This window comes from Paenibacillus sp. J22R160 (assembly GCF_059692135.1).
Map to the genome: position 1 here is coordinate 576,715 of NZ_JCAUAU010000003.1, position 115,343 is coordinate 692,057.

Annotated in this window: 118 protein-coding genes, 1 riboswitch and 1 other annotated feature (2 of these 120 only partly in view); of the genes, 49 read left to right on the forward strand and 69 right to left on the reverse strand. The window is 46.3% G+C overall.

All coding sequences use genetic code 11. The features are described 5' to 3' along the window. Nucleotides 1–4,170 carry the 5' portion of a carboxypeptidase regulatory-like domain-containing protein gene (locus AC58UW_RS09620; protein ID WP_497420452.1) on the reverse strand. 1,446 nt of this gene lie to the left of the window's left edge, so only the first 4,170 of its 5,616 coding nucleotides appear in the window; its start codon is at nt 4,168–4,170; its stop codon lies beyond the left edge, outside the window. 702 nt (nt 4,171–4,872) lie between these two features. Between AC58UW_RS09620 and AC58UW_RS09625 the strand changes: the two genes are divergently transcribed. Further along, on the forward strand, nt 4,873–5,847 hold the full coding sequence (locus tag AC58UW_RS09625) for a cation diffusion facilitator family transporter (protein WP_497420453.1): 975 nt from the start codon (nt 4,873–4,875) through the stop codon (nt 5,845–5,847). 53 nt (nt 5,848–5,900) lie between these two features. On the opposite strand, the gene AC58UW_RS09630 is transcribed toward AC58UW_RS09625, so the two are convergent. The 7 genes from AC58UW_RS09630 to AC58UW_RS09660 form a co-directional block, all read right to left on the reverse strand. After that, nucleotides 5,901–6,959, reverse strand: coding sequence for a LacI family DNA-binding transcriptional regulator (locus AC58UW_RS09630; RefSeq protein ID WP_497420454.1), 1,059 nt, complete (start codon nt 6,957–6,959; stop codon nt 5,901–5,903). Between the two features lie 144 nt (nt 6,960–7,103). After that, nucleotides 7,104–7,919, reverse strand: a complete 816-nt coding sequence (locus AC58UW_RS09635) for an ABC transporter ATP-binding protein (protein WP_497420455.1) — start codon at nt 7,917–7,919, stop codon at nt 7,104–7,106. Nucleotides 7,920–7,922: 3 nt separating this feature from the next. Next, entirely contained in the window at nt 7,923–8,729 is an 807-nt protein-coding gene (locus AC58UW_RS09640; protein WP_497420456.1) for an ABC transporter permease, read from the reverse strand. 33 nt (nt 8,730–8,762) lie between these two features. Further along, nucleotides 8,763–9,785, reverse strand: coding sequence for an ABC transporter substrate-binding protein (locus AC58UW_RS09645; RefSeq protein ID WP_497420457.1), 1,023 nt, complete (start codon nt 9,783–9,785; stop codon nt 8,763–8,765). Nucleotides 9,786–9,850: 65 nt separating this feature from the next. Then, nucleotides 9,851–9,958: riboswitch (guanidine-I (ykkC/yxkD leader) on the reverse strand. A 400-nt stretch (nt 9,959–10,358) separates the two neighbouring features. Next, complete coding sequence (gene sdhB / locus AC58UW_RS09650) at nt 10,359–11,123, reverse strand: succinate dehydrogenase iron-sulfur subunit (RefSeq protein ID WP_127452857.1); 765 nt, start codon at nt 11,121–11,123, stop codon at nt 10,359–10,361. 2 nt (nt 11,124–11,125) lie between these two features. Next, a complete protein-coding gene (sdhA, locus tag AC58UW_RS09655; protein WP_497420458.1) occupies nt 11,126–12,889 on the reverse strand; it encodes a succinate dehydrogenase flavoprotein subunit in 1,764 nt (587 codons plus the stop codon). A gap of 16 nt (nt 12,890–12,905) precedes the next feature. Further along, nucleotides 12,906–13,559: a succinate dehydrogenase cytochrome b558 subunit gene (locus AC58UW_RS09660; protein ID WP_497420459.1), complete on the reverse strand. Its 654-nt coding sequence runs from the start codon at nt 13,557–13,559 to the stop codon at nt 12,906–12,908. Nucleotides 13,560–13,847: 288 nt separating this feature from the next. Between AC58UW_RS09660 and AC58UW_RS09665 the strand changes: the two genes are divergently transcribed. Then, complete coding sequence (locus tag AC58UW_RS09665) at nt 13,848–14,744, forward strand: LysR family transcriptional regulator (RefSeq protein ID WP_497420460.1); 897 nt, start codon at nt 13,848–13,850, stop codon at nt 14,742–14,744. A 49-nt stretch (nt 14,745–14,793) separates the two neighbouring features. Here the strand turns inward: AC58UW_RS09665 and AC58UW_RS09670 are convergent, their stop codons facing one another. The 4 genes from AC58UW_RS09670 to AC58UW_RS09685 are packed head-to-tail and all read right to left on the reverse strand — an operon-like array spanning nt 14,794 to nt 18,861. Further along, entirely contained in the window at nt 14,794–15,531 is a 738-nt protein-coding gene (locus AC58UW_RS09670; protein ID WP_497420461.1) for a response regulator transcription factor, read from the reverse strand. 40 nt (nt 15,532–15,571) lie between these two features. Further along, a complete protein-coding gene (locus tag AC58UW_RS09675; RefSeq protein WP_497420462.1) occupies nt 15,572–16,831 on the reverse strand; it encodes a cation:proton antiporter in 1,260 nt (419 codons plus the stop codon). Next, the gene (locus tag AC58UW_RS09680) at nt 16,832–17,494 is read right to left on the reverse strand and encodes a potassium channel family protein (protein WP_497420463.1); all 663 of its coding nucleotides are present in this window, start codon (nt 17,492–17,494) and stop codon (nt 16,832–16,834) included. Nucleotides 17,495–17,508: 14 nt separating this feature from the next. Continuing rightward, on the reverse strand, nt 17,509–18,861 hold the full coding sequence (locus AC58UW_RS09685; RefSeq protein ID WP_497420464.1) for a TrkH family potassium uptake protein: 1,353 nt from the start codon (nt 18,859–18,861) through the stop codon (nt 17,509–17,511). Nucleotides 18,862–19,085: 224 nt separating this feature from the next. On the opposite strand from AC58UW_RS09685, the gene AC58UW_RS09690 reads away from it, so the two are divergent. Next, the gene (locus tag AC58UW_RS09690) at nt 19,086–20,729 is read left to right on the forward strand and encodes a CPBP family intramembrane glutamic endopeptidase (protein ID WP_497420465.1); all 1,644 of its coding nucleotides are present in this window, start codon (nt 19,086–19,088) and stop codon (nt 20,727–20,729) included. Here AC58UW_RS09690 and uvrC read toward each other — a convergent pair. The 3 genes from uvrC to AC58UW_RS09705 all read right to left on the reverse strand — a co-directional run bounded on the left by uvrC (nt 20,689) and on the right by AC58UW_RS09705 (nt 23,553). Continuing rightward, nucleotides 20,689–22,620 carry an excinuclease ABC subunit UvrC gene (gene uvrC, locus AC58UW_RS09695; RefSeq protein ID WP_497420466.1) on the reverse strand — a complete coding sequence of 644 codons (1,932 nt, stop codon included), beginning with the start codon at nt 22,618–22,620 and terminating at the stop codon, nt 20,689–20,691. The two genes, AC58UW_RS09690 and uvrC, sit on opposite strands and share 41 nt — an antisense overlap. 96 nt (nt 22,621–22,716) lie before the next feature. Further along, a complete protein-coding gene (gene trxA / locus AC58UW_RS09700; protein ID WP_161408703.1) occupies nt 22,717–23,031 on the reverse strand; it encodes a thioredoxin in 315 nt (104 codons plus the stop codon). A gap of 138 nt (nt 23,032–23,169) precedes the next feature. Next, on the reverse strand, nt 23,170–23,553 hold the full coding sequence (locus AC58UW_RS09705) for a MerR family transcriptional regulator (protein ID WP_497420631.1): 384 nt from the start codon (nt 23,551–23,553) through the stop codon (nt 23,170–23,172). Between the two features lie 210 nt (nt 23,554–23,763). On the opposite strand from AC58UW_RS09705, the gene AC58UW_RS09710 reads away from it, so the two are divergent. Both AC58UW_RS09710 and AC58UW_RS09715 read left to right on the forward strand, forming a co-directional pair. Continuing rightward, nucleotides 23,764–23,907, forward strand: coding sequence for a YqzM family protein (locus AC58UW_RS09710; RefSeq protein ID WP_497420467.1), 144 nt, complete (start codon nt 23,764–23,766; stop codon nt 23,905–23,907). Nucleotides 23,908–24,004: 97 nt separating this feature from the next. Beyond that, nucleotides 24,005–25,009, forward strand: a complete 1,005-nt coding sequence (locus tag AC58UW_RS09715) for a protoglobin domain-containing protein (protein WP_497420468.1) — start codon at nt 24,005–24,007, stop codon at nt 25,007–25,009. 181 nt (nt 25,010–25,190) lie between these two features. Here the strand turns inward: AC58UW_RS09715 and AC58UW_RS09720 are convergent, their stop codons facing one another. The 4 genes from AC58UW_RS09720 to AC58UW_RS09735 form a co-directional block, all read right to left on the reverse strand. Continuing rightward, nucleotides 25,191–25,352: a hypothetical protein gene (locus AC58UW_RS09720; protein WP_497420469.1), complete on the reverse strand. Its 162-nt coding sequence runs from the start codon at nt 25,350–25,352 to the stop codon at nt 25,191–25,193. Between the two features lie 55 nt (nt 25,353–25,407). Then, nucleotides 25,408–26,361: a primosomal protein DnaI gene (dnaI, locus tag AC58UW_RS09725; RefSeq protein WP_497420470.1), complete on the reverse strand. Its 954-nt coding sequence runs from the start codon at nt 26,359–26,361 to the stop codon at nt 25,408–25,410. Between the two features lie 49 nt (nt 26,362–26,410). Next, nucleotides 26,411–27,919, reverse strand: a complete 1,509-nt coding sequence (locus AC58UW_RS09730; protein ID WP_497420471.1) for a replication initiation and membrane attachment family protein — start codon at nt 27,917–27,919, stop codon at nt 26,411–26,413. Between the two features lie 183 nt (nt 27,920–28,102). Next, nucleotides 28,103–28,465 carry a winged helix-turn-helix transcriptional regulator gene (locus tag AC58UW_RS09735; protein ID WP_497420472.1) on the reverse strand — a complete coding sequence of 121 codons (363 nt, stop codon included), beginning with the start codon at nt 28,463–28,465 and terminating at the stop codon, nt 28,103–28,105. Nucleotides 28,466–28,590: 125 nt separating this feature from the next. Here AC58UW_RS09735 and AC58UW_RS09740 point away from each other — a divergent pair, with 125 nt between their 5' ends. Continuing rightward, entirely contained in the window at nt 28,591–29,628 is a 1,038-nt protein-coding gene (locus AC58UW_RS09740; protein ID WP_497420473.1) for a zinc-binding alcohol dehydrogenase family protein, read from the forward strand. A 59-nt stretch (nt 29,629–29,687) separates the two neighbouring features. On the opposite strand, the gene AC58UW_RS09745 is transcribed toward AC58UW_RS09740, so the two are convergent. After that, nucleotides 29,688–30,575 (reverse strand): alpha/beta fold hydrolase, encoded by an 888-nt coding sequence (locus tag AC58UW_RS09745; RefSeq protein WP_497420474.1) that lies wholly within the window; start codon nt 30,573–30,575, stop codon nt 29,688–29,690. 72 nt (nt 30,576–30,647) lie between these two features. After that, nucleotides 30,648–30,932 (reverse strand): YuiB family protein, encoded by a 285-nt coding sequence (locus AC58UW_RS09750; protein ID WP_497420475.1) that lies wholly within the window; start codon nt 30,930–30,932, stop codon nt 30,648–30,650. A 179-nt stretch (nt 30,933–31,111) separates the two neighbouring features. Between AC58UW_RS09750 and hemQ the strand changes: the two genes are divergently transcribed. Then, a complete protein-coding gene (gene hemQ / locus AC58UW_RS09755) occupies nt 31,112–31,858 on the forward strand; it encodes a hydrogen peroxide-dependent heme synthase (RefSeq protein WP_497420476.1) in 747 nt (248 codons plus the stop codon). 106 nt (nt 31,859–31,964) lie between these two features. On the opposite strand, the gene AC58UW_RS09760 is transcribed toward hemQ, so the two are convergent. Further along, nucleotides 31,965–32,246, reverse strand: a complete 282-nt coding sequence (locus AC58UW_RS09760) for a hypothetical protein (RefSeq protein WP_127452894.1) — start codon at nt 32,244–32,246, stop codon at nt 31,965–31,967. Between the two features lie 27 nt (nt 32,247–32,273). Continuing rightward, nucleotides 32,274–33,464, reverse strand: coding sequence for an NAD(P)/FAD-dependent oxidoreductase (locus tag AC58UW_RS09765; protein ID WP_497420477.1), 1,191 nt, complete (start codon nt 33,462–33,464; stop codon nt 32,274–32,276). 418 nt (nt 33,465–33,882) lie between these two features. On the opposite strand from AC58UW_RS09765, the gene AC58UW_RS09770 reads away from it, so the two are divergent. Then, a complete protein-coding gene (locus tag AC58UW_RS09770) occupies nt 33,883–34,884 on the forward strand; it encodes an NAD(P)/FAD-dependent oxidoreductase (protein ID WP_497420478.1) in 1,002 nt (333 codons plus the stop codon). Between the two features lie 355 nt (nt 34,885–35,239). On the opposite strand, the gene AC58UW_RS09775 is transcribed toward AC58UW_RS09770, so the two are convergent. After that, nucleotides 35,240–35,395: a sporulation histidine kinase inhibitor Sda gene (locus tag AC58UW_RS09775; protein WP_145666794.1), complete on the reverse strand. Its 156-nt coding sequence runs from the start codon at nt 35,393–35,395 to the stop codon at nt 35,240–35,242. 339 nt (nt 35,396–35,734) lie between these two features. On the opposite strand from AC58UW_RS09775, the gene AC58UW_RS09780 reads away from it, so the two are divergent. Beyond that, nucleotides 35,735–35,896: a mechanosensitive ion channel protein MscL gene (locus AC58UW_RS09780; protein WP_497374611.1), complete on the forward strand. Its 162-nt coding sequence runs from the start codon at nt 35,735–35,737 to the stop codon at nt 35,894–35,896. Nucleotides 35,897–35,941: 45 nt separating this feature from the next. Here the strand turns inward: AC58UW_RS09780 and AC58UW_RS09785 are convergent, their stop codons facing one another. After that, nucleotides 35,942–36,622, reverse strand: a complete 681-nt coding sequence (locus AC58UW_RS09785) for a glycoside hydrolase family 73 protein (protein ID WP_497420479.1) — start codon at nt 36,620–36,622, stop codon at nt 35,942–35,944. Between the two features lie 148 nt (nt 36,623–36,770). Here AC58UW_RS09785 and AC58UW_RS09790 point away from each other — a divergent pair, with 148 nt between their 5' ends. Next, the gene (locus AC58UW_RS09790) at nt 36,771–37,817 is read left to right on the forward strand and encodes a methyltransferase domain-containing protein (RefSeq protein ID WP_497420480.1); all 1,047 of its coding nucleotides are present in this window, start codon (nt 36,771–36,773) and stop codon (nt 37,815–37,817) included. Between the two features lie 75 nt (nt 37,818–37,892). Continuing rightward, nucleotides 37,893–38,576, forward strand: a complete 684-nt coding sequence (locus AC58UW_RS09795; protein ID WP_497420481.1) for a class I SAM-dependent methyltransferase — start codon at nt 37,893–37,895, stop codon at nt 38,574–38,576. A 582-nt stretch (nt 38,577–39,158) separates the two neighbouring features. On the opposite strand, the gene AC58UW_RS09800 is transcribed toward AC58UW_RS09795, so the two are convergent. Beyond that, entirely contained in the window at nt 39,159–39,530 is a 372-nt protein-coding gene (locus AC58UW_RS09800) for a HesB/IscA family protein (RefSeq protein ID WP_028558595.1), read from the reverse strand. A 145-nt stretch (nt 39,531–39,675) separates the two neighbouring features. After that, nucleotides 39,676–39,840 carry a Spo0E family sporulation regulatory protein-aspartic acid phosphatase gene (locus AC58UW_RS09805; protein ID WP_497420482.1) on the reverse strand — a complete coding sequence of 55 codons (165 nt, stop codon included), beginning with the start codon at nt 39,838–39,840 and terminating at the stop codon, nt 39,676–39,678. Nucleotides 39,841–40,227: 387 nt separating this feature from the next. Here AC58UW_RS09805 and mqnE point away from each other — a divergent pair, with 387 nt between their 5' ends. Further along, entirely contained in the window at nt 40,228–41,328 is a 1,101-nt protein-coding gene (mqnE, locus tag AC58UW_RS09810; RefSeq protein ID WP_497420483.1) for an aminofutalosine synthase MqnE, read from the forward strand. Nucleotides 41,329–41,373: 45 nt separating this feature from the next. Next, nucleotides 41,374–42,438 (forward strand): NAD(P)/FAD-dependent oxidoreductase, encoded by a 1,065-nt coding sequence (locus AC58UW_RS09815; RefSeq protein ID WP_497420484.1) that lies wholly within the window; start codon nt 41,374–41,376, stop codon nt 42,436–42,438. A 9-nt stretch (nt 42,439–42,447) separates the two neighbouring features. Here the strand turns inward: AC58UW_RS09815 and AC58UW_RS09820 are convergent, their stop codons facing one another. Next, complete coding sequence (locus AC58UW_RS09820; protein ID WP_497420485.1) at nt 42,448–42,702, reverse strand: YuzB family protein; 255 nt, start codon at nt 42,700–42,702, stop codon at nt 42,448–42,450. Nucleotides 42,703–42,799: 97 nt separating this feature from the next. Between AC58UW_RS09820 and AC58UW_RS09825 the strand changes: the two genes are divergently transcribed. Next, nucleotides 42,800–43,045 carry a NifU family protein gene (locus tag AC58UW_RS09825; RefSeq protein ID WP_157319629.1) on the forward strand — a complete coding sequence of 82 codons (246 nt, stop codon included), beginning with the start codon at nt 42,800–42,802 and terminating at the stop codon, nt 43,043–43,045. 54 nt (nt 43,046–43,099) lie between these two features. Here AC58UW_RS09825 and AC58UW_RS09830 read toward each other — a convergent pair whose 3' ends face one another. From AC58UW_RS09830 to AC58UW_RS09845, 4 genes are all read right to left on the reverse strand, one after another. Then, entirely contained in the window at nt 43,100–43,888 is a 789-nt protein-coding gene (locus AC58UW_RS09830; RefSeq protein ID WP_497420486.1) for an SDR family oxidoreductase, read from the reverse strand. A 7-nt stretch (nt 43,889–43,895) separates the two neighbouring features. Then, entirely contained in the window at nt 43,896–44,606 is a 711-nt protein-coding gene (locus AC58UW_RS09835) for a Cthe_2314 family HEPN domain-containing protein (RefSeq protein WP_497420487.1), read from the reverse strand. 154 nt (nt 44,607–44,760) lie between these two features. Next, nucleotides 44,761–45,660: a COX15/CtaA family protein gene (locus AC58UW_RS09840; RefSeq protein ID WP_497420488.1), complete on the reverse strand. Its 900-nt coding sequence runs from the start codon at nt 45,658–45,660 to the stop codon at nt 44,761–44,763. 238 nt (nt 45,661–45,898) lie between these two features. Next, nucleotides 45,899–46,243, reverse strand: coding sequence for a thioredoxin family protein (locus AC58UW_RS09845; protein WP_497420489.1), 345 nt, complete (start codon nt 46,241–46,243; stop codon nt 45,899–45,901). A gap of 186 nt (nt 46,244–46,429) precedes the next feature. On the opposite strand from AC58UW_RS09845, the gene AC58UW_RS09850 reads away from it, so the two are divergent. The 3 genes from AC58UW_RS09850 (at nt 46,430) to AC58UW_RS09860 (ending at nt 48,890) form a co-directional block, all read left to right on the forward strand. Next, entirely contained in the window at nt 46,430–47,269 is an 840-nt protein-coding gene (locus AC58UW_RS09850; protein WP_497420490.1) for an SPFH domain-containing protein, read from the forward strand. A 12-nt stretch (nt 47,270–47,281) separates the two neighbouring features. Continuing rightward, nucleotides 47,282–47,470: a type II toxin-antitoxin system antitoxin gene (locus tag AC58UW_RS09855; protein WP_497420491.1), complete on the forward strand. Its 189-nt coding sequence runs from the start codon at nt 47,282–47,284 to the stop codon at nt 47,468–47,470. A gap of 244 nt (nt 47,471–47,714) precedes the next feature. Further along, a complete protein-coding gene (locus AC58UW_RS09860; protein ID WP_497420492.1) occupies nt 47,715–48,890 on the forward strand; it encodes a DUF2515 family protein in 1,176 nt (391 codons plus the stop codon). Here the strand turns inward: AC58UW_RS09860 and AC58UW_RS09865 are convergent. From AC58UW_RS09865 to AC58UW_RS09885, 5 genes are all read right to left on the reverse strand, one after another. Further along, nucleotides 48,871–50,562, reverse strand: coding sequence for a putative polysaccharide biosynthesis protein (locus AC58UW_RS09865; protein WP_497420493.1), 1,692 nt, complete (start codon nt 50,560–50,562; stop codon nt 48,871–48,873). The two genes, AC58UW_RS09860 and AC58UW_RS09865, sit on opposite strands and share 20 nt — an antisense overlap. 47 nt (nt 50,563–50,609) lie before the next feature. After that, nucleotides 50,610–51,089, reverse strand: coding sequence for a DUF456 domain-containing protein (locus tag AC58UW_RS09870; protein WP_497420494.1), 480 nt, complete (start codon nt 51,087–51,089; stop codon nt 50,610–50,612). Between the two features lie 47 nt (nt 51,090–51,136). Beyond that, complete coding sequence (locus tag AC58UW_RS09875) at nt 51,137–51,874, reverse strand: Cof-type HAD-IIB family hydrolase (RefSeq protein WP_497420495.1); 738 nt, start codon at nt 51,872–51,874, stop codon at nt 51,137–51,139. Nucleotides 51,875–51,916: 42 nt separating this feature from the next. After that, nucleotides 51,917–53,791 carry an asparagine synthase (glutamine-hydrolyzing) gene (gene asnB, locus AC58UW_RS09880; RefSeq protein ID WP_497420496.1) on the reverse strand — a complete coding sequence of 625 codons (1,875 nt, stop codon included), beginning with the start codon at nt 53,789–53,791 and terminating at the stop codon, nt 51,917–51,919. Between the two features lie 276 nt (nt 53,792–54,067). Beyond that, nucleotides 54,068–54,349, reverse strand: a complete 282-nt coding sequence (locus tag AC58UW_RS09885) for a helix-turn-helix transcriptional regulator (RefSeq protein WP_497420497.1) — start codon at nt 54,347–54,349, stop codon at nt 54,068–54,070. Here AC58UW_RS09885 and AC58UW_RS09890 point away from each other — a divergent pair. Continuing rightward, nucleotides 54,339–54,440, forward strand: coding sequence for a hypothetical protein (locus AC58UW_RS09890; RefSeq protein ID WP_497420498.1), 102 nt, complete (start codon nt 54,339–54,341; stop codon nt 54,438–54,440). The genes AC58UW_RS09885 and AC58UW_RS09890 overlap by 11 nt on opposite strands. A gap of 93 nt (nt 54,441–54,533) precedes the next feature. On the opposite strand, the gene AC58UW_RS09895 is transcribed toward AC58UW_RS09890, so the two are convergent. The 6 genes from AC58UW_RS09895 to AC58UW_RS09920 all read right to left on the reverse strand — a co-directional run bounded on the left by AC58UW_RS09895 (nt 54,534) and on the right by AC58UW_RS09920 (nt 61,559). Beyond that, nucleotides 54,534–56,600, reverse strand: a complete 2,067-nt coding sequence (locus AC58UW_RS09895; RefSeq protein WP_497420499.1) for a peptidoglycan D,D-transpeptidase FtsI family protein — start codon at nt 56,598–56,600, stop codon at nt 54,534–54,536. A 170-nt stretch (nt 56,601–56,770) separates the two neighbouring features. After that, on the reverse strand, nt 56,771–58,849 hold the full coding sequence (locus tag AC58UW_RS09900) for a peptidoglycan D,D-transpeptidase FtsI family protein (RefSeq protein WP_497420500.1): 2,079 nt from the start codon (nt 58,847–58,849) through the stop codon (nt 56,771–56,773). 17 nt (nt 58,850–58,866) lie between these two features. Continuing rightward, the gene (locus AC58UW_RS09905) at nt 58,867–59,592 is read right to left on the reverse strand and encodes an HAD-IA family hydrolase (protein ID WP_497420501.1); all 726 of its coding nucleotides are present in this window, start codon (nt 59,590–59,592) and stop codon (nt 58,867–58,869) included. Between the two features lie 137 nt (nt 59,593–59,729). Then, entirely contained in the window at nt 59,730–60,875 is a 1,146-nt protein-coding gene (locus AC58UW_RS09910) for a transglutaminase domain-containing protein (protein ID WP_497420502.1), read from the reverse strand. A 29-nt stretch (nt 60,876–60,904) separates the two neighbouring features. Next, nucleotides 60,905–61,336, reverse strand: a complete 432-nt coding sequence (locus tag AC58UW_RS09915) for a hypothetical protein (protein ID WP_497420503.1) — start codon at nt 61,334–61,336, stop codon at nt 60,905–60,907. A 55-nt stretch (nt 61,337–61,391) separates the two neighbouring features. After that, nucleotides 61,392–61,559, reverse strand: a complete 168-nt coding sequence (locus AC58UW_RS09920; protein WP_497420504.1) for a hypothetical protein — start codon at nt 61,557–61,559, stop codon at nt 61,392–61,394. Nucleotides 61,560–61,654: 95 nt separating this feature from the next. Between AC58UW_RS09920 and AC58UW_RS09925 the strand changes: the two genes are divergently transcribed. Beyond that, the gene (locus tag AC58UW_RS09925; RefSeq protein ID WP_497420505.1) at nt 61,655–62,821 is read left to right on the forward strand and encodes an MFS transporter; all 1,167 of its coding nucleotides are present in this window, start codon (nt 61,655–61,657) and stop codon (nt 62,819–62,821) included. A gap of 168 nt (nt 62,822–62,989) precedes the next feature. Beyond that, the gene (locus AC58UW_RS09930; protein ID WP_497420506.1) at nt 62,990–63,343 is read left to right on the forward strand and encodes a toprim domain-containing protein; all 354 of its coding nucleotides are present in this window, start codon (nt 62,990–62,992) and stop codon (nt 63,341–63,343) included. 14 nt (nt 63,344–63,357) lie between these two features. Here the strand turns inward: AC58UW_RS09930 and AC58UW_RS09935 are convergent, their stop codons facing one another. From AC58UW_RS09935 to AC58UW_RS09970, 8 genes are all read right to left on the reverse strand, one after another. Then, nucleotides 63,358–63,990 (reverse strand): SCO family protein, encoded by a 633-nt coding sequence (locus AC58UW_RS09935; protein WP_497420507.1) that lies wholly within the window; start codon nt 63,988–63,990, stop codon nt 63,358–63,360. 20 nt (nt 63,991–64,010) lie between these two features. Further along, a complete protein-coding gene (gene cyoE / locus AC58UW_RS09940) occupies nt 64,011–64,961 on the reverse strand; it encodes a heme o synthase (RefSeq protein WP_497420632.1) in 951 nt (316 codons plus the stop codon). A gap of 885 nt (nt 64,962–65,846) precedes the next feature. Beyond that, a complete protein-coding gene (locus AC58UW_RS09945; RefSeq protein WP_497420508.1) occupies nt 65,847–66,701 on the reverse strand; it encodes an urease accessory protein UreD in 855 nt (284 codons plus the stop codon). Further along, nucleotides 66,694–67,350 (reverse strand): urease accessory protein UreG, encoded by a 657-nt coding sequence (ureG, locus tag AC58UW_RS09950; protein WP_497420509.1) that lies wholly within the window; start codon nt 67,348–67,350, stop codon nt 66,694–66,696. Before ureG ends, AC58UW_RS09945 begins: the two co-directional genes overlap by 8 nt. A 23-nt stretch (nt 67,351–67,373) precedes the next feature. Then, a complete protein-coding gene (locus tag AC58UW_RS09955) occupies nt 67,374–68,108 on the reverse strand; it encodes an urease accessory protein UreF (protein WP_497420510.1) in 735 nt (244 codons plus the stop codon). An 18-nt stretch (nt 68,109–68,126) separates the two neighbouring features. Further along, nucleotides 68,127–69,842, reverse strand: coding sequence for an urease subunit alpha (gene ureC / locus AC58UW_RS09960; RefSeq protein ID WP_497420511.1), 1,716 nt, complete (start codon nt 69,840–69,842; stop codon nt 68,127–68,129). Next, nucleotides 69,839–70,207, reverse strand: coding sequence for an urease subunit beta (gene ureB / locus AC58UW_RS09965; RefSeq protein ID WP_497420512.1), 369 nt, complete (start codon nt 70,205–70,207; stop codon nt 69,839–69,841). The genes ureC and ureB overlap by 4 nt, the downstream gene beginning before the upstream one ends. Before the next feature lie 38 nt (nt 70,208–70,245). Then, the gene (locus tag AC58UW_RS09970) at nt 70,246–70,548 is read right to left on the reverse strand and encodes an urease subunit gamma (protein WP_497420513.1); all 303 of its coding nucleotides are present in this window, start codon (nt 70,546–70,548) and stop codon (nt 70,246–70,248) included. 284 nt (nt 70,549–70,832) lie between these two features. Here AC58UW_RS09970 and urtA point away from each other — a divergent pair, with 284 nt between their 5' ends. The 7 genes from urtA (at nt 70,833) to gerQ (ending at nt 77,221) form a co-directional block, all read left to right on the forward strand. Then, the gene (gene urtA / locus AC58UW_RS09975; RefSeq protein ID WP_497420514.1) at nt 70,833–72,095 is read left to right on the forward strand and encodes an urea ABC transporter substrate-binding protein; all 1,263 of its coding nucleotides are present in this window, start codon (nt 70,833–70,835) and stop codon (nt 72,093–72,095) included. Between the two features lie 97 nt (nt 72,096–72,192). Next, nucleotides 72,193–73,098 (forward strand): urea ABC transporter permease subunit UrtB, encoded by a 906-nt coding sequence (urtB, locus tag AC58UW_RS09980; protein ID WP_497420515.1) that lies wholly within the window; start codon nt 72,193–72,195, stop codon nt 73,096–73,098. Nucleotides 73,099–73,119: 21 nt separating this feature from the next. Next, entirely contained in the window at nt 73,120–74,196 is a 1,077-nt protein-coding gene (urtC, locus tag AC58UW_RS09985) for an urea ABC transporter permease subunit UrtC (protein WP_497420633.1), read from the forward strand. A 46-nt stretch (nt 74,197–74,242) separates the two neighbouring features. Then, a complete protein-coding gene (gene urtD, locus AC58UW_RS09990) occupies nt 74,243–75,034 on the forward strand; it encodes an urea ABC transporter ATP-binding protein UrtD (RefSeq protein ID WP_497420516.1) in 792 nt (263 codons plus the stop codon). After that, nucleotides 75,027–75,722, forward strand: coding sequence for an urea ABC transporter ATP-binding subunit UrtE (gene urtE / locus AC58UW_RS09995; RefSeq protein ID WP_497420634.1), 696 nt, complete (start codon nt 75,027–75,029; stop codon nt 75,720–75,722). Before urtD ends, urtE begins: the two co-directional genes overlap by 8 nt. A 227-nt stretch (nt 75,723–75,949) precedes the next feature. Then, entirely contained in the window at nt 75,950–76,642 is a 693-nt protein-coding gene (locus AC58UW_RS10000; RefSeq protein ID WP_497420517.1) for a response regulator transcription factor, read from the forward strand. 138 nt (nt 76,643–76,780) lie between these two features. After that, nucleotides 76,781–77,221 carry a spore coat protein GerQ gene (gene gerQ, locus AC58UW_RS10005; protein WP_497420518.1) on the forward strand — a complete coding sequence of 147 codons (441 nt, stop codon included), beginning with the start codon at nt 76,781–76,783 and terminating at the stop codon, nt 77,219–77,221. A 59-nt stretch (nt 77,222–77,280) separates the two neighbouring features. Here gerQ and AC58UW_RS10010 read toward each other — a convergent pair whose 3' ends face one another. After that, nucleotides 77,281–77,574, reverse strand: a complete 294-nt coding sequence (locus tag AC58UW_RS10010) for a hypothetical protein (RefSeq protein ID WP_497420519.1) — start codon at nt 77,572–77,574, stop codon at nt 77,281–77,283. 86 nt (nt 77,575–77,660) lie between these two features. Between AC58UW_RS10010 and AC58UW_RS10015 the strand changes: the two genes are divergently transcribed. Continuing rightward, nucleotides 77,661–78,644 carry a metal-dependent hydrolase gene (locus tag AC58UW_RS10015; protein ID WP_497374526.1) on the forward strand — a complete coding sequence of 328 codons (984 nt, stop codon included), beginning with the start codon at nt 77,661–77,663 and terminating at the stop codon, nt 78,642–78,644. 127 nt (nt 78,645–78,771) lie between these two features. Here the strand turns inward: AC58UW_RS10015 and AC58UW_RS10020 are convergent, their stop codons facing one another. Further along, nucleotides 78,772–78,999: an alpha/beta-type small acid-soluble spore protein gene (locus tag AC58UW_RS10020; protein ID WP_477498664.1), complete on the reverse strand. Its 228-nt coding sequence runs from the start codon at nt 78,997–78,999 to the stop codon at nt 78,772–78,774. A 153-nt stretch (nt 79,000–79,152) separates the two neighbouring features. Here AC58UW_RS10020 and AC58UW_RS10025 point away from each other — a divergent pair, with 153 nt between their 5' ends. Then, on the forward strand, nt 79,153–79,335 hold the full coding sequence (locus tag AC58UW_RS10025) for a DUF5325 family protein (protein WP_497420520.1): 183 nt from the start codon (nt 79,153–79,155) through the stop codon (nt 79,333–79,335). A gap of 68 nt (nt 79,336–79,403) precedes the next feature. Here AC58UW_RS10025 and trpS read toward each other — a convergent pair whose 3' ends face one another. Then, nucleotides 79,404–80,387: a tryptophan--tRNA ligase gene (gene trpS, locus AC58UW_RS10030; protein WP_497420521.1), complete on the reverse strand. Its 984-nt coding sequence runs from the start codon at nt 80,385–80,387 to the stop codon at nt 79,404–79,406. A 76-nt stretch (nt 80,388–80,463) separates the two neighbouring features. Next, nucleotides 80,464–80,735 (reverse strand) — a binding site (T-box leader). Between the two features lie 126 nt (nt 80,736–80,861). Between trpS and AC58UW_RS10035 the strand changes: the two genes are divergently transcribed. After that, a complete protein-coding gene (locus AC58UW_RS10035) occupies nt 80,862–81,992 on the forward strand; it encodes a permease (protein ID WP_497420522.1) in 1,131 nt (376 codons plus the stop codon). Between the two features lie 47 nt (nt 81,993–82,039). Here AC58UW_RS10035 and ilvD read toward each other — a convergent pair whose 3' ends face one another. The 3 genes from ilvD to AC58UW_RS10050 all read right to left on the reverse strand — a co-directional run bounded on the left by ilvD (nt 82,040) and on the right by AC58UW_RS10050 (nt 84,992). Continuing rightward, entirely contained in the window at nt 82,040–83,725 is a 1,686-nt protein-coding gene (gene ilvD / locus AC58UW_RS10040) for a dihydroxy-acid dehydratase (protein WP_497420523.1), read from the reverse strand. A 114-nt stretch (nt 83,726–83,839) separates the two neighbouring features. Next, nucleotides 83,840–84,493, reverse strand: a complete 654-nt coding sequence (gene rnhA / locus AC58UW_RS10045) for a ribonuclease H (RefSeq protein WP_497420524.1) — start codon at nt 84,491–84,493, stop codon at nt 83,840–83,842. A 13-nt stretch (nt 84,494–84,506) separates the two neighbouring features. Then, on the reverse strand, nt 84,507–84,992 hold the full coding sequence (locus AC58UW_RS10050) for a hypothetical protein (RefSeq protein WP_497420525.1): 486 nt from the start codon (nt 84,990–84,992) through the stop codon (nt 84,507–84,509). 157 nt (nt 84,993–85,149) lie between these two features. Here AC58UW_RS10050 and AC58UW_RS10055 point away from each other — a divergent pair, with 157 nt between their 5' ends. Further along, nucleotides 85,150–85,386, forward strand: coding sequence for an alpha/beta-type small acid-soluble spore protein (locus AC58UW_RS10055; RefSeq protein WP_127453012.1), 237 nt, complete (start codon nt 85,150–85,152; stop codon nt 85,384–85,386). A 424-nt stretch (nt 85,387–85,810) separates the two neighbouring features. Here the strand turns inward: AC58UW_RS10055 and AC58UW_RS10060 are convergent, their stop codons facing one another. After that, nucleotides 85,811–86,812 (reverse strand): ABC transporter substrate-binding protein, encoded by a 1,002-nt coding sequence (locus tag AC58UW_RS10060; RefSeq protein WP_497420526.1) that lies wholly within the window; start codon nt 86,810–86,812, stop codon nt 85,811–85,813. Nucleotides 86,813–86,993: 181 nt separating this feature from the next. Here AC58UW_RS10060 and AC58UW_RS10065 point away from each other — a divergent pair, with 181 nt between their 5' ends. Together AC58UW_RS10065 and AC58UW_RS10070 are read left to right on the forward strand one after the other, a co-directional pair. Next, entirely contained in the window at nt 86,994–88,016 is a 1,023-nt protein-coding gene (locus tag AC58UW_RS10065; protein ID WP_497420527.1) for a FecCD family ABC transporter permease, read from the forward strand. Next, the gene (locus AC58UW_RS10070; RefSeq protein WP_497420528.1) at nt 88,013–89,062 is read left to right on the forward strand and encodes a FecCD family ABC transporter permease; all 1,050 of its coding nucleotides are present in this window, start codon (nt 88,013–88,015) and stop codon (nt 89,060–89,062) included. The genes AC58UW_RS10065 and AC58UW_RS10070 overlap by 4 nt, the downstream gene beginning before the upstream one ends. Nucleotides 89,063–89,129: 67 nt before the next feature. On the opposite strand, the gene AC58UW_RS10075 is transcribed toward AC58UW_RS10070, so the two are convergent. Then, a complete protein-coding gene (locus AC58UW_RS10075; protein WP_497420529.1) occupies nt 89,130–89,498 on the reverse strand; it encodes an O-methyltransferase in 369 nt (122 codons plus the stop codon). Between the two features lie 286 nt (nt 89,499–89,784). On the opposite strand from AC58UW_RS10075, the gene AC58UW_RS10080 reads away from it, so the two are divergent. Next, nucleotides 89,785–91,035 carry a methyl-accepting chemotaxis protein gene (locus AC58UW_RS10080; RefSeq protein WP_497420635.1) on the forward strand — a complete coding sequence of 417 codons (1,251 nt, stop codon included), beginning with the start codon at nt 89,785–89,787 and terminating at the stop codon, nt 91,033–91,035. A gap of 73 nt (nt 91,036–91,108) precedes the next feature. On the opposite strand, the gene AC58UW_RS10085 is transcribed toward AC58UW_RS10080, so the two are convergent. Beyond that, nucleotides 91,109–92,926 (reverse strand): M3 family oligoendopeptidase, encoded by a 1,818-nt coding sequence (locus AC58UW_RS10085; RefSeq protein ID WP_497420530.1) that lies wholly within the window; start codon nt 92,924–92,926, stop codon nt 91,109–91,111. Nucleotides 92,927–93,072: 146 nt separating this feature from the next. Between AC58UW_RS10085 and AC58UW_RS10090 the strand changes: the two genes are divergently transcribed. From AC58UW_RS10090 to AC58UW_RS10100, 3 genes are read left to right on the forward strand one after another with little or no spacing between them, the layout of a single operon-like run. Then, complete coding sequence (locus AC58UW_RS10090; RefSeq protein ID WP_497420531.1) at nt 93,073–93,237, forward strand: YycC family protein; 165 nt, start codon at nt 93,073–93,075, stop codon at nt 93,235–93,237. 6 nt (nt 93,238–93,243) lie between these two features. Then, a complete protein-coding gene (locus AC58UW_RS10095; RefSeq protein WP_497420636.1) occupies nt 93,244–93,486 on the forward strand; it encodes a hypothetical protein in 243 nt (80 codons plus the stop codon). 31 nt (nt 93,487–93,517) lie between these two features. Then, the gene (locus AC58UW_RS10100) at nt 93,518–94,624 is read left to right on the forward strand and encodes a GGDEF domain-containing protein (RefSeq protein WP_497420532.1); all 1,107 of its coding nucleotides are present in this window, start codon (nt 93,518–93,520) and stop codon (nt 94,622–94,624) included. 60 nt (nt 94,625–94,684) lie between these two features. Here AC58UW_RS10100 and AC58UW_RS10105 read toward each other — a convergent pair whose 3' ends face one another. Both AC58UW_RS10105 and AC58UW_RS10110 read right to left on the reverse strand, forming a co-directional pair. Continuing rightward, entirely contained in the window at nt 94,685–95,389 is a 705-nt protein-coding gene (locus AC58UW_RS10105; protein ID WP_497420533.1) for a DUF2225 domain-containing protein, read from the reverse strand. Between the two features lie 43 nt (nt 95,390–95,432). Then, nucleotides 95,433–95,825 (reverse strand): globin domain-containing protein, encoded by a 393-nt coding sequence (locus AC58UW_RS10110; protein ID WP_497420534.1) that lies wholly within the window; start codon nt 95,823–95,825, stop codon nt 95,433–95,435. 277 nt (nt 95,826–96,102) lie between these two features. On the opposite strand from AC58UW_RS10110, the gene ylbJ reads away from it, so the two are divergent. The 4 genes from ylbJ to AC58UW_RS10130 all read left to right on the forward strand — a co-directional run bounded on the left by ylbJ (nt 96,103) and on the right by AC58UW_RS10130 (nt 101,577). Next, the gene (gene ylbJ, locus AC58UW_RS10115) at nt 96,103–97,341 is read left to right on the forward strand and encodes a sporulation integral membrane protein YlbJ (RefSeq protein ID WP_497420535.1); all 1,239 of its coding nucleotides are present in this window, start codon (nt 96,103–96,105) and stop codon (nt 97,339–97,341) included. A 57-nt stretch (nt 97,342–97,398) separates the two neighbouring features. Beyond that, the gene (gene glgP, locus AC58UW_RS10120) at nt 97,399–99,954 is read left to right on the forward strand and encodes an alpha-glucan family phosphorylase (RefSeq protein ID WP_497420536.1); all 2,556 of its coding nucleotides are present in this window, start codon (nt 97,399–97,401) and stop codon (nt 99,952–99,954) included. Nucleotides 99,955–100,081: 127 nt separating this feature from the next. Further along, nucleotides 100,082–100,753: a PilZ domain-containing protein gene (locus tag AC58UW_RS10125; RefSeq protein WP_497420537.1), complete on the forward strand. Its 672-nt coding sequence runs from the start codon at nt 100,082–100,084 to the stop codon at nt 100,751–100,753. A gap of 11 nt (nt 100,754–100,764) precedes the next feature. After that, nucleotides 100,765–101,577 carry an NAD kinase gene (locus AC58UW_RS10130; protein ID WP_497420538.1) on the forward strand — a complete coding sequence of 271 codons (813 nt, stop codon included), beginning with the start codon at nt 100,765–100,767 and terminating at the stop codon, nt 101,575–101,577. A gap of 60 nt (nt 101,578–101,637) precedes the next feature. Here the strand turns inward: AC58UW_RS10130 and AC58UW_RS10135 are convergent, their stop codons facing one another. Continuing rightward, entirely contained in the window at nt 101,638–101,961 is a 324-nt protein-coding gene (locus AC58UW_RS10135) for a YutD family protein (protein ID WP_127453036.1), read from the reverse strand. 39 nt (nt 101,962–102,000) lie between these two features. Next, entirely contained in the window at nt 102,001–102,876 is an 876-nt protein-coding gene (lipA, locus tag AC58UW_RS10140) for a lipoyl synthase (RefSeq protein WP_497420539.1), read from the reverse strand. A 156-nt stretch (nt 102,877–103,032) separates the two neighbouring features. On the opposite strand from lipA, the gene larE reads away from it, so the two are divergent. Genes larE through larC form a run of 3 tightly spaced genes read left to right on the forward strand, consistent with a single transcriptional unit; the run spans nt 103,033 to nt 105,525 of the window. After that, a complete protein-coding gene (gene larE, locus AC58UW_RS10145; RefSeq protein ID WP_497420540.1) occupies nt 103,033–103,881 on the forward strand; it encodes an ATP-dependent sacrificial sulfur transferase LarE in 849 nt (282 codons plus the stop codon). After that, nucleotides 103,878–104,654, forward strand: coding sequence for a nickel pincer cofactor biosynthesis protein LarB (gene larB, locus AC58UW_RS10150; RefSeq protein ID WP_161408631.1), 777 nt, complete (start codon nt 103,878–103,880; stop codon nt 104,652–104,654). The genes larE and larB overlap by 4 nt, the downstream gene beginning before the upstream one ends. A gap of 10 nt (nt 104,655–104,664) precedes the next feature. Next, a complete protein-coding gene (gene larC, locus AC58UW_RS10155; protein WP_497420541.1) occupies nt 104,665–105,525 on the forward strand; it encodes a nickel pincer cofactor biosynthesis protein LarC in 861 nt (286 codons plus the stop codon). Between the two features lie 24 nt (nt 105,526–105,549). Here the strand turns inward: larC and larC2 are convergent, their stop codons facing one another. Further along, the gene (larC2, locus tag AC58UW_RS10160) at nt 105,550–106,035 is read right to left on the reverse strand and encodes a nickel pincer cofactor biosynthesis protein LarC2 (protein ID WP_497420542.1); all 486 of its coding nucleotides are present in this window, start codon (nt 106,033–106,035) and stop codon (nt 105,550–105,552) included. 116 nt (nt 106,036–106,151) lie between these two features. Between larC2 and AC58UW_RS10165 the strand changes: the two genes are divergently transcribed. After that, on the forward strand, nt 106,152–107,201 hold the full coding sequence (locus tag AC58UW_RS10165) for a M23 family metallopeptidase (RefSeq protein ID WP_497420543.1): 1,050 nt from the start codon (nt 106,152–106,154) through the stop codon (nt 107,199–107,201). A 9-nt stretch (nt 107,202–107,210) separates the two neighbouring features. Here AC58UW_RS10165 and yunB read toward each other — a convergent pair whose 3' ends face one another. Next, nucleotides 107,211–108,002, reverse strand: coding sequence for a sporulation protein YunB (gene yunB / locus AC58UW_RS10170; RefSeq protein WP_497420544.1), 792 nt, complete (start codon nt 108,000–108,002; stop codon nt 107,211–107,213). A gap of 271 nt (nt 108,003–108,273) precedes the next feature. Here yunB and AC58UW_RS10175 point away from each other — a divergent pair, with 271 nt between their 5' ends. Then, nucleotides 108,274–109,125, forward strand: a complete 852-nt coding sequence (locus AC58UW_RS10175) for a transposase (RefSeq protein WP_497420545.1) — start codon at nt 108,274–108,276, stop codon at nt 109,123–109,125. Nucleotides 109,126–109,208: 83 nt separating this feature from the next. On the opposite strand, the gene AC58UW_RS10180 is transcribed toward AC58UW_RS10175, so the two are convergent. The 3 genes from AC58UW_RS10180 to AC58UW_RS10190 form a co-directional block, all read right to left on the reverse strand. Next, entirely contained in the window at nt 109,209–109,505 is a 297-nt protein-coding gene (locus tag AC58UW_RS10180) for a hypothetical protein (RefSeq protein WP_497420546.1), read from the reverse strand. A gap of 73 nt (nt 109,506–109,578) precedes the next feature. Further along, nucleotides 109,579–110,442 carry a hypothetical protein gene (locus AC58UW_RS10185; protein ID WP_497420547.1) on the reverse strand — a complete coding sequence of 288 codons (864 nt, stop codon included), beginning with the start codon at nt 110,440–110,442 and terminating at the stop codon, nt 109,579–109,581. Nucleotides 110,443–110,548: 106 nt separating this feature from the next. After that, complete coding sequence (locus AC58UW_RS10190) at nt 110,549–111,448, reverse strand: LysR substrate-binding domain-containing protein (protein WP_497420548.1); 900 nt, start codon at nt 111,446–111,448, stop codon at nt 110,549–110,551. A gap of 169 nt (nt 111,449–111,617) precedes the next feature. Between AC58UW_RS10190 and AC58UW_RS10195 the strand changes: the two genes are divergently transcribed. The 3 genes in view from AC58UW_RS10195 to AC58UW_RS10205 are tightly spaced (at most 38 nt apart) and all read left to right on the forward strand, a layout consistent with a single transcriptional unit that may run on beyond the window. Further along, a complete protein-coding gene (locus AC58UW_RS10195) occupies nt 111,618–112,580 on the forward strand; it encodes an ABC transporter ATP-binding protein (protein ID WP_497420549.1) in 963 nt (320 codons plus the stop codon). A gap of 38 nt (nt 112,581–112,618) precedes the next feature. Beyond that, nucleotides 112,619–113,725, forward strand: coding sequence for an ABC transporter substrate-binding protein (locus AC58UW_RS10200; RefSeq protein ID WP_497420550.1), 1,107 nt, complete (start codon nt 112,619–112,621; stop codon nt 113,723–113,725). Nucleotides 113,726–113,749: 24 nt separating this feature from the next. Further along, on the forward strand, nt 113,750–115,343 hold the 5' portion of the coding sequence (locus AC58UW_RS10205; RefSeq protein WP_497420551.1) for an ABC transporter permease. 65 nt of this gene lie beyond the right edge of the window; 1,594 of the gene's 1,659 nt are visible here — the first part of the coding sequence; the start codon lies at nt 113,750–113,752; its stop codon lies off the right edge, out of view.

Sequence of the window (115,343 nt, forward strand, 5' to 3'; positions counted from 1 at the left end):
TTGAGAAAGCTGGACTTGCTTCGAGCTAAAATTCATATTAATGGTATCACTTCCGCTTAAACTAGCGAAATCATCAATTGTCTGCCTACCGTACCCATAGCGATAGATGTAAGCATCATTCCCTTTCCCGCCTTTAAATATAGGCGAACAACTAGATTGGAAGATACACTCTCTGCTAGTGGCAGGACTTCCATCGATCCAATCCCTTCCACCTATCAATAATCCAATGCCATCCATGTCCTCATCGTGACGCTCGGTTTGGATAATTTCCCCATTAATATAATCGTAAAAGTAGAAATTATCAATTCCATGTTTCTTTAGTAAACCAGAGGTTTCATCACCCAAGTATGGAAGTAAAATACTTTTTCCAATATGATCATTAAAAAATATGCCTCCAACTTTATCGGAATTTATTACATAATTGTAAACAAATTCGTCATTTTCTCCATCCCGATTTTGTTCCCATTGCTCATCGGTTAGATAGTTTATTTGTCCGGATCCAGACATATTAGCCAAAACATTCTTTGCAGCATCTATAACCTTAGTATCAAATAATGATTGCAGCATAGTACTAATTGCTTGTAGTGCAATGGAAGGTTTCCAAAAGCCTGGCGCATTAAATGTTACTGCACTTTTTAAATTAATCACCTTTCCAAGTTCTCTAAGTTGAATCGGATCATTCGTAGTATTCTTCATATCCAAATAAATCTTCTGCGCTAACCAACCACCCAACGAATGCCCGGTTAAAGTAATCCTTGTATTTTCGTTAACTTGACTATTTGCTAATACATCTTTTACAAATTTTCTTGCGGGACCTATTTGGTGAAGTCCTTGGTCAGCCAAAGCAACCATCAGGGCATCACTAGTTAAATCAAATAAATCTTTGTCTGGTTCTGTTCCTCTAAAGGCAATTACTACTTCATTGCTTAGCATGTTAATAAACGCTGTCCCTTGAAAGCCTTCATTAATATAATCTCTATCATTAGCGGTAGCAAGAACAGCCCAGTCTTTCATACCATTGATATTAATAACCTTATTTTTAATGTTATACTTTTCTGTTAAATCATATCTTTGTTCTTGATTGTATAGTTTCTGTTTGACACCAAAGTTAAGAAAAAACTTTTTAATATTTTCTAATGGGTCATTTTTGGTAACCAGGTCACTCGGATCAATATCTTCTGTGATAGATTTTTCAATGAGCCCTTTAATATTTTGAAAAAAATGTTTATTAAAAATATTCACAACAAATTCACCTGAATTTAAATCGCTATATGCAAATTGGCTAAGTTTAACTAATTCTAAAGTATCAGGGCTTGTACTTACTCTTCGGCCCCCAACTGATTCTGAATCAAACCATGTAACGGCATGCCGCATTGTTTCTAATACCTCATCGGTCCTTGTCTGGCTCGTGACCGTTGTTAAGATATAATCTTTATGTCGAGACTCCGGCAGCTCCACATAGTTTTGTTCAGGAGGCAATGTGATAATAGCTTCCTCAGGCATCTTTAAATCACCGCTAAGCTCATATATCTTATATCCTTTAATTGAGATATTGGGCTCTTTGGCTATATCAATTGCAGCCGGGTCCCAATACAATCGAACTTTTCCATTTTGTTCATCATGCATCTGTCTTAATTTCGGTGCCACTCGAATTGAATTTTCTTTCCTTGGCACACTCGTCATATCAGTGTGCAGTTCAGCGTTGCCACCAGTTTTCAATACAAACGATTCAGACAAGTCGATTTTTCCAGTCACCGTTGGAATCAGCCAATAATCGAACCATTGTATGCTACTTCCTGATTGTGATGACCCCAGTTCAGGTATCATTTGCACTAATTTTTGATTAGGAGCGTACACATAATTTTTTTTGTTTTCCTCTTTTAGTTCGATACTTGCGTTATAAACTGGAGCATCAGAAACATTTTCTAAACCTACTCTAACGAGATATGGATATCCCCAATCAGCCATTTCTTGAGCCTCTATGTGCATGATAACGGAGTCCTGACCCCAAACCTTTATTGGAGCAGGGGTGTTAAAACTTACCTGAACTTCTTCGTTGAATGGGTACAGATTTCCTGTAAAATCTGCTTGTACATGATACTCGCCTTTTTGGTCGCCCCGGACAATCCAGCTTGCTGCAGCTTGTTTGCCTCCTTCAATATTTCCAAGCACGACCGATACATCTGTTGAATCGGGTGTAGGAATAAAGGTTAACCCCTCCGGAAGTTGGAGAGACAATCTGGAATCATTTAGACTAAAATCCGCTGCTGCTGTATTTTGAATGACTAGGCTGATTTCGAAAAATTCTTTTAAGAAGCTTGCTTTACCCGGAACAATAAGATAAGCCAACATTGGAGCTTGATCTTCTTTGAGTTTTATTGGAATCGGGTACGCATTAAGCGTAAATCCGTCCTCCGAAGGTAGCTCAAAAAAGGTAAAGTAGCTTTCTGTCAATATTTTCGCATCTCGATTAATGTAAATCTTCTTAGGAGGCGCAGGTTTATTTTGAAAACCCAAATGAATTTCAAATTCATATACCCACGAATTGGCAGGGTCATTGTGATCGATATGCAAAGCTTCGATTTCCTCTAGACTAAGTCGCTTCACGGATGGATCGCCGATTACCAATTCACCTTTTGTTAAGGCAACACTTAATTTCACATTTTCTCCAGCTGCAATTTCAGTGTCCAAAACCTTAGGTGTAAACCCTGTTTTATACATATAAATTTTGTATTTTCCAGGATCTACGAGAAGCTCAGATGTACCATCCGTCTTTGAACTTAATGTATATTGTTGAGATTCACCCGATTCAAGTTGAACCAAGACGGATACACCGGATATTGCAGTTGCCGTTCCATCTTTTATTGAAATCTCGAGTTTACCTTTTCCATCAGGTATTCCAGAACTATTCAACTGGAAATTGACGGTCGTTGTTTTCCCCGCAGTCACCTGAACATGATCTTGCCTGTTATCTGAGTACCCATTTGCTCGAACCCAGACATTATACATTCCTGCATCAAGATTTTGTAAGTTATATACGCCATTATTATCCGTAATCGTTAATGAACTGCTATTCCCAACAAAACCAATTTCTGCGTTGGAAATCGGGTTACCATTGGTATCGATGACCTGTCCGGTAATGCCACCTTGTTCGGCTATAATTGGTTTGGATACCCTGACATTAGCAACTGCTGTCTTTCCGGCGAATTGCGCAGTGACGCTCACCTCTCCTTCACCAACTGCCGTAATGTCTCCAAAACGGCCGACCTCCACAATCCCACTTGTTGACAGAGAATACATTGTAGCACCTGTTACATCAACAGAAGAATTATCGCTATATGTGGCTGTTACGACAGTCTGATGTCTGTCACCAATGTTAAGATCATATTCTGTATGATCCAAGGAGATATACTCAATCTGGGGAAACTTATGTCTCACTGTAACTGTTCCTTCGCCAGTAACTCCTTCATACGCCGCAATGATATTTACGGTGCCTTCGCCGACAGCAGTGATAAGTCCATGAGCATCGACTTGGATAACCCCAGGACTAGACAACGAAATGTTCGCTTCTTTCGTAATGTCATAACTGTTATTAGTATCCAAATGTGTTAAAGAAATTTGTGATTGATAGGTTTCACCTTGATTGAGAATTAAATCATTGAAGTTAAATCCAATTATTTTTACTTGGTCGCTTAGGCTTACGTCGTACCCTCCAGTGTTATTATAATAACCGCCAGGGACATCATTATAGGCCAATAACAGCAAACCAGTTGTCTGGCTAACTAACGTGTATCTCGCCCCCACAACAAAAGGTTCACTTAAACTACCATCCTCCATGTTTATGATCGCACCTAGAAGAGCACCAACTGGAGCCGAAGGAACAAGCGACATGGGGTCATACTTAGTGGCTCCCGTAATAGCTCCTTTGTTGTCATAAAAAAAACCATCAGGGTTAGTAGCAACATCAGGAGCAAATTGAGCTACTCCAGCACTAAAAATTTGCACTGCTTGTCCAGCATATGCCATATAATTTGGATTTTGCCATCCCTCTGACTTGGCACTGACACTAAACGTATTTAATTGAGCATTAGCAAATTTTGCAGGCAGCAAAGGAATGAATAATGTTACAAGAAGTAATATTTGAACTATTTTTTTGATTGTTAATAGCAAATTATGCCACTCTCCTTGATAGTAGATACAGATTGATTAGGCCTTTTCTAACCATTTTGTTTCACTCAATGACATGTAATCTTTTCAATTCGTACATCCCCCCTTGTTTTAATTCTTATTTAAGAACATTATTGTTCTTTGTAAAGAATATCATACAAATGTTATTCTCACCATAACCTTCTTGATTCCTTAAGGAGATTATTGCTCCACAAGCCATCGACATTCTCATAAACAAAAAAACACAACCACTTGGATTGTGTTCGTAATATCGTTTCTTTTGCCAAACCTATCAAGACGCAGCAAATTCAATACCTAGTAACCCCTTCCCCCAAAAGAGTTATTTGCCCTAAACAAAAAAAGGAACCCAGCCAACGGGGCCGGGTTCAAAAAGTTTATATTAAAAAGGGGGTCTTGCTTATTATAATACCCGCCAAACATTATGAAACCATAACAGAATTATTTCATTTATATTACAAAATAGAAAACGCTTCATTCTTCCCTCTTTGGGCGCTTCTATACGCCTCTATACGCTTCTATACGCTTCTATACGCCCCTGAACGCTCCTATGCGCTCCTCACTTATCTTGTACTCTCCACAGAAAATGTGTTTAATCTGTAAATAACCCAAAAAGTGTTGCACCTTCCCTCCCTCTAGCATATAATAATAATTAAATTAGAATTATTATAAATAAGGAGGGATCGTATGAATACGGAATACGACTACCACCATCTTCATCACGTTAAAGAACAGACAAAATCAAGAAAAACATTGTGGATTACCCTCCTGTTAACTGCCTTTTTCACCATTGTAGAAATTGTCGGCGGGGTGCTCTCCAATTCACTCGCGCTGCTTTCCGATTCGGCCCATATGATCTCGGACGTTATCGCTCTGGGCTTAAGCATGATTGCCCTGCAACTCGCAACCAGGCAGCCGAATGCACGATTCACATTTGGGTTCCTACGGTTTGAGATTATCGCTTCATTCCTTAACGGCCTCGCCCTCTGCGTAATCGCCTTAGGAATCTTCATTGAAGGCATCCAGCGTATGATTCATCCCCAGCCGATCCAGCTTGGCCTCATGTTAGGGATCGCTTCAATCGGTTTCATCGTCAATCTGGTGCTCACTTTGGTGCTCCATAACAGCGTGAAGGAAGAGGATAATCTGAATGTCAAAAGCGCCCTTTGGCACTTTTTTGGCGATCTGCTCAGCTCGGTTGGCGTCATCGTTTCTTCCGTTGTTATTTATTATTCTGGCTTGCTCATTTTCGACCCTCTCATCTCCATGGTGATTGGGGGCATTATTTTTATCGGTGGCAGCAAAATCATTCGTGAATCGTATCTGATTCTCATGGAATCCGTGCCGGAGCGTTATAACCTGGACGAAATTCGCAAGCAGATTGCTTCTGTCGAGGGCGTAGAGGATGTGCATGAAATGCATCTTTGGGCCGTATCGACGGATCATTATTCCTTAACAGCTCATGTGTTCATCAGTCCCAACATTCAACCGTTCTGCGTGATTCTGGCCATCAATGAAACACTCAAAAGTAAATACGGCATCGAGCATGCCACTATTCAAATTGAGCATGCCGAAATAAATCCTCACGGAGAGTACGGCAAAGCGTTCTTGAAGCATCAAAACCGCGTTAACTCCGCTTCCAGCTCTCTACCGCTGCTTTAATCCAAAAAAACAAAGACCATCGATCCCTCACTTTAAGTGATCAATGGTCATTCTTATTCTCCGGAAGATTTCCGTTTGATCATCTCTAGATCAATGAACAGCTCATGCCCCGTCACACGAGGCAAATATTCCTCAAGCAGCTGTGTGTTCTCCTCGTCCAAATCTTCCCCGATCTGGCGCATAAGGAAAGCAGCTACCAAGCTCGTTTGCAAATCAACGGGCATCTCGAAGCTAGTGATGGACGGGAAGCTTGACCTCGAGTAAAACTCATTATCCATCCCGATGAGCTGTATTTCTTCGGGCACAGAGATCCCTCGTTCGTGGCAGATAGCCAGCAGCTCAAGAGCCAACGCGTCATTGAACGTGTAAATCCCGATAGGGCGCAAATCACCGCTTAAGCGAAGCGCTTCATCAAGCGTACCGGCAATCCCAAGCTCGCCTGCATCCAAAAGCGCATGCTCGGTAGATTCTCCATGCTCGTATAGCCCAGCCATAAATCCTTGGATACGCTGTTCGTTAGCTCCCATTCCCTTGCTTCTGCCTGCATAAATCACGGAGCGGCAGCCATTCTCAAGAAAATGCTGAACAGCTTCTGAAGACGCCTTCGCAAAGTCCAAATTAACCGCCAACTTGACGATCTCGCTCGGCCATCCCCACCCATTGAAGATGACAAGGGGTGTGCCCTCTCCGACCAACTGCTGCGTAGACTGCATGCTCATCGCCAATCCATGGCTCACCAAGCCGTCTACTCTACGCTGTAATAAGTGCTCCAGATGGCGCTGCTCAATCTCCGGATCCATACCAGCCGCTGAAAAGATCGATAAATGGTAGCCAAAATGATGCACCTTCTGCTCCAGCTTCTCCGCAAAACGGCCATAATAGCCGCCAAAATGCGGAATAATCAACCCGAGCTCATAGGACCTGCGACGGCTCAAATTCGTCGCCATCACATTCCTGCGATAGCCTAGCCGAACTACGGCCTCTTCCACCTTGCGAATCGTTTCAGGCGCCATTGGCACCTTTCTGCGATTAATAACATTCGATACGGTAGCTATGGAAACACCGGCTTCCGAGGCTACATCGACAATTGTGGGCTGCTTACTTCTATTCACATGACTTCCCTCATTTATGGATCACTTTCATTTATTCTATCGATAAGCCAATCTCTCGTCAATTAGAACAGTAAAAGTAAATTTTCCAAGGAATGTCTAGCTACCAGCAAAAAAACTTGACCGTTGTAACGGCCAAGTTTCTTTTCATTCCTCATGATGTCCAATCAGGGATATAATCTGCTTTTTCAACTTCAGGAAAGACTCTGAATCCTTCACATCTTCCACGTCCCGCAGACCGGCTGGAATAACGATTTCCTTACGGATGGTTCCCGGATGCGCCTGCATCACATACACACGCTGGGAAAGGAAGATCGCCTCCTCGATATCGTGCGTGATGAAGACGACGGTCGTCTTTTCTTTCTCCCAGATGCGCAGCAATAGTTCCTGCATCGAATTCTTGGTCTGCGGGTCAAGAGCCCCAAAGGGCTCATCCATCAGCAGCACTTCCGGATTGTTGGCGAGTGCTCTTGCAATCGCCACCCGCTGCTTCATCCCGCCGGAGAGCTCCTTCGGCAGCGCTCTGGCGAACTTTTGCAAGCCGACAAGCTCCATGAAGTGATCGGAAATGGCTCTTTTTTCGAAAATAGGAACACCCTTCAGCGTCAGTCCGAACTCAATGTTTTCCCGCACAGAAAGCCAGGGGAATAGCGTGTAGGATTGGAACACCATTCCGCGATCAGCGCCAGGACCATCAATCTCATGCCCCGAAATACGCAGAGATCCCGTTGTCATCGTCTCTAAACCTGCAATAATCCGCAAGAGAGAAGACTTCCCACAGCCTGAGGGACCAACGAAGCTCACAAACTCATGCGCATCCACATGGAAGGAAACTCTATCTAGCGCAACGAACTGCGATTTCTTTGAGCTATATACTTTCGTAACATCAGAAGCTGTAATCTTGCTCATTTTCATCTCTTTTTCATGAGAAGGTTGGACATGTAGGGCTTGTTGTGCTCGCATTAGTTAACGTCCTCCTTCCAGCCATGGGAAAAATCTGCGGTGACAGTAAGCAAATGTCCGGTCCGTCATCAATCCAAGCAAACCAATGGCGATGATGCCCACGAAGATTTGATCCGTATTCAGAAACCTTTGCGCCTTCATGATGGAGAACCCTAGTCCGCTGCTGGCCGCAACCAGCTCTGCCACGACGAGATACGTCCACGCCCAGCCAATGATCAATCGTAAGGTGTTCATTAAATCAGGCAGCAATGCGGGGATTAGCACCTTCTCAATGGCTTGCCAGCGATTCGCGCCAAGGGTGTACGAGGTTTGCAGCAAATCGTTAGAAACCGATCGCGTATTGTCAGCCACCATCAGCATGAGCTGAAAGAAGCAGCCGATGAAAATAACGATAACCTTCGCCCATTCCCCAATTCCAGCCCAAACCATAATCAGCGGAATGAACGCCGTTGCCGGCATATAGCGAATAAATTCAGTCGGAGGAACGAGCAGCGCTTCCGCAAAGCGAAACGTACCCGCCAGAATTCCAAGCGGAATGCCAAGCATACAAGCAAGCAAGAAGCCCGCTCCTACACGGAAAATACTCATACCGACATGATGCCAAAATATGGAACTCTGCAGCTGGATGGCAAATTGGCGAAGTACTTGATCCGGTGTAGGCAGAAATGTTCGATTCACCATATTGCCATAGCTGAGCACACTCCAAAATGCTACTGCCAAACATATAATAAGAACAATCCCTGAAACATACGTTTTACGATTGATGTCGCCTCGTATGGCAAACAACGTGGATTTGCGTCTTTTTTTCATAGCCGTTTCCATAGAGCACCTCTCACTCACCTGTTATTTCTTACGCTCTTTCATCACTTCTTCGACAAAGTGTCCGTCCAAGAAGCTTTCTGCTTTCGGGATAGTCGTCAGCATCTCCAAGCCTTTCAAGAACTCGGCTGTTTTCTGCGATGTATAATGCAGGGAGCTGTAGGAATCCGCTTTTTGGAAAGCTTTCACATTATCTTCAAGCTGAAATATTTTCACGCTGTCGACTCCAGCTTTGTATTCGTCTACTGGTGTCTCTGCCGCCTTCGCCATAATTTGTAGAGACTCTTCCGGATTAGCTTTCCAGTAGTCCAACGCATCGAACCAGGCATTGAGAATTTTCTTCACGTCTTCCGGACGATTTTTGGTGATTTCTTCTTTAAACACGAGCAGATCAGGAATGAGTCCCGGCGTATCTTTCGAGGAAAATAACAGCTTGCCTTTGCCCTCTTGAATCGCTTTGCTTAGGAATGGCTCCCACAGTACGGCACCGTCCAGGTTGCCTGAGATGAAAGCAGGTCCTGCATCGTTAACCGTCATGTTGGTGTAAGAGACGTCTTTCTCAGCGAGACCAGCCTTCTCCAACGCCGTTAGCATGAGCAGATGATCAACCGTGCCTAGCTCCGTTGCCACTTTCTTCCCTTTTAACTCCTGCAAGGAATTGATGTTAGGCTTTACTACGACGCCGTCTCCGCCATTAGAGTTATCGTTTACAAGTACTGCCTTGAGCGGTATCCCTTTGCTTGCAGGAGCCAGCGTGTCACTTAAGGTTTGGCTATTCGCATCGACTTTGCCTGACGCAAGGGCAGATAAGGAGTCGCTGTATACGGGGAACCAAACTAGATCAACCTTCACGCCATTTTTCTCAAAGAACCCTTTTTCCTTCACCAAATACCAAACAAACCAACCCGGCCATGGACTTAGCGCCAACTTGATAGGCTGATCACTGCCACCTGCTGCCGTACTTGCTGCCTCTTTGCTCGAGCATCCGCTCACTACCGTAAAAGCGAGTAACAACGCCATCATCAGAAATACCATTCTTTGTCTCATTCTGATTCTCCCTCTCCATTTAAACTGGTAAAAAGAAAAACCCGGAACGATATCATATTCTGATATCCTCCCGGGCTTTTATCCCTCCGTGTGCACGATGACCTTCACCGTGTGTCTTCTCTTGGACCAGACCGACAGCCTTCATCTGCCGCGGAACCCTAGAAAACAAGTTTGCTATGAGGTTGTAACCAACTCTTACATTTGTCTTTATCATACTTACATCCTAAGCTTATGTCAATATACATAACACAAATAATTATTTTGTTGTCAAACCCCTCTGTGGTGTAATAATATATTACATAATAACAGCTAATATGGAGGTGCAGGCGATGTACTCAATTCATTTCCACTTAAGTATGTTAGATATTAAGATGACTGCTCTGCCCACAACAGAACCATTTCCCTCTACGGCATCAAGCGTGGAACAGCCGACAACTAATCATCCTCTCCAGAACTCCCCTATAGATAACGCTGATTGGGCGGAGACGAACGCGCTTCCCCCAGCAAACTGACCCCTGTATGCCAAAAAGCCCGACACCCTGTCGCTCAGGGTATCGGGCTTTGTTCTTATTCTTACACGCCTAACCATTTCTTGAACAAATGTTTCGTTGTGTCTGCATTCAATGCTGCGATGGAAGTCGTGAGCGGAATGCCTTTCGGACAAGAGCGTACGCAGTTCTGCGAGTTACCGCAGCCTTCGATACCGCCATCTGTCATCAGCGCGTCCAAACGCTCGTCTTTGTTCATTTCACCTGTTGGGTGAGCATTGAACAAACGAACTTGGGAAAGCGCAGATGGCCCGATGAAAGAGTTCTTGTCATTTACGTTCGGACAAGCTTCTAGACATACGCCGCATGTCATACATTTGGACAACTCGTATGCCCATTGGCGCTTCGATTCCGCCATACGCGGTCCTGGTCCAAGATCATACGTTCCGTCGATCGGAACCCATGCTTTAACCTTCTTCAAAGCGTTGAACATGCGTCCACGGTCGATGACAAGGTCACGCATAACAGGGAACGTGCTCATCGGAGCTACGCGAACTGGCTGCTCCAGCTTATCGATCAGAGCCGAACAAGCTTGGCGCGGCTTACCGTTAATAACCATGGAGCAAGCTCCACAAACTTCCTCCAGACAGTTGGACTCCCAACATACTGGCGTTGTTTTATCACCACGCGCGTTCTTAGGATTACGCTGCACTTCCATCAAACCGCTGATGACGTTCATATTCGGACGATAAGGAACTTCGAATTCCTCTGTATAAGGCTTAGAATCCGGACTCTCTTGACGAGTCACGATAAACTTCACGGTTTTCTGTGCGCTTAGTGTCTCAGCCATGATTAATGTCCTCCCTTTTTCTTCTCCGTGGAGTAATCACGTTTCCGCGGTGCAATCAAAGATACATCAATTTCTTCATAGCTGATTTTCGGACCTTCTGGCGTCCAATCGGCAATTGTTGTTTTCATGAAGTTGTCATCATCACGTTCTGGGAAATCAGGCTTGTAGTGCGCGCCACGACTTTCGTTACGCATTAAGGCACCAACCGTCATCGCTTCAGCAAGCTCGAACATGTTCCAGAGTTGGCGTGTGAACGCAACCCCTTGGTTGTTCCAACGAGCTGTATCTGTAATGTTGATGTTGTTGTATCTTTCTTTCATGTCTTTGATTTTACTGATTGTATCTTCAAGACGATCATTGTAACGAACAACCGTCATATTCGCATTCATCATGTCGCCTAGTTCTTTGTGCAGAACATAAGCATTTTCTGTCCCGCTGTTCATTTTGAGCAAGCTCTCATAGCGGTCTTGGTGACGTTTCTTCTCGCGATCGAACACGATGGAAGACGTATCATCCGCATGCTTCTCTAGGCCGCGAATATACTCAACCGCTTTAGGACCGGAGACCATACCGTCATAAATAGCCGAAACAAGGGAGTTCGCGCCCAAACGGTTTGCACCGTGATGCTGATACTCACACTCACCCGCAGCGAACAAGCCCGGGATGTTCGTCATCATGTTGTAGTCAACCCACATACCGCCCATGGAATAGTGAACCGCCGGGAAAATCTTCATTGGGATTTTACGTGGATCATCGCCCATGAATTTCTCGTAGATTTCCATGATACCGCCAAGCTTGATATCAAGCTCTTTTGGATCTTTATGAGAAAGGTCAAGGTAAACCATGTTTTCACCGTTAATACCGAGCTTCTGATCAATACATACGGAGAAAATTTCACGCGTTGCGATATCACGAGGCACCAAGTTTCCGTACGCCGGATATTTCTCTTCAAGGAAGTACCAAGGCTTCCCGTCTTTGTAAGTCCAAATACGACCGCCTTCACCACGTGCAGACTCTGACATCAAGCGAAGCTTGTCATCGCCTGGAATCGCCGTCGGGTGAATTTGGATCATTTCACCGTTCGCATATTTAACGCCTTGTTGGTAAACAGCACTTGCTGCCGTACCTGTGTTAATGACGGAGTTCGTCGTTTTGCCAAAGATAATACCAGGGCCGCCTGTTGCCAGAATAACAGCGTCAGCCGGGAACGTTTGAATCTCCATGCTGCGCAGATCTTGAGCCGCAATACCACGGCAAACATTCTCGTCATCCAGGACGGAACCGAGGAATTCCCAGTGCTCGAACTTCGTTACGAGACCTGCTGTTTCCCAGCGGCGTACTTGCTCATCAAGTGCATACAGAAGCTGTTGCCCTGTCGTTGCACCCGCAAATGCCGTACGGTGATATTTCGTTCCGCCGAAACGACGGAAATCAAGAAGACCTTCTGGTGTACGGTTGAACATAACACCCATACGGTCCATCAAGTGAATGATGCCTGGAGCTGCATCACATAATGCTTTAACTGGCGGTTGATTCGCTAAGAAATCTCCACCGTAAACGGTATCGTCAAAGTGCTCCCATGTGGAGTCACCTTCACCTTTTGTATTCACCGCACCGTTAATGCCGCCTTGCGCACATACGGAGTGGGAACGTTTAACAGGAACCAAGGAGAACAATTGTACGTGAACTCCGGCCTCCGCTGCCTTAATTGTCGCCATGAGTCCCGCAAGGCCTCCGCCGACGACGATGATTTTCGAATTAGCCACTTCTGTTCACCCTCCCTTAATGCCCCGTACGCGCTTCTACCGGAACTTGAAATTGAGTATCTGTAAATGCAGTCAAAGACATTATAAACATCACGGACATCACTACGAACACGACCATCCAAATAACGGAAGAGTAGCGCTGCGCGCGAGGTCCAACCGTAATTCCCCAGCTAACAAGGAATGACCATAAACCGTTGCAGAAATGGAATGTTGCTGAAACGATACCAATCACATAAATCGTAAACATAACTGGATTCGTCGCAATGTCATGCATGGTCATACCGAGATTTTCGTGTGCAACATTGCCTAGTGCAACCTGCAAACGAGTCTCGAACAAATGCCACGCTACGAACAGGAACGTAATAACGCCAGTTACCCGTTGAAGCATAAACATTTGGTTGCGGAAATAGCTGTAGTTCGAGACGTTATTACGTGCTTGGTAAGCCACATAAAGTCCATAAACGGCATGATAAAGAAGCGGAAGCCAGATTCCCACGATTTCTAACAGCAGGACCAACGGCAGACCGTTCAACCAGTTAATTTGATCCACAAATGCTTCAGGACCCTTCGTTGCTTCATAGTTAGTGAGCAAATGCTCAATAAGGAAGAAGCCCACTGGAATTACACCAAGCAATGAGTGGATCTTTCGAAAGTAATACGAATTACCCATAATGTAACCAATTCCCCCCTCAACAAAATTTCATGAATACCATCCGACATGTTCTGACAAAACAAGCCACATACCATTCTACTCTCGCCGCAAACGAGCGTCAACCCATAATCATCCACGCCTATTTTACGCCTAATTAGTGAGCGAATATACACTATCGTCCAATAAATGTGAATAAAAAGTGACATGTACATCGTACCTCTAATACGCTTATAATGGAAGTGCCGTTTTTTTATATATACTTATAACAAATTTGCATATACAAACGAATGCGGAGTTGAAAAAAACATGGAACTCTTGGATGTTTTCGCCGTTGTTGTCGAACAAGTAAGTCTCAATAAAGCCTCACAGCTGCTTAATATCTCACAACCCGCTCTTTCACGCAAAATTATGAAGCTGGAAGAAGAGCTGGGCGTTGAGCTATTCATTCGCAAAGGGAAGCGACTTGAGCTGACCAAAGCAGGGCAAATCTGCTACGATCATGCGCTCGAGCTCCGCCATCTGGAACGTAAATTTAAGCAAACCCTTCAAGTGTACAAAGCCGCAGGCACCCATTCTTCGATTACGGTTGGTGCCAGTTTAACAACCTTGCAAGCTACATTGCCTGATCTCATTACAGCTTACCTGCAGGTTTACCCGCTCACAGAAATCAAACTACTTACGGGCAAAACACATGAAATCGTGACCATGGTTAAGGAAAATAAGGTCGACATCGGAATCGTCGCTTCCCAAATCAATGCATCGAGCCTGCACTGCGAGCCGTTGTTCGATGATCATCTTTGTCTGGTGCTTCCACTTGGGCATCCCTTCATTGATCGGGCCCAGATTACGATGAGCGACTTGAACGATCTGCCAATGATCCTCTTCTCCAAAGGCACCTGGTACCGCATCTTGATGGACGAGTTGTTCCATCGGTATACCATTCTTCCTAATGTCCAAATGGAAATCGATTCTTTCGAGGCGATCATCCGACTCGTATCTACTTGCAAAACCGCGACACTTCTTCCTAAGTCGTATCTGCGAGAAGATTTGACTCAGAATAATGAGTTAATTCTGCGTTATCTAGTGGAATTAGAGCAAACGAAGAGGACTACCTCGCTGATCTACTCCGACCAAGCGACGGATAGCCCGGAGTCGCTCAAATTCATCGAACAAACGATCAGCTATTTTGCTAAACACAAATAAACCTCCAATCCGCTCTGCCTGTCGAGCAAGAATAGAGGTTCTATGTAAACTAATAGACAAACTTATAACCGACACCCCATACCGTTCGAATCCGCCTAGGCTCTTTGGGATTATCTTCGATTTTTTTTCGAAGATTGGCAATATGCACATCAATCGCACGATCGGTGACATAGGAATCGAAGCCCCGGACAGTTTGCAATAAATCCTCTCGCGTGTAGACACGGCCAGGATGATTGACGAAACATTTCATAATTTCAAACTCCGAATAGGTCGTCTCGACAAGCTGCCCGTGAACAATCATCGAACGCGTATGGAGATCCAGCGTAATCTTGTTCTTATCTGCGAGCAGCGCCTCTGCTGCTTCCGACTTTGCATCCTGGCGTATTGGTGGGTTCACGCGTGTGTGCTCGCCCGCATTTTGATACAAATTGGAACGACGGATCAAAGCATGGACTCTAGCACTCATTTCATGCATGCTGAACGGCTTGCACATATAGTCATCTGCCCCTGCCCCTAGAGCGCCCACTCGTTCAACCACTTTATTTTTCATCGAGACAATCATAATCGGTACACTTGACGTCGTTCGCACCTGTCTGCACAGTTCAAGTCCGTCCATATCTGGCAGCATAAGATCCAGCAAAATGACGTTAGGAGCAAATTGCTTAACAGCTTCAATCCCTTTATGCCCCGTTTCCATCCGAATGACCTCAAAGCCTTCTTCGCCCAAATACATGGAGATCATATCGCCGATCATGGGATCGTCTTCGATTATTAATACTTTGTACATTCGGGAGTCCACCTTCGCCTCGAAATTCTCTCGTTGAGACTTACAATTCGGACCTATGAGCTTCCAGCCCGTCCGATTTCACTTCAAGTCCCAGCTTTTTCGCTACAAAAGCCGTTGTGCTTGCCTGGAACAGGATGGTGATTAGCACAGCCATAAAAGTGACACTCGCAATAAGATCACTGTGTGCAATCCCCATTCCAGCCACCATCCCGCATAACGCCGCAGGAATTACACCTGTTTCCCGAACCCAGAACATGAACATGATCTCATTCCACTTCCACTTCGCTTTACGGTCTGGCCACGTACAGATCAGCACTGTCAGCGGACGCGCAATAAAGACAAAGACGAAGATGACACCCAAGCTCGTCCAAAAATGCTCGAGGATGACCGGGAAGTTCACTTGACTGCCTAGCAGAATGAAAATAAGCATCCGCATGATAACCGTCATATTTTCAGAAAAATGCTCCATTTCGAGCTTTTTACCTTCCATATCGAGTTTGAACGTGCCTGCATTCCCCCAGATCAGCCCCGCTGTGAAAGTTGCCATAAAGCCGCTAACGCCGAGGATTTCACCTGCCATATAAGCTCCTAACGATGTAACGACCATCGCGATAGTTGCATAATCCCTCAGGATGCCAAGTTTCAGATGAGCCGTTAGGAAGGCCATCGCATACCCGATAATGGCTCCAATAAGCAGCCCTCCAAGCGCTGTTTTAACAAAATCAAGCGTACCTGAAAGCAAGGAAACTTCCTGCGTGCCTAAGATGACAGCAATTAGCGAAAATGTCAAAATGGAAGCCGTCGCATCGTTAAAGGCCGATTCACTTTCCACCGTCTCTCTGACCTTGGTGCGGATTTTCACTTGTTTGAACACGGGGATGAGCGTTGCCGGATCTGTTGAAGCAATAATCGCGCCAAGCAGCAAAGCGTACAGCCATGGCAAATCAAGAAGAACATGCGAAGCCGCCGCAACGGCCGCGCAGGTGATGATCACACCAGGGATGCTCAGCATGCCGACGGTAAGCCAGACCTGCCGCAAACCACTGAGCTTGATGTTGCGACCCCCGTCAAAGAGAATTAACGCAGAACCGATAACGAGAATGAATTGATTCGTAAACGAAGTGCTGGGCTCATAAATCCAGTGGAAGGCTTGTCCCGCAATCATACCTGCCACAAGAAACATGGCAACATCAGGAAGTTTAAGCCAGCTTGCTGCCTTCCCAAACAACATCCCTAATCCGAAAATGAGCACGAGCAGCACGATGACATGCTCGATGAGCTGGGAAGTTGAATTCTCCATTTATCGAATAACTTCGCTTTCAAATTCTTCAATTTGATCGTTCGTTCCGATGATCACCATGACATCATTTTCATTCACGACATCGGTAGCCGTAGGCGCAATAATAACGCCAGTTTGCTTGTTAATCGCTACAACGCTGCAGCCGTGTTTGGCACGCGGATCTAATTGTTTAATCGTGAGTCCACACAGCCTTTTCGGTACGGAGAGTTCTGCAATCGTATATTCTTTAGAAATTTCAATATAATCCAATAAATTCGGTGAATTGAGCTGATGAGCTACGCGTATCCCCATATCACGCTCGGGATAGATGACGCGGTCAACTCCTAGCTTTTGCAAAACTTTACCATGCAACTCAGACAAGGCTTTGGCTACAACCTTCTTGATCCCTAAATCTTTCAATACAATCGCTGTTAAAATACTAGACTGAATGTCGTCCCCAATCGCTACGACGGCACAATCAAAATTGCGTACCCCCAAAGACTTCAGCACATCCTCATCGGTGGCATCCGCTACAACAGCATGCGTAAGCTCATGGCTCATCTCGTCTACCATTTCCTCATCTTTATCGATGCCAAGCACCTCATTGCCCAGCTTAACAAGTTCTTTGGAAATGCTTGCCCCAAAGCGCCCAAGCCCGACAACCACATATTGCGTTTTCTTCATCTGTTTGGCTTCTCCTATCCAATCGTGATTTTACCCTCTGGGTATCTATATAGTTCCTTCTCTTGTTTCGGCTGAAGCGCATAAGCGAGCGTGATCGGGCCCAGACGACCGGCAAACATCGTCAAGCTGATGAGAATTTTACCGAAGAGCGTTAAATCTGGCGTTAATCCCATCGTTAGTCCTACCGTCGCGAACGCGGAAGTGACTTCAAACAATATTTTGAGCAGCTGCGAATCTTCTGTGGTCGATAACAGCATGGTAACAATGATAACTAGAAATAAGGCAATCATCGTTAAGGTAATTGCTTTAAGAATACGGTCTTTTGCCAAGCGGTAGCGGAAAATGACGATGTCCTCTTTCCCCCGAATCATGGTCACCATGGCAGCGATCAAGATTGTAAAAGTCGTTGTTTTGATACCGCCACCCGTGGAACCGGGAGAGGCTCCGATAAACATAAGAATGACCATGGAAAATTGCGATGCTTGACGAAGTGCGCCAATATCTACCGTATTCGGACCTGCCGTCCTCGGCGCAACAGATTGAAAGAGGGAAGCTAGTATTTTGCCACCTAAATCAAGTGAACCTAAAGTTCTGTTATTCGTATATTCGAATATAAAAATGATAAGAGCTCCTGCAACAATAAGAATGCCGGTCGTACTTAGTACAACCTTGGAGTGCAAGGAAAGCTTCCTGGTTTTGCGATAATCCATCGCCTCCGAAAGCACAATAAAGCCTAATCCTCCTAAGACAATGAGGGCCATTGCAACAAAGTTAACAACAAAATCATTCACATACCCTGTTAAGGAAACGAAAGGAGCATCGATGGTCCCAAATAAATCAAATCCAGCATTATTAAACATGGAGATAGCATGCCATATACCGAAATACAGTGCTTTTGAGAAACCGAGGTCAAAACTCCAACGAATCGTGAAAATAACCGCCGCAATCGCTTCAATGGATAAGGAGTAAATGATGACTTTACGGATCAAACGGACAATGCCTTCCATGCTCCCTTGATTAAAAGCCTCTTGAAGCACTAGCCGTTCCTTGAGGGTAATTTTTTTGCGGAAAACAAGGGCAAGCAGTGTAGCCATCGTCATAAACCCTAGTCCGCCAATCTGAATTAAGGAGACAATAACGATCTGACCGAACATTGTATACGTACTTCCCGTATCAACAACAACAAGTCCAGTCACGCAGGTCGCAGATGTTGAAGTAAAAAGCGCATCAATAAACGGTACGGATTGGCCAGTCGCTGAGGCAATCGGTAGCGTGAGGAGCCCTGCTCCGATAAAGATGATGACGGCAAACCCAAGAACTAGAATTTGTGGGGGTGTCATCTGCCAAACACTTAACTTTTTACGCATTAGGACCTCCTGGTCTACGATACGAAAGAAACGATAGAAATGATTCATCCAAATGCTGTCAACCGTAGCGTTCCCCGCTCATCTGAAGTCATTCGGCTTTGCATGCAAATACAGGTATTATATAACTGTTTGGATTGTATTTCCACCTAAAATTCGCATTCTTATAAAACTCATGGTAACGTGGAAATGAAGGTTACATACTCGTGAATTCAGAAGGGAATTTGATGATGCCAAGGCCGAAATTAAACCGATTTCTCCTCCTCCTAGCCTGTATAGGCATAGCTCTTTATGTAGGCATAACCGCTTTATATGGCTTACAAACGGAAGAAGCGCCGGCGGGCGAGAACCCTTCCATCACCAAACAGCAGGCTGCCGAGCATGCTTCTACCTTTATCAACGATCGCTATGCGATTAAGGGGACCAACACTTTTGTAGCGTACCAGTCAAAAAAAGAACGCAGCGGCTATTTGCAGAAAGAGCATTTATCCGAAAGCTATGACGCGGCATTCGGCAAACGCTATCCGTTAGACTATTATCAAGTAAACGTCAGTGATTCCAAGAACAACCGTCAATTTGAAGTTGAAATCAACTATACGGACGGTGCCGTGGTCGGATGGCGTGAGATCTATCGCGCTGAAGGTGAGAGTGCTCTGATCAGCAAGCAGAAGGCTGACATTATGGCTAAGCAGGAAATGCGGGCCCGCGGTCTTGATCCAGACGACATGAAGGCAATTGATAAAAAGGAAGAGGCAGAGCAGCGAAACTCCGGCTTAGTTCTATACTATGAAAAACAATCTCAGCCTATGGGAGAAGCGAAATTACAAGTTCGCACGCAATTCGATGAAAAGAGTTTGGTTGGCTACTCGGTGCTTTTCAGCTTACCACCTTCGCATCTGGATTGGCTGGATGCTCAGGACCATTCCGCTTCCGTGATGACCTGGATTTCTATGGGCTTCTCGATCCTCATGACCATTGCTGCCATCGTTCTTGTTATTATTTATCGAAAACAAATGAGATTTCGCAGCGGCCTACTGCTGACAGGTATTTTCCTAGCCATTTATATCGCTAATAACTTTAATATGTACCCTGCCTTCCGTTTGATAAGCGGCGGCGGTCCAAGTGGTGAATTCGCGACATGGGCAACCATCATTTTCATGAACGTGCTGGCGGTTGGACTCGCCATTTCACTCTACTTCTCACTTGTAGCCGGCAACGGCCTATGGAATTCGATTGGGCAGCCCAAGTGGCCAACCTGGAAAGAGCACACTTATGGTACAGATGTATTTTATGGCATGGGGCGTGGCTACTTGCTAGCGCTTTTCATCCTCGGCATTCAGCAGGTCCTCTTCTATACAGGCGATGTCAAATTTGATGTTTGGGCTGTTAATGATCCAACCGATACCGTCCTTAATATGGTGGAACCCCGCCTCTTTCCTTTGATGGCATGGGTTGCGGCGATATCGGAAGAAGCCACTTACCGTTTGCTCGGCATCATATTATTCAAAAAGTTGTTCCGCAATCATTTTATTGCGATTCTCATTCCAAGCGTGATTTGGGCTGCAAGCCACACCCAGTATCCGATCTATCCGGTCTATACGCGGTTAATTGAAGTAACCATTATTGGCATTATTCTTGGTTATGTGTTCCTCAAGTACGGCTTCATTACCGCGGTCTTCGCTCATGCCTGCATGGACAGCATCCTGATGGGAATGTCACTCTTCTCCTTAGGACATGTAAACGATGTGCTCTGCGGGATCTTGTATCTCCTGCTTCCAGCAATCGTCGGCTATTTCCTTATGTGGCTGCATGGAAAAAGGCGAGGTCCCCTTATTCCTGGGGAACCGCCGCCTCACCTTGGAGCGCTTTAAGAATCTCGCCCGCTAATTTCTCACCTATACCAAGAGGCTTGAAGTCTTGTACTTCAGCCTCTTTTATTTTGCGAACGGAGCCAAAATGCTTCAAGAGAGCCTTCCTGCGCTTCTCCCCGATCCCTGGGATGGCGTCGAGCTGTGAGGCAACCATGGACTTCGCTCTCGTTTCCCGATGGAACGTGATGGCGAAGCGATGAACCTCGTCTTGAATCCGTTGAAGCAGATAAAATTCCTGGCTGTCCCGCGGCAAAGGAATGATCTCTGCAGGATCTCCCATCATCAACTGCGCCGTCTTATGCTTCGCATCCTTCACTAGACCGCAGATCGGAATGTACAACCCTAGTTCATTCTCCAAAACATCAACCGCGGCGGATATTTGCCCTTTGCCTCCGTCGACGACAATAAGATCCGGCATCGTCAGATTATCCTTGAGCACTCGCTCATACCTGCGGCGAATCACCTCGCGCATCGTTTCGTAATCATCCGGGCCGACGACGGTTTTCACTTTGTATTTGCGGTACTCCTTCCGGTCGGGTTTCCCGTCCACGAAAACGACCATCGCGGAGACCGGATTCGTCCCCTGAATGTTTGAGTTATCGAACGCTTCAATCCGGCGAATCTTGCCCATACCGAGCCACTCGCCGAGGTTTTCCACGGCTTTGGTTGTCCGGCTTTCGTCCCGCTCCACGAGACGAAACTTCTCATCCAGCGCGCCCCGGGCGTTATCCTTGGCCATATCGACCATCTGCTTCTTCAGTCCGCGCTGCGGGATGTGGACCTTGACCTTCAGCCACGATTCCAGCGCGTCGCGGACATCTTTCATTTCAGCCTCAGCTTGCACAGAGGACTGCTCGGGTTGGTCAGCCGAAACAATGTCTGCTGGAGGGGTAATGCTAGCTTCTGCCTCAGGCATGCTAGGCAGGAAGATCTCCTTCGGCAGCGCAGGGTTGTCGATGTAGACTTGGGTGACGTAGGTGATGAAATCACTGTATTCATCACCATAATACGGAAACAACGAGACATGCCGCTCAATCAGCTTGCCTTGGCGCATGTACTGGATGTGTACGGCCATCCAGCCCTTATCTACCGCATAGCCGAACACGTCACGGTCTTGCGCATCGACCGCATTGATCTTCTGCTTCTCCATCAAAGCGTCGATGCTCATGATATGATCGCGCAGCTCCTTCGCGCGCTCGAAGTTCAGTTCTTCTGCTGCCGCCAGCATCTTGGTCGTCAGCTCTTCCTTAATGACATCGTGTCCTCCGTTGAGGAAACGGGTGATCTCCTGCACCATCCGCTCATTCTGCTCAGCGGATACGTCATACTCGCAAGGCGCCAGACATTGCCCGATATGATAGTATAGGCATACTTTATCGGGCATCGTCTTGCACTTGCGCAGTGGATACAACCGGTCCAGCAGCTTCTTGGTCTGCTGGGCCGCAAAAGCGTTCGGATAAGGGCCGAAGTACTTCCCCTTATCCTTGTACACCCGCCGCGTGACTTCCAGGCGCGGCTGCGCTTCATGTGTAATCTTGATGTACGGGAACGTCTTGTCATCCTTGAGGAGGACGTTGTACCGCGGATGATGCTGCTTAATCAGATTACACTCGAGAATAAGCGCCTCCACATTGGAGGAGGTCATGATATATTCAAAGTCGCGGATTTCGCTGACTAGTTTTTGCGTCTTCGCACTGTGGCTTCCTGTAAAATAGGAGCGCACACGATTTTTCAGCACTTTGGCTTTCCCTACATAAATGATCGTGCCTTCGCGGTTTTTCATAATATAACAACCCGGTTTATCCGGTAATAAAGAAAGCTTATGTTTAATCATTTCTAGACGCTGTTCACGGACGGCCGCGTCCTCCTGCTCATGTTCAAACTCCGTCATGATTGCTATCTCCTTTCGCGCACAAAAAAAGCTCATTTTCAGCATAGCAGAAAATGAGCTTTTTCTCACGAACAATTGTTTCTAATTCGAAACAACTTATTGATGACGAGTTACAACATTTTTCAAAGCTTCTTTGGATTGGAAACCAACCACTTTATCAACAGGCTGTCCGTCTTTGAAAACGATCAGTGTTGGGATACTCATTACGCCAAAACGCGCAGCGGACTCTGGATTGTCATCCACGTTCACTTTTGCGATTTTCAAAGATTCTACTTCTTTATCAAGCTCTTCCAAAACAGGAGCGATCATTTTACAAGGCCCGCACCAAGGTGCCCAGAAGTCTACAAGTACTGTACCTTCGCTCTCAACTTCAGCTTTAAAGCTGTTATCAGAAACATTCACGATTGCCATGATAGTTCCTCCTTCTAAGAATGGATTTATAACATCAAGTAGTAAATTGCTACCGATGAACGTCAACATGTAAAGTATACCACACCCATAGGCCATTTCAACCAAACCATAAGTTAGCAATCTGGCAAGATCCGGAACCTACTTGGATGGTACGCCTACTGGCAGCCCCTCAAGCCTTTGCTGCTCAATATAAGCAATACGATCCTTCAAATTCGCTTGCAGCATCTGCAGCATTTCCATTTGCCGCTCAATGTCCTGCAGCTTCTCCGTATAGAGCGGCAGCAGATCATCGCATTGCGACTCCTGATTTTTCATGACGCAGTTTAGAAAGCTTTCAATTTGTTCGGTCGTAAAGCCCAGACTCAAATAAAACTGAATCGTTTTCACGCGTTCAACAACCATTTGATTAAAAACCCGATAGCCATTCTCTTCGCGTTGCGTTGCGATAAGCCCCTTGGCCTCGTAGTACCGCAATGAACGAATGCTGGCACCTGTAAGCTTGGATAATTCACTAATCCGCATGGCTTTCACCTTTTTCCTTTTCCTTGATCAAGTAAGGATAGTTTTATTGTAAACCATAACACTAATGTTAGAGTCAAGACTTATTTTATTCTTTCCGCCGCTGTCTGTTATTGTTTGCATAATTGTCACTTCCATTAGCTTTACAAGTTTCGCTGAATTTGGGTATACTAAGTTTAAACTTTAGAATGTCGGACGTTAGGGGGTAACCACATGAGCGATCCTAAACACCCTGAGCTTCACGTGTATGAAGAACCGCGTAACGATTTCATGGATGTTGGTATCGGATTTGGCGCGTTCTTTGGCATCTTGTTTATCATTGCAGCCGTTGCAACTGCTATTCAAGTAATGAAGTAGGCTTGTACAAGCCCATAAGTCAACCGCTTTGCACTGTTGTGTAGGGCGGTTTTTTCATTCGATCATTCCCTATTTTCAAAGGAGACTAGCGATTCAAATGATTAAAGTTCATCCAGAACGTCAAAAACTCATTTCTTTTATCGGCTTAGCGAACGCAGACTTGCGATTATTAAAAAGCAAAGAAGAAGCTTTCCAGCGTATTGTAGAGAAACTGGTCGACCAACTGTACGCCGATATCACGCAAGTTCCTGAGCTCGTAGCGATTATTCAGCAGCACAGCACGATCGAGCGCCTGAAAGAGACGCAGCGTTGGTATTTCCTATCCATGGCATCCGGCCTTATTGATGATGAATACATAATGAAACGTTTATATATTGGAAAAGTGCACTCCCGCATCGGCCTGACAACCTCCTGGTATTTGGGCACATATTTAAAATATACCGACATCGCTACACAGCATTTCAAAGAAATCATGCCTGACGAGTGGATGCATGTGCTCCATGCGTTAAGCAAAATGTTCAACCTGGACAGCCAACTTGTTTTGGAAGCCTACGAGCAGGATGAGAAGCTGAAAATTCAGACGCTAGTGGACGAGCAGGCTCTCATGCTGACGACCATCTCCACTGTTGTGCAGGACCTTGCTTCGATGATGGTTGAACTAGGCGGCAGCAGTCAGACGGTAGCTAATACAGCGATAAAAACAGCGGAATCGCAAGATTTATCCAATCATCGCATTGACGAGCTTCAACATGAGATCAAAGATATCTCGAAAATGGGTTCCGTGATGAAAGAAATATCTGACCAGACGCATCTGCTTGGTCTGAATGCGGCTATCGAAGCTGCCCGCTCAGGCGAGCATGGCCGCGGCTTTGAAGTTGTCGCTAATGAGGTGCGCAAGCTAGCTACGCATTCACGGGAAGCGCTGGACACCATCCAGAAGAAGCTGAAGCTGATCACTCAGAAGCTCGAACTCGTCCAGGAGGGCTCCGAGGAAACGACTCACTTCGCGCGTACACAAGCAGCTAGTGCGCAAGAACTTACTTCATTCGTTCAAATGATTGAGAGCGTGACCACCCAATTGGAACGTTTAAAGAAATCATAACATTCGTTTATCAAAGAAAGACCCTTCCATCCACATTGCAGTGGCAGAAGGGTCTTTATTCGTTGGAGTTAGACGTCGACTCCTGTAAAAACTACAACAAATTCAAGCTTAATTCACTTTCTGAGCAAACACCTGCATAAAGCACATCAAAAAATTTCATTACTGCCACTGAGTAGATGGATTACTTGCAAGTAACGCCGATTCCTCCAGCTATTTGCTGCAATTCATCCACTTTATGGAAAATAACGGAAGTTTCTACCGCTAATCTCCTCAAATCCACCAATTTGGGGTAGCCTACCGACGTTTTAGCTGGAGTTTCTAACGTTATTTCATTCCCTGCCACTAAGCAGCGCAAATTAACGGTAGTTTTCTCATCTATTTTGCCTTCAGCCCATCCTTTATGATCTTCCTCGTTTATTCGTGCCGGTCACTTCAACCACATCAACAAAAGGACGAATGCGGTCCATAATCCGTTGTCCCTTGTACTCTTCATCGCCATCCTTGTTCGTGAAGCTGAAATGCTTCTCCAGATCATGCAGCGCATAGTTCGACGTAAAGAAAGTCGGCTTCCGGTTCATGCGGTGGTTCACAATCGCCCCAATCACATGGTCACGGAGCCATGGATTCAGGTTCTCAGCCCCAATATCGTCAAAAACAAGCAGATCTGTTTCTTTCAGAAGATCGATCGTCTCTTTCAACTTAGAGGGCTCTTGGAACATGCCTTTCAAATCCTCGGCAAAATCCGGCATATAGACGATGGCGCCCGTCATACCAACTTTGGCTAGTTGATGCAACATATAACCCATCAGGAACGTTTTACCCGTACCAAATGACCCGCTTAAATAAAGCCCGCGTGCTTGCAGTCCGGTTTCCATGGTTTGGTTGACGTAGTCATTGATTTGCATGACTGCTTTTGCCCGGTCCAAATCTGCTTCAAGAATATCACCAAACGAGAAACTGCGCGAAATCATACGCGGATCTACGTGGAAGGTGCGGATTCGAGAGGAAATCGCGTCCTGCAGCTGCTTGGAAGTAAATTTCTTGCACGCCACTTTTTCTTCGTGAATATACACTCTGTCGTTATCCGTTTCGGCAGTTAGCATCGTATAGTGACCCGTCATATCATTCGGGCAGTTCTCCAAGCCTGGGCAGTTGGAGCAGCTTTTGTACTCGGTCACGTATTGGTACAGTTTATTCATATTAATCTTGACGGTATAATCATCGACAAATGGATACTTCTGGCGAAACTTGTGAACTAAGGCGTCATCCATGACCGCCTTAATTTTGGCTTCCGCCTTTCGTCTCCATTCCGAATTAGGCATGGATTTAAGAATGTGCGACAGCGATTCCATAATTGCGGCACCTCCTACATGTGTAATCTCATATTCGTATTAGCGCTCGTCAGCTCTTCCGATTAAAGCGCTCATCCAGCTTCTGCGCCATTCTTCTAGCAGCCTCCAGCTCTTCTTCCGTCAGTCTGGAAGAAGCAACAGCGCCTGCATCCGGCACCACAATCGGGATGTGAGGCTTTTGCGTCTTGCCCTGCCGACCCCTGGTCACCGAGCCGCCGCCGGCCTTGGCAGCCTCAACTTTAGAGGCAGCTTTCTGTTTGTAGCTGATTTTCTCACGTACATACTCCACAGCTTGCTCGTAAGTGATAATTTGCTTGCCCAGCATATCCGAGGCGACCGCTTCAATCGAAGACTTCGCCCAAGAGCGGCGGTCGATGTGCAGGAAATGAATCAATACATTGATCACTTCTTCGTTTAACTTATAATTCAAATCAATCTTCTCAAATATATTAAGTACGCCGTCAGGAATAGAGCCCTGTGTAAAGAACATTTTCAGGACTGCTGTATACGGCTCGTTACGCATAATGTAGTTGTATTGATGATCCGTGCATTCGCCGCGCAGCTGCTGCGGTACTTCCAAATAATACGCCATCTCAACTGATTTCTCGTCAGCTTGTTCTGCTGAGTCCCCGGCTCCAGCCTCTTCCGATCTGGACAATGTTCGCTCTCTATCCTCGTCACGCTTCTTGCTTTGCCTGTAAAAGAGATTCGCATTGTACTGCATGAGATCCATCTGCAGCTCACCGTCTTCACTGAACACGCCATCTTCATCAAGCAACCGGCATGTTTCCTGCAGGGAAAGATTATACTTTTTTGCCACGATATTAATGGCTGCCATCTGATCCGGCTTATGCTTGAGCGCCTCGACGAAAATCCGATTACTCGCTCCACGCGGAAACCTCATGATAATGTCCGCATACTGGAAGCCTTTGGTCGTGACGTCCATACGAGCTTCGCCCTGTTTGCTGGCAGAAGCTTCATATAGCGCTTGCTCCAATTCATAGTCAACCACTTGGGTATTAAGCCTGAACAGGTCATAAAAAGGAACGGATAGATTCTCTTCGCTTGCTTCGCGGCACTCTTCCGGCTCCGGCGCCAGCAAATCTTCCCGAAGAGAGAGCAGCATGAACTTGCCAACTTTGTCGCGGAGCAGCAGTGTCAAATGCTGATTCCGGAAAAATTCATTAGGGCCAAGCGGCGGAAACAAGGTGTAGACAAAAATATAATCTTCTTCATCCGCCAAAAACTTGCGGGTTGTCTGCAAGAGGCCAATGGCCTCAAGCTTGGAGGATTGCTCGATCAAATACTTCCTGCCCCGTTCTCCCTGCTCAAGGTCAAGCAGCAGAAATAGCTTACGCTGCTGCTCCAGCGGCGAAAATCCGACCTTTTCCGCACTCATTTGCTGGTAGAGAGCCTGATAGAGGCTTACTGCCAAACCACCGATCATCGGCTGATACATCATCGCCAACATTTTAAAATCCAGACTGCTTAAAGAAAATTCACGGCCTACACAAAACCTGTGATTCTCCGTGAAATGCAGTATATTCGTCATTCTCATCCGATTACAGCACCATCCTGCCTAGGCTCAACCGATTGCCTGCCGTTAATGCCAGCATCTCGGTTTCTCTCTATTAGTCTACCACAAAAATCGACACGCTTGGTATCTACTAGAGAAAGATAATATTACCTAATATGAAAAAACCAACCTTTCGGCTGGCGGGATTGGCTTTGTAGACGCCGTTCAGCTTTCGATGGAACATACCGAATTCTGTTGGTACCTAACGCCCCATTCTTTCATTAGCAAAATAATCGGCGTCAAAGTTTGACCAAACTCCGTCAATGAATATTCCACCTTCGGAGGCACTTGGTGATACACCTCACGATGTACGATGCCGTCCTCCTCCAATTCACGCAGCTGCAAGGTTAACATTCTTTGTGAAATGGATGGACAAATTCGTTTGAATTCATTGAATCTTTTGGTGCCATCGATCATGTGATAGAGAAGGACGCCTTTCCATTTGCCCCCGATAACATCCAATGTATATTCAACTGGGCAGCCTTCCCGATCTCCTGTGCTGCCATAGCCGCTTTCGCGATCGCGCATAATGCTTTGACACCTCCTCTAGTATACAAATTGATACTATATCACACGAATGTGCGTACTTCCTATTTTAGAATGAATGGGCTACACTAACAACATGATAAATATGATTCATAGGAGTTGAGCAAATGACTACCCAAGAAACCATGAAAGCCGTAGGACTTTACCGCTATCTTACTATTGAGCATCCTGAAAGCCTCATTAACGTTGAAGTCGAGAAACCGGTACCCACCGGCAAGGATCTGCTAATCAAGGTCAAAGCCATTTCAGTGAATCCCGTAGACACGAAAGTACGTGCACCGAAAGAGAAAACAGAAGACACGCCTCGCATTTTGGGTTGGGACGTCGCGGGCATCGTGGAGCAAGTCGGACCGGATTGCACCTTGTTTGAGCCGGGTGATGAGGTCTATTACGCCGGCAGCATAACACGCCCTGGCGGCAATAGCGAGTTTCACCTCGTTGACGAACGCATCGCCGGGAAGAAACCGAAATCGCTGAATTTCGCCGATGCTGCCGCGCTTCCGTTAACGGCCATAACCGCTTGGGAAGCTCTATATGAGCGGCTAGGCGTGTCACGGAATACAGATGACAATGCCGGCAAAACCATACTGATCATTGGCGCTGCCGGAGGCGTAGGCTCTATTGCCACTCAGCTCGCGAAACTTGCCGGACTAACCGTCATCGGTACAGCTTCACGCCCTGAATCAGCAAAATGGGTGAAGGAGATGGGAGCCGATCATATCATTAACCACTATGACGCTTTCTTGGCTCAATTAACTAAGATCGGCCTAACTAGCTGTGATTATATCTTCTGCTTAAATAGTACGGCTGAGCATTGGCAGAATATGGCTAATGCAATCTCCCCTCAAGGAAAAATCTGTTCCATTGTAGAAACGGATCAGCTGTTAAACATGAATCTACTGAAAAACAAGAGTGTCACATTCGCTTGGGAACTCATGTTCACGCGCGCGATGTTTCAAACATCCGACATGATCGAACAACATAAGCTGCTTAATGAAGTAGCTCAACTAATCGATAACGGATCTCTTCGCAGTACAGTGACTGAGAGGTTATCACCAATTAATGCAGCAAACCTGCGCAAGGCGCATGCCATGCTTGAGGAAGGCCGCACCGTAGGTAAAATTGTTCTGGAGCATTTTGAATAAAAATAAAATGGGGTTGTCCAAAGGTCTGATTACGACCTTTGGACAACCCCTTGCTGAATTCAGTCAGCGGAAACGCCGCCCAGTTCCTCATTTCCTCGGGAGTCCTCTCCGTACATGGCAGGATTCATTTTCCTGGCGATCGACAAATCGAGCAGCCCCCGATCCGTGTGCTGATCCTCCAGACTTTCCACCCATAAGCGGATTAAATCATTCATCTTGGCTGCGCTTTTGATGGGAATTTGATGCTTCGCATCCTTTAAGAAATAGAGCGAGCTATGAGGCAAACCCTGGTGAAGCAAATTCGCATACCGATGAAAAGAACGATCCTTCGTACCATACATCAGTAAGACCGGGTGCTGGATATTGCGGAGTCGATGCGTACAAGTGTAGTTAAGGGCTTGCTTAAAATACATGCATACATCATTAGACGTGTCTTTCTGCGAGCTTTCGTACAACTGGCGATACGTTGCGGTATTGTCTGCGTTTCCATTCGTGATCGCTTTTTTCAATAGATTCATGAGTAGAACCGGGCCGGTCATATTACAGGCCATCCACACTCTGATTTTGTTATACACATCGGTCAATTCGGACATGCCGCTCACCACGATTCCCCCTAGGAAACGCTCAGGATTTGCTAGAAGCGCTTCCAGCAGGACCATCCCGCCTGTTGAATACCCGCAAAGATAAGCCTTTTCAATCCCGATTTCATCGAGCAGCATTCGAACATCCCGAGCCATCAACTCCATGCTGAGCGGGCGCTCAGATGCTTGACTGGACCCATGCCCACGAATATCATAAGTGATAACCTGGAAATGATGAGATAACTGCTTTTTTTGATAAAAGAAAGCCTCCGAAGTCAACAGAGGCGGATGAATGAACACAATAGGGGTGCCGGATCCTGAAATCTCATAGTTCAGAATTGTCCCTTTTAAATGAGCAAAAGGCAAAGTGGTCTCCTCCGTTAGGTCAAGTTCAAGAACTTCACCTTATCGTAGCCCGCTTCGCCTTTTATTATTACACTAGAACATTTTAAAGCCTTTGATGCGCAGCGCCTTAATAGCTGATCCGCTAAGAATAGCACCAACTAAGCCGCCGATAGCCGGTACGATATCAACAATTGTAAAGCTTTCCCCGCTTGATAGGAATGAAGCCGATCCCATTGACCCGTAAATCACAACTCCAATGACCAGCGCGATAAACGCATAGAGTGGAAACCATGTGGTCTTCATCAGCATGTTCAAAATAAAACCGATTCCAAAGAATAACACCATCATTAAGACAGTGGCAATTATCATCTGCAGCAATGTCTGATCCCCCTAATTATGAAACTCAACTTCCGCTTTCTTTTCATTGTAATCCACGAATTCGCACAGGTAAAGTGTACACAAATTGAACATTTTCCATTTCACCCTTTGTTCATTTGCCCTTTCCCCATGAATTGGATACAATGTAGGGGATATTAGCCTTGAATGGAGGAACACTCATGAGTGAAGCCGTACAAACGCTGGAAGGCTGGTATGCGCTCCATGATTTCCGTATGATTGACTGGAACGCATGGCATGCCGCAACCCCGCAAGAGCGTAAACATGCAACGGAAGAGCTGAATACATTCCTATCCGAGTGGCAGCAAATTGAAAACGATAAACTAGGCAGCACTGCCGTATATAGCATCGTTGGACAGAAAGCTGATTTTGTATTCATGCAATTGCGCGAAACGTTAGAAGAACTGAATGATTTGGAAAATGCTTTTAATAAATCCAGCTTCGCCGCTTTTACAATCCCGGTATATTCCTATGTTTCTATCGTTGAATTAAGCAGTTACCTAGCTAAACCTGGCGTCGATCCTGCGGAAGATCCAGAGATTCAAGCCCGTTTGAAACCAACGCTGCCTAAAGCGAAGCATATCTGCTTCTATCCGATGAATAAGCGTCGCGAAGGCAATGACAACTGGTACATGCTCCCTGCGGACGATCGCAAAACGATGATGCGCAGCCATGGCATGATTGGCCGTACATACGCTGGTAAAGTGAAACAAATTATCACGGGCTCCGTAGGTCTGGATGATTGGGAATGGGGCGTAACGCTGTTCTCCGATGATCCTCTGCACTTCAAAAAGCTCGTTTATGAAATGCGTTTCGACGAAGTTAGCGCCCGTTTCGGTGAATTCGGTGATTTCTATGTAGGCAACTTGCTTACACCAGAGAAATTTACTAAACTCATTATGGTTTAAAATAATAGAAATGTAGAAGGATGGACCTCGTGTCTGTCCTTCTTTTTTAGTAAAAAAAGAAAGCCTGCCCTCTAAGAGCAAGCTTTCTTGATCATTTATTCATGGTTTAATCCTCATCATCGTCGTCGCGGAGCGCAGCTGCAAGTTCGGCTTCCATCTGCGCTTTGCGTGCAAGATACGCCTCGGTATCACGGTCACGCTGTCGACTCTTTTCCTTCAACCGTTCGATGGCTGGAAGGATGAGAATATCAATTTCCTTTTGTACAACAGCTACATGATCGTAACGTTTCTCCGTCTCCAGAAAATGACCGACTTCAATCAGTCCATTGTAACGATCCAGTTCATCCCGGGTAAGAAGTCCTCTTACTTGGACACTGCAGTGCCGCATAGCGATCCCCCCGTTTACGAATGATGACTAGAAACGCCCTTTACGAATAACGAGCGGAATTCCGCCGATAATGTAGAGGTATCTCATATCAACCACTTTTTTCATCATGGCTGCTACATTACCTTTGAGTTTACGGGAACCAACAATACCGATAGCTTGTCCTTTACCTAAGGAAGCAACTGTACCTTTGTTGGAGAATTTAAATGTCTTCATTTGCGAACCGCGGATGGAAGCAATCAGGTTATGAGCTACAGCTTCCCCTTGCTGCATCGCAATTTGTGCTGTTGGAGGGTAGGGTCTACCTTCATCGTTCATGACGATTGAACAGTCACCTACAACATAGATATTCTCGAATTGAGGAGCACGCAGGTACTCATCAACTTTAATTCTGCCGCGCATTGTTTCAAATCCAGCCTCATCCAGCATGTGGTTACCGCGGATACCGCCTGTCCAAACAACAGTTGCAGCCTTGATAAACTCATCACCAGCGATAAGAACACCTTCCGGAGTGCATTCTTTAATCGCTGTGCCGATTTTGAATGTGATGCCTTTGTCTGTTAAAATCTTCATTGCATACTCAACCAGCTCGGGGTCAAAACCTGGCAGCGCTGTTGGAGCAGCTTCAATATTATAAATCTTCACGAGGGAAGGATCGACGTCGAACTCTTTGCAAAGCTGTGGAATACGATCTGCAAGTTCACCAATGAATTCAATACCGGTAAATCCTGCTCCACCGATAACGAACGTCAGGTAATCTTTGCGGTCCGGCTCACGCTTGTATTTCGCGAATTGATATTCAATATGCTCGCGAATGAAGCGAACGCTGTTGATACTACGGATATTTAGCGCGTTTTCTTTGAGACCAGGGATGCCGAACGTTTCAGCTTCGCCACCAAGACCGATAACTAGGTAGTCATAAGAAAGCGTTCCGTCTTCGAGAATAACCTTTTTCTCATGCGGACGGATTTGGGTAACAGTCGATTTCACGAAATCCACTTTGAACTCATCAATCAATTTCAGAATGTTCACGCGTGCATTTTCAGGATTATCAGTCCCAGCAGCAGGCATATGGAGATGCGTGGTAATGTAGTGGTAATCATGCTTGTTTACGAGTGTTACATCAGCTTCATTGTAATTTAATTCTTTTTGCAAACGAATTGCAGAAAGAATCCCGCCGTACCCGGCTCCTAGAATAACGATTCTTGGTATTCTACTCATGTTCTCTCACTTCCATATCCGATTTTATTGTCCCATGGTTTCTCTATCTTGTGAAAATTTACACAAACAGCTTCAAAATTGGTATACTGCCTCTAGTTTGCTCTCACACGCAGGGATTTATGATCAAAAAGCATGAATTTAGTCACAACATGCTAAACCGATTCTCATGATATAATATAATTTAAATTAGTAAAGATCAAGTGCTATTTTGGCTTAAAATCAAGCTTACAGCCCCTTCAGGTCTGTCCAACCTTTGTAAGCATTACTTATCATATTGATAAGCGATTTATATAAAGAAATCATACTTTTCTGTTTCTTTCATTAAAAGAGACGTTTATAATAAAATAATGATTGTGGCAATTCTTGCAATTCTCAGAATAATGCCACATCAAAGGAAATGAATCGGAGGAGTTTAACAATGATCGAGAAAGAAACTAATCAAGACATCGTCGATATTATCGTCATCGGTGGTGGACCTGCTGGGATGTTCGCATCCTTCTACGCTGGAATGCGTCATGCGTCCGTGAAAATTATTGAAAGCATGCCGCAACTAGGTGGACAGCTTGCCGCGCTTTACCCTGAGAAGTACATTTATGACGTAGCCGGATTCCCGAAAGTAACGGCGCAAGATTTGGTCAATAACTTACTAGCTCAAATGAAACACTTTCCTATAGATGTTTGCCTAGAAGAGAAAGTACATCAAGTAGTTAAGAAAGAAGAGCGTCTCTTCGAAATCACAACGGACAAAGGTACGCACACTAGCCGCGCCGTTATTATCACAGGCGGAGTTGGCGCATTCGAACCACGTCGCTTAGAACTTCCGGAAGCAGCACAATTCGAGAAAAAGAACTTACACTATTTCGTAAACGATTTGAATGCTTTTGCCGGTCAAAAAGTATTGATCAGCGGCGGCGGCGATTCTGCGGTAGACTGGGCGCTAATGCTAGAGCCAATCGCTGAGAAAGTTACACTTATCCACCGTCGCGATAAATTCCGTGCTCATGAGCACAGTGTTGAAAACCTGATGAACTCCAAAGTAAACATCGTAACACCTACAGAAATTACGAACCTTCAAGGCAGCGACCGTATCGAGCAAGTTACACTCAAAGATATCAAAACGGGCGAAGAAACCGTTCATGATGTCGACGCTGTTATTGTAAACTTCGGATTCGTATCTTCTCTTGGACCGATCGCTGAGTGGGGCCTTAACATTGAGAACGGCTCAATCGTCGTTGACTCCAGAATGGAAACGAACATTCCGGGAATCTTCGCTGCAGGGGATATCACAACGTATCCGGGCAAATTGAAATTAATTGCTGTTGGCTTCGGTGAAGCACCTACGGCGATTAATAACGCCAAAGTTTACATTGACCCAACAGCTAAGCTTTCACCGGGACACAGCTCGAACTTGAAATTTTAACACTTAATCGTTCTACATAAAAAGGGGTATTCTATACCTAATCTTCGGATTAGGAGGAATACCCCTTTGTCATCTATATGTCCGGTTTGCAATGGCCTGCAGGAATTAACCACCGAATGCCCCGTGTGTTCACATGCTATGTGTGATGGCGGCAGACTAAGCGACTACCTTGGTCCCTACTCCCCTTATCGGGAGATTGATGTGTACGCGATGTCCGATTCGGACGGGATGTTGTCGGGTCATGGTGGTGAATGCCTTCATTTGCTCAATTGCCCCGATTGTATGCACAGTTTAACCATCCAAATACCAAATCTATGAGCATAAACTCTCGTAGATTAAGTAAAAGGTAAATACGCTAATTGAGCGGAGCTTCATCTCTGATGTAGACCTGCAGCTTCAAGTTCCGTCTCTGGATTTCGGCGAGTAATAGATCAACAAAATCTGATTCTAATCTCAAATCCAGTGCTTTGTAATAAGAGTCGATCAATGTTTCGTCGCTAATTTGTCTCACTGAAATCACCTTTATTCTATAATTTGTAATTATATTATCATGGGGTTAAAAATAGAACAACTGTTCCGTTATCCACAGAAAGTTGTGTATATCCTGTGGGTAAATTGTTGATATCCCCCCTAAACGGTATGATTGCTTGGGGGATACTGTGTATAAAGTTATACACATGCTAGACTACTCCAATATCGATAAAAAAAATTGATCACTTATTTTACATAAATCCGCGTAATCCTTAATATTTCCTTAACGAAGTTCACAAATTTGAAAAGAAATTTTAATCGCCCGTTAATATTCATCGCATACAATAGGATTAGAAAGTTAATTAAAGGAGTGATAGCCATGATCGTCTACGATATTGTACTGAATGGTGAAATCAAAGAAACGATTAAGCCTAAAAAGAACCGCTTGAAAGAAATCTATTCGTATATGCTAGATCAAACAAAGCTTATGAAAGCCAAATATGGTGAGAACGTAAAAATTAAAGGCCGCATCGTGTACTAGGAGTGATTCCCCGTCACATGCGGCTCTTTTTTTTGACTATGTGGTTTAGATAATTCCTTTGCGATGGAGCACCGTTAACAATCGGTAGAAGTCATAGCTCCCGTTTTTGGGGGTATCAATAAGACCTGCCTTAACCGCCGCATCAACTGCACTTTTGGCCCATACGGGCACTTCCTTCAGCGCCGCTTGTCCCTCTAATGCGCTTACTCTGGTCTGTAAGGCTGCTATTTGCGCCTGCAGCTGTTCTAACATTATAACAACCTCCTCATCATATCGTGTTAATCCATTAGTTTGTATCAAATTATTCAGCTTACTTGCGTATGCGATATCCGTGGCGTATCCGCTGTTTTGCAAGGCTTGTGTTTGTTCTGCTGGACTTTTGGCGTTCCTTACAGGGATATACCGGGGGAACTGAAAGAGGAGATCTTGATCCCGAAAACCTGCTTCAATCGTCGGGTACGCGCGGAAATCACTAGGCACATTATCGTAACGCACTCCGTTTACCATCTCCCATGTCAAGGCCGATACTCTGTCACCTGTCCAATAAGACGTAAGCACGCCGCTGCCGACCTTATAACCCACCAAGTTGTTCCACGCATTCACGTTCCCACCTGTCTCCAGAATCGCTTGCGCGATACGAACTGACGGGAATATCGGAGAATTATCCAACCGAAGTTTGACAGCAATCGGAGCAATCAGCTCGATAAATGCTTGTCTAGTTACCATGCACTCACCCCCTTCTCCTAGTTAAAGCTAGTACTCTTTCAATCTATTTTATTCTTCTATGAGCAAAAGGTTCCCTTATGAGGACTCAGACCCACTTTACTTTTCCCTTAGGTTAAGGTTTATTAAGGGGAGGAGGGTTGATTGTAGGATGAAAATCAAAGAATTAGCAGAGAAGCTTAACATTTCTCCAAGAACCATTCGCTTTTATGAACAAAAAGGGTTGATTTCTCCTCACAAACAGGAGCACAACTTATATAGAACATTTACGGAAAAGGAAGTATGGCGGTTACAAACGATTATCTCCCTAAGAGAAGCCGGGATGACGATTGAGGATATCAAAAAAGCGCTGCCTCAGGCTGACGACGAAAATACCGAGCAACTACAGTATTATTTGGAAATGCAGCGGTCGATCATCTTTTCCCAGTGGCTCGAGTTGAAACAAATTATTGAAACTACAGGTTCGATGATCGATCTTTTAAAATATCAACAAACGCTTCCTTTAGACGATATTTTCTTGCTCGCCGAAGGATCCAAACGGTTAAGAGAAACCAGAAAAAATTGGAACGATAAATGGAATTTCGACCATCAAGCCATAACGCATGACACCAATGTAGCTAATAATGATAGAGAATATAAGGACTACGAGAAAGCCCTTCAAACTACAGTCGATTTGGTTGCTCCTAAAGTTGGTGAACGCGGGCTTGATATTGGAACAGGAACAGGAAATTTAGCAGGGAAGTTTCTAAATAAGGGCATTCAAATGGCGGGGATCGATCAATCCAAAGAAATGCTGAAGCACTGTGGGCGCAAATATCCGCAGATGGAGCTTAAGCTCGGGAACTTTCTTGCCATCCCTTATCTAGACGGACAATTTGATTTCATTGTAACTAGCTTTGCCTTGCACCACATTTCTGATGAACAAAAAATACTAGCTCTAAGCGAAATGCGCCGCGTATTGAAACCGCACGGTCGAATATGCCTTACGGATTTAATGTTCGAAAATGAAGCAGCGCGAGAGCAGTACATAGCTGAATTAGAGCACCAAGGTAGAACCGATGACATCCAATTGATTCATAATGAGTACTACGCAATGAGTTCTTCGCTGCTTAGCTGGTTTGATGAGAATGGTTATATCACGAAACATAAACTGCTGAATGAGCTGCTCACGATGGTTTATGCGGTTCCAATCCGCTAACTAAAAGATTGACCTTCTCCTTACGTCACTCCTTACGATGTATGTGTATCGCTAACTTAAGGAGGAGCTTGAACTATGCCTAACCATGATGAAATTTATAAATCAGAAGCGGAAACATATGATTTGCTCATTTCTAAACAACCAAGTCTTTATGATGTAATTGAAAACATTCACCCCGTTGCAGGCCTGGACATCTTAGATTTGGGAGCTGGCTCAGGGAGACTGACGCGTGTACTTGCCCCAAAAGCCAAATCAATCTTGGCCATCGATGCATCAGAAGCCATGTTAAGAGTAAACACAGATAAACTTCAAGAAGCCGGCTTACATAACTGGAGCACCCAGGTTGCCGATCATCGAGTTCTCCCTATCTGTGATAACAGCTACGATTTAATCGTATCAGGCTGGAGCATCTGTTATTTAGGGAGCACAGGCATTCCTAGTTGGAAAGAAAACATCCACCAGGTCATGACGGAAATAAAACGAGTGCTTCGCCCTGGCGGCTGTGCCATTATTTTCGAGAATTTCGGAACGGGATCAACCGTCCCCAATCCTCCAAGTTTTTTGCGTGCCTATTATGATTTGCTTGAAAAGGAATACGGGATGTCCCATATGTGGATCCGGACTGATTATCAATTTGACAGCTTAGAAGAGGCTGAGCGGCTTAGTAGATTTTTCTTTGGGGAAGAATTAGCTCAACAAGTTGTTAGAGAAGGATGGACACAGCTTCCGGAGTGCGCGGGGGTTTGGTGGCTGCGCTAGAGGTCAAACACAACATGCATCCAATGATTCGAGACATACTGCGCGATTGCGATTGATGGTTGTTGGGGAACTACAAGTTGCTATTCTTACAAATTAGCCATTTTCTCGTTTTGGCGAAACTACAGGGCTTTAATTGTCTTAGTGACCCTCATTTGGGCTGAAAATCAGGAAATAGAGGACCGTAGTTCCCTCCCACCTGCCAAAAACCTCGTTCTAGCCGAAATAGAGGACGTTGCCTATACGTAAAGTCAAAAAAGAAGAAGCAGCAAATCTGCTGCTTCTTAGCTTTTATAAATGAAGAAGTCGCGATGCTTCTAAACATTAACCGTAAAATGATTCTAGGATACTTTTCACCAATAAGAAGGGAAGCGCGCCAATGGAGATAAAAGCATAAAAAAATCCTTGCAGAAAATTTTTGAAAAGTTTCACCAAAATCACTCCCATCTAAATTCGTCAAGTTTGTGAACTTTCTTCAATTATACTCCTTCGCCAGCAAAGTTTTATGAAAATAAGATTAAATCTTTCAAAGCTTGTCCAAAAAAGGGCAAAAAAAAGAGCAGCTATAAGCCGCTCTCATCCTTATTAAGCCTCAACCTTATCATCACAAGGCTCAGGTGTTCCCTCATAATCCGCTGGTTTGAAGGAAGAGCCGCATCCGCACGATGCTACCGCATTCGGGTTATTGATGGTGAAACCGCCGCCCATGCCCTTGTCTTCAAAGTCGATTTGGACACCGTATAAATACTTGGCGCTTTCTTCATCCACAACCACTTTCACGCCGTGAATGGTAAATTCTTTATCGTCAGACTTTTGATCATCGTCGAAGCCCATACCGTAAGAAAAGCCGCTGCAACCGCCAGCTTTGACGCCTAGTCGCAAGAACAGGTTCGGTGATTCTTCAGAAGCCAAAAGTTCTTTAATTTTATCACTCGCTGATTCGCTAATGTTGATCATAACGGAAATCCCTCCTTGATGTTTCCCATCGTGGAAAACTGGCATTATCCATAAGTTTCGTAATGCTTACTACCAAGTATACTCCTATTCGGTGCATTGCTCAAGGGCAGGTGCGCATACATTCCTAGCCATTGTTCCCATTGGCTTACTGCTTGCGTTGTATCGCATAATATTGCAATAGTAACTGATCCAATTCTCTACTACACTGTTGCACTTCAGGATGCAGGAAACCATATTCAGTGCCTAAAGTCACCATTTGGCCTCGAAGTTGTTCGATTGCTATATCTAATCGTTCCTGCAATTCGGTCACGAAATATGTTGGCACGATATAATCACCTTTTAACCCCACGTAATCACATTGCAATAGTATACAGGAATTTGTTAATATTGGGAATAACCTTTTACGAAATTGATAGTAAAATTTGTAGATTCCTTACATTGTCAATTTATGTCCATGTTCATCATATTGCCCCCTCTCACATGGAGGTTTATAATGATTACGATGGGTTGTACGTATATTGAAAAACCGTAGTGAGCCTTTGAGCCAAACTCAAAGCTCCCTATATGTGTGAATTCCTGAACCGAACTGGCTGACAGGTAGGCGAGCCACTCACACCGCAAAGGCGCATGAGATCATCAGCAGATGGATGCGTCGATTCTTTATGTGCTTTATTTTGATTTCATAGGAGGAATAATGATGAGTGTAATCACCACAGACCCGATCAAACGGATGGCAGAAATTGCCGACAAAGTTGAACAAGGTCAACGTCTATCCTTGGAAGATGGATTATTTTTGTATGAATCCGATGATCTTCTGAGCATAGGACAAATGGCAAACAAAGTAAATACGCGATTGAACGGAAACAAGGTTTATTTTGTACAAAATATGAGTTTGTATTTCACGAATGTGTGTGAGGAGCATTGTGCTTTTTGCCATTTCCGCCGCGATGAAGGCGAAGAAGGTGCATACACGCTTACGCCAAGCCAAATGTTAGAGTATGTAGCTGAACATTTTAACCCAGAAATTAGAGAGTTCCATATTAGCCAAGGGCATAATCCTCATCTGCCTTTTGAATATTATGTTGATTGCATTCGCCAATTGAAAAATGCTTACCCTGATGTGACAATCAAAGCGCATACCGCGGCAGAAATTGAATTCTTCTCACGGATTAGCGGCCTAAGCTACCGAGATGTCTTGAAAACGTTGATGGATGCAGGTCTATCCACACTTCCAGGCGGCGGAGCCGAAATTCTAACGGAACGCTACCGGTCCAAAATGAAAGTTGAAAAAGCCTCTTCGGAAGAATGGCTCGACGTTCATCGCAACGCGCATTTGCTTGGTATGAAAACTCACGCAACGATGTTGTACGGGTCGATTGAAACGAAGGAAGAGCGCATTCGCCATATGATGCTTTTACGCGAACTGCAAGACGAAACGAACGGTTTCTTGGTCTTCATTCCGAACTCCATCCAACCTGCTAGCAAAAACGCGGGCCTCAAAAGACGTGTACCTGCTTGGGACGAGCTGAAAACCATTGCGATTAGCCGTTTGATGCTGGACAATTTCCCTCATATCAAAGCTTACTTCATTAATATTGGTACGAAATTAACTCAACTTTCCTTCACTTTCGGTGCTTCTGATGCACATGGAACGATCGTGAAAGAGAAAATTTCACACGCAGCTGGCGCCTTATCCCCAGAAGGTCTTACAAGGGACGAGCTTGTTTGGTTGATTCAAGGTGCTGGACGCACAGCCGTTGAGCGCGACACCTTTTATAATGAAATTAAAGTGTATTAGTCATACTAGAGAAGAGAGATTAGTCAAGAAGGGATACGGAGTGTAATGAAAAAATTTGTGATTCTCGGAGGAGGTTATGGCGGTCTGACCATAGCCTTAAACATGCTGGAGAAAGATTTGCCGGAAGATACCATACTGGAAATGATCGACCGGAGTCCTTTTCAAGGACTCAAAACGGAATATTATGCACTAGCGTCAGGCACAATTGCAGAAACGCATATTCGAGTCGCTTATCCGGATGATCCTCGCTTACTGCTAACTTACGGAGAAGTTGCCTCGGTGGATTTGGAAAAAAAGGAAATTCTTTTCGAAGATAGAGAACCTATAACGTATGATTGGCTTGTAATTGGTCTAGGCTGTGTAGACAGCTATCATGGCATCACTGGTGCAAAAGAGTTCTCCTCCAGCATTCAAACGCTGGCGCAAACTCGCGCTACGTACCAACGCATCAATAACATTGCGCCTTACGGGCAAGTTTCCATTATCGGCGGCGGTTTAAGCGGTGTGGAGATGGCTGCGGAGTTAAGAGAAAGCCGGTCAGATCTGAACATTCGACTCATCGACCGCGGTCCAAGTCTTCTGTCTGCCTTCCCGAGCAACCTGCAGCAATATGTGCGGGAGTGGATGACCCAGCATCACATTGAGCTTCGTCCAAATGTTTCGTTATGTCGTCTGGACGGCGGGGATTTGCACAACGGGGATGAGATCATTCAAACAGATGCGACAATCTGGACAGCTGGCATTCAGCCGAATCCAATTGTTGAAGCACTGAATGTACCCAAAGACCGTCAAGGACGTATTATGTTAAATGAGTATCACCAAATTCCAGAACATAAAGACGTATACGTTGTCGGCGACTGTGCTTCCCTGCCATTCTCCCCAAGTGCGCAAGCTGCACAAGCGCAAGGCAAGCAGATTGCTGAAGTGATGCAAGCGATTTGGAAAGGCGAAACGCCGCGGCTTGGTGAAATTAAGCTCAGAGGCACACTAGGTTCACTCGGTAAAAAAAGCGGGTTCGGTATCATGGGCAAACGTACACTAATGACAGGCAAAATTGCCCGTATGCTAAAAAGTGGCGTTCTCTGGAAATCGAAACGCCACTTCGGGTAAGCTCAGGCTTCAATCGCTTAGTAGATCGTACATCGCTTCAATCTCTTTGATCTTCGCTAGAATGAGGTCGTGAAGCAGATCTGCGTTCTCAGCGGCAATGATTTCGCCGTTCAATAGCGCATAGGGCTCCATGTAGCACTGTCCGCAATTACCAAGACAGCCGTATTCTATGACATCATAGTCGGGATTTTGTTCTAGTGCTTTCATGACTTTCTCTGTTCCATTGTGCATGTTGCTGGCGCAAAACTCTATGATTGGTCTCATAATAAAAATTCCACCTTATGTCGATATATTCAAGTTGAAAACCATTTTCATTTAATCATTATTGTAATATAATATTAGAAGAAAGGAGATGAATCAAATGTCTGAAAAAACAAAAGAAGCTATTTATGATGAAGTCCTTGAAGTTTTAGATAAACTTCGTCCTTTTCTACAACGCGATGGCGGTGACGTGGATCTCGTTGACGTAGAAGACGGTATTGTGAAGCTGAAACTGATGGGTGCTTGTGGAAGCTGCCCGAGCTCAACGATTACGTTGAAAGCCGGTATCGAACGCGCACTTGTTGAAGAAGTTGAAGGTATAACTGAAGTCGTGCAAGTGTTCTAATACGACTATATCATAAGAAAGAGCTTACCTCTAGGGTAAGCTCTTTTTGTTAGGCTATTTGCGCTGATTAAGTACCGGCAGTGGCTGAATCGGGTCCAGCCCTCCAGATATATCCATGATGTTGCCTGTGATGAAATCAGAGGCCGGCAAGCATAAGAATTCGATGACTCTAGCCACATCCTCACCAGTCCCGGGTCTGCCTACCGGCGTTTCGCCATCGACCTCCAGGCGGGCCTCCTGCATCGTTCGTTCTTTATTTTTACCTCGAATGTCGCCTGGGCAAATCATATTCACGGTAATTCCGTGGCTGGCTTCTTCTTCGGCCAATGTCTTCGTGAAGGAGACCAAGCCAACCTTCGCTGCCGCGTATACGGCGCGATGTGTCCAGCCTCTGGCTTCAGCTGCTTTTCCAAATCCAAAATGGATAATCCGCCCCCACCGCTTCTCCCTCATCATCGGCAAAACCAAGTGATCAAGCTCCATAACGCCAAGCAAATTGCCACGCATTAAATATTCAATTTCATCGACACCATAGTCAGCAAAGAATCGCCGCTCACGGAAAAAAGGTCCTGCATTATTCACCAAAATATCAATTGGACCAAGCTGCGACGCTGTTTGTTCCACCATGCGTGTAATGTCTTCCCGTTTAGCGACATCGCCTTGGACGGCAATGCTGCGAACTCCAAGATCTTGTAAGTGATGGACAAGCTCAGCGGCTTCCCTCTCACTATTCACATAATTGACAGCCACCTGGCAGCCTTGTCTAGCCATGGTGATCGCAGTCATTTTGCCGAGTCCTTTGGCGCTGCCTGTAATAAGAACCGTTCGGCCTCTTAATTCCATGGTCCTCTTACCCCTTTGCAATACTAGCCGTAATATAAGAGAATGCTATAGTTAAGGTTCGGCAAACCATGTCAAATCCCTGCTGAAGATCGGCCACATTCGACTTTACATTTTCGACATGAATCCGATCCCCAGGATAAGGTTCCTTTTGCATGAGATCATCCAGCATTTCGGCATTAATATAGTGAATCTCCATATTGCGTTGATTGCGCAGTCGATCGAGCGGTGATTTATATTCCATCTTGAGCGTATACAGCTGAACTTCGAGCGCGCCGTGAATTTTCTTCTCATGCATCCGGCGCAATACCGTAAAGTACGAATACCGGGTCTTCAGCACCTCTGTTTTCAGCTCAAATAAATCATTCATGAATGTACCTAATTTGTCCAAAATGGAAAAGAGCCGAATAAATGCATTTTTGAAAAAATAGACGAAAAGGCGATAGGCTTCCATCTCTTGCGCATTCATATCCTCAAGGAAAAGTTTATCGATATGCTCAGCGTAACGCTCACAGCAGTATTTGCTCTGCTCAAGCTCGTCCAGTGCATCAATGAACCCTTTACTCCAGATCGCTTGCCGGTGGTACTTGGGGTAGTCTGAGGCCGTATGGTGACCTTCCTTCGATTCCAGATGCTTGATAAACAATCTTACGGCATTGCCGGCTTCCAGCAGAAGCCCGCTGTCTACCCGTTTGTGTTCATGGAACAATACTCGCAGCATGGGTACACCCCCTTTTTAGTAAGCTTTACGTATGAACGACAATAGAAGTAAGTATAGGCATAAATAAAAAGAAATAGCCCTCTCTATAAATAAGAAGGCCTCTTCTCCCGCAAAACCGCTCCGTCATCTTGCCAAGAGCCAGCCCGTCCGGGCCTTATGCTTTGCGATCATATAGCGTAAGTACACATAAATAACATAGAAATCCAAACATACAGGAAACGATTACCGCATGCACCATGCCAGTCAACAAATAGGCGAGTTCATTCCCCATTGACCAAGTGACAACAGCTCCGCTGATAACTTGAAGGGAAACTAGGATTAGTGCCCATTTGCTGCCAAACCGCAATTTGTCTGAGCTCTGGTAATGACGCTTTGCTTGTAAGTAAAGAAACAGAATGCATAGAAACAGCAGCAAAGCCGCTATCCGATGAGTAAAAACAATGCCAGTCGCGCCACTAAGCTCAGGGATGACTTCTCCGTTGCACAACGGCCAACCTGAACATCCGCCTGATGATACCGTATGACGGACAAAAGCACCCAAATAAACAACAATATAGCTGTAGATCGCTGTTATCCATACGATCGCCTTAAAGGAACTGCGAATAGCTGTATCTCTTTGAAATTGGCCCCAAGGTGTAAACACAAGCGCAAGCAGCAAGGAAAACGCATACGCAAGCAAGGATAAGCCAAAATGAAGCGCCAGTACGAGTGAAGATTGCGGCCAAACGACGGCGAGTGCGCCCATTACAGCTTGTACCAACGTCATAACTACGGTTCCAGTGATGAAGTATTTCGCATCTTTCCGTTTAACATAACGAAACACAAGAAGGAATGTGGCAATCAGGATTAGCGTCACGATACCGACGACCAGTCGATGACTGTATTCGATAAACGATGATATCGTATGCGCCGGAACGAATTTCCCATGACATAGCGGCCACTCGTCTCCGCAGCCTCTGCCTGCGTCAGCCTTTGTAACCAAGGCGCCCATTGCGAGAATGAGAAACATGCCTATGGCGGACAAATTCGCTAGCCTTTGAATCAGTTTTTGCATGATTGCACCTACTTTTACGTCGTGACTTCTGTGGAACTTGCCCTAATTAAATTTGTTCGTTTTCAATTATATCTTTAAAAAGTTGGCAAATCCATTCGCAATTGTTACAAAGCTCCGAAACCGCGGTTGTTCGACTAAACTCGTGGCGAAGTTGTGATTTTCACGCGGTTTGAGTAGAGCTGTACTGGTTGCCACACGTAAAAAAACGGCTCTGAATTGAGCCGTTTTCTCCTTCTGTTTATGGGGTAAGAGCGCCAGACACCTCGAGCGCCCGATCCAGGAACTGCTCAATTTCTTCGCGTGTTTTGCGTAATTTGCTGACGAAACGTACAAGCTCTTTGCCATCACGGAAAGCGATAAAGCTGGGAATACCGAGAATGTTCAAATGCTCACACAAATCCGGCACCTCGTCGCGATCCAGTTCAACGAAAGTAATCCGCCCCGCATAAGCCTCTTCTACGGCTGGCATGAATGGCTCAATAAAGTGGCAGTCTTTGCACCAAGTAGCTTTAAATACGGCGACCGTCAATCCGGGTTGGGAGATTTGTTCTTGAAAAACTTGTTCATTAGAAATTTTCAACATCATGAGCACCTCACTGTTAGGAATTTATTAACTTATAGCATGCCCCAAAATAGGTGTCAAGATTTACGAATGACATCATCTTCCCTGTCAAATACATTTACATTATTAGTAAAAAGTGATATCATAAAAATATCAAAACAATATTTAAATGAAATTGCTACTCCAACTTGAAAGGGTGTTGCTTGCATGAATGAAAAACAAGCTTGGTCAATTAACGGATTTCTTGGCATTTTGTTATTTATTATTGGTGGAGGATTAGGGGTTTTACTCCTTACACAGGAAAGAATCTTGCCAGGCATCATTTTAATCATACTTGGCATTATCTTTGTTTCGACGATTACAGCCGTTCAGCCGAATGAAGCTTCCGTTGTTACTTTCTTCGGCAGTTACTTAGGGACGATTCGGAAGAGCGGCTTGTGGCTCATTGTTCCATTTTCAAGCAGAAAGAAAATTTCCTTACGGGTTCGCAATTTTAACAGCGTCAAGCTGAAAGTCAACGATATCGAGGGTAATCCAATCGAAATCGCCGCCGTCGTCGTGTTCAAGGTGGTCGATACGTATAAAGCGCTCTTTGATGTAGACAGCTATGAGAAGTTCGTCGAAATTCAAAGTGAAACCGCGCTTCGTCATGTAGCAAGTAAGTATCCTTACGACCGTTTCGATAGTGAGGGCTATTCCCTCCGTGGGAATGCCGATGAAGTAGCCGCTGAGCTAAGCCTTGAACTTCAACAGCGCCTTTCCGTTGCAGGCGTTGAGGTCATGGAGTCTCGCCTCACTCACCTTGCTTACTCAACGGAAATCGCAAGCGCAATGCTCCAGCGTCAGCAAGCTTCAGCCATTTTATCCGCCCGTCAAACGATCGTAGACGGAGCAGTCGGCATGGTTCAGATGGCCATCTCCCGCCTCGAAGCCGAAGGTTTGCATTTGGACGAAGAGAGGAAGGCGGCCATGATCAACAATTTGCTAGTAGCCATTGTATCTGACCGCTCAGCAAGTCCGGTCATTAATACCGGCTCGCTTTACTAAACGGGCACCGCTATGGCTCCTAAAAAAAACTTCGCGCTCCGACTCGATCCCAAGCTCTATGAAGCTTTGGAGCGCTGGGCGGAGGATGAGTTCCGGAGCGTCAACAGCCATATTGAGTATTTGCTTCGAGAAGCGATGCAGCGCGCAGGGCGGTTGCCTCGGCCAAACGTAAGTCAGCCCCCTCCCGAGGAATCGGACTGAATGCTGTGTAACACAAAAACATCCCTACTAGCCTAGGCTAGAGGGATGTTTTTCTGTCTTACACAACAACCGTAATTGTAGGTGCAGAAATCGGAGACAAAATTATGACAGTAATTGGATATTATTATCAGGTGCTTCCCCATTTATGGGAAATGTCAGCCCTAAACAGGTAATTTACTCACATACCTGCTAGTAAATGGGCCAACAATAAGGAGATGACGCAGGTAATATCGAGGAGGTCATTATGAGGTTAACAAGTTTGGACATCATCCCTTTGTCAAAAAATATCGCAGGAAGATTAGAAAAGGGCCTCATCCAACAAGTAGAGCTTCTTCGAGGCGGTGTTCAGCCTTTCCCTCTGACATCGGAGGAAGCATGCCTCGTGGAGGAGATTAGGGGACGTACCCAGAAGGAGAACCGGAATAACATAACGCGCACAATGGCCTATTGGGCTTGTTACCAAGCGTATCCTGAGCTTCACTGGGCTCTGCTTGCGCACATGGTCTCCCGCAACGGCGGCTGGAACATGACCGACCTGCAAGGCGAGCTGCTGCCGCACCTCATTGACAGTGATCAAGCGGAGCACCTGTTTGCTTTTCTGGAGCGCGCGAACGGTCTTATTTTTCAAGATGCTTATCCGCAATTGTTGCTCTACGAGGAAAGCAAGAAGCGCGATACGAATCTGTTTCACTTGCTTCCCCATTTGGATATTTCCAGGTGGATGGTCCCTGTTTGGCATGAATTTTGGACAGACCCCGACTCCGCTGCGCTGACAATTTCTCTTATTGTGAATGAACAAAACTATATCGAACCACGTATTGTCCAAAAAGGACAGTTCCAACAAACCGTGCTAAACAAGACACTTTTCAAAGCCCAAGGATGGCTGCAAATGAATCGAATTGGTTTCCCCTATTGGTCCCATTCCACCACCGAAACCGGTAGCCCCCAGCCTCGTTTAGCTGGACTCATTCTCGAGAATTTTGCCAACTTAGCTGAACGCATAGCCCTTGGGAAAGACCTCTACGCTCTTCTATTCGGGGTGCCTGAAGTGCTGCAGGGCGTACTCCGCTTCGCCGCATCTACGCCTCATACAGGTTCGCGCGCGGACTATTGGCCCCACTTATTTACCCCTATACAAAAAGCCCCCCCTGATAATCCCTATCAGGAGAGGCTGGATGGCTGCTTCCTTAAGAAAGGAAGCTCGCCTTTGTATAGTCCTACACTTGAGACTGTTTGGCCGGATAGGCCGCTAGTGCCCGTGGAACCAGGCGACTGGTTTCAAGAGGTCGAGACGCCCTTGGGGTATATGCGCCCTATCGCAATACCGCAGACCATTGATCTAACCCACGCCATGAGCGAAGGACTAAATAGCATTGAGCTTGCCATACTTGCTGCGCAGGCTATGAACGTCGTCCGATAAGACGACTTGCTTTGCCAATCAGCTTCTGAACAGGCGCCGGGAAATTCTTGACATCGTCCTTCGTAACCACTCGCGTCACCATTAGCATCAACGGATATAAAGCAGCCGTGAAGCCGCAAACGAGTATAGCGTTAATTCCTTCATTGATCCTGTACAAGCTAGTTGGTTGTACGTACGTATGGGTCAACCACTCAGCCGCGATACCTAATCCTGCAATGACCACAATCGAAATCATTAAGCCAATGAAGCGCCGTCCAAGAATGGTGAAGCTCACATCTTTGCGCAGCGTGCGCAAATTGAGCCATGACATGGCGATGAAGCAAAGTCCTGTGGAGCCGATAATGCCATAGATGCCGAACCATGGAGCAAGCAAAAAGCTGCCTGCCAGCTTAACCGCGATACCAACGGCCACATGCAGCATCAGCGGTTTCATACGGCCCATGCCCATCAATACGGCACCGGAGGTCTGCATGACAATTTGGAACATAGCGCCTAAAGTTAACAAGGAGATCATGTAGGGCCCATGACTCATACCATAGGCTGTATCCTCATGTCCAAACATGAAGAAATCGAGCGGACGCGCAGCAATCGCAATCACAAGCACCGCTGGCAGGCCCGATAGAATAGACAACTGCAGCACTCTGGTTGTTTGGTGCCCTACCTGTTTCATATCTTTGCGGGAGTAAGCCGCTGAGATGATTGGCACGACAGATTGACTGAGCGCAATCGCCAAGATAATCGGGATACCCGCCAGAGATTGCGCACGGCCCCCGATAATACCGACCAACCCTAGCGCCTCGCTGCTGCCAATTGTCCCCTCCAAGAGGGGAATAATGATCGATGTATCGATTGCATAGACCAACGTAACCGTCACCGAGAAGATGACGATCGGAATCGAAAGCTTCAGCAGGCTGCGGTAAATCTCGCTATACTTTGCCGGCGCTGTTGCTGGTGCCGAGGAGTGTCCTGCTGCGGTTTCCTTAGCCGCGGCATGAGATACATTCTCTTTCAGCCTTTGAGCGTCCCTGCGTTTGAGCTTCATCGCAAAATAGAGCATGACAGCTAGCGCAGCAATTCCTCCCATGACTCCGCCGAATGATGCACCTGCTACACCCCAGGCCAAGCTGATGTTTAATAGAATAAAGGCAAGACCAATCGAGGTGACCAGTCTGAAAATTTGTTCCACAACTTGCGATACCCCGTTAGGCATCATGTTCTGTCTGCCTTGGAAATAGCCGCGCATAATCGCAATTAGCGGGAAGAACAGCATGGCCGGCGCGATAGCGCGAGTTGCCAGCGTAGCGTCGGGTCCGCCGCGTGAAATTTGTTCCGCATAAATCGGTGCGAATACATATAACAGTAGAGTCATGAGCGCACCAGCAACGATAGCAAATAAAATGGCTGCGCGATAGATTCGCTCTGCCTCGGCAGGTCGTCCGATTGCGTACTTCTCTGATACCATTTTGCTTAACGCGCTGGGAATCCCTGCCGTTGCTACAACAAGAAGAATAGAGTACAGATTAAAAGCAATCGAATAGCTGCCCATTCCACCCTCATGCAGCAGGTGAACCAGCGGAATACGCTGGAAAACGCCGAGAAACCGCGCTACAAGCGCGGCTACGGTGAGAATGAGCGTCCCTTTTACAAGAGAATCTTTGGTTTCCTTCGTCAAATGTGTTCCTACTCTCTAATCCCGTATTCAAACAACATCCTGTTCAATTAAAAAACCCAAATGAAGAAGAGAACAATCATCGCCAGCTGCAGCACAATTTTGACAGCACTGCTGGCAAAGAAACCGATCACGGAGCCAATCCCCGCGGTGATCGCATTCTGCCATTTGGTGCCGATGATGATTTCACCAATCACAGCACCTAAGAAAGGTCCTATGATTAATCCGAAGGCCGGAATGACGAAAGGTCCAATAATAAGGCCAATGGTACTCCCAATCACAGCCGCCTTCGAACCTCCGAATTTCTTGACTCCCATTGCACTCACTGCGTAATCGGCAACCATAATAATGATGACAATCAGGGTTTGCGTGGTCCAGAACACCCAGCCGAACGGCTCAAAGCTGATCAGCCAGCCATATAGGAAGAACGCTGCATATATCGCTAAAACACCAGGCAGCACTGGATAAACCGCGCCTACCATACCTACGACAAACAAAAGAATAACCAAGCTCCAGGCTAACGTGATCATGGACTCATCTCCGTCCGTTATTGTACTGGCTAAAAGCCTTATGGCTTTTACAACATATACGCATGAATGATTTTGGCAACCGCACTTTCTTCGTTCGTAACCGTCGTAACATCCGCAATCAGTTTGACTTCATCCTGCGCATTGCCCATCGCTACACCAAGACCGGCTTCACGAATCATCGTGATATCATTCTGGCTGTCCCCCATCGCAATGACTTCCGACATCTGAATCCCGAGCAGCTGACAAACAGTCTCCACGCCAGTCGCTTTACTAATCCCAAGCGGATTTAATTCAATATTCGAGGGATGAGAGTTGGTGATTTCAAGTGTTCCCCAGCTCTCTACAACATCGCGAATACGCTGCAACTTCTCCGCGTTTTCCGTGAAGAAGCCGAACTTCAGCCATTCGTCATTCGGGATGTCCAGGCCTTCGCGTTCACGGTTGAAGACTCCCCCTTCGACAGAGTAAGCCCACCACCAGCAGTCATGCTCCTCAGCTAATGCATGCAACCGGCTCACGGTTTCCACAGGAAGCAGTGTCCGCCGAAGCAATTTATTCGGCGACTCCCATACTTCACCGCCATTCACCATAACCATAGGAGTAGACAATCCCAGCTCTTGAATGTAAGGCATGGCGCTTATGGCCCCGCGACCTGTCGACATGATGACTATTTTGCCAGCTTCCGTCGCTTGTCGAATTGCGGATTGATTTTCCGGAGATATCTTCTTCTCCTCATCCAATAAGGTACCGTCCATATCGAGGGCTATTAACTTATAAAGTCCCACGTTCCCCATCTCCTGTCTATGCAGTTGTCGTCGTTCATAGACCTAGTAAGCAGCGAGCACTTTCTTAGGCAGCTCTTCCATAAAAGTCATATGCCAGAGGGCAAAAATATAGATCGTCCAAATTCGGCGCGCATAATCGCCTTGACCGCTCCGGTGCTTCTGAAGCATCCGTTCTACCGTGTTCATGTTAATGTAATCTTCAATTCCGCTGGCTTTGATCTGCTCCAGCAGCACATCACCCATCGAACCTTGGACCCATTGGCGCAAAGGTACGGGGAAGCCCAGCTTCGGACGATTCAGAATCGGATCCGGGATAATGCCTTCCATCGCTTTACGGAATATATATTTGGTCGTTCCATTCGCAATTCGATATTTCGCCGGGATGCGGCGTGCCACCTCGAACAGCTCCTTATCTAGAAAAGGAACACGAAGTTCAAGTGAATGCGCCATTGTCATCTTGTCGGCTTTCATAAGGATATCGCCGGGCATCCACAGATTCATGTCGATATACTGCATGCGGCTGACCGGGTCGAGATGTTTGGTCTTGTTATAGTAATCCCCAGCGATCTGCACCGGATTCTTATAAGCCCGCAGCATCTCATGATCGAGGCGCAGCACTTCCGCTTTCATATCCTCCGTGAAAATCTTCGCGTTACCAAGGAAGCGCTCCTCGAGCGGCGTCGTGCCGCGCAATACATAATTGCGCCCCTTCACGCTGCTTGGCAGCATCCGGGCGAAGCGGTTCAGCATGCGCTTGATCGAATGCGGCAGCTGATCAATCGGCCGCAAGGATTGCGGCTCGCGATAGATGCGATAGCCGCCGAACAGCTCGTCCGCGCCTTCGCCGGACAGCACGACCGTCACGTGCTCGCGCGCAAGCTGCGCCACATGGTAGAGGGCAATGGCCGAAGGATCGGCGACAGGCTCGTCCTGGTGCCAGATCGCCTTCGGCATCGTACTGAAGAAGTCATCCTTCGTGATGACTTTATCGTAGTGCTCTGTGCCGAGCGCCGCAGCCGTCTGGGCCGCGATCGGCGTCTCGTTGTTGGCGCCTTCGAAGCCAACGGAGAATGTGCGGATCGGTTCAATGTTCCGCATATGGGTGGCGATGGCCGTGGAGTCGATCCCACTGGACAAGAAGCATCCCCGCTCCACATCACTGACCATGTGGTGCTTGACGGAGTCCTTCAGCGTTTCGCGAATTTGCTCCACATAATAGTCAAAAGGGCGTTCCTCCGGCTCGAACATCGGATCCCAATACTTATGTATCGTCATATCACCATCGTAGGTTACTTTTACATAGTGGCCTGGCGGCAGTTTGTGGATGCCGTGGAACATCGTGTTCGGCTCTGGCACATATTGAAAGGTCAGATAGTTCAGCAAGCTGTCCGTATGGATCAACCGGTTCATGCCATCCGCAGCAAGCAAGCTCTTAATTTCAGAGCCGAACAAAAACTGGCGGTCGTTGACATGATAATAAAACGGCTTAATGCCGAAATGGTCTCTCGCTCCGAACAGCTGCTTCTTTTTCTTGTCCCAGATAACGAACCCGAACATGCCGCGCAAATGCTTGACGCATTCCTCTCCAAACTCCTCATAAAGGTGAACAATAACCTCCGTATCACTATGCGTGCGGAATTGATGGCCGCGTTCCTGCAGCATTCCGCGTAATTCTTTGTAATTATAAATTTCTCCGTTAAAAATGATCCACACGGAATCATCCTCGTTAGCTAGTGGCTGATGCCCCTCTTGAATATCAATAATGGACAACCGGCGAAAGCCAAGACCAATCCGATTATCCGTCCAAAAACCGGAATCGTTCGGTCCGCGATGTACAATCACATCCGTCATTTGCTGCAGCATGGAAACTGTTGGTTCTCTATCTTCAAAATACATCACGCCTGTAATACCACACATGGTGAAACTCACTCCTCCGTACCATTCATCAAACTATCTCTCGTGACTACCGATACATTAGTATACCATATCCGTCCGCCATACTGGAAATAGGATGAAAGTACGCATTCAGCTGTCTATCATAGAAAAATGAAGGTAATGATCAGTCTTTTTAATGAAGCTGTAAATCGTGTCCTTTTCATGCTGTCCCCCGCCTTTCTTTTCTCTGTGCACAAAAGTTTACCTCGCGCAACTTTTTGGGTGCAGAAGGGTTTTCCTCCTTACATCAACATATGCTTAGGTATGAAGAACGGTTCCACCTCGTATATATTGCTTCCGGTAGGCGAGCGGTGAGAGACCTATTTTGGCACGAAAACAGTTCGAAAAGCAAGCCGCATGATGGAAGCCCGCCTCCTCAGAGATGCGCTCAATAGACCACTGCGTTTTGAGCAGCAGCAGCTTGGATTGTTCGATTCGATAGGCGAGCAAATATTCTAATGGCGTGCAGCCATAAACACTTTTCATACAGCGACTCAAGTAATTCGGATGAAAATGGAACTCATCGTCGTTGGGCGCCAACGGCTGGGTCGCCTTCCAGGCAGTTCCCTATTTCCAATGGGGAAATCGCGGAGTTGGTGAGATGGCGGTGTGGATTCGGGTACGTCAATAAATGCGTGAGGAGAGAGGCTGCTGACTGAAGCGGCCTCTCTCTTTGTGCTTGCTCGTGCGGTTGATGGGAGCTATGTTCCGCTATTTCGCCAGACTACCAAGGCCGCTTCCCTCCGCCAAGCTTCGTCAAAATGCCGTCGTTGGCAGCGTCGTAAGCTTGAAAGATCTTAGCCGCAATCGGAGATGCCCCATAGCGCCCAAAGCCTCCTTCCGGCACAACAACCGCGACAGCAAGCTTCGGATTCTCAACCGGCGCAAAGGCGATGAACACCGCATTTTCAACCGAGCCTCCCGATACGCTTTGAGTGGAAGTTCCTGTTTTGCGCGCCACGTTAAACGGCAATTCCTCGATTCCTTCTGCCCCGCTTTTCATCCCGTGGATGATGGTGTTCCAATCCTCTTGGGCAAACTCTGCGGAGGAGTCCTCCAGTACTTCAGGCTCTATTTTTCTAACCAATTGGCCCTGGTAGTCGCGAATTTCATCTACGAACAACGGCTTCATCCGCTTCCCTCGACTAGCCAAAGTAGCTGTGTACTGAGCAAGCTGCAGTGTTGTCGTTTTCTCATTTTGTCCCCATGATGCGTAGACCATCGCCGATTGATAACTGTCTTTTACAGCATTTTTGATAAAATCATTAGATCCCGCAAGCTCACCCGGTAGACCGCTCCCTGTTTTGATCCCCATTCCGAATTTCGTCATGTATTCTGCCCATTTGGCAGTCACAGCGGGATTCTCCCTGCCGTATTTGGCCCAGAAAGGAATACCGACTTTTTCAGACATGAACGTGTTAGAGGAATGTTCAATCGCCCCGGCAGCATCCATCGCCCCATAAGCTGCTTTCCCCGAATTGGTGATGGTGCTATTGCCTCCTTTGCCAAAGCTAAACGATCCCGTATCGTAATAAATAGTGCCATTGCCGCTGAAAAATTTCTCTTTAAGCCCTATCAACACGGACATAGGCTTGATCGTCGACCCCATGAACACTATTGATGATGGATGTTTCGCATTTTCTTTTTCATCTGGATACTTAGCTTTAGCCGTTCGAATGCTGCCATTGGGAATAAAGGTTTCGATCTCTTTATAGACGCTTGCCGACATACCGCCAGTCCACGCATTAGCATCATAATCTGGATAGTTCGCCATCGTAACTACCCGTCCCGTATCCACTTCTATAGCAACTGCAAACCCGGAAGCCGCCTGCATCCCAAGACTCAAATACATATCATTGGCATGAGATGGGCTGCGCAAGTAACGAATATGCTCCTCCAGCATACGTTCTGTCGCTTTTTGGATATCTTTATGAATTGTCAAATATACATTATTTCCTTTAACTGGCGCCGTGACTTCGGCTCTCCCAATGATTTTGTTAACGGCGTCAACAGGGTAGGTCTTACTGCCGTTTCTGCCACGCAGCTCATCCTGATACATGCGCTCAATGCCATCGAACCCCACATTTTCCGAGCTCAAATATTCCTGGACCATCGGGCTGTCTTTGTAGATTTCTTTGGCTGTCGGTGAAGTAAAAGAGTTCGTATACCCCACTAAGTGCGTAGCAATTGTAGTATTGCCGTCATCATCCATTTCATAGGTGCGAATGCTTTCCTCCGTTACGTCTAACCATTTAAATTCATCTCTATGCTCTAAAATATAAGCGATTTCATCGCTGGACAAGTCCGCCTTTATTCTTCGCGGGACCCAGTAATAACTCGGCTTTTTGATTTCCTTCTTATGGTAATCATAGCCAATATCCATGGCTAGAATGATTTCCTCCGGGGTCGGACTTTTCGAGTTTGGTTTGGCATACTTGTCGAAAACATCGACTTTAAGCCGATCTGCTATAGCAATTAAGTCATCTAACTTTTGAACGCTGGGATCAATTCGAAAAAATAAGGATTGCATTGGAATGGTATACGCAAGCGGGGATTTCGAAGAGTCATAGATGTTGCCGCGGATAGGAGCAATTTGGATCGTTTGTGTGCCATTTCTGTTCTCTGCGGCTTTATGTATGTTGGTTTGAACAAACTGCAGCATGGCCAACCGCACGATCAGTATGGAAAATAATACAAAAGTCACAAAGAAAAAAAGATTGATCCGCAGTGAAAAATGCTTCTTTTGAGCCAGCTCTTTTTTCTTCGGATCATCCGCAATCGGCGATTTCATCCCTGTAAAACCCCCTTCTGTGTCTGGATGTATCCTGAAACAGACGAAGCGGACCCTTAATAAGTTCACTAAAATTTGGAAAACTTGGCTTATTACTAAGACAAGCTTATAAAAAAACCTTCAGACCCACTTATGAAGTGGATTTGAAGGTTTTTTACTCTTTACTGCTTCTACCAAGGCCTTTTGCCGCCGCCAAGTTTGGTCAATATACCTTCGTTGGCTGCATCGTAAGCCTGAAAAATTTTGGCCGCAATCGGGGATGCGCCGTAGCGGCCATAGCCGCCTTCAGGCACGACGACCGCGATGGCTAGCTTCGGATTCTCAACCGGCGCGAAGGCGATGAACACGGCGTTGTCGATGGTTCCGCCTGCGACGGCTTGCGTCGAAGTCCCTGTCTTCCGAGCCACGTTATAGGGGAGCTCGTCAATGCCTTCCGCGCCACTTTTCATCCCATGGATGATGGTGTTCCAGTCACCTTTGGCGAACATTGCGCTCGAATCTTCCAGCACTTCAGGCTCCACTTTTTTGACTAGTTCACCTTCAAAGCTTCGAATCTCATCTACGAACAACGGCTTCATCCGTTTGCCGCGGCTGCCTAGTGTTGCGGCGAACTGCGCGAGCTGCAGCGTTGTTGTTTTCTCGTTCTGCCCCCATGAGGCATAGACCATGGCAGACTGATAACTGTCTTTTTTGGCGTTCTTGGTAAAGTCATTCGAGCCTGCAATTTCACTTGGCAGACCGCTTCCCGTTTTGACACCTATTCCGAACTTCGCTAAATATTCCGCCCATTTGTCGGTTACTGCGGGATTTTCACCGCCGTATTTTGAATAAAACGGAATCCCGACTTTGGCCGACATGTACGTATTAGAAGAGTGTTCGATGGAGCTGGAAGCATCCAAGTTTCCATAAGCCGTTCTCCCTGAATTGGAAATCGAACTTGACGCATTCGCCTTACCGAACGTGAAAGTACCCGAATCGTAATAATATTGATTGGAAGGTGTAATCAATTTCTCAGTTAAACCAATCAGAACCGACAACGGTTTGATTGTCGAACCCATGAAGACGATCGAAGACGGATGTTTCGGACGCTCCTTGTCTGTGTATTTCGGATACGCTGTAGTAATCGAACCATTAGCAATATAGGAGCCAACTTCATCCAATGTTGCTTGCGAGATTCCGCCTGTCCATTCATTGGAATTGTAGTCAGGGTAATTAGCCATCGTCACGATGCGCCCCGTGTCTACTTCCATAGCAACCGCATAACCGGCCTGCGCATTCGCCCCATATTTAATAAAGGCATCATTCCGCGCATAGGGTGTATGTAGAAAAGCAATCTGATCGGCGATCGCCTTTTCAGCCGTTTTCTGAATATCTTTATTGATGGACAGATACAAATTGTTCCCTTTCGTCGGCTTCGTTACTGTTGCGCGACCGATAATTTTCATGGCGGCATTAACGGGGTAAATTTTATACCCGTTTTTCCCGCGAAGCTCGTCCTGATACATTCGCTCGATGCCATCGAAGCCGACATTTTCGGTATCGAGATATTCCTTGCTGTTTTCATTATCTTGGTACATATCCTTGGCTTTTTCTGTCGAGTAGCTCTTGAGGTAGCCAATTAATTGCGGAGCGATCGTTGACGGCATTCCATCATTGTCCATATCGTCCATTTCGTAAGTACGAATGCTTTCTTCTGTAACTTCCAGCCACTTGAATTCATCCCGGTGCTCTAATAAATAAGCGATCTCTTCTTTGGATAAATCTGTTTTGATTTTACGCGGAACCCAGTAATAACTTGGATCCTTCACTTTATTTTTATTGATATCATAGCCTAAATCCATGGCGAGCACGATTTCCGCGGGCTCCAGCTTCTTGGAATCCGGCTTGCCGTATTTATCAAAAACGTCTGTTTTAAGCTTATTCGCCATGCGAATGACTTCATCTTTATCCTGCTGGGACGGCTCGATCCGGAAAAATAAGGACTGCACCGGGATGGTATAGGCAAGAGGTGATTTCGTTGAATCATAAATGTTGCCGCGGATGGGAGCAATTTTATTCGTCTGATTCGTATTCGTATTCTCTGCTGCCTTCAAATCTTTGGCTTGAACGAATTGTAAAATGGCCAAACGCACGATAAGTACGGAAAATAATAAGAACGTTATAAAGAAAAAGATATTGATCCGAAACGAAAAATGCCGCTTCTTGGTGATTTCTCTTTTCTTTGGATCATCCATTATGGATGGTTTCATCACACTCAGATCCTTTCTTACACAATAGCTTGCTGATCATCAAAAAGCTCAAGCAGGGATCGGATACCCTCCCCGGTATAGTAGTCGTAACGGATAATGCGAACCGCATCGATGCCGACTTGACTCGGCGCCCAAATGTCGTTCGTTTCGTGATCGCCGATATAGAGGACATCCTTGGCCGCTACACCTGCGCGCTCTAAGGCAAGTTGGAAAATAGCCGGATCCGGCTTCTCAAGACCAACCTCTGTCGACACGAGCACAGGATCAAAATAGTGCAGAATCCCTTTATCCTCTAAAATAGCTTTCAGCGTTGGTGCAAAATTGCTAATAATCCCTATTCTAAAGCCCTGGGCTTGAAGGCGTTCGAGAAAAGGCTTAACATCATCAAACAATTCATAATACTCAGGAGCGGTATAGATCTCGTATAACTCGTGGCAACATTCGTAAATCTCTTCCTCTGTCCATTCCTCATGAATGCCTAGTTTATGTAGCACATATTTATATAGGTTGACCCAGAATTCACGATCTGACTCTGGCGAACACACAATGAAGTTATCTTGCTTATCCACATAATAAAATAGACGAAAAGCCTCTGTAAACAGTTCACTGATATGAGCCTCATCCCGCTCTACAGAGCGTAATTGCAGGTACTGCTTCAAAATCGTTTGGGCTGCAGGAATCGTTAACAGCGTGTCTCCGGCATCTAAGTAAATCATTGGATATTCCTGAATGGATTTAGACATACAAACTCCTTCATATTCTCAAAAATTGCACCCTATTAGTTTACCACATTTACGAAAGGATGAGAAAAACCACAAAAAAGCCTCCCCCGGATCTCCGTGAGAAGGCATTTTACTTCCTTTATTAACCTTAAACCTGATTAAACATCTCTAATATGCGTTTGGTCAAAGTTTGGCGGATTGAACCAGTTCCCCCCACTAGCTACCCAAGTGGAATCCAACGGTACCCAGATCTTGGACTCTTTGAGGTACACTTCGTTCCAAGCGTGAGGCCCATAGCTGCCCTGCCCATCATATCCAAGGCCTGTTACGACCTTAACATCCAGACCTACGGCTCTAGCCATTTGGGCGTATAGTCTTGAATAATCGATACACACTCCTTCACGGGTGTTGAACGTATCCTCCGGTGTCTGTTCCTTCCAAATGCGCTGTTCTTCGTACAGCTTCACTTTATCCCAATCGTACTCGATCCGGCTGCCCACCCATTTGTACAGCAGCTTCGCCTTCTCTTCGTCCGTCGATCCACTGGCGGTTACCTCTTTGGCCGCATCTACGATGTTGCCAGGGACCTTCGCATCCAGAACTTCATATTTACGTTGTAAAATGTTCGTGAATTCCTGCTCCACCGCCCGGGTAAACACCGGCACCTTATCAGCAATGAAATCTCCAGTGAAGGGGGAAATGACTTCCTTCGCCCCTTTTTGATACATCTGAGAGGACTCGATATAAGGGGTCACCATGGAATGTGGGAATAAAGTCACATAGATGAACAAAACGGCAATGAGTATAAGCGCTCGCGCAAAACCGGCTACAGAGCCGATAGCTCCCCCAGAAACCGAGGAAATCAATGAATTGCTGCGTTCCCGATAAGGGTCGCGATGCGCCAACCAATGACCGATTAATGGGTCAATCAGCAGGTTCAGGAGCTGCTTCACAATCATATAGCCGAGCAGAAACAATACGCCGAAACGAAGCAGCGGGAAATCTCGAATGCTAGTTAAAGCTGTATAGTAGGCTTGCTTAAGAGCACTAATCTCTACGGATGGCACTTGCAAATTCTGACCTTTCAGCCAGGTTTGAATCAAAGGCGAAACGAGTTGCACACCCTTCCACGCAATGAACATGGACACAATGACGACGATCGCTTCCACGAGCATGGACAGAAGATGTTTCGCAGACCCAGACCCGCCTCGGAAAAACCCTTGAAGGACAGAGCCCGCGAAAGTGAGCACAATTACAATGGATATGAAGTTAATTGAATTGGCTTTGAACCAGGTAATATCCATGACTGCTACCATCCTTACTCCTATTTCTACTAGCCAGCGTTTTTCCTCGCTTGCTCAATGAAAGCATTCACTGCGGCATTCGCGCTCATTTTGAAAGTTTTGCCAAGAAAAGTAACCTGTACTTCATCCGTTCCTGCTTTGCCTTCCACTTTCAGACTCTTCGTCGAAACGATGAAGGACCCGTCAGGATTGGCCTTGAATTGTGCCTCTTTCGCTTCCGCAGTCAACGTGCTGATTGCTTTGTCTTTGACCTCATCGCCAACCTGGGTTACCACGCTTGTCCCAATATCCTTTATTTTATCCTTATAACTTGCTCCATAAACGATGAGCGCACCGACAACTACAAGGACAACAATCCATTTAATGACCGTTTTCACAATCCCAATAACAATAAATAAAATAATAATAGCGGCAACTAGTAAATACCAACGATCCTGTGCAAATGAAATCCACTGATCCAAAAAGAACCCCTCCTGTTTATCTAAAAGTCCATCCCTATCATACTACAGGGAATCCTTAGTCTTCATCCCTTTTTTTCTTTAACAACGCTAGTTTTCGTTGAATTTCATCCATTTGATCGGCTTTGCCTCTCGTTTTGCGAAAGGACTGCCGGAGCCGGAATACTAGAAAAACAGCGACACAAGCAAGTAAAAGAATCACATAAGCATCCATCGTTTCCTCCATCAGAATTGTGTCAATTATACGGAAAGGTCATATCCATCGGACGAGCAGCGTACATCTTAAGAAGAGACAAGTCTAATCAAGGTGGTGAGCAGCACATGCGAACAGCCCTTTGGCTGTACTTATTTATGTTTGTGGCTTTTTTTGATTTGCACGCACAGTACCCGATTCTTTCTCCATTCGCCTTATCCTTAGGGGCCGCACCTTCCTTTATAGGGCTAATCATGGGCGTATACTCAATCACGCACTTACCGGGCAATCTCATTGCTGGCTATGGCGTGGACAAATACGGCAGCAAATTTTTCATTGTCTTTAGCCTGATTGTAGCAGGGATCATCTTACTTTTTCAATCTAATGTAAAAGATCCATGGCACCTGCTCTACATTCGTTCGATAAGCGGATTTGTGCTCGCCTTCTTATCTCCTGCCTGCTTATCCCTGCTGGCTCGTATCGCCAAAGACCGCATTCAACAGAGTAAGCTGATGGCGGGGAACGGTCTGATTCACACGTTAGCTTCCGTGGTTTCCCCTGCGGCAGGAGCAATTCTGGTTGCCAAAATCGGTTTTACAACTGCTTTTTCCGTGTTAGGCTGGATTCTGATTATAACGGGATTTCTAGCTATCTTTGGCGTCAAAGAAAAACAGCTGTTGGCCCAATCCGCTGGCAAACTACAAGTCTTGGATCATCATGGCCACGGGATGCCAAATGAGGAATCCGACTTGCCTGCCGGCGTGTCGGTCCCTTGGCTATTTTTCCTCATTCCAATGGCGCTTTCCTGTTCTCAGGGCATTTTATTCTTTGAGCTGCCGCTTATGAAATCTGCACGAGAATCTATTCTCACCTCCGGCGTATTTTTCACACTGATCAGCTTAGGCGCTCTGCTAAGTATCTCGTTCTGGTTCCTTAATAAAGTATCGCCATTTATCCGAACCATCTGCGGAAGCTTGTCGTTAGCGGTTGTTTTCTTCGGCTTAGCCATCCAGTGGCCCATCCCTCTGCCTGTTTCCCTCTTCCTGATCGGAATGGCCAAAGGTGTCATCTATCCCGCTTTAGCAGCCCTGCTTGCCAGTATCACCAGCAGCAATCGTTATGGCCGTGTCTTTTCTTTGCTCTCGATTTCTTATTCCGTTGGCGCCTTTATCGGTCCTATGCTGGCTGGGCAGCTTCGCGACCATATTTCCTCTTATTTCATCGCCTTTTTCATCCTCATGCTCGCCCTTTCACTTTTACCTTTGCGTACGTTTAAATCACCTGTTACGACATAGCACTACTAGTTCCTGGCGGCTTGAGATGCTCAAGCCGTCTTTGTGCTGTCAATCTCTGTCATTTCCCGGGAAATGGCAGTGCATTATTTGAGCAAACGTCGAATGGAATCCTTGGATCACTTACAGAAACGGGTTATACTACAAAAAATACCTGATGGAGGATAGCCCATGTCGATCACAATCATTGTAGAAGGCAAAAACGACAAAAGCCGCTTAAAACGCGTCGTTGATGATAGCGTCCAGATTCTCTGCACCTTCGGAACACCTAGCTCGCAAACCTTGGAGGAACTTAGAAAAAAAGCCGGAGACAAACAAGTTTATTTGTTTACTGATAATGATTCATCCGGAAAAAGGATACGCTTTCTGCTGCGGGATACCTTCCCGGACGCTGAGCAAATTTATACGCGCAGAGGGTATGCCGGTGTCGAAGGAACGCCTGAGGAATACCTTATTCAGCAATTAGAAAAAGCAGGTCTGGAGGAGTATATTATCTACCCTTCACCAGATCCTGCTTTTAAATAGTTTATGTAGTTCACTTATTTCTCTTTGGACAAGGTCACCACATCTTTGACAATATGGTCGGCATCCAGTTCCGGATTGCTCGCATCATAATAATTCCGCAATTTCCCTTTTTTATCAACAAGTAAAATAGCGTTGGAGTGAGAGAAGTTTCCGTCCTTCTCCTTAATGACCATGATGCCGAAATCCTCGGCAAGCTTGTGGATCTTCGCTTCTTCACCACGGAGGAACATCCACCCGCTTGGATCAGGCTTGGATTCAAACTTGTTTCCGAACTCCTTGAGAACAGCCGGGGTATCCCGATTTGGATCAACGGTGATAGAAATCATTTCGGATTTCGTACCGAACAGTTCTTTTTTCTTCAAAGCATCCTGCACTTGTGTCAGCAAGAAGGTTGTTGGCATACAAACGTCAGGGCAAAAAGAATAGAAGAAATATACGAGTCTTACTTTGCCATCCGTATCAGCGGAAGTAACTGTCTTCCCATCCAAGTCTTGCAGTTGAAAAGATGGAGACTGCTTCATCGCCGTTAAGCGTTGATCCGGTTCACTGCTGTTTACCCAAAGCTTATAAGCAAAAGAAGCAATCATTGCAATCAAGATAGCGCCTAGCGCCAGCTTGAACCAATTTTTTTCAAAAAATGTACTCATCTTCGTCATCCGTCCTTCATTTAACTAATCTTCACCGTATCAATGACCATGAGGATCGATAAAAGTGTTAGATACATTATTGAGAAAAGAAACATCCGTTTCGCCCATACGACTTCAGCCTCACCGGTTGCTTTGAACCCCTTCACGCTCATGAACACCCAGATTAATCCGAGAATCGTAGAGCCGATCAAAAAGAGGTAACCTACATATCCGTAAGCAGTCAACATAACGGTAACCGGGACAAGCAGAACGACATAACGAACCATCGAAATCTTAGTAACGTAAGATCCTTTGACGACTGGTAAAAGCGGGAATCCCGCAGCGCGATATTCTTCCATGCGGCGGATGCCCAGCGCCCAGAAATGCGGCGGCTGCCATAGGAACAAGAAAAGGAACACCAAGATAGCTCCCAAATCAACCGTACCGCTAACCGCACAGTAACCGATGACTGGTGGCGTTGCACCAGAGAATGCGCCTACAAATGTACTCCAGACTGAGGTTCTTTTGAACCATGCCGTATAGAGCCATACATACAAGAATAATCCAATTAACCCGATCAACGTTGCTAGCGGGGAATCTGCTCCAAAGTAGAGGACTCCTAATCCGATCGTTCCCAGAATAATGCCATACCATAGAACTACATTGGGTCCGAGTCTTCCACTAGGCAGCGCTCTGTTCTGCGTCCGTTCCATTTTGGCATCCATTTCACGGTCCAGGTAATTGTTCAGCACCGTACCACCGGCCATGACAAGAGCTGTTCCGAGCATTGTAAAAAATAAATGGGCCCAACTTACGTCCCAGCGTGCGGCCATCCAATATCCGGCGAAAGCCGTCATTAAATTTGAATAAATAATCCCTGGCTTTACTAAGCGATAAAAATCTTTTAACGTCACAGGCTCTGCAGATGTTGACTTATTGGCTGCATCTATGGCTTCGTTCCTAGCGGAACCTTGTGTCGAATCGTTAGAAATGCTTTCGTAGCTAGCTTGATTTTCCACATCATTGCCCTCCTCTATATCGAACTTCCGAGCTAATTCATTTATGATCTCATTTATCATACCAACCCCTACACGGTTTGACAATGAAGTGGAGGCAGTTGTCATGATATTGTCGATTCTCCTTCCAGTATGCGTGGAAAATAAACTTACCATTCTCTCCCAATGCAAAAAAGGACCGCATTCGCGGTCAGACCACGCTATTATGTTGTCTAGAATGCAACGTAAGCCTTCGACTTCAACTTCGACCTGTTGCTCAGACGTCCCTTCGTCACTTCATCCCGTCGCACCATTTATCACTCAACACCAAGTTGCGACTGCAACAGCATCTATGTTGTACATTGTGCAACCATTAGGCTGTATTGGGCCTCAGCACGCCACTATATTGTACTTAATACAACGATTTATGCGCTAAATCGCTTACATCAAGCCTCTTTGCAACAAATGGTTGTATTTTGTGCAACGGAAGACCGTATTCATGGTCAGACCACGCTATTACGTTGTATAAAATGCAACGTAAGCCTTCGACTTCGACTTTTCCGCTCAGTTGCCCCTTCGTGACCTCATCAGCAATCATCACTTAAACTATAACGGGAAATAGTACCGCTAATTTGTTCATTTCTGCTGCTCTCGAGCCATTAGATGGAAATTATCCTGCTATTTCCTCAAGTTTCGTCAGAAATGAGGCGAATCAACTGAAAGAACTGCACAAGCTCCCGTTATTTTATCGAAGTCCTACTCCGCCCCACTTTTAACAGTAGAAATTCCAGTTACTCCGCCAACGAACATCAATAAGGGGAAGCGAAGCTTACCCCCAAAACATAGAAATTCTGGCGTGTCATAAAGGAGCCCTCAGGGCTCCTATTTATTAACCATTAATGGGGTTAAGGCAAGCAAGCTGCGGCGTAATTCATGCCAAGCTTGGGCAAGAACATGCTGCAATTGCCAGGCATGCCGTCCCATGACCGTGACGATTATCCCGTGTTTATAAGTGAGACTGGCTCCGACACGCACTTGTTCAATACCATTAATCTTCTCCAAGCAAGCCAGAAGCCCCTCAAGGTGGTTCTGCCCAAGCCGGTCTGAGAAAATGTACAAATTCCCAAGATGCGTTTCCTGCTCCCAACTCCCTGGGGCTGTGAGCTGCATACCCTGTGGCTCAATCCTCTGATTCTGATAATAAATCAGTTCCGTGCCGTACCACACCTTGATGCGATTGGTGTACCGCGAGTAGTGGAAGATCTCCCCCCTCTGCGTTCGTCCCGGACAGAGTATATCAGAGAATATGCACGCTGCGCCCGGGGCAAGATGCACCTCCGTTTCGGAGTATAAACGGGCATCTTTGTACAGCATAAGCGGCTCGGGGATGTACTCCAGCAGCGCTGCCGCGTCCACATGCAGCGACTGGCGCTGCGTGCTTCCGTGATCCCCTAAGGAAGGATGAACCTTCGTGAACGATTGGTTCGTTAGAAAAACACGTGCGCCCTCTTCAAGGCGCACGTTAATTTCGTAATGATCCCCTGACATCAGTCCCGGGGAGCAGTCCATCATATAAACGCCCAGTTGCTCCACGGGCTGGTCTCCAGTGAACGTTTCGTTCTCATAACGGAACGTCTTGGCGATTTTGAGCGGGGAGGCGTGATATTTGTGTACGAGCTGCGTGATGCCGCTGCGCACCGCAAATGCTGCTGTGATCTCCCCGGTCACCTTAGGCATGGCTGAACTCCTGCTCCACCCATGTCACAATATCGTCAAGTCCTGTGCCGCCCATCAGGTTGGAGAAGATGTACGGACGGTCGCCGCGCATTTTCTTCGTATCCGAATCCATGACTTCCAGGCTGGCGCCGACATAGGGAGCCAAATCGATTTTGTTAATGATGAGCATATCGGATCTCATAATGCCAGGGCCGCCTTTGCGCGGAATTTTCTCCCCTTGAGCAACATCGATAATATAGATGAAGCGATCCACTAATTCCGGACTGAAGGCTGCAGCCAAATTATCGCCGCCGCTCTCGATGAAAATAATATCGAGATGCTCAAACCGCTGCTCCAGCTCTTCAATCGCTTCGAAATTCATGGAAGCATCCTCACGAATCGCCGTATGCGGACATCCGCCGGTCTCCACCCCGATAATGCGATCTTCGGGCAATGCCTCCGAGCTGATCAGAATGCGAGCATCTTCCTTCGTATAGATATCATTCGTAATTACAGCGATACTGAAACGGTCATTGAGCTTGCGGGCTAGACGCTCGACCAAAGCTGTTTTACCAGAGCCAACAGGCCCTCCGATACCGATACGCATGGGACGGCTCCGATCGATAGATGGCTTCTCCCAGTGATGATGATGACCTTGTCCTTGACACATAGTCATTCCTCCTTAAATTTGAGTTAAGACATGAACAATCGCGAATATAGGGTTTCGTGCTGCATCATTGCCAGATCAGCCGAAGGTGAATTCGTATACGCATCCCTAGGATCTAAATGAGCTACTCGCTGCCACTGCCTTCCAATCAACGGAATCACCTTGGAAAGCAGCATTTGGCCTTGCGTTTGCCCCATAGACATGAGCCTTAAAGCACTATTGATACAGGTCATTACACAGCTGTACAGGTACCCTTCCACCGCTTGATCCAGCGGCACGCCAAGGTGATAACTCACCCATGCATGAACAATGGGATGATTGGCACTGCAGCGCCCGGCCTTCACGGCTTCATCTAAGGACTTCCAATCCAGCTCTGGATACATAGCTCGAGATAGCTGCAGCAGCCTGCGCCCCATCTTTTGAACGCCGCTTCTCCCCTCACTGGATACGCGCTGGACATGCAGCATATGGTCGATTGCCCAAAGCTGATCCCATTCCCCTGTGGGAATATGGATGTAGGCCGCTTTGATCACCATCGCATCAGACGATGACCAGTTGTGGAGGAGCATAGTGCTGAGATAAGCCTCAAGTTCATCGACGGTTTCCAAACGTCCTTGCTGAACGAGCGTTTCCAAGCCGAAGGAATGTGAGAAGCCCCCGATTGGCAGCGCTGAATCTAGAAGCTGCTGGTAGGCAAGCCAGTGAAACTTTGGGACTATTGCTTCTTGCTGCGCGGTCGCTGCCCGCTGCATCTCATCCATGTGCATCACCCGCATTTATTAGAATAAGAAATATAATTGGGCCATCGGAAGCTTCGTCGCTGGTTCACAGGTGATGGCTTCCCCATCCACTTTGACTTCATATGTCTCTGGGTTCACTTCTATGGAAGGAGTGCCATTGTTATGGATCATGTCTTTCTTCGAAATCTCGCGACAGCCTTTCACGGGCTCAACTCTCTTCTGTAGACCGAGCCTCTGCGCAATGCCATTATCATAAGCCGTTTGAGAAACGAACGTTATCGAGCTTTGTGTCAAAGCCTTACCGAATGCGGCAAACATCGGCCTTCCGAACACAGGCTGCGGTGTTGGAATCGACGCATTCGGATCGCCCATCTGCGCGTAAGCAATGCTGCCGCCCTTGAGTACCAGATCAGGTTTGACCCCGAAGAACATCGGGCTCCAGACCACCAGATCCGCGAATTTGCCTGGCTCAATAGAACCAACCAGATGCGATACGCCATGCGTAATCGCGGGGTTGATCGTATACTTGGCAATGTACCGCTTGATGCGGAAATTGTCGCTCTCCTCCGTATCAGGAGCCAGCGGCCCCCGCTGTTTCTTCATCTTATCCGCCGTTTGCCAGGTGCGGATGATGACCTCGCCAACACGGCCCATCGCCTGCGAATCCGAACTAAGCATGCTGAACACCCCAAGATCATGCAGAATATCCTCCGCAGCAATCGTCTCCGGGCGTATCCGCGAGTCGGCGAAGGCCACATCCTCAGGGATTCGGCTGTCCAAATGATGGCAAACCATAAGCATATCCAAATGCTCTTCAATCGTATTGATCGTGTAAGGACGTGTCGGATTTGTCGAAGACGGCAAGATATTAAGTTCAGCAGCAGCCCGAATGATATCCGGCGCATGCCCTCCGCCTGCTCCTTCTGTATGATACGTGTGGATGGTACGACCTTTGATGGCAGCGAGCGTATCCTCCAAGAATCCCGCTTCATTTAATGTATCCGTATGAATGGCGACCTGAACGTCATATTGATCGGCTGCTTTCAGGCAAGTGTCGATAGCCGCCGGTGTCGTTCCCCAATCTTCATGCAGCTTCAAACCGATGGCGCCCGCTTCAATTTGTTCAATTAATGGCGCCAAGAACGAGGAATTCCCTTTCCCTGTGAATCCCAAGTTCATCGGGAACGCTTCTGCGGATTCCAACATCCGCTGCATATGCCATGCACCGGGTGTGCATGTTGTCGCATTCGTGCCAGTTGCCGGCCCTGTACCGCCGCCGATCATCGTCGTCACGCCCGAGGATAGCGCGGTTTCGATCTGCTGAGGGCATATATAATGAATATGGGCATCTATTCCGCCAGCCGTCACGATTTTACCTTCACCTGCGATGACCTCTGTGCTTGCTCCGACAATCAGATTCGGATGCACGCCATCCATAATATCGGGGTTGCCGGCTTTACCAATGCCGACGATATGTCCATCCTTGATTCCGATATCGCCTTTCACAATTCCCCAATGATCGATAACGACAGCATTCGTGATCAGCGTGTCGAGCACGCCTTGATCCCGGGTGGCACCACTGGACTGTCCCATACCGTCCCGGATTACTTTCCCTCCGCCAAATTTGCATTCGTCCCCGTAGACAGTGTAATCATGCTCGATTTGCACCCATAATTCCGTATCCGCCAAACGAATAGCATCGCCAGTCGTAGGCCCGAACATCAGCGCATAGCTCTTACGATCTATTTGACTCACAAGCGTTTCCCCTCCCATGCCTGCCATCTTGCCCTCGTTTCATCGGACATCTGGTCTTTCACTGCCGGTCCTTCGCTCAAGTTATTGAGCCCATAGGACAACTTGGCTCCTCCTAGTTCGACCAACTGAATCGGCTTTTGCTCTCCGGGTTCGAACCGAACGGCTGTCCCCGCTGGAATATCTAGATGCATGCCAAAGGCAAGCTCTCTGGGAAAGGCCAACGATCGATTCACCTCAAAAAAGTGATAGTGGGAACCCACTTGAATAGGACGATCTCCTGTATTCGTGACAATGATCTCGACCGTTTGCCTGCCTTTATTCATTTCTATCGTGCCTTTGTTAATTCGATATTCTCCCGGAACCATCTTCTCGCCCCTTTCGATCGATTCATTCATCCATATAGTTAGGTGATGGGTTCGTGAACGGTCACCAGCTTCGTACCATCCGGAAATGTAGCTTCTACCTGTACATCATGAATCATCTGTGGAACACCTTCCATAACCTGCTCTGCCGTCAAAATGGTGGTGCCGAAGCTCATCAGCTCAGCGACCGTCATACCATCTCTTGCGCCTTCCATTATTTCAGATGTAATCAGTGCAATACTTTCGGGATAATTCAGCTTTACGCCTCTAGCCAGTCTTCGCCTTGCTAAGTCTGCTGCTACTGTAATGAGGAGCTTTTCTTTCTCGCGCTCGGTTAAATGCACATCATCACCTCTTCAAAAACCGAATAATGGTATTCTTTTACACTTATTATATTCGGATATTCCAAGCTTGTAAATCTTTAATGTCATATTAATTAACATAAAGAAAGTGATTTTTCTAATTATTTTTCCTATTTTATACATTTAACACAAAGAATCGGTATTTTCATGTGCGCTGTTCACAAAATAAAAACCAATACATGTCATGTATATTGACATAAACCTTTTACCCAATTTATCATAAGCCTTGTAATCCAAATCTTGTAAGTAAGGGAGTGGGACGATTAATGAGAGAGATAAGAAACAAAGGGAAACTCACCGTCGCTTTAAGCATGGCATTGATGATGGTCGCAACTGGCTGTGCAAAGTCGGAGCCTACTGCATCCACGGCAACAACGAAGGCCACAGAAGTCAAAGCGGAAACGAAAGACGAGACTGTACCTGTTGGTATTCTTCACTCTCTGACGGGCACGATGTCCATTAGTGAAGTTTCTGTAAGAGATGCGGAATTAATGGCGATTGATGAAATTAATGCAGCTGGGGGACTCTTAGGCAAGAAACTAAAGCCCGTCATTGAAGACGGCGCATCCGATTGGCCTACTTTTGCAGAGAAAACTAAGAAGTTACTGCAAAAAGACAGTGTTGTGACGATTTTCGGTTGTTGGACGTCAGCCAGCCGTAAAGCGGTGCTTCCGGTCGTCGAGCAAAACAAAGGATTATTGTGGTATCCCGTTCAGTATGAAGGCGTAGAATCTTCACCGAACATTTTCTATGTAGGCGCAACAACGAACCAACAAATCATCCCCGCTGTAACCTGGCTCCTCCAAAACAAAGGCAAGAAATTCTACCTGCTCGGCTCTGATTACGTTTTCCCAAGAACAGCCAACAAAATTATTAAAGAGCAGCTGAAAGCTGAAGGCGGCACACTCGTTGCTGAAGAGTACACGCCGCTTGGACACACCGATTACAACACAATTATAAGCAAAATCAAAAAAGAGAAACCGGATGTTGTTTTCAATACGCTGAATGGCGATAGTAACGTAGCTTTCTTCAAGCAATTGAAAGACGCCGGCATTACAGCCAAAGACTTAACAACCATGTCGGTTAGTATCGCCGAGGAAGAGGTTCGCGGTATTGGAGCATCTGTCCTGGATGGACACTATACAGCTTGGAATTACTACCAAACAACGGATTCACCAGAGAACAAAAAATTTGTTGAAGCCTACAAGGCAAAATACGGGAAAGACCGCGTAACGGATGATCCGATCGAAGCGGGTTACACAGCCGTTTACCTATGGGCTGAGGCAGTGAAAAAAGCAGGCTCTTTTGATGTAGAGAAAGTAAAAGCAGCTGCCAAAGGCATCGAATGGAATTCACCAGAGGGTAAGGTCACCATTGATGGCGAGAACCAGCATATTTCCAAAACAGCGCGTATCGGCCAAATTGGCGCTGACGGGTTAATTAAAGAAGTATGGAATTCTGGCAAACCGCTCAAGCCGGATCCTTTCCTCAAAACGTATCCATGGGGCGGCGAAGTAACGAAGAAATAAAGCTCACCGATAGGATTGTTCTTGAAACCAGGTCTGCCTAACGGCAGCCCTGGATTTCACTATTTTACTCGGGATTCACTAAGGGGGAAGCACCGTCATGAGTTTGCTGCTGCTTCAATTGTTCAATGGCTTAAGTCTAAGCTCCATCCTGCTCCTGATCGCTATTGGGCTCGCCATTACATTCGGCCTTATGAATGTCATGAACATGGCTCACGGCGAGTTTATTATGATTGGAGCCTACATGGCCTATCTGGTCCAGCATTGGTTCCAGCAATTCCTGCCGGCATCCGCCTTCGGCTGGTATTTCATCGTTTCGCTGGGCGTCGCCTTCGCCGTAGCCTTCCTCGTTGGGTGGCTGCTAGAGGTCTGCCTCATTCGGTTCATGTACGGCAGACCATTAGACAGCCTGCTTGCAACATGGGGCGTCAGCTTAGCTCTGCAGCAGCTTGCCAGATCCATATTCGGCGCACCCAACGTCGCAGTGAAAGCACCTGAGTGGTTGGAAGGCGGACTCCACCTCACAGCCGATCTAATTCTTCCTTACAAGCGCCTCTTCATTATTGCGTTAGTCGCTTTGTGTATCTTCATTATCTATATGTACTTATACCACTCTGCTGGCGGCAGACGGATGAGAGCCGTTATGCAGAACCGCGAAATGGCTGCCTGCCTCGGCATTTCTACACGCAGAGTTGATGCGCAATCCTTCGCATTCGGGTCTGCCATGGCGGGCATTGCCGGATGTGCGCTAACCTTGGTTGGACCTATTGGACCAACGATCGGCACGTACTACATCGTTGACGCCTTCATGGTTGTTGTACTTGGCGGCATCGGGAAGCTGATTGGCACGGTTGCCGGAGCTTTAGGCATCGGAGTGTTCAATACTGCACTGGAGTATACAACCAGTGCGACGATTGGGAAAGTACTCGTCTTCACACTCATCATCGCCTTCTTGCAATGGAAACCGATGGGACTTGTGACGATCCGTTCAAGATCCTTAGACTGAAGAAAGGATGTGGTATCTTCCATGCTCTTCGCCGGACAATCCAAGATGAAACTGATGGTTTATACCGTTTTTTTAATCGTGTTGGCACTGGCTCCACTGTTTTTGTCTGATTTCCGCCTTTCGCTTCTCGGCAAGTTTCTCGCTTATACCATTATTGCTATGGGGATTGATCTGATTTGGGGCTACACCGGCATATTAAGTCTCGGTCATGGTGTATACTTCGGGCTCGGCGCCTATTGTATGGCGATGCATCTGAAGCTGGCCGCGAGTCCCGGTGAGCTGCCTGATTTCATGTCCTGGAGCGGCGTAGAAAGCTTGCCTTGGTTCTGGGTTCCATTCCATTCCGCCGGCGCTGCTTTTCTGCTAGCCCTCATTATTCCTATGATTGTCGCCTTCATTTTAGGTTACTTCACATTCCGCAACCGCATTAAAGGCGCCTTTTTCTCCATCCTGTCGCAAGCCCTTGTCATTATTACAGTGACATTGTTTGTTGGCCAACAAGGCTACACAGGTGGAACCAACGGACTCACTAACTTTGACTCCTTTTTAGGCTTAAACCTGCAAGCCCAGTCAACAAAGCTGATCTTTTTCTATCTCACCCTAGCCGTCGTTGCCGTCGTTCTAATCCTATGCAGTCTGCTCGTCACCAGCCGTATGGGAAATATTCTAACGGCCATACGCGATGGAGAAAATCGGGTACGCTTCATCGGATACAATCCTGTTACGTACAAAGTATTCATTTACTGTGCTTCCGCAGGATTGGCGGGACTGGCCGGCGTACTTTTCGTACTTCAAGAAGGTATCATTTCCCCCGCCCAAATGGGGATTGTTCCCTCGATAGAAATGGTCCTCTGGGTCGCTATCGGCGGACGCTCAACCATTGGAGGCGCTGTTCTAGGAGCTCTGGTAACCAACGCCGCCAAAACTACGTTTAGTGAAGCCTATCCGGCTATGTGGCCCATCATGCTCGGCGCAATGTTCATTATTGTTGTGCTTCTACTCCCCAAAGGAATTGTCGGCACCATTACCCATTACACATCCAATTGGAAAAAGCCCGTGCTGCCTAAACCGATTTCTTCCTCGCAAGAGGCCAGATAATCTTACAAATCGTTTGTTACATGAATAAAAGAAGGAGGAACCTCCCATGCTCGGACAATTAGCAGAGCAACAACCTGTGCCTGGCGCTAACATACTAAGCGTAAAAGGGCTTGAGGTAAGCTTCGACGGTTTTAAAGCCTTGCGCAATCTCGACTTTACCTTGGAATACGGCGAACTTCGCTTTCTCATCGGACCCAATGGGGCCGGTAAAACAACGCTCCTCGATGTCATTTGCGGGAAAGTGAAACCTTCTCTAGGTGAAGTTTTTTTCAAAGACTCCATTGATCTTACCAAGCATCAAGAGCATCAAATCGCACAGCTCGGAATTGGACGTAAATTCCAAGCCCCTTCTGTCTTTTCAACCTTAACGGTATTTGAAAATCTAGCCTTATCCATGAAACAAAAGCGCGGTCTTCTCAGTGCGCTCTGGGCCAAGACGACAAGCGAGCAGCGGGATCGCCTGCACCTAAGACTTAGCATGATTGGCCTGCAAGGCAAAGCCAAAGAACGCGCTGGCTCCCTTTCCCACGGTGAGAAGCAATGGCTCGAAATCGGCATGTTGCTCATGCAGGAGCCTGATCTGCTTTTGCTCGATGAGCCGGCAGCCGGAATGACCGATAGTGAAACAGAGAAAACGGGCGAGCTCCTCCATGAAATCGCAGCGAATCAAACGATTATTGTGGTCGAGCACGACATGGAATTTGTTCGTCAATTTGCCAAAACGGTCACGGTGCTTCATGAAGGCACCGTCCTTCGCGAAGGCACGATGCTGGATATTCAGAATGACGATAAGGTTGCTGAGGTTTATCTAGGAAGGAGAGTGGAGCGTGGTGCTTAATCTTCACAACATCGAAGCAGGCTATGGGGAAAGTATGGTCGTTCGCCAAGTGAACTTACTCGTGAAACCTGGACAGATCGTTTGTCTGATGGGACGTAACGGTGTAGGAAAATCAACGCTCATGAAGAGCATTATGGGGCTCGTTAAGCCTAAGTCAGGTTCTATTCAATATAACGACCGGGACATTACGACCCTTCCTCCAGATCAGCGCGCGAAATCAGGCATTGGTTACGTGCCGCAAGGCCGTGAAATCTTCCCCCAGTTAACCGTAGAGGAAAACTTGCTGCTCGGCCTTGAAGCGGCGACAGACGGGAGAAAGAAGCTGCCTGAGTCCCTCTTCGACACCTTCCCTGTACTGCGGGAAATGCTCTTCCGCAAAGGGGGAGACCTCAGCGGCGGGCAGCAGCAGCAATTAGCTATCGCACGTGCCTTAGCTGCCGGGCCGAAGCTGCTGCTGCTGGATGAACCCATGGAGGGCATCCAACCTTCCATCGTTATGGAGATTGAAGCCATTATCGAATCCATCAAACGGAGAAGGGAGATAGCCGTCTTATTGGTCGAGCAAAGCTTAGAATTCGCAACGAGTATCGCTGATTATTACTATGTCATAGACCGGGGGACGGTTGCCGCCGAAGGTCATGCCGAGCAGCTGAGCGAAGATCAGGTTAGAAAGCACTTAACCGTATGATTTTGTTCCTGAATGCTCACCCTACCAAAAGAAGCTGGACTACTTGACCTAATCTTTAGGCATCAAGTACCATCCAGCTTCCTTTTTCTTTTCTGAAAGAAAATGAATTATTCCCTTAAAACTGGACGGCACAAAATGGATAATGATAACATGTTACATATAGGATCGATTGTTGCGTCCGGCATATCGAGCACCGAGCCTTTTGAAGGAAAAGGAGGGGAACGTTTATGTCTAAAGTTTTAATTATTGAAGATGATCTAAGCATTGGTGAAATGATGTCCATTTATTTGTACGAAGAAGGTTATCAAGTCATGCGGGCGGAGAACGGCCGTCAGGGAGAAACCCTATTCCGGGATTTCAATCCTGATGTCATTGTTCTTGATATCATGCTGCCTGATGTTGACGGAATCCAGCTTTGCACCTACTTCCGAACTGCTTCCACTATTCCTATTCTCATGGTTTCAGCTAAAAGTGAAGTTTCCGACCGAATCAAGGGTCTGCAAACGGGAGCAGACGATTATTTATGCAAGCCTTTCTCCATGAGGGAACTAGCCGCACGGGTACAAGCCTTACTGCGGCGCTCAACCGCTTTTGCCCAGGTAGCAGCCACTGCAGCCGATACCTCAACCAATCAGGTCGTCCACCTGGATCTCGAGAAACGGTGTCTTTTTGTACATGACAAATTGATTGAGACCACTTTCTCCGAATTTGAGATTATGAAGCTATTATGGCAAAATCAAGGTCGTGTATACAGCCGCGAGGAGCTGCTCAACCGGGTCCGCGGTTTCGATTCCTATGTTACAGAGCGCGCCATAGATGTACATATCGCAAACCTTCGAAAAAAAATAGAAACCGATCCGAAAGAACCGAAATATATCAAAACGGTCTGGGGTGTCGGATATAAATTTTTACTGAACTAAGCTCCCTTTCGGAGCTTTTTTATTTTGCAGATGAACGGGGAAATCAGTCACCAAATAGGCGAATGCACAATATGATGAGGTGTATGCTTCACAAGAAGAAAGCTTCCACAAGGAAAGCTCCAAGGAGGATTTACAGTTATGTTGAATAACCCTTATAAAATTGGCAATCAAGCGCAAATGCCAACATTCGGCGGAAGTCCATACCCAGCCTACCCAGTTCCGACAGCGATTACGAACAAAATGGTTCCTATGCAGCCTAGCGGCTCCACACTGCCACCTACAGGATCTGGCCTGCAAACGGGTGTAAACGTGCCCGGCCTACCGATGGAAGAATCTTATATCGAGAATATTCTGCGGCTCAATCTTGGCAAGATGGCTACACTTTACATGACATACGAGAATAACTCGCAATGGAATGCCAAAATTTTCAAAGGCAAGCTGGAAGCAGCAGGACGCGACCATATCATCATCAGTGATCCGGCTACAGGCATGCGCTACTTACTGCTTATGGTGAATCTGGACTACATTACATTCGACGAAGAATTAAATTACTACTATCCCTATGGCAGCAGAAGATAAAACGAATGCTCTACCTCCACAAAACCGCTAACCTTAACCAAGGCAGCGGTTTTCTTTTTTTATATAATAGGTGTAAAATGCCATATATGCAGTTTGCTTAAGCCGCCTTTCACCCACTTTTCCCACGCTGCTTGGTCGCCCCCTGTTCCCCCGGCTTGCTGTAATCGTTCTTCCTTCAAATGGATATACTCTTCACGACTCACATCACTCCAAATTTCTACAAAAAGCCCTGGCTGATCCGTTCCCTCCAATACCTCCAAACGCCCTTCCCGCTCCTGCCACTCCTGCATATAGATGAGAAAAGACTCCCGATATTCGGGATTTATGGCATACTCTACAAAAACTTTAGACATTTTTAGATCTCCCTCTGATTTATTTTTTGCTCCAAAATGGTAAACTAATAAGAAGACGGAAATTGACCTTAGGAGGAGAAACCCACTTGGACACAGGTACACATCTTGTTATTGGCTTAGGGTTAGCAGGACTGTCGCAGATTGATCCCAGCGTTTCCGCGGATTCAGCCGCTACGACTGCTGTCTTCATCGGAACCGTTATCGGCTCACAGATTCCGGATGTGGACGGGCTGCTTCGTTTCAAGAACAATGCCACGTATATCCGTAATCATCGCGGTCGCTCCCACTCTTTGCCAGCTTTACTGCTTTGGACGCTATTGATCACTGGGGCACTTGCTCTATTCTTTCACGGAATCCCTCTGCTGCATCTAGGAATGTGGGTAGGGATCGCGGTTTGTTTTCACGTTTTCAGCGACTGTTTCAACACATATGGTACACAAGCGATTCGGCCTTTTTCTGAAAAGTGGGTATCGTGGAACATTATTCACATCTTTGATCCCTTTATCTTTTCCAGTCACATTGCTGCTATCTTCATGTGGTCCTTCCACGTGGCAAGTCCAAAGCTTGTTTTCCCAACCTTATATGGCGTCATCGCCCTTTACTACATTTGGCGCACCCTTGACCATTACATTGTAGAAAAAGGTCTTTACCGCAAAGATCCGACTTTCCAGCATGGCGATCAATACACACTTATTGTAACATTCAACCTCTATGTCTGGAATGTCGTAAAAAGAAGAGCAGACGGTACCTTCCAACTGGGCGAGCTTAAGAATTCCAAGCTGAAATGGTTAGATACCGTGAGATGTGAGGACCACCCAGCCGTCGAAGCTTCCAAGAAGCATGAAGACATTCAGGCTTTGCTGTACTTCTCATCGTTCACCTGTGCGGAAGTGAAAGAACATCGTTGGGGTTACGAAGTCAGATGGGCGGATGTGCGCTATCGCCATCGCAAGCAATACCCATTCGTAGGTGTCATCCATATGGACCACAATTTCAAAACGCTCGATTCTTACGTAGGCTGGGTCAACGACACCAGACTAGAAAAGAAGCTTCGAGTAGATCTTTATTAAGATGTAGACGCGTGCAAGTACGCGTCTTTTTTCATTTATTTTCTACAAAAAAAGCCCAGAGGTTTTTTAGACCCCTGAGCTTTTATATTACAACAATCGGGAAAAACTAATAACGGGTTATCGCTTCTTAGCTACGGAAGCCAGATTGACCAGCCAACGATTGCTCAGCGATTTGCACTAGACGACGAGTGATGTTACCCCCGATTGAACCTGCATCGCGAGTAGCCATATAGCCCATGTAACCATCTTGAGGAATTTGGATGCCCAGTTCTTGAGCTACCTCATATTTCAATTGATTTAGAGCTGCTGTAGCTTGTGGAACTGCCAAAGTGTTGCTGTTACGAGATTGTGCCATAAGGATCAGACTCCTTTCAGTCAGCTATGATCTTTGATGTATTTGCAAGCTTGCAAACATAGTATGTGGAGGAAATGAATTTATATGCACATCGTTCAAAAAAGTTTAAAATAAGAATACACCGTTCAAACTTCTAGAAAGTAGGTCACGTTCATGAGTAAACCGCTCGCGCTTTTATTCGCTTTAGTCGGCACGCTTCTGCTTGCCTCCATTTCCCTATTTATCGCACTCCGGCAGCCTTGGATGATTCTCGTCTGTACGATCATTGCATTAGGCTTTATCGGTTATGGCTTTGCCGTTAAGGCAAAGATTCGCAAGAGAAATTCCCGGCCGTAACCACCACGGCTCCACAAAAAAAGAGCTCAACAGCTATAACCGCTGTTTGAGCTCTTTTCGCTTTTCTTTTAGATGACCACGAAGCCCATCCGTTTCTTCACTTCAAGCAAGGTTTCGTTCGCGACCTCAGCAGCCTCTTGCGCACCTTTTTTCAAAATATCAAAGATCTCACCCGAACGGCGAATCTCCTGATAGCGCTGTTGAATCGGCTCAAGGACTGCCACGATCTGCTCAGCTAGATCCTTTTTGAACGGTCCATAACCTTGGCCATCATATCTCGCTTCAATCTCGACTACACTCATTTCAGCAAAATGGGAATAGATCGAGATTAGATTGCTAACCTCTGGCTTGTTCTGCGGATCATATTTCACTTCACGGCCAGAATCTGTCACTGCACGGCTAAGTTTCTTACGGATAACAGACGGCTCATCCAGCATGGCGATGTAACTGCCTGCATTCGGACTGCTCTTGCTCATCTTCTTTGAAGCATCGTCTAGTGACATGATTCTTGCGCCAATCTCAGGCATATAAGGCTGCGGCATCACAAACATATCGCCAAAACGGTTGTTAAAACGGTTAGCCAAATCGCGAGTAAGCTCCAAATGCTGCTTCTGGTCGTCCCCAACCGGGATCAGATCGGCATTGTACAAGAGAATATCTGCCGCCATGAGGGATGGATACGTAAAGAGGCCTGCCCCAACGGATTCCTTGCCTTCCGATTTATCTTTGAACTGCGTCATGCGCTCAAGCTCGCCCATGTGCGTCAGTGTCGTCATGATCCAGCCGAGCTCCGCGTGTGCATGAACATGGGATTGCAGGAAGATGGAGGCCTTATTCGGATCTAGTCCCGCCGCAATGTAAAGCGCAGCGATCGACTCCGTTTGTTCTTTAAGTGCTGCTGGGTCCTGCGGCACCGTGATCGCGTGCATATCCACCACCATAAAATAGCAGCGGTGCAAATGCTGCAGCTTCACATAGTTGCGAAGAGCACCAATATAATTGCCAATTGTCAGCTGGCCGCTGGACTGCATGCCTGATAATACTCGTTTCATTGTGAAAATCCCTCCGAATTCATCATTAAATTAGCTTTTGTACAGTTAAAAAAAGACAACAAAAAGGCCTCTCCCCGCAAGGGACGAGAGACCGTGGTACCACCCTAATTTGTCCATGTATGAGCATAGGAATGCCGCATAGACCTTCAGGCTCTTGTAACGGAGAGCAGCCGTTCGGCATACTTGTCAGATGTGGATGTTCTTCCGGCCTAGGTTCCGGCAACCTCATACTGTGTTCAGCCTCAAGCTCAAGGATCCATTCGGTTTGCTCGTTTCACCGGTTCGCACCAACCACCGGCTCTCTGAGAAACGGGAAACAAACGTACTTGTTCCTGTCATCGCTTATTGATTTTATATAATTATACACCTTGACTTTCCATTGTCAACCAAGGTCTTTGTCCTATCTTTCCCTGCATGGACATAGGATAGATAACATACGATTCTATCATCAATGGACAAAGGGGTGTCAATGAATTGTCATCAACACTATACCGGTGGAGTCTTCCCATCTCCACGGTGATTTGCGCATGTCTTCTCATCCTCATTCTAGCGACGAGAGAGCTTCCGCCGATGGGGCTGATCCGGAATGATATCAAGCATGTGTTTGCTGCTTTTATGGACATTTTCCTCGACGCCCTGCCCTTTATGTTCATGGGCGTCCTGCTCTCCACCGTCGTTGAAAACTTCATCCCGGAGGCATTCATCCGGCGTATGACACCCAAGCATCCGCTTGGCGGCATCCTGTTCGCCTGTGTGCTGGGTATCATGTTCCCACTCTGTGAGTGCGGCATGATACCTTTCGTTCGCCGGCTTATGCGCAAAGGCATGCCCGTCTACATTGCCGTTATTTTCATACTCGTCGGACCGATTCTGAATCCGATCGTGTTCGCGTCTACCTTCATGGCTTTCCGCAGCGCGCCGGAAATGGCTTATTCGCGCATGGGGCTTACCTTCGGTGTCGCGCTGATTATCGGTCTCCTGTTGACGCGTTTTTTGAAAAGCAGCCCGCTGCGCCACGCCAATGGTGCGCATGCGGCTGAGCATATCCATACGCATGAGCATCAGCATGGCCAGCATAACCATGATCATGATCATGACCATCACCAACACCATCATCATCATCATCATCATCATCACCATGACCATACGCATGACCATCCTCATCAGCACGACCACGGCCACAACCACTCCCACGGTGACAGTCGGTTAGCAACCATGCTCAGCCACGGCACATCCGAGCTGTTTGAGATGAGCAAATACTTAATGCTCGGCGCATTCTTGACCGCACTAATCCAAACTTTTGTCGCCCAAGACAGCTTATCAGCCATCGGTCAGGGGACATTCATCTCGCATGTCTTTATGATGGGCTTTGCCTACTTGCTCTCGTTATGCTCCACAACGGATGCCTTCGTAGCCGCCTCTTTCGCCAAGACGTTCTCTCCTGGCTCCCTGCTGGCGTTCCTAGTCTTCGGCCCGATGATCGATGTCAAAAGCACACTGATGCTACTATCCATCTTTAAAGCCCGTTTCGTGCTTACGCTCTCCTTTGTTGTAGCGGTAACGGTTTTGACCGGCTCCTTGCTATTTATGCATTTCTTTTTTTAAAAGCACACAAAAAAGGCCAGAGCTATAAGCCCTGGCCTTTTATTATTTTACCATTTCAAAATAGCTCCGGCACTCGCATTCGTTACCATTTTCGTGTAACGCGCCAAATATCCGGTTTGGATTTTCGGTTGGAACTCTGTCCAGCTTTCGCGGCGCTTCGCTAACTCTTCATCGCTGACTTGCAAATTGATTTTGCGGCCATCCATATCGACATCGATAATGTCGCCATCATGTACGAAAGCAAGTGGTCCGCCTTCAGCAGCCTCTGGAGACATATGGCCGATGGAGATACCGCGGGATGCGCCCGAGAAACGTCCGTCTGTAATCAAGGCAACTTTCGCGCCTAGACCCATACCTACGATTTGAGAGGTAGGTGCCAACATTTCCGGCATACCAGGTCCGCCTTTTGGCCCTTCATAACGGATTACAACAACGTGGCCTTCTTTAACTTTGCCATTAGCAATGCCATAGAGCGCCTCATCTTGGGAGTTAAAGCAGATCGCAGGACCTACGTGGCGCCCGCCAACGGATTTATCTACCGCCCCGACTTTAACGATACTCCCTTCAGGAGCAAGGTTTCCGAACAGAACAGCCAGTCCGCCTCTTTCGCTGTGCGGGTTGCTTAACGGACGTATGACGTCTGTATTCTGGATTTCACAACCAGCTACGTTTTCACGAATAGTTTGTGCAGTAACGGAAAGACGATCGCCATCGAAAGCTCCTGGTTTTTTCAAAAGCTCATTAATAACCGCACTAACACCGCCGGCTAAATGTACATCTTCAATGTGATAATCGGAAGCTGGAGCGATTTTGGCAAGGTGAGGAACGCGCTCTGCCACTTCGTTAATACGGGAAATCGGGTAATCGATACCTGCTTCAGCAGCGATAGCCAAAGTGTGAAGTACTGTATTCGTGGAACCGCCCATCGCCATATCAAGTGCAAACGCGTTGTCAATCGCTTCAATTGTTACGATATCACGCGGCTTAATGTCTTTTTCGATCAAAGTCATCAGCTGTTTCGCACAGTCTTTCACGAATTGCTTACGCTCTTCGGCAACTGCCAAGATTGTACCGTTACCTGGCATTGCAAGGCCTAGACCTTCTGCCAAACAGTTCATGGAGTTCGCTGTGAACATACCGGAACAAGATCCGCAAGTGGGACATCCGTATTGCTCAAGCTCTTCTAGACCCGCTTCATCCAATTTCCCTGCTTGGAAAGCACCTACGCCCTCGAAAACGGAGGACAGGGAAATGGACTTACCGTTTTTATCTTTACCGGCTTTCATTGGGCCACCGCTGACTAACATCGTAGGGATGTTAACGCGAAGCGCGCCCATGATCATACCCGGCGTAATTTTATCACAGTTAGGAATACAGATAAGACCATCGAACCAATGCGCGTTTACGACCGTTTCCAAGGAATCGGCAATAATTTCACGGCTTGGCAGGGAATATCGCATACCGATATGCCCCATAGCGATACCATCGTCAACACCAATCGTGTTGAACTCGAAAGGAACGCCGCCCGCTTCACGGATCGCTTCTTTCACCAGCTTACCGAATTCTTGCAAATGAACATGTCCAGGAATAATGTCTATATAAGAGTTACAAACCGCAATAAACGGCTTGCCGAAATCTTCTTCTTTAACGCCAGCTGCGCGCAACAAACTGCGGTGCGGAGCGCGGTCGAATCCTTTTTTAATCATGTCGCTACGCTGTTTTGGATGAGCCATTCTCTATTCCTCCTAGATTACAATTCTTTTGTAAAAACATTGAATCTATCATATCACACTTTTCGTCAAATTTCTTCCTTTAGTGTACTGACGCGTCAATGTAAAAGCAAGAGATTATTTTCTGCCAAAATCAGCCTTAATTTCTCCCCACTTTTTCGTATCCCATTTCACGATTTTATTCGTGTAGGTGTTGGTCCGAAGCCACTTCAGCGCTCGGTCAACCAACGTCCAAATTTCTTCTGTTGAAGCGTCCCGAACTAAATTGGTCGAAACTTCCTTTTTGCGAATCCAGCTTAAAGCTGTAACGGAATCGGTATAAATGGTTTTGCCGCTGCCCTGCTTTTGCAAATACGCCAATCCGTGCACGATCGCCAAAAACTCGCCCAAATTATTCGTACCCTTGGAAATTGGACCTTGGTAAAAAAGGATCTCTCCCGTCCGCGTGTCGACTCCTTTGTACTCCACAATCCCTGGATTCCCGGAGCAGCCCACATCCACGGACAGGCTGTCGTAGTCCACCTCTGGAGCTGTCTCAGGGGTAGCCGACTTACTGCCGGAAGCCGAGGTAGACGACGCTCCAGCCTTCCCTCCGAAATTCAGCGATTTCTGCCAGCCCTTTTCTAAGGCTTGACGCGCTTCCGCCTCGGATTCGTACGATTTAAACCTCGCTTGCGGAAATCCTTTTGTCTGCGCCTGACAATCCGCCCACGATCGATAAATCCCTGGCTTATGCCCCACCCAAACGACATAATATTTCACTGCTGCCATCCTATTCACTCCGTCATTGTTGATGTAATTGATGTACCAACCCTTCAACTACTTTCACCGTGTCAGCAAAATAGGGCTTATAATCCAACCCTTTGATAAATGCCAAATAGGTTTCCCCGATCTCTAGGACCTCTTTCCTGTAGCGATCGGCCGGTATGTTGTGGGTCTCAAGCTCGCGGTACGTGCCGTTCGTTCGCTCTTCAACCGAGATAAGCTGTATTTGTTCCTCCGGCAAATGATGAACAACGAATGAAAATCCCCTGCACTCCGGGTCTCCGCAGCCGCATACAAAGAATGGCATCTGCTCCCATTGATCCGGCGGTGCAAATCGATTCGGCTCCGTGTCATACAGCGCACTATACAGAAGCGCAGGGAGCCCTACATCGACGCATAGCGGTTCTTCTATAATAACGCTGTCGTCCACCGCCATGCGGACATCCGCCTGAATGATTTGTAAGTCCTTATCAAGGGACCAGCCCTTTATAGATAGTTCAAACATGATTACGCCTCCGTTCTCCCTTTGCTTTTCTTATTATAACAAAGACTGTCCAATCTTGCTTTTCCGCTTTCCAAAATACTGCCGAAAATTTCCAGTAAAATCAATGAGTATATTTTACAAAAGAGATTATACTACCTATTACTGGAGGTGATATCAGATGGCAGGACAATCTCGCAGCAGCAACTCTTTAGTTGTTCCACAAGCTACAGCAGCTTTGGATCAAATGAAATACGAAGTTGCTCAAGAACTAGGTATCCAGATTCCTCAAGACGGTTACTATGGCTACATGACGTCCCGTGATACAGGCTCCATTGGGGGCAGCATCACACGTCGCCTCGTTCAAATTGCTGAACAACAGCTAGCAGGCGGCAGCGCTAACAGATTTAGCAGATAACATCTCTTCCATACTTAAGCAAGAGAGGGCTTTCCTTCAAGTAGCTAGGCTACTGAAAGGAAGCCCTCCTTTTTGCGTCTGGAACGAAATTAGCAGGCTAAGAGAGTATTACTACTGTCAGCACTTGCAAGTGTTAACATCCCTCTGCTGCATGTACGGAATGCATGGCAACAGCGTTATATGTTGTATTTTGTGCAACCATTTAGCTGGAAAAGGGCATTCATACACCTCTATATTGTACTTTATACATCAGTTAAGCTATAAGCTGCCCCCATAGCGCCATTCCGGTAGATATGATTGTATTTTGTGCAATGAAAGACCAGTTAAGCAATCAAATCTAGCCTTTTTGTTGTATAAAATGCAACATAGACCTTACATTTTAGGTCAAAAAAGGACTGCCCACAAGAAGCAGTCCCCTCATTTATTAAGGTTTTACATCATAAATCTTGTACAGATCATCTAGCATTAGATTAGCTGCTTTCACACCGCCAGCTGTATTCCATGTCGCATCATTAACTTTTACTAATTTATTGTCTTTCACAACTTTGAGGTTTTTCCAAAGCGGATCGTTCATCCATTCCTGCTCTTGCTTCGTTCCTTTACCATCGCCAAGCTCGTATGTAAAGTAGAACACGCGGTCTGCAGCATCTAATTCAGTCAAACGCTCTTTGGTAATATCTTCAAACGATTTCTCATCACTTTTCGGATCCGAACGCGGGAAACCGATTTGTTGGAAAATAACACCAGTAAACATGTTTCCATAGTAATAACGCGTTTTACCGCCCATGAAGCGGACAACAGCGATTTTCTCTTTCAGCTTATCGCCAGCTTTGCTTTTGAAATCGTTAACGCGTTTATCGAAGTCTGCAATAATTTTGTCGCCTTCTGCTTTCTTGTTAAGTGCATCGGCATACAGCGAGAAGTTGCTTTTCCACTCACCGCGTAATGTCTCCGAGTAAACCGTTGGAGCAATTGCTTTAAGTTGGTCGTACACTTTCTCATGACGCATTTTGTTACCGATGATTAAATCTGGTTTCAAAGATGCGATTAACTCCAAGTTTGGCTGTGATTCTCCACCAACTGTTGTTACACCTTGCATATCCGCTTTAATATGGTCAAACCATGGATTTCCGTAGTAAGATTCAACGGCACCAACTGGCTTAACTCCAAGAGCTAAAAGGGCTTCTGTTCCCTCATTCGTCAAAATAACAACTCGTTTCGGCTGAGCAGGTACAGCGGTTTCCCCCATCGCATGTTTAATCGTACGAGGAGCATCGGACTTAACAGCTCCTTGCGGTGATGCGGATGCAGATGATGCTGGTTGCGCGCTAGGCTTTTCACCACATGCAGCTAAAACAATGGATACTACAAACATAATGGCAACAAGAGCCCAAGCTCTTTTTAGTTGTCTACTTTTTCCAAACATCTTACTTTGTTCCCTCCACACATTCAATTGATGATAACGATTATCATTATCTACAATACATGGTACTCGCTCTCGATAATTCTGTCAATCAAAATTGATAATGATTCTCAAAATCGTTGACTTCCCCTGCCTTTCTCATTAAAATAAACGAAGCATCTAATAAGGAAGCAGGCAATTATCTATGAATTATACCAACAACGAACGTCTATATCCTTTGTACAAAGGTATTGGGCTACTAGCGGCACTCATCGTGCTTGCCGTGATGATGGTTTGCAGCGTCAGGTTCGGTCTACATAACTATACCTGGACACAGGTTATGCAATCTTTTGATCATTACACTACGCCTTCGAACGAAGCTATCATTATTCAAACGGTTCGAATTCCGAGAGCGTTAATCGCCGCACTCGTCGGCGGAAGCCTAGCTGTTGCAGGGGCACTTATGCAAGCAATGACACGAAATCCGCTCGCATCGCCAAGTATTTTTGGCATTAACTCAGGCGCAGCCTTTGCCATCGTGTTGTCTGTTGGATTTTTCAATGTGTCTAGTCTTTCACAGTTCACATGGATCGCTTTTCTTGGCGCTGCTGTGAGCTCAGCCCTCGTATACGGACTTGGCTCCTTAGGCAGAGATGGCTTAACTCCGATGAAAATTACATTAGCGGGCTCAGCGATGACAGCCTTCTTTGCTTCGCTTACTCAAGGCATTTTGCTAGGAAACGGGAAAGCGTTTGACCAAGTCCTCTACTGGCTTGTTGGATCCGTTGAAGGCAGGACCATGTCCATGCTCCAATCCGTTTATCCATATATCTTAATTGCATGGGTCGGGGCATTTCTACTTGCACCGCACATCAACATCCTGTCCATGGGAGATGATGTAGCTAAAGGGCTCGGACAACGCACGATCTACGTAAAATTTATTACTGCAGTCGTTATCGTCCTATTGGCTGGAGGCTCCGTCGCCGTCGCAGGCCCGATTGTTTTTGTCGGGATCATCATCCCGCATATCGTCCGATTCCTCGTGGGAATCGATTATCGCTGGGTCATTCCCTACAGCGCGATTCTAGGCGGTATTTTGCTTGTTGGCGCTGACGTCATCGCCCGTTTCATCGTTATGCCCAAGGAAGTTCATGTTGGCGTAACGACAGCTATTCTCGGAGTTCCCTTCTTCATTTACATCGCTCGCAAAGGCGGACTGCTGAAATGAGTCATTCCAATCGACATGTTACGATTCGAAACAAAAGCTTCTCCTATAGGGTCAGCAAGAAATCTGTCCTTGTATCTCTGGTATTACTTCTAGCCGTCATTATTGTCATGATTCTTAGTACAGGAATCGGCAGCATTTATATCAAGCCTATTGAGGTTGTACGTGCCGTTTTTGGCTACGGGACTGATCCCAGCAACATGATTGTGAGATCTCTGCGTCTGCCTAGGGTAATTGTCGCCGTGTTAATCGGTGCATCGCTCGGCGTTGCCGGAGCCATCCTGCAAGGGATCGTTCGTAACCCGCTAACCTCGCCGGATACGATTGGTTCTACAGGTGGAGCTACACTTGGAGCGGTTTCCTTTTTCTTCTTTTTCTCGGATAAACTCAGCATTCACTGGCTGCCTGTTGCCGCCATTCTCGGCGCATTCATCGCCACTTTGGTGGTCTACTCTCTTTCATGGAAAAATGGGATTACCCCGCTCCGTCTGGTCCTTATCGGTACAGGATTCACGGCCGCGATGAGCGCACTCTCCTATCTGATGATGATCTCGGGACCGATCATTCTTGCCAATCAGTCACTTACCTTCATGACAGGGAGCATCTATGGTGTCTCTTGGCAGAAGGCTGTCTACCCTCTTCTTCCCTGGGTAGCAGTGCTGATCCCCATTATCTTTTTGTATGCGCGTCATATTACGGTGCAATCCTTAGGCGAAGACATTGCCCGCAATGTGGGCAGCAGCGTGCAGCGTCAGCGTTTTCTACTCATCATTTTGAGCGTGGCTCTGTCAGGTGCTGCTGTCGCATTCGGAGGAGCCATTAACTTCATCGGGCTCATGGCTCCACATATTGCTCGCAAGTTTGTAGGACCCAGCTTCGGTTCACTTATTCCTGTTTCCGCGTTAACTGGTTCCTTACTCCTACTTCTCGCCGATTTGGCAGGTAGATTCGTATTCAAACCGCTCGATATTCCCGCGGGTGTTTTCACAGCTGCCATTGGTGCTCCATTGTTTATCTTTGTCTTGTATCGCAGCAGAAATCGCGGTTAACAGTCTAATAAAGCAACACCCCCGGTCATCAACATGACCGGGGGTGTTGCTATATATAAGATAAGTGCTAAATCGTTTTGGCTAAGCTAGCCATATTATAATTGGTTTCAAATGTGATGCTTGCCGACAGTATTCCTTGTCTAACCGTAAAATCAAAGTAAATTTCACCATGTGTCCAACTTTTCTTTCGCTTCAAAGATTCAAGCCCCATCTGACGAAAAGATTGATACTGGACCTCCGTGAGTCCTTTAACCGTAGTCTCTGGGAGCACGCCGTCCTTACTTTCAAACGGGAGATGCTTCACTCCGAACTTACCTATTTCATTATTCCTGATATGCACAAACACCGTACCTGAACTTACATGGGATAACTCATCCTTAATCCTTCTAAACACCAAATCGATTTGTCTTGCAAGTGACATCTGATCCAAACTCATCATCTTCCTCCTTAAGTTTTAAAATTTTACTTATTATGTAAATTACGACTGTAGACCTATTATATCCATATAATTTACATAATTCAACAATTTATTTAAATATTCTTACAATTTTCACTATTCTTAATACTTCCTTTATGTAGATCCCAAGTATGAATCGAATACGAACGATTTTTGTCGAATTTGTGTAGAATATTTCCAGATTCAATGTTATAATTTTCAAACATAGTCCATTATTCCTGCATACATTACAAATTTCGCAAGGGAGTCGGTCAATTTGGATAAAATGTCAACCTTATCTTTTAGAAAGAAATTACAGTTGGGCTGCTATGGGTTAATCGGTTTGAACTGTGTATTTCTGCTAGTTTTAGCTTTCTCGTCAGAATGGAACCGCTTACTAGGAATTATTTTTCTTCTTCTTCTTCTCGCGTTAAGCTACCCTTTCATTAAGTGGTTCGAAAACCAATTGACTGAGCCTGTGGCCGACCTATCCCGCATAGCACTCAACATTTCCAAAGGCGACTTCTCTCAGAAAGTGACGGTAACTTCCGACGATACACTGGGTCAACTTGGCCAATCCTTCAACCAAATGATTGATAAGCTTCGTGAAATTCTTCGCGATACAGGCTCTATTTCCAAGCAAGTCTTCCAAACAAGCCGCGATATTTACTCCAAAAACGAAAACTTCCGCACAGTCCTGGAACAAGTAAGCATTTCGGCTCATGAATTAGCTGCAGGTGCCGGTCAAATTTCAGAAGAGGTATCCGGTGTATCTATTACGACCAAAGACATAGAAGTGAAGATCGTCAACTATGCAGGTTCTGCAAAAGAAATGAAAGATCGCTCAGATCAAATGATGACTCTAGTGGAAAAGGGACGTACTTCCGTTGAAAGCCAAGGCGTCGGCATGAAGCGAAATGTGGAAGTTACACAGAAGGTTTCCGAAACCATTGACATGTTGGCCCGTCAAGCGGCTGGCATCAACAACGTAACCCGCTCCATTTCGGAGATTGCCGAACAAACGAATCTGCTGTCCCTCAACGCATCCATTGAAGCCGCCAGAGCTGGCGAGCACGGCCGGGGTTTTGCAGTCGTCGCGCAAGAGGTGCGCAAGCTTGCTGAGGAGTCCACTTCCCTTACCCGTGAAGTGTTTGGCTTTGTGAAGAGCATCGAGCAGGGTATCCAGGAAGCGATTCGCAGCATTCAAGTTAACGAAGATGTTGTAAAAAAGCAAACCGTGCTTATCGATCAAACGGAAACAGTATTCTCACAGATTGTAGATAGCGTTGGTTTCATCTCGGAAGAAATTAACCGCTTTGCGGAAGAAAGCGAACAAATGCTTGTCAGCTCCGAGCAAATTGCTGCTGCCATGGAGAACATCTCGGCAATTACGGAGGAATCCGCTGCAGGCACGCAAGAAGTTTCCGCATCCATGAACGAACAGATTGCTACCGTCCAAGGCATCGTCACGCAAGCTGAGGAAATGACGCGCGTCGTCACACAATTACAACAAACCATTCAGGTGTTTAAGCTGTAAGTTTAATCTTATCATCACAAAAGGGATGTCCTGACGTAGATATTATCTACTTCCAGGACATCCCCTTTTCTTTCTAAACCTGAACTTTCGCTTCTGTCAGCCTCATGAATTCCTTCACATCTTGAACCGCCATGTCCACAGCGCTTTGCCAGAAGTCAGGCTCAGTTAAATCAACACCAAGATGCTTCTGAGCAAGCTCTTCCACGTTCATGCTGCCCGTATCTCTCAGCAGAGAGATGTACTTATCTTCGAAAGCCGCGCCTTCTTGCACAGCTCTCGCATAAATACCGGCGCTAAACATATAGCCAAACGTGTAAGGGAAGTTGTAGAAAGGCACATCCGTTGCATAGAAATGCAATTTTGCCGCCCAGAAATGCGGATGGTAACTGCTTAGTGCATCCTGGTAAGCAACCTTCTGTGCATCCACCATAAGCTCATTCAGACGCTCCACACTCACGAGTCCTTGACGTCGTTCTGCGTAGAAGTTCGTTTCAAAAATGAATCTCGCATGAATGTTCATGAAGAACGCGATAGCCCGTTGAATTTTGTCTTCCAGCAAAATGATGCGCTCTTCGTCCGTTGAAGCACTCTTCACAACAGCGTCAGCAACGATCATCTCTGCGAACGTAGACGCGGTTTCCGCGACGTTCATAGCGTACTCCTGAGCAAGCGCCGGCATATCCGTCATGACGTGCTGATGGTAGCCGTGGCCTAGCTCATGAGCAAGCGTTGAGACGTTGTTCAACGTGCCGCCATAAGTCATGAATATACGTGTCTCTCCTGCGACTGGGAACGATGTACAGAAGCCGCCTGGACGTTTCCCAGCGCGATCCTCAGCTTCAATCCAGCGATTCTCGAAGGCTTGCTCCGAAAAGGCTGCCAGCTTCGGACTGAAGCGCTCGAACTGCTCAATAATGAGGCTTGCGCCTTCATCATAAGAAATTTTCTTGGAGGAATCGCCCAGCGGTGCATCGACATCCACCCACGCCAATTTCTCGACGCCAAGCAGCTTCGCTTTTCGGTTCAAGTACTGGACGAAGATCGCTTTATTGCGGTCAATGACCTCCCACATTACATTCAGCGTCTTCTCTTCCATACGATTAATCGCAAGCGGCTCTTTATGTATACTGTTCCAGCCTCTATATTTGTACACTTGAAGGCGGAATCCGGCCAAATGATTTAGTGCCTCTGCGCAGTAATCTTCCTTATCCGTCCAGGCATTTTCCCATTTCTCAAACAAAGCAAGCCGTTCTTCACGGTTCTCTGTATGCAGCTTATTAAACGCTTGGCCAGCCGAAAGTTCAACCGTCTCACCGTCAACCTCCACAGGCATACGGAATTGACCTACGGTAGAATTATACAAGTCGCCCCACCCATGATAACCGTCTACGGCCAAATCATTGATTAATGCTTCTTGTTCAGGCGGCAGCTTTTCTTGCGCCAGGGCACGGCGTTCATCTAGCGGAAATGCGATCGATTGGAACGGCGCTTTCTTCAGAATCTCCGACCAAACCCCATCCGGAATACCGGTCAGTACTTGGTCAAAATGCGTGAGTGACGACAGATGCTCAGCGTACAAGCTTTTGACCTGTCCATTCAATACAGGCGCTTTCTTATCCTTCTGATTATCGGCGAGTAGACAACCTACAAAAGAATCAGCCTCGTGAATATTTTTCAAATTGCTCTGGAACAATTCAACCAGCTTCGCAAGACCATCCGTATCTGCAGCTTGCTGCGGCGATGGTGTGCTCCGCACCTGCTCTTGGAAAGCCGCAATCGAAGCTTGAAGCTCCTTCAGATGTGCTGCGAAGGCAGGAGACTCACTTCCACCAGGAAAAAAAGTTTCTAAATTCCACGTTTGATTAAGAGGTAAATGAAGCAAAGCTATCACCTTTCCTTTCCTTCTTTTATTAAATCATAAACGGTCTATCAGGAGCAATCATCGTAATCTTACTGATTGCTTATAGGTAAGAAGTATGATTCAATAAAATAAAGTTCCTGCAAAATAAATCGGAACAGGATGGTGTGATAACAATTATGAAACCGTTACAAATTTCTCCAGAAACAGCCGTCAAACTGGCTGAGCAGCTTAAAGTACCTTTGGAACATCTCATGCATATGCCACAACATATTTTACTTCAAAAATTAGCAGAGCTCGCGAAAACTTCCACTTCGGAAAAAAGCGATCCGGAATCGAAGTAGGCTGTGCTGTTTCCTTTTGCCAACACTTGGCCTTATGACATTGTAATGAAGGACGTTTATGTGGCCGAATGTCCCTTTTGCCATAGCTCCAATGTGCTGCTGCCGCTGAAAGTCCACGAACTGAAATCCATTCATGAAGGCAAAAAAAAGCTGCTTGTGTTTCCTTGCTGTCATAACAAGCTGACGCTCGTTGACACAGACCGCGATTACTTATTGGCGGACACCGCTATACGAACGAAACAAACGTAGCTTTCAAGCGCGAGGAGTAGAAAGAGTTCCTATGAATGAGTATCTCGTTCCTTTGACAAGTGCATGCACGTTAGTCACACTGAATTACGTGGCTATGAAAGTTCGTAGCAAGATGCTGACCGATTCCTTCGAGCAGCTTCTTGCGCCTTTGCTCACCGGTCTTGCTTGTATGATCATGATGCTCGAACCCCTGCCTGAGCCGCTCGGTTTGATTGATTTACGCTCCTTGCCCATCTTCATGGCCGGCTTGCGTTACGGAATGCCGATTGCCCTTCTGTCATCCGTCTTACCGGCGGGTTTCAGCCTCATTTCGCATGAAAACCATGCTTGGTTCAACATCGCACAAGATTTGCTCGCCCCTGCGCTTATAAGCTCCCTATTTCACAATAAAGAATACCGCACAGGCTTCTTGGACATTCCTATTCGTCACGGGCTCCAAATATGCACTTATGTCTTTCTCTTGCGCCTCCTGATTCATGGACTGTTCATAAACGCATTATCCTGGCATTATGCCGGTGATCAGCTTTTCATGCTGGTCATCATTTCAGCCACTTTCATTACGCTCATCATTATGGTGAATGATGAGAATAAAAGTTGGCGCTTACAACGCCAGATGGAGCTCCAAGCCAATCAAGACAGCTTAACCAAACTTCCTAATCTGCGCAGCTTTATGCCCATTGCAAACGAAGCCCTCAATAAACGACAAATGTCTATCATGATGATCGATTTGGATAATTTCAAACAATATAATGATCTCTTCGGGCATCTGGAGGGAGATCAACTGCTAAGAGAAATTAGCCATGTTCTTCGTCACCATATCCATGAAGAGGATTATCTCGCAAGGTACGGCGGTGAAGAGTTCATTCTTCTCAGTTCAGAGATAGATCCAATTAGACTTAGCTTATATGCCCAGTATTTTTGCTTTTTGGCTGCCCAAGCCTTCGAGCACAAAAACCAAATCGTTACAACACCAGTTACCATCTCTATTGGTATTTCTACCGCGAAGTTACCCCAAGCTGATTTGACCCAAATGATCTATGAAGCAGACCAAGCCCTCTATGAATCCAAACGTCAAGGAAAAAATCGTTTCACCCACTACCGCCAACTCCCAGAGCTTGACCAAAAAATGAACGCTTAACTATGCAAGGGATCGCAATCAAGCAATCACCACATGACATAGTCAAGCGTTCATTTCATTTTATACGGAAGCTTGTTTCATTTCGTCCGGCAGTTCCATACGAATGGCGAGCATATCTTCGCGAGTTATAATCCATTGTTCGCGGCTTGCTCGAATCATCCCGGAATCCATTATCTTACGGTCATTAATGATGCGTGAAAACCACTTGACTGCCTCATTATAACGGCTTAATCTGCGATTAAGTTCGCCCATCAGAAACATCAGTCTTGCATTATTCAGATCCATGCCTTCATTTTCAAATACGCTAACATATGCTTCCAAGGCAAAAGTCAAGAATCGCTTCTCTTGCTCCCAATCGCCTTTGTATCTGTACAGCCACGCCAAATGATGAAGTAGTCCTGCTACAACGCGAGATTTCTCCTCTTTAATTTGCGCGCTGACCAGCGCCAGCTTATAAGTATGCAGCGTTTCCTCCCACGTTCGTTCACTGCCAAAGCTGCGCATCGTCCAGTTCTTGGCAATCTTCTCATGAAAGGCTTCGCGTTGAGCTGGCTTCCATATATCTGAAAAGTTTTCTGTATGCGCATAACCGCAGTAAGGACAAATCCTCACGATGTAGTAATCAGGGTTGATGTCCTTATAATGAACGCAGAAATCCGCGTCTGTTTTGATCGCTTTTTTGAAGCTTGGACGAACCTTCATCGATTTGAAGGAATTGTCGCAATACGTACATTTCACTGAAATCTCATACAAAGGTTCAACCATCTCGAAACCCCGCCTCTTCTCTGGAAAGTATAGGAAAGAAGAACTATTCTTCTTCAGGTGTATTTACAAAATGATAGGCGGAACCTTTCAAGCGTTGGAGCAAAAATTCCCGAAGTTCCTGCGGCAAGCCCACTTCCTCCATAGCTTCAGCCATACAGCCTAACCAGGCATCTGCTCGTTCCACTGTGATAGGAAAAGGCATATGCCTCCCTCTCATCATGGGGTGTCCATGGACATCTGAATACAGCGTCGGGCCTCCAAAAAATTGGCTTAAAAACATATATTGCTTATCCATAACGGGTTCAATATCCGAAGGGAACAGGGGCGCCAGTAAAGGATTCTTGAGCACTTTGGGATAAAAAGCCTCCACAATCCGGCGAACCGTCTCTGCTCCCCCCATCAATTCAAACAACGTATTGCGTTCTTGCTCTGACATGGTGAGAACCTCTCTGCTCGTAATTACTTAATAGTTTTCTACATCCTCATCCCCTGCATGCATGAGTGTTTCTCGAATGACAAACACGAACATACAAACGACCAAACCGACGATGACACTTGTCATTTTAATCACTCCCGCGGCCTAGGATATAAGACTAGTACTAGTCCTATTTTACCATAAATACATTTACATAACAGTACCAAAGTCTAAGTTTTTTAGGCCGGCATGTATGTCCCATTCCTTTCATATAGTTGAGGAGGAGGTGTAGAGTTCCATGGAGAAAAGAAACTTTACCGCGGCGTTACTCATGGCCTTTGTTGTTATTGCCATTATTCTATGCTTATTTGCCTTCCCTCATGCCGGACTTCAAGCAGCCTTACGCGGTGTTTCCATTTGGTGGGATGTGCTCTTTCCTGCACTCTTTCCCTTCTTCGTGATCTCCGAAATCTTGCTTGGCTTCGGCATCGTTCATTTCTTCGGCACACTGCTTGATCCAATGATGCGCCCTGTCTTCCGGATCCCAGGCATTGGCGGCTTCGTCGTAGCCATGGGCTTCGCAGCCGGCTATCCTGTCGGCGCGAAGTTGACAGCCCAGCTATGGACGCAAAAGCTCGTGAACCGCGAAGAGGGCGAACGGCTCGTTGCATTTACAACAAGTTCAGACCCAATCTTTTTGATTGGAGCTGTTTCGATAGGCTTCTTCCATGACGCCTCATTGGCTATCATTCTGGCCGTAGCTCACTACGGAGGCTCGCTCATGATTGGGTTGATGATGCGATTCCATGGCAGGAAAAGCCCGCCCACCGAACAGAAGAGCGCCGGTCAAGGCTGGATTTGGAAACGCGCATTTAATTCCATGCACCATGCACGCATGTCCGATGGGAGATCCATTGGCACGCTACTCAGCCAATCTATCCTTCAATCATTAAATTTAATTTTCGTCGTAGGTGGACTAGTTGTCTTCTTCTCCGTCGTATTGGAAGTCTTAACGGAAGCCAAGGTCATGAATGCCATGTACCTGCTCATTGATTCCCTCTTGCGCTTCACAGGACTTCCCCCTCAGTTGTCACAAGCCGTCATGAATGGCCTATTCGAGGTGACAATTGGGGCGAAGGCTGCGGGCAATGCCCCTGCAGCTCTAGCGCTTTCCAGCAAAGTCGCCATTGGCGCGTTCATTTTGTCATGGGGCGGCATGTCCGTGCATGCGCAGATCGTCAGCCTTTTGAGTCATACCAACTTGCGCTATATGCCTTTTTTGATCTCCCGCTTCATCCATGCTTTGCTCTCCGCAGCTATTGTACTCGTTATTTGGGAGCCTATGCAGGTCTTCCGAGACGCAAAAACGGTTTTTATGCCTCAGTATGATCCATCATCTCCCGTTCTCAGTTATCTCAGACTCCTGCTCCCTGTGAGTGGAACCGTTATCTTGGCTGCTTTTACTGTCATTGCGGGGCTCTTTGCTGCATATTCCTTACTTAGGCTCGTGTATGAAAAGGTTGGTGGAACAAGATAATATGGGTAATTACAATAATAATGACAATCATGATCATAAAGGGAGTGAACATACAGTATGCAAAACTCCGTTCTGCGAGTAGCCAAAACATTGCCTCCTGCGATTGAGCGCTTGTCCGAGCTAGCCATTAATCTATGGTTCAGTTGGAACTATGATGCTTTACAGCTTTTTGCACAAATGGATCCTGCAAAATGGGCTCAAACGGGCCATAATCCGGTTCGCCTCCTTTACGATTTAGACGATGCTAAACTAGATGCTTTAAGTCATAATACGGAATTTCTAACCCAGTATCGACAAGTGATCGACAGGTTCGACGCTTATTTAAACGGTCCTACCTGGTTTCAAGAAAAGCATGGAGACCGAGGCTATGTTAAAGTTGCCTATTTTTCCGCCGAATTCGGCTTCCATGAATCTTTGCCGATCTATTCGGGAGGCCTTGGCATCTTGGCAGGCGATCACGCCAAATCGGCAAGTGATTTGGGTATTCCTTTAGTCGGTGTTGGCCTTCTTTATAAAAAAGGATACTTTACGCAAAAAATTGATGCTTCAGGCGGACAACAAAGTCATCTATACGATTATGACTTTGCCAAACTTCCGATTGCGCCTGTTCTTCATGAAGGCGCTCCTCTCACCATTTCGATCGACATGCCGGGCCGGGCCATCACTTTGCTGGTTTGGCAAGTGCAAATCGGGCGCAATCGGATCTATTTACTCGACGCCGATCATGAAGCCAATCAACAATCGGATAAAGAACTAACCGCACAGCTATATGGCGGAAATCAAGATACACGCATTGCTCAGGAAATCGTGCTTGGCATTGGCGGCGTCAAAGCGCTTCGCGCGCTGGGCATTTATCCCAATGTGTACCATATCAATGAAGGTCACGCAGCTTTCCTCACTTTGGAGCGCTTGAAGGAACTGCTGCATCTAGGTCTGCCTTTCCACGTGGCTGTCGAAACCGTCCGCTCCGCTACTGTCTTTACCACCCACACACCTGTTCCTGCGGGCCATGACACGTTCTCCATCGGGATGGTTGAGCATTATCTCGGACCGCTGTTCAACGAGCTGTCACGCCACAAGCAGGCGATTATTGCACTTGGACTTGACCATCACACAGGCCAGTTTAATATGACTCATTTGGCCATGAATACAGCCGGACTCCGCAATGGCGTCAGTAAACTGCATGGGCAAGTTTCCCGTGAAATGTTCAAAGAATTTCACGGAAATATTGATGCTAGTGAAGTTCCAATCGGTTCTATTACGAATGGTGTTCATTTGGACACATGGACAGCTCCTGGCTGGAAAGAGCTGCTAGATCGCTTCTTACCCGGCACTTGGCGGGAAGAACAAGCCAATAAGCATCAATGGCAGCAAGTTGAAGTCATTCCCGATGAATCCATCTGGCATGTGCATCAACGTTTGAAAGATAATTTAATCAGCTTTGCTCGTCAGAATTTGATGGAGCAGCGTAGACGCAATGGGGAATCTGAGCAGCGGATTGAGGAAGTTAGACAGTATCTGAATCCAAAAGCCTTAACAATCGGGTTCGCCAGACGATTTGCAACCTACAAGCGGGCTAATCTGATTTTTAACGATTTGTACCGGCTTAAGAAATTAATTAATGATCCCGAACGGCCAATCCAATTTATTTTTGCTGGCAAGGCTCACCCTGCCGATTATCCTGGCCAGGAGCTTATCCGTGAAATTTACCGTGTTTCGAAAATGAAGGAATTCGAAGGCAAAGTTGTAATGCTCGAAAACTACGACATGAATATGGCTCGCTATCTCGTACAGGGCGTTGATGTCTGGCTGAACAACCCTCGAAGACCCCTTGAAGCCAGCGGCACAAGCGGTCAGAAAGCGGCAATGAATGGCGTTCTTAATTTTAGTGTGCTTGACGGTTGGTGGGAGGAAGGCTATAACGGGACGAACGGTTGGGCTATTGGCTCAACAGGTACGGCCGATTGGGCTGTGCAGGAGAAAGAAAATACCCAATCCATTTATCACATTTTGGAGAAAGAAATTATTCCCCTGTACTACAACCAAGGGAATCTTCCGCATCAATGGATTGGCCGGATGAAGCGCTCTATCCAATCGCTTAGTCCCGTGTATAACACACACCGCATGGTACAGGATTACACAGAAGAAACCTATTTGCCGACAGCAGATCGAGCACGCTTATTTGTAGCTAATCATTATGAGGTTGCGACCAAGGTTGCCGATTATAAGCAGTTCATCCGAAATAACTGGTATCAAGTAAAAATCATTGGTATCGATGACCGCTCTGCCAAATTGTCTACAGAAGTGCCCTTAAGCGAAATCAAACCGTCAACCAAGGAAGTGACCGCACAGATCTATTTCGGCCCTATTTGGCCGCAGGATACAGCTGTAGAGATCATTTACTACGAGGACAGCGGTGAAAAATGGGAACAACGAATTATCCCCATGGAGTCATCAGGTGAGCTGATTGAGCATGTGCAGAGCTATAAATCAAGAATTCCTGGGCACCTCGTCCATGGGCCGCACTTCTCCATTCGCGTTCGACCTATTTCGGCGAATTTCGCCCACTCTTTTGAGCTTTCATTAGTAACTAGTACACTTTCTTGGCAGTAAATGTATGATTTCCTCGATAAAGCCCCGTTTGGGGCTTTTCTTATTTTCTTTTATAAATTATTATGAAAAGAGAACTTACGGTATGTGCATGCGTTCATGAATGCAAATCTAACCACTTGGTGATGCTATGGATTGGAATAAGGCACTAGAATTGGCATATATCGCACCGAACTCCGACTGTCATTTGATTGTTGTCGGTGAGTCCAAAGACGGACAGCCTTTTTGCTATGAAGATAATTTCTACATTGATAAAATTGGTGAAGATTCATTCATTGTTTGTTTAGAGCTCTCAGGCGTGTTTCCATTCGACAAACTTGAACATGTATCTTTTATTGAATTTTCTTTTAAAAACCGTGGAATTTTATATTATACGCACGTAGAGTTACTTCAACTTGAGTTAAAAAAAGCGATTTGTTACCTCACGCTATCTATTCCCGAAGAGATTCAGCAGCATCAGAACCGACAGCACAACCGGGCCAAGATCTCCCTTCGAACACCAATTACCCTTCAAATTGTCGGCATTCGCGGCTTATCCGCACACAAGGGCGTCGCTTTCTCTGGACAGCTGCTTGATATTAGTGCAGGAGGTCTTTCTTTTGTTACGACAAATCGGCTTTTTTATCCCTTATTTCTGGAATTCAGCTTCATTCTATCAGGGTTTACCCACCCCATTACCGCATATGGAGAGATTATAAGGGTGACAAATTTCAGCAACGATTCTTATCGTGTCGCTGCCAAGTTTCGGCATACACCCGAATCCATCTTGCAAGAAATTGACAAATACTGCAAGCTTCAATAGGAGGAAAACGATTGAAATACAACGTCATTGAACGAGGCGATGATATCTCCAAGGAGCTGACTGCGCGCTTCCATGCGCTCGCTGCTGAGCACGGTATGCCTAGGGACGAAGAGAATCCCGACATTGTCCTTTCCATTGGTGGAGATGGGACGATGCTGCAAGCCTTTCACAATTATGTACATCGGCTAGATCAGATTGCTTTCGTCGGGCTTCATACCGGACATCTGGGCTTTTTCGCAGATTGGAAACCGCACGAATTAGATCATCTAGCTTCATTAGTGTTCAATGTGAGCACTCCTGATGACCTTCATATTGTTCAGTATCCCGTTGTAGAGATCGAGATTACGACCGAGAATGGCGTGGAGACGCATCTGGCTCTCAACGAGTTTACGCTGCGAGGCATCGAAGTATCGCTCGTTGCACGCCTGCACATCAACGACGAAATGTTCGAAATGTTCCGCGGTGATGGCATCTGCATTTCCTCGCCAGCGGGGAGTACAGCGTACAACAAAAGCTTAGGCGGAGCGATGGTGCATCCTTCTTTGGAAGCTATTCAGGTCGCAGAGATTGCTTCAATTAACAATAGAGTTTACCGAACCTTAGGCTCGTCCATGATTTTGCCAGCCCACCATCATTGTGACATTTATCCGAAAGCTCATCAGAATATGCTGCTTTCCCTTGATCATAAGTACATGCAGCGCAACGATGTCGTTTCCATCCGCTGCCGAGTTGCTTCCCATGTCAAAGTAAAGTTTGCAAGATTCCGTCCTTTCCCTTTCTGGAACAGGGTTCGTGAAGCTTTTGTAGGATTAGAATTAAAATAAACCATAAAAAAGACGCCTTCCTTCCTCTTTCGAGTGGGAATGGCGTCTTTTATATATCGATTATGACGTTGTCGTCGAAGGCTCAGAAGGTACCTGCTGTTGCTGCTTATTTCCATTTACTTTTTCAATAATGAAATAAGCACAGCCAAAGTTGCAGTACTCATTCAAGTAATCCTGAAGAGCGGCAATGGAGGTTTCCTTCGTTGCTTTGGGGTGGATTTCCTTGAAGAAACCTCTCAGTCTCAATTGGCTGTACCCCCAATCGCCAACAATATAATCATAACGCTCTAAGACTTCGCTGAAGCGCTCTTTGAAAACTTCAAAGTTCCAGCCATTTTTATGGTCGGTAACGAGCTCATATGTTTTATTGGCAATATGAATCATGATGGTAGGAAGCTCTCCTTTCTATGACCCGGTCGTGTACTAAACGTTCGATGCGGCTTTAACCTGCTCATGCGCATGGTAAGAGCTGCGTACCAAGGGCCCTGACTCAACGTGTTTAAATCCGCGCTTCATCCCCTCTTCTTTTAGAAGAGCAAATTGCTCAGGCGTGTAATACTTGGACACGGCTAGGTGAGTTGTTGACGGCTGCAAATACTGACCAATCGTCATAATATCGCAATCGACGGCACGCAAATCGTCCATCGTCTGCAATAACTCGTCCCATTCCTCCCCTACCCCAATCATGATGCTCGATTTGGTCGGGATGCTTGGAGCAATACGTTTGGATCGCTGAAGCAGCTCCAACGAACGGCGATATTTCGCCTTGGAACGAACGCGGTCTGACATACGCTCTACTGTCTCCATATTGTGATTTAGAATATCAGGCTTCGCTTCGAGAACAGTGGCCAAAGATTCTTCACGGCCCATGAAATCAGGAATCAGCACTTCTACGGTGCACAGTGGTAGTTTGCGGCGAATCGCTTTGATGGTTTCCGCGAAGATCATCGCGCCGCCATCTTCCAAATCATCGCGTGCAACAGAGGTTACAACACAATGGCGCAGACCCATTTGTAAAGCAGCATCAGCCACGCGCTCCGGCTCTTGCAGATCAAGCTCCGTAGGCAGACCCGTTTTCACAGCGCAGAAACGGCACGCACGCGTACAGATGTCACCCAAAATCATGAACGTAGCGGTTCGATTCGCCCAGCACTCATGAATGTTCGGGCATTTCGCTTCTTCACAAACCGTATGCAGCGTCTTCGAACGCATCATTGATTTTATTTCTTTGAAATTTTCATCTGTTTTCAGATTAATTTTTAACCAGTCTGGTTTTCTCTCTAATGGTTTTGTAGGCATTATATTTCCCGCCTTTTATTTGGTTTCTCAATGTTGTTATTATATCATGAATGCCTGACAAAACAATCCACTTTGCCAGCCAGTTGTGATACACTTATCTAGATGGACCAAAACAGCTCAGCTATTTACATATAGGCTGTATGGGAGGAAAGAAACATGAGCATACAAGAAGTAACGCGCGAGAAGGATCGCAAGCTTGGCGAAATTTTAAGAGGCATGGGCCGTGTATTGATCGCCTTTTCCGGCGGAGTAGACAGCACTTTTGTCCTCAAGCGTGCGCAGCAAGAGCTCGGTGATCAAGTTCTAGCCGTTACAGCCGCATCCGAAACATTCCCTTCACGGGAGTTCGATGCAGCCGTCGAGCTTGCTGAACAGATTGGTGTCCCAATGTACAAAACAGAGGTCAAAGAATTGGAGAACGCTAATTTCGTCGCCAATAATCCGGACCGCTGCTATCATTGCAAGACGGGTCTTTATTCACATCTGCAGCAATTAGCCAAAGAATTAGGATATCCCTACATTCTGGATGGCTCTAATATGGACGATCTCGGTGATTACAGACCGGGGCTGCAAGCCAAGAACGAGCAGGGTGTCCGCAGTACTTTACAAGAGTCTGGGATGACCAAGGATGAAATCAGACAGCTTTCCAAAGAATTAGGTTTACGTACTTGGAATAAACCCTCTTTTGCTTGTCTGTCCTCCCGTATTCCCTACGGAACACAAATTGAGAAATGGAAAATTGACCAACTGGACGAAGGCGAGTACTTCCTTTCACAGCTTGGTTTATATCAAGTACGCGTACGTCACCATGAGAAAATTGCCCGGATCGAAGTGATGCCGGATGAAATACATAAAGTGGTGGAACATCGCGATGAGATCTATGAAAAGTTCAGTAAGCTCGGCTTTACTTACGTAACGCTGGATCTGCAAGGCTACCGAACTGGCAGCATGAATGAAGTGCTGTCTAAGGAAACCAAAGAAAAGGTGAAAGAAGCATCCTTATGATGGACTTGGAGAAGATTTTGAAGCTCGTACAGACGGGCGATCTGGACGTCGAAGAAGCCAAAAGGCAAATCATCAAGGAGGGCGGCGGCGAAGGCCCCGGCAACCTTGATCTTGGATTTGCCCAGCTGGACATCGATCGCGAGAAGCGCACTGGCTTCCCCGAAGTCATTTTCGGGGAAGGCAAAACCGCCGAGCAAATCGAGGCTATTTTTCGGCGGCTAATGGAGCATACCGACCGCGTGCTTGCTACGCGGGTCGACGCGGTCAAAGCCGCCCATGTTGTCGCTGCCGTGGAAGGTGTCACCTACCACGAAACAGCTAGGTCGCTCACTTGGTTCAAGCGACCGATGTTGAAAGTCCACGACGGCTACATCGCCGTCGTGTGCGCAGGCACCTCCGACCTCCCCGTGGCGGAGGAGGCCGCTCTTACGGCAGAATGCCTAGGCAGTCACGTCGAACGTGTGTTCGACGTCGGTGTTGCCGGCATTCACCGGCTCTTCCGCCGGCTAGAACTTATTCGCGGTGCTAACGCGATTGTATGCGTCGCCGGCATGGAAGGCGCGCTCGCCAGCGTACTTGGCGGGCTTGTATCCAAACCTATCGTCGCTGTGCCGACGAGCATCGGTTATGGCGCACACCTTGCAGGCGTGGCTCCGCTCTTGTCGATGTTAAACAGTTGTTCGCCTGGTATCTCTGTTGTGAACATTGACAACGGCTTTGGAGCTGGCTATTATGCAGGGCTCATTAACAAAAATATGTCGAAACGAGCGTGAGATTCGTACCATGCGTATTCTATATTTGGACTGCTTCTCCGGAATCAGCGGCGATATGACTCTTGGCGCTTTGGTTGATGCAGGAGCAGACCGGACTTATATTGAAAGTGAACTTACCAAAATCAAGCTTGAGCCGTATATGTTGGAATGGAAGCGCGTGATTAAGCGCGGAATCTCCGCACTTAAATTGGACGTAATCCTAGATCCGCAGCACCCGCCCAAGAAACATCGCCATTACTCAGAAATCGTCAAAGTCATTCAAGAAGCTGGATTTAATGACCGTGTCACATCGCTCAGCTTAGCCATCTTTGAAAAAATTGGTATCGCTGAAGCGAAAATCCACGGGATTCCTGTTGAAAAAGTGCATTTCCACGAAGTCGGAGCTATCGACTCCATTGTCGACATCGTGGGTGTAGCCCTAGCTATCGACTCTTTGCAAATCGAGCGTATTTTCTCATCTCCTGTACCACTAGGCTCAGGAATCATTCATATTGATCATGGAACATACCCAGTTCCCGCTCCGGCAACTTTGGAAATGATGCGTGGTTTACCCATCGCTTCAACGAACCATAGCCTTGAAATGACCACGCCAACTGGTGCAGGTATTATTTCCGGGATTGTGGACGAGTTCTCCAAAAGCTTTCCGCCAATGATCGTAGACACAATCGGATACGGTGCAGGCACAAGGGATTTACCAAATCAACCTAATGTTCTTCGTGTCGTCGTCGGTAAAGTGGATCCTTTCATTGGAAAATGGCAAGTCGGCCATGAGCACATCGCACATGATCATAACCATAATCATGGCCATTCACATGATGATCACCATCACCACCATGATCATCATCACCCGCATACTCACGATCATCAATAATAACAAAACGCCTCTTCCTGAACTTTAGGAGGAGGCGTTTTTGCGCTGTAGCATAAACTGCGTTCTAACTTCTTCATAAACCAATTTCAACGGCACTTGATGCTCTTTAGCTACCTGTTCACATTCTTTAAATTCAGGGGCATACTGCACTAATTTACCTTGGTGATATCCTACTTTTACCGTTAACAATCCCCATTTGGTATCCACTTGCTCGAATTCTCTAGCTAATCTATGGCAGGAAGCGTGCATATATCGAATGCCCAGCGTCGTTGTTTCGCTAAAGATCACGTCTTCAATGAAAGAAAGTCGTGCCGCTTCAACCAGCACATTCAACATGATGCCTGGCCGCCCTTTTTTCATAATAATCGGGACCACATAGACGTCATTAGCTCCAGCCTCGAAGAGCTTGTCCATAATATAAGAAACCCACTCAGGATTCATGTCATCCAGGTTCGCCTGAATTAACAGCATCCCATCGTCAATATGCTCTTCCCTGTGATTAAAGCTCAACATTCTCACCTCATACAGGCATCATAGCAAAAAATGGTTAACAACGAAAGTTGTAAGGATAAACATCCACGGAAGAGTACATCCTAAGAACTAACATTTCAGGAAGGATGATAGTGATGAAAAGCAAACCTTTTTGGGCGCGGGTTCTAGCTTGTTGCCTCCTCCTATCAGTAGCCGAGTCAGGGACTCACTTACGTATGGCGGCCTCCCAAGCTGCTGCATCTGAACAGTCTAATGCCCCAGCTCCGTCGAAGGTTAACCCCAACCTGAACGCTGAGCGGAAAGAACTATTTGAAAAAACGAGTATAATCTCTGATATTCCTTGGTCGTACTTGGCCGCTGTTGATCAATACGAAAGAACGATGAATATTGCTAAGAAAAGGCCTGTACACAAAGGAATTACAAGCATCTACTTTCCTGAATCGGATTGGGCTGGCATGCTTAATCCAGACCAACAGGATACGAATCCCCAAAGTATTTCCTTTTTTCACGGCTACGGGCGTGACGGTTCGGGAGATGGACTCGCAGAACGCAACAACGATTTGGATCTATTAGCCTCAATGGCCTTTCTCATGAGTAAAAATGGAACGAAAGAAGAAAATTTACTCATTAATTTATGGAATTATTATCAAAACTCGCGCAGCGTCGAGCGCATCAAACAATTCGCTACAATTTTTAACACACTTGGTACACTCGACCTTGGCGAGTATGCATTCCCGCTGCCAGTGAGTGCAGACTACTCCTATCGCAGTACTTGGGGAGATAGCCGCGGCTGGGGAGGGCACCGCTCTCATGAAGGAACGGACTTATTTGCCCGGCACGGAGTACCTGTCAGAAGTACTTGCTACGGTATAGTGGAAGTGAAAGGCTGGAATCCATACGGTGGATGGCGGATTGGTATTCGCGATGTGAACAATATTTATCACTACTACGCCCATCTATCTGGCTTTCAAAAGAGTCTCAAAGAAAATGATATTGTTAAACCTGGTCAAACCATCGGTTGGGTCGGCAGCTCTGGTTACGGTAAGCCCGGAACATCAGGGAAATTTCCACCCCATCTCCATTTTGGTCTTTATCGAGATAATGGGTTAACGGAGTGGAGCTTCGACCCTTACCCTTCTCTCCGAAAATGGGAACGTGAAGATCGAAATAAAAGAAGAAAATAAGCCGCTCCTTTATGGAGTCGGCTCTTTTTGCATCGTTTCTTGCGACTGAGTTCCTTCATCCTTTGGTGTCGTTGTTCCGACATTCGGAATCTGTGGAAGCGATAAGCTGGGCAGACCTGCGTCCTTATTACCCCCCACTGGATTGCCTTTGTTATCGTAATAATAAGTAGGAACATCCCCTACAACAAGGGAATAAGAAATAGGAATTTCTGTTTCTACGATCTCCGTATCCGAATCAAAGGGAATAATGACCGACACTTCTGCAATAATGCGTACATAGACTTCAAACATCACCATATTGATTCCCGCATTTTGTGAACGTGTATTTAAATCAACCTTCACATTTCCAACCGGCAGCAGCCTAATCGGAATATCAGGTCCAAACGAAGAGAGAATCGCGCTGTTCATCGCCTGCCCAACTGGAATGTGCTCAGATATGGATTGTAAATGATCAAGCTCACCCTGCACGGTTTTTATTGTATCCGATGTGATGCGCATGTGCTCATTATAATTTAACATGAATCCTGTTATTTTCCCATTTTTATCCATCTTCCAATCAATAAGCTGCTCTGCTTTTGTACTCCCTGCCACATGATCCGCAATAGCACTATTAATCGCCTGTGTTGCAATCTGCTTAATCCGAACTTTCGCTAAGTTCATCAGTGGAGGCCTAAGATTGCGTTCAACATAGATAAAAAACTGCACACAAAATAAGACAATGATGAGAAGACTGATCAACAGCACCTTTTTACGGTTTGATTTCCCTGCGGGTCTGCTTCTCCACCGTCGCCTTTGCAGCATCCTATTCCCCCCTTGCCCCGCTTGTCATTAGTACTACCTTATGCGGACATGAAGTGAAAAAGAAGCCTATGAGCTGTTCTTCTTCCCGCTGAACCTCCGCCTCCCCCACTGTTCTTATATTCATATACTATGGGCACTATCCCATTCACTCAGAAGTATAAAAATGATTTTAATTATAATTTTTTCCAAAAATGTATTGATATAAGAACATATGTTTGATATTATTTGAATAGGAACATAAGTTCCGAATTTCATTTTAGGGGAGGGCTACATGGAATTTTCCCATATGTCTATTGAACAATTTAAAAGCCATTTCTCCAGTGAAGATCGTTGCGCACAATATATCTTTCAAATGAAATGGCCTAAGGGCTTCATCTGCCCGAAATGCAGCCATCGACATGCTTATTTAACCAAAACACGTAGACTTCCTCTATATGAATGCGGCCATTGTCGTTATCAAGCCTCCCTAACCTCAGGCACTATTATGGAAGGGAGCCGAACGGAGCTGCACAAATGGCTCTTAGCCATATTTCTTGTCTCCCGTACTGATGCAGGAACTACAGCTATGAGACTTTCCAGTCTCATTCAGGTTACTTACAAAACAGCTTGGCTAATCCTACATAAGATTCGGTCCTTGATCCATGACTCCGACACCCAGAATCCCCTCTCAGGCTCCGTTCGTATACATTCGGCCACTTATGGCCGCCCATTCAATCCATCCGTTCATAGACACCCACAAGAGCACCTTCTTCTCGTAGGTTCATCAAGTAGTGACATGTGCGAGTCAAGCTATCTGAAAATAAAACACGTTCAACTTTCAACCCCAAAAGAAAGACATATCTCTCGTAATGAAATTCATACATTTCGCAAACAGCATGTTGAAACAGACACTCAGAATGTCGAGATTATTACTGGTTTCTATACCTCAAAACGTCTGCGTCCGTTGCTCGAGATTGCCAGACAGGCTAGCAACTGGATTAATCACACCTTCCATGGTCTTGGAGCCAAACACCTGCAAGCTTATCTAGACGAATTTTGCTATCGTAGAAACCTCACCGCAAGAAACATTTCTATCTTCGCTCATTTAAGCCAGCTTTGTTTCTCCAAGGCGGAGTACACATGATTCTGAGTCACTGGGATAGTGGCACTATAGGATGCCAGCAAGAATAAAACCACCTTCAAGGAAGGTGGTTCAGAGATTTACATTTATATGTGGTAGGAAGGTGTTAGGGCTGTGCCACCCTGACCAGATGGTGTGCTGCTTGATTTGTTTAATGCAATTTTATCCACTTTAGCCCCATCTTCCCTCACTTCGATATAGAGCGTGTGCGAACCTGTTGATAGCGAGATTGAACTGCTAGGTATTTTCCAAGCCCAGCTGGAGCTTCCTGTTGTACGCTCCAACCTTGGCCTTTCCATCGTACGTCGAGCGGTATCCATGTATTGAACACGATAGCTTTTGGCCGAAGAACCAGTTGAGGATTCGCTGTGCACACTGTTCACTAAATTATGGCACAAATCAACAATTCATATGATTCATTTACTCATCTCCCATGATCGTCATAGTTTTAAATAATTAATAACGATCCATGATCAGCTGAGTTTTTAAAGAATCTTGAGCTAAAAACCATCCTTTACCCTGCAAATAAGTGACAAGTTCATCATGTTTGACTGAGGCTGTCGATTGGCTTGTCGTTTTGAATGATGCTTCGACAACATATTCTGTCCCTGTACCTGCTGCATTTCGAATTGGCCACACTTCGATGTACAATTGCTGACCACTCCAAGTGCCAACAGAGCGTTTTGCTAGCACTGGGCCATAAATACGTGAGGAAGACAGCTTGCTAGTTCCCCATCCGTTTGATACCCAGTTATTAAATTTATCAGGTGCATTGTTGATAAGAAGGCTGCGTGAGTCCGCTTGGTTAGTAAGATCCATACCGCTATAACCTGATTTGCTTCCACTTTTGGTACGAGTGATACTCAAGGTCTTCTTTTGGTATCCCCATTCAATTTGAGCTTCATACCCAGTATCCCCTGAATTAAAGCCCTCTTGGTTAGCTAAAGTTAGCGCACCATTGATATCATTGCCTGTGATGGCATAACGTTTTTTATAACTAAGTTCGAAATTGTTCTCGCCTTCTGTCTTGCGAATTCTCGGACTCCACCCATTGTTGTAAATATCCTTAGCATTCGTGTCGAGAAATTGAACATTCATCTTCGTCACGGTGTCCGGCATGCCAAACGCTGATCTCACGCTGCTTGTTAGCTTGAAGTCCGACCCAAGAACGACATTCGGATTAAGAAGAAGTTTGACCTCATAATCCGGAACCATGTTGCTTGCTGCCGATACAGACTGAGGTGCTCCCCCAAATCCAACTAAAGCACTTGTTCCAACGAGTGCAGCCATGATCAACTTTAATGCCTTTTTCTTAAACATTAATTCAACTCCTCAACGTTTTTGGAAAGGTTTCCCTCTCAGACAAGAGCATAAAGAAGTTTTGTCATTGGATTGTCAGCTGAACATGTGTTTTTTGTAAAAGCTGTTACTCACTCTTGACAGAATCGCGCAGGTATTGGAAAAAACTATCAAAGAAAGAGGACCGAATCCGGTCTTCGTTATATGTGAAATAAATATATCGTTTAAAGGGATTTTGGGGGATTTCACGAAACACCAGCTCGTCTCGCTGCATCTCTTTCGCGATCGCAATTTTAGAAATAATTGAGACGCTGTCACCGGTTAAGACGGCTTGCTTAATGGCCTCGAGGGAGTCCATCTCCATGACAGGTTTAAGTTCAATGCCTAAGCTTTTGGCCCATTTCAACGTCATGGTACGCGTACTAGATTCTTGTCCATGCAAAATAAAAGGAACGTCCTTTAATACCTCTGGATGAAGCATAGACTGCCTGGCCAAGCGATGTTTCGGGTTGAAAAAGAAGACCAACTCGTCTTCACATAGCGTTTCCCCAATCAGTGGCGCCCATTGGAACGGTTCCGCCGACATAATGCCAATATCGATTTCATGATTCAAAAGCATTTCTTGAATGACAGGAGAGGTCCTGATGGTAAGAGAAATCGAAATTTGCGGATAAAGTTTAGAGAATCCACTCAAAATGCTCGGAAGCACATACGTGCCAGGCACATAGCTTGCTCCAATTTTCAAATGTCCGCTCCCTCTCTCATCAAACTCCTTAACAACTCTCTCCGCTTCTTGAGCCAGCGCATTAATCTTCTTCGCATAGTGGTTCAAGGATTGCCCTGCTTCTGTCAAATGCACTTTGCCTGCTTTTGAATAAAATAAACCCACGCCTAACTCTTGCTCCATGCTTTTCATATGAAAGGAGACCGTTGGCTGCTTCAATCCTAATTGTTCAGCAACTGTGGTAATTCGTTTGTGTTTATCTAGTAATTCAATAATTTGCAGCTTAATTAGATTCCAGTTCATTGTAAGATTCTCCTTATCATTCATTGGTCGCAAATCCATTATAGAAAAAATCTATGGAGAATAATAGTTTACCAACAAAAACTTAACAATAGATTTACCTTACGTTGACACTCCGCTGATTTTGCTCACCTAAACTAAGATTGTTCCTAAGAACGGAAGGAAGCTTGAGATGACTTTACAACTTGACGGTATTAACAAATCCTTCGGTGCCTCGCCGGCACTCAAGGACATTCAACTAACCCTTACCAAAGGGAAATTCACAACTTTGTTAGGCCCATCAGGGTGCGGTAAGACAACCTTGCTCCGAATCATCGCAGGTCTCGAGTCTCCTGATCAAGGTGAGATTCATTTGGGTGATGTTTGTCTTTTCTCCAAGAACCGCAGAATTAATCGCCCCGTTCATCAACGAGATTTTGGTATGGTGTTTCAAGATTTTGCCCTTTGGCCTCATTTAACGGTCCTAGAGAATGTTGCTTTCGGGCTCAAGGCAAAAGGCGATACAACAAACTGGCGTCAACGTGCAATGGAAGCTATTGATTTGGTTCAACTGATGGGAATGGAGAAGCGGTATCCCCATCAGCTGTCAGGCGGCCAACAGCAGCGCGTCGCACTTGCTCGGGCCATAGTGGTTCGTCCACAGCTTGTCTTATTCGATGAGCCCATGAGCGCTTTGGACGCTCTATTACGCGAAGAAATGCGTATCGAACTTATGAATCTGGTGAGAAATATCGGTTTCACGGCCATTTATGTGACTCACGACCAGATCGAAGCCATGTCCATGTCAGATGAAATTGTCGTCATGCAAAGCGGGGTCATTTTGCAAAAAGACACACCAGAAGCCATCTATCGTAAGCCTACCCACCCGTTTACAGCCCGTTTTATTGGTAAAACCAATTGGCTGGAAGCGGACAAGCGGCTCATTCGCCCTGAACATATCCGATGGGAACGCTTGACGGAGCAAGACCTTGTGTATTCAGGTGTAGTACAAGCTATCAGCTACACGGGTGAGCGTTATGAAATCATTGTAGACATTGGTCAAAAGGATGTTTGGATGGCCTATCATCCATCACGGTTGGCCATCGGAGAAAATGTAAACCTTTATATTTCGCAAGAACAGATTCATGAATTGTAGAGAGTTGAAATCAATCAAATTGAGAGGGTGCATGTAAAATGAAAACGAAAATGAAGAAAAACTTTCAAATGAGTACCATAGCTTTGATGTCCGTTCTATTAGGTGTTGGCTTAACAGGCTGCGGTACAGCTAGCAAGACCTCCAATGCAGGCCCAGCTACAGCTACTCCAGCTGCTCCAACAGCTTCAACAGCTGCTGCCACAGTGGCACCAACACCCGAAGCCAAAAAGCTTAGCGGAAAAATTGTTGTATACAGTGCAGGACCGGCTGATCTCGCTACAAAAATTCAAAAAGGTTTTCAAGCAAAAACAGGTGTGGAAGTTGAGATGTTTCAAGGTACAACAGGCAAAATCTTAGCTCGTATGGAAGCTGAGAAAGCGAATCCAGTTGTTGACGTAGTCGTTTTAGCTTCCCTCCCTTCAGCAATTGGTATGACAAAAAGCGGATTAACACTTCCTTTCAAAGAAGCTAAAAATGCCGACAAGTTGATCACTGATTACTCCGATAAAGATGGGAATTACTTCAGCTACAGCCTATCGGCATTAGGTATTGCTTACAACACTAAAACCGTTACGAACCCTCCAAAAGAGTGGAGCGATCTAACTAAACCAGAATGGAAAGATAAAGTGAATATTCCGGATCCTGCTCAATCTGGTTCTGCGCTCGATTTCATGACCGGCTATGCTAATAAAAACGGTGATTCTGCTTGGGACTTGTTTAGTAAAGTGAAAGCTAATGGCGCTATTATTGCAGGCGCTAACCAAGAAGCCATGGATCCGGTTATTTCAGGCGCAAAGAGCATCGTAATGGCAAGCGTTGACTACATGACATATGCCTCCAAGGCTAAAGGCGAGCCAATTGACTTAATTTATCCTGCAAGTGGAACGGTCATTTCTCCACGACCTGCCATGATTATGAAAACGAGTAAAAATGTAGATAGCTCTAAGGCATTTATTGAATACTTGCTTTCTGACGAAGCGCAAAAGATGGTTACTGACTCCTACCTGCTTTCCGGACGCAGCGATATCCAAGTACAAGGAAGAGCAAGCGCGAAAGACATTCCTACTATTAAAGTCGACTGGAATTGGATGAATGATAATCAAGCCGGTGTGACACAGAAATTCACGCAATTGTTCAAAAAGTAAGCTCCGGACGGGGATGACGATTACATGATATTCAAACGTACGGGGACGTTTCTAGCATTGCTGCTTCTAGCCATGCTGGTCGTCCTTCCTCTTTTATTTGTATCCTTCAAAAGTATTTGGGTGAAGGGATCGCTCGATTTATTGGCACCCATTCGAGTCGTATTGGAAAAAGATTTGACTGGTGTATTCAGTCACTCTTTAATACTCGGCATATGGGTCGTGGTTGGTTGTACGCTGCTTGCACTGCCGTTAGCTTGGATCATGGCCAAAACGCCGCTTCGCAAGCATCGCTGGCTGGATATTGTGCTGCTCATTCCTTTCATGACACCGCCGTACATTGGCTCCATGGGATGGATTTTATTTATGCAGCCACGTGGATATCTGGAACAATTTTTTCCGGGAGCTCAATGGTTCAGTAGTCACTTTTTTAGCTTATTTGGAATGATTACGATCATGAGCCTTCATTTGTTTCCGTTTCTATACTTAATTTTACGCAATGCGATTCTCCAAATTGGCAGCAACAAAGAAGAAGCTGCCGCTGTTCACGGAGCCAGTTTCTTCTATTCGCTTCGCCGTGTCATGCTGCCGCTTGTGTTCTCTAGCTATGTCATGGGCGCATTGCTCATCTTCGTCAAAACATTGGCTGAATTCGGCACACCGGCAACATTCGGCAGGCGTATCGGGTATTTCGTGTTAACGACCGAAATCCAGGCCTCTATCTCCAGCTGGCCCGTCGACTTTGGGAAAGCAACATCGCTGGCCTCCCTACTGTTATTGGCCTGTCTTGTGCTTTGGTACATACAGTCCGTAGTAGTCCGCCGGAATTCTTATAACCTTGTCGGCGGCAAAGGCACTCGTGACAAAGTCGCTTTCTGTCTGGGCTGGCAGCAAGCGATAGCCTGGATCTATGTGGCTCTGTTACTCGCCGCATCCATCGGCATCCCGTATTTCTCCATCATTTCAGCTTCGCTGATGAAGCTCCGAGGTGGCGGGCTGGCGTGGAGCAATCTAACGCTGCATCATTACGTCGAGCTGCTACAATGGGGCTCACCGAGCATGAAAGCGCTGCTGAACAGCCTAGGGCTCGCCTTGCTCGCCGCTTGCTTAGCAGCCGCGCTTGGCACTTGGTTCGCCTTAACGATCGGCCGCGCCAAGCAGCTGCCGCAGCGCATCACCGATATGTTCAGCCTGCTGCCGAACACAGTGCCGGATATGGTCCTTGTCGTTGGACTCATTATGTTATGGAATGCGCCATGGATGCCGCTGCATCTCTACAACACCTACGGCATGGTCGTCCTCACTTACGTGGTGTTCTTCCTGCCGTATACGGTGCAATACGTCAAGGCACGTAACGGCCAGCTGGACGAATCCTTGCGGCAAGCCGGGCAAGTCTTCGGCGGGCAGCCCTTGTACGTGTTCCGACGTATTGTTCTGCCTCTGCTGCTGCCGGGTATTATTGCCGGCTGGATGATGACCTTCACCATCTCGCTCAGAGAGCTGGTCGCCTCGCTGATGGTACTTCCACCGTCAATGCAAACGTCGGCCACCTATATTTTTGCTCAATTTGAACAGGGTCAAATTTCGCTCGGCATGGCAATGGCTGTCGTTTCCGTCGGTC

Excerpts from the sequence above, each read along its gene's own strand:
- AC58UW_RS09670 (WP_497420461.1), bottom strand. The coding sequence starts at position 15,531 with ATGTACAAAGTATTAATAATCGAAGACGATCCCATGATCGGCGATATG.
- urtB (WP_497420515.1), top strand. The coding sequence starts at position 72,193 with ATGAGTTTGCTGCTGCTTCAATTGTTCAATGGCTTAAGTCTAAGCTCC.
- AC58UW_RS10050 (WP_497420525.1), bottom strand. The coding sequence starts at position 84,992 with ATGTTTGAACTATCTATAAAGGGCTGGTCCCTTGATAAGGACTTACAA.
- trpS (WP_497420521.1), bottom strand. The coding sequence starts at position 80,387 with ATGAAACGAGTATTATCAGGCATGCAGTCCAGCGGCCAGCTGACAATT.
- AC58UW_RS09635 (WP_497420455.1), bottom strand. The coding sequence starts at position 7,919 with ATGCGAGCACAACAAGCCCTACATGTCCAACCTTCTCATGAAAAAGAG.
- ilvD (WP_497420523.1), bottom strand. The coding sequence starts at position 83,725 with ATGGCTCATCCAAAACAGCGTAGCGACATGATTAAAAAAGGATTCGAC.
- AC58UW_RS09705 (WP_497420631.1), bottom strand. The coding sequence starts at position 23,553 with ATGCGGATTAGTGAATTATCCAAGCTTACAGGTGCCAGCATTCGTTCA.
- AC58UW_RS10195 (WP_497420549.1), top strand. The coding sequence starts at position 111,618 with ATGACTTTACAACTTGACGGTATTAACAAATCCTTCGGTGCCTCGCCG.
- AC58UW_RS09855 (WP_497420491.1), top strand. The coding sequence starts at position 47,282 with ATGGCTCCTAAAAAAAACTTCGCGCTCCGACTCGATCCCAAGCTCTAT.
- larC (WP_497420541.1), top strand. The coding sequence starts at position 104,665 with ATGCGTATTCTATATTTGGACTGCTTCTCCGGAATCAGCGGCGATATG.
- AC58UW_RS09795 (WP_497420481.1), top strand. The coding sequence starts at position 37,893 with ATGCCTAACCATGATGAAATTTATAAATCAGAAGCGGAAACATATGAT.
- AC58UW_RS10075 (WP_497420529.1), bottom strand. The coding sequence starts at position 89,498 with ATGAGTTTGGATCAGATGTCACTTGCAAGACAAATCGATTTGGTGTTT.
- AC58UW_RS09675 (WP_497420462.1), bottom strand. The coding sequence starts at position 16,831 with ATGGAGAATTCAACTTCCCAGCTCATCGAGCATGTCATCGTGCTGCTC.
- AC58UW_RS10185 (WP_497420547.1), bottom strand. The coding sequence starts at position 110,442 with ATGTTTAAGAAAAAGGCATTAAAGTTGATCATGGCTGCACTCGTTGGA.
- AC58UW_RS09685 (WP_497420464.1), bottom strand. The coding sequence starts at position 18,861 with ATGCGTAAAAAGTTAAGTGTTTGGCAGATGACACCCCCACAAATTCTA.
- AC58UW_RS09800 (WP_028558595.1), bottom strand. The coding sequence starts at position 39,530 with ATGATCAACATTAGCGAATCAGCGAGTGATAAAATTAAAGAACTTTTG.
- AC58UW_RS09925 (WP_497420505.1), top strand. The coding sequence starts at position 61,655 with ATGCGAACAGCCCTTTGGCTGTACTTATTTATGTTTGTGGCTTTTTTT.
- sdhB (WP_127452857.1), bottom strand. The coding sequence starts at position 11,123 with ATGGCTGAGACACTAAGCGCACAGAAAACCGTGAAGTTTATCGTGACT.
- urtC (WP_497420633.1), top strand. The coding sequence starts at position 73,120 with ATGCTCTTCGCCGGACAATCCAAGATGAAACTGATGGTTTATACCGTT.
- AC58UW_RS09825 (WP_157319629.1), top strand. The coding sequence starts at position 42,800 with ATGTCTGAAAAAACAAAAGAAGCTATTTATGATGAAGTCCTTGAAGTT.
- AC58UW_RS10055 (WP_127453012.1), top strand. The coding sequence starts at position 85,150 with ATGGCAGGACAATCTCGCAGCAGCAACTCTTTAGTTGTTCCACAAGCT.
- AC58UW_RS09835 (WP_497420487.1), bottom strand. The coding sequence starts at position 44,606 with ATGCTGCGAGTATTGTTCCATGAACACAAACGGGTAGACAGCGGGCTT.
- larE (WP_497420540.1), top strand. The coding sequence starts at position 103,033 with ATGAGCATACAAGAAGTAACGCGCGAGAAGGATCGCAAGCTTGGCGAA.
- rnhA (WP_497420524.1), bottom strand. The coding sequence starts at position 84,493 with ATGGCAGCAGTGAAATATTATGTCGTTTGGGTGGGGCATAAGCCAGGG.
- uvrC (WP_497420466.1), bottom strand. The coding sequence starts at position 22,620 with ATGACGGAGTTTGAACATGAGCAGGAGGACGCGGCCGTCCGTGAACAG.
- AC58UW_RS09625 (WP_497420453.1), top strand. The coding sequence starts at position 4,873 with ATGAATACGGAATACGACTACCACCATCTTCATCACGTTAAAGAACAG.
- AC58UW_RS09815 (WP_497420484.1), top strand. The coding sequence starts at position 41,374 with ATGAAAAAATTTGTGATTCTCGGAGGAGGTTATGGCGGTCTGACCATA.
- trxA (WP_161408703.1), bottom strand. The coding sequence starts at position 23,031 with ATGGCAATCGTGAATGTTTCTGATAACAGCTTTAAAGCTGAAGTTGAG.
- AC58UW_RS09730 (WP_497420471.1), bottom strand. The coding sequence starts at position 27,919 with ATGAGAATGACGAATATACTGCATTTCACGGAGAATCACAGGTTTTGT.
- dnaI (WP_497420470.1), bottom strand. The coding sequence starts at position 26,361 with ATGGAATCGCTGTCGCACATTCTTAAATCCATGCCTAATTCGGAATGG.
- AC58UW_RS09765 (WP_497420477.1), bottom strand. The coding sequence starts at position 33,464 with ATGAGTAGAATACCAAGAATCGTTATTCTAGGAGCCGGGTACGGCGGG.
- glgP (WP_497420536.1), top strand. The coding sequence starts at position 97,399 with ATGCAAAACTCCGTTCTGCGAGTAGCCAAAACATTGCCTCCTGCGATT.
- AC58UW_RS10000 (WP_497420517.1), top strand. The coding sequence starts at position 75,950 with ATGTCTAAAGTTTTAATTATTGAAGATGATCTAAGCATTGGTGAAATG.
- AC58UW_RS09845 (WP_497420489.1), bottom strand. The coding sequence starts at position 46,243 with ATGTTGAAAATTTCTAATGAACAAGTTTTTCAAGAACAAATCTCCCAA.
- AC58UW_RS10190 (WP_497420548.1), bottom strand. The coding sequence starts at position 111,448 with ATGAACTGGAATCTAATTAAGCTGCAAATTATTGAATTACTAGATAAA.
- ureB (WP_497420512.1), bottom strand. The coding sequence starts at position 70,207 with ATGGTTCCGGGAGAATATCGAATTAACAAAGGCACGATAGAAATGAAT.
- urtA (WP_497420514.1), top strand. The coding sequence starts at position 70,833 with ATGAGAGAGATAAGAAACAAAGGGAAACTCACCGTCGCTTTAAGCATG.
- AC58UW_RS10110 (WP_497420534.1), bottom strand. The coding sequence starts at position 95,825 with ATGTCAGAGCAAGAACGCAATACGTTGTTTGAATTGATGGGGGGAGCA.
- AC58UW_RS10025 (WP_497420520.1), top strand. The coding sequence starts at position 79,153 with ATGAGTAAACCGCTCGCGCTTTTATTCGCTTTAGTCGGCACGCTTCTG.
- ylbJ (WP_497420535.1), top strand. The coding sequence starts at position 96,103 with ATGGAGAAAAGAAACTTTACCGCGGCGTTACTCATGGCCTTTGTTGTT.
- AC58UW_RS09645 (WP_497420457.1), bottom strand. The coding sequence starts at position 9,785 with ATGAGACAAAGAATGGTATTTCTGATGATGGCGTTGTTACTCGCTTTT.
- hemQ (WP_497420476.1), top strand. The coding sequence starts at position 31,112 with ATGAGTGAAGCCGTACAAACGCTGGAAGGCTGGTATGCGCTCCATGAT.
- AC58UW_RS09850 (WP_497420490.1), top strand. The coding sequence starts at position 46,430 with ATGAATGAAAAACAAGCTTGGTCAATTAACGGATTTCTTGGCATTTTG.
- AC58UW_RS09690 (WP_497420465.1), top strand. The coding sequence starts at position 19,086 with ATGATGCCAAGGCCGAAATTAAACCGATTTCTCCTCCTCCTAGCCTGT.
- AC58UW_RS09860 (WP_497420492.1), top strand. The coding sequence starts at position 47,715 with ATGAGGTTAACAAGTTTGGACATCATCCCTTTGTCAAAAAATATCGCA.
- AC58UW_RS09910 (WP_497420502.1), bottom strand. The coding sequence starts at position 60,875 with ATGGATATTACCTGGTTCAAAGCCAATTCAATTAACTTCATATCCATT.
- AC58UW_RS09710 (WP_497420467.1), top strand. The coding sequence starts at position 23,764 with ATGAGCGATCCTAAACACCCTGAGCTTCACGTGTATGAAGAACCGCGT.
- AC58UW_RS09680 (WP_497420463.1), bottom strand. The coding sequence starts at position 17,494 with ATGAAGAAAACGCAATATGTGGTTGTCGGGCTTGGGCGCTTTGGGGCA.
- AC58UW_RS10010 (WP_497420519.1), bottom strand. The coding sequence starts at position 77,574 with ATGTCTAAAGTTTTTGTAGAGTATGCCATAAATCCCGAATATCGGGAG.
- AC58UW_RS10100 (WP_497420532.1), top strand. The coding sequence starts at position 93,518 with ATGAATGAGTATCTCGTTCCTTTGACAAGTGCATGCACGTTAGTCACA.
- AC58UW_RS09945 (WP_497420508.1), bottom strand. The coding sequence starts at position 66,701 with ATGCCTAAGGTGACCGGGGAGATCACAGCAGCATTTGCGGTGCGCAGC.
- lipA (WP_497420539.1), bottom strand. The coding sequence starts at position 102,876 with ATGCCTACAAAACCATTAGAGAGAAAACCAGACTGGTTAAAAATTAAT.
- AC58UW_RS09900 (WP_497420500.1), bottom strand. The coding sequence starts at position 58,849 with ATGAAACCATCCATAATGGATGATCCAAAGAAAAGAGAAATCACCAAG.
- AC58UW_RS10175 (WP_497420545.1), top strand. The coding sequence starts at position 108,274 with ATGGAATTTTCCCATATGTCTATTGAACAATTTAAAAGCCATTTCTCC.
- yunB (WP_497420544.1), bottom strand. The coding sequence starts at position 108,002 with ATGCTGCAAAGGCGACGGTGGAGAAGCAGACCCGCAGGGAAATCAAAC.
- AC58UW_RS09780 (WP_497374611.1), top strand. The coding sequence starts at position 35,735 with ATGATCGTCTACGATATTGTACTGAATGGTGAAATCAAAGAAACGATT.
- ureG (WP_497420509.1), bottom strand. The coding sequence starts at position 67,350 with ATGTGTCAAGGACAAGGTCATCATCATCACTGGGAGAAGCCATCTATC.
- AC58UW_RS09820 (WP_497420485.1), bottom strand. The coding sequence starts at position 42,702 with ATGAGACCAATCATAGAGTTTTGCGCCAGCAACATGCACAATGGAACA.
- AC58UW_RS10060 (WP_497420526.1), bottom strand. The coding sequence starts at position 86,812 with ATGTTTGGAAAAAGTAGACAACTAAAAAGAGCTTGGGCTCTTGTTGCC.
- larB (WP_161408631.1), top strand. The coding sequence starts at position 103,878 with ATGATGGACTTGGAGAAGATTTTGAAGCTCGTACAGACGGGCGATCTG.
- AC58UW_RS09760 (WP_127452894.1), bottom strand. The coding sequence starts at position 32,246 with ATGCGGCACTGCAGTGTCCAAGTAAGAGGACTTCTTACCCGGGATGAA.
- urtD (WP_497420516.1), top strand. The coding sequence starts at position 74,243 with ATGCTCGGACAATTAGCAGAGCAACAACCTGTGCCTGGCGCTAACATA.
- AC58UW_RS09905 (WP_497420501.1), bottom strand. The coding sequence starts at position 59,592 with ATGTCTAAATCCATTCAGGAATATCCAATGATTTACTTAGATGCCGGA.
- AC58UW_RS10090 (WP_497420531.1), top strand. The coding sequence starts at position 93,073 with ATGAAACCGTTACAAATTTCTCCAGAAACAGCCGTCAAACTGGCTGAG.
- mqnE (WP_497420483.1), top strand. The coding sequence starts at position 40,228 with ATGAGTGTAATCACCACAGACCCGATCAAACGGATGGCAGAAATTGCC.
- AC58UW_RS09790 (WP_497420480.1), top strand. The coding sequence starts at position 36,771 with ATGAAAATCAAAGAATTAGCAGAGAAGCTTAACATTTCTCCAAGAACC.
- AC58UW_RS09770 (WP_497420478.1), top strand. The coding sequence starts at position 33,883 with ATGATCGAGAAAGAAACTAATCAAGACATCGTCGATATTATCGTCATC.
- AC58UW_RS10080 (WP_497420635.1), top strand. The coding sequence starts at position 89,785 with ATGTCAACCTTATCTTTTAGAAAGAAATTACAGTTGGGCTGCTATGGG.
- AC58UW_RS09785 (WP_497420479.1), bottom strand. The coding sequence starts at position 36,622 with ATGGTAACTAGACAAGCATTTATCGAGCTGATTGCTCCGATTGCTGTC.
- AC58UW_RS10070 (WP_497420528.1), top strand. The coding sequence starts at position 88,013 with ATGAGTCATTCCAATCGACATGTTACGATTCGAAACAAAAGCTTCTCC.
- AC58UW_RS09920 (WP_497420504.1), bottom strand. The coding sequence starts at position 61,559 with ATGGAGGAAACGATGGATGCTTATGTGATTCTTTTACTTGCTTGTGTC.
- AC58UW_RS10165 (WP_497420543.1), top strand. The coding sequence starts at position 106,152 with ATGAAAAGCAAACCTTTTTGGGCGCGGGTTCTAGCTTGTTGCCTCCTC.
- AC58UW_RS10105 (WP_497420533.1), bottom strand. The coding sequence starts at position 95,389 with ATGGTTGAACCTTTGTATGAGATTTCAGTGAAATGTACGTATTGCGAC.
- AC58UW_RS09870 (WP_497420494.1), bottom strand. The coding sequence starts at position 51,089 with ATGATCACGTTAGCCTGGAGCTTGGTTATTCTTTTGTTTGTCGTAGGT.
- AC58UW_RS09895 (WP_497420499.1), bottom strand. The coding sequence starts at position 56,600 with ATGAAATCGCCGATTGCGGATGATCCGAAGAAAAAAGAGCTGGCTCAA.
- AC58UW_RS09715 (WP_497420468.1), top strand. The coding sequence starts at position 24,005 with ATGATTAAAGTTCATCCAGAACGTCAAAAACTCATTTCTTTTATCGGC.
- AC58UW_RS09660 (WP_497420459.1), bottom strand. The coding sequence starts at position 13,559 with ATGGGTAATTCGTATTACTTTCGAAAGATCCACTCATTGCTTGGTGTA.
- AC58UW_RS10135 (WP_127453036.1), bottom strand. The coding sequence starts at position 101,961 with ATGATTCATATTGCCAATAAAACATATGAGCTCGTTACCGACCATAAA.
- AC58UW_RS10200 (WP_497420550.1), top strand. The coding sequence starts at position 112,619 with ATGAAAACGAAAATGAAGAAAAACTTTCAAATGAGTACCATAGCTTTG.
- AC58UW_RS10020 (WP_477498664.1), bottom strand. The coding sequence starts at position 78,999 with ATGGCACAATCTCGTAACAGCAACACTTTGGCAGTTCCACAAGCTACA.
- AC58UW_RS09665 (WP_497420460.1), top strand. The coding sequence starts at position 13,848 with ATGGAACTCTTGGATGTTTTCGCCGTTGTTGTCGAACAAGTAAGTCTC.
- AC58UW_RS09935 (WP_497420507.1), bottom strand. The coding sequence starts at position 63,990 with ATGAGTACATTTTTTGAAAAAAATTGGTTCAAGCTGGCGCTAGGCGCT.
- AC58UW_RS09840 (WP_497420488.1), bottom strand. The coding sequence starts at position 45,660 with ATGCAAAAACTGATTCAAAGGCTAGCGAATTTGTCCGCCATAGGCATG.
- asnB (WP_497420496.1), bottom strand. The coding sequence starts at position 53,791 with ATGTGTGGTATTACAGGCGTGATGTATTTTGAAGATAGAGAACCAACA.
- AC58UW_RS09640 (WP_497420456.1), bottom strand. The coding sequence starts at position 8,729 with ATGAAAAAAAGACGCAAATCCACGTTGTTTGCCATACGAGGCGACATC.
- AC58UW_RS09740 (WP_497420473.1), top strand. The coding sequence starts at position 28,591 with ATGACTACCCAAGAAACCATGAAAGCCGTAGGACTTTACCGCTATCTT.
- AC58UW_RS09930 (WP_497420506.1), top strand. The coding sequence starts at position 62,990 with ATGTCGATCACAATCATTGTAGAAGGCAAAAACGACAAAAGCCGCTTA.
- AC58UW_RS09830 (WP_497420486.1), bottom strand. The coding sequence starts at position 43,888 with ATGGAATTAAGAGGCCGAACGGTTCTTATTACAGGCAGCGCCAAAGGA.
- AC58UW_RS10065 (WP_497420527.1), top strand. The coding sequence starts at position 86,994 with ATGAATTATACCAACAACGAACGTCTATATCCTTTGTACAAAGGTATT.
- AC58UW_RS09955 (WP_497420510.1), bottom strand. The coding sequence starts at position 68,108 with ATGGATGAGATGCAGCGGGCAGCGACCGCGCAGCAAGAAGCAATAGTC.
- gerQ (WP_497420518.1), top strand. The coding sequence starts at position 76,781 with ATGTTGAATAACCCTTATAAAATTGGCAATCAAGCGCAAATGCCAACA.
- AC58UW_RS09735 (WP_497420472.1), bottom strand. The coding sequence starts at position 28,465 with ATGCGCGATCGCGAAAGCGGCTATGGCAGCACAGGAGATCGGGAAGGC.
- AC58UW_RS10125 (WP_497420537.1), top strand. The coding sequence starts at position 100,082 with ATGGATTGGAATAAGGCACTAGAATTGGCATATATCGCACCGAACTCC.